This window comes from Spiroplasma endosymbiont of Sarcophaga variegata (assembly GCF_965178695.1).
Lineage (GTDB): Bacteria > Bacillota_I > Bacilli_A > Mycoplasmatales > Mycoplasmataceae > Spiroplasma > Spiroplasma poulsonii.
The window spans coordinates 1-115,343 of sequence record NZ_CBCXVU010000002.1; the positions used below are offsets into that span (position 1 = coordinate 1).

A 115,343-nucleotide genomic window follows, 5' to 3' on the forward strand; every position below is an offset into this window, starting at 1 on the left:
TACTTATTTCAATAGTTTTATAAGCATCTTGGAATTTACTTATACTTTGAATTGTTGGGTCAATTTGTTTTAAATCAATTTCAGTTTCATAATAACCTGTATATTCTTCTGTATCATCAAATATATTAACCATAAACATAGTTGCTATTTGAGTATCAGTTATTTTACATTGTGGTTGCGCAGTAATTTTTGTTAATAATGGTAGTACTACATCGGAAGGCATAATATCTTTTGTATAAGTTTTATAGTTGTATGGAACTGGGGGTAATACATACTCAGGATAATTAAATGTCGGTATTTCATAGTCATGTGGTAATAAGAAACTAGTTTTATAATTAGTTGTCATATCACGTAAATAATTATTTAACACACTTTTTGTTTTACCACGAAAACTTCATACTGATAAGCGTAAATAATCTTCTTCATTATTAGTATATGGGTTATCAGCATAAAAGATAATTTCAAAATTACCTTTATATAATGCTTGAATTGAAAACATATCAATTATATAACTACAATTTGTACCATCTGGTGTTTGTAAGAATTCGCAATCAGTATCTTTTTCACTATCACTAACTGGTGTTTGAGCATCTACTGCTCTTACTAATTCATTAATTAAATATATACGATTAGTTTTGGGGTTTAATTGTTTTAAATTATAAGTTGAATAAGTTATTCGTTCAGTTGCTTTACCATCCTTAGTTAAAACAGTACCTTTGCATTTATCAGTTAATAAAGTTGTAAAACCTAAACTAGTAGCATTAGCACCAAAAATAGCACCAACTTTATCATTACCTTGTTGTCTAAATATTTCAAAGGGTAAGTAACCTTTACCTTTTGAGTTTTCAGACCAAAAAGCATCATTATAAAAACTATAAACATTAGAACTCATAAAACCATTAAGAAATTGAAAATTAGGTCAAGTTTTTTCATCTTGGTTAATTACTCATCCTCATGGAATACCAAAGGAAATAAAGTTTAAGAATTTACCAACTCCGCCTGGGATAGTAAAAGGATTAAAAACTAACTTTTGCGTATAGTTTAAAGGTAATACGGTAATTTGGCGATTAATAAAATTATTCATATTTAAAATATCTCAAACATTACATTTACCCATTTTATTATATTCAATTTGAACTTGTCCGACAGTATTACCAAATTCATCTTTTCTTCTAAAATATGATGATGCTTGGGTACTAATTATATTATTAACATTTTCATTATTTACTTTTATTTTGTTTGGTGGAGTAATCATTCAATTTTTAGACCAATAAAATTTAGAGTCATTATCTTCTTTATGAATAGTTGTCCCAACCGTAGGATTAGTTGCTGTTGAACTAGCTTTATCAGTTATTACAATACCCCCACTATTTTTTTGATTTCAAAAGTCGTATCTACTTTCCATATCTTTTTTTCAATCTTCATAACCCGTTATAATTGTTGGTTGAATACCTTGAATGTTATATCAACTTACTTCTGGAGCAGCATAAGTATTTACTTTGTCAGGTGGGGCAGGATACATGTTATACATTAATAAATCACGGGAATTCATAACTTTTTGATTAAATTGACCTTTAATAATTGGCCGACCAATAACTGGCATATCAAAAAAGATAGGATTACCATAAAATTTAACTGCCATTGCTCTAACCCCTGGGTCTTTTAATAAAACTTCATCTAATTCAATAGTGTATGTATTTGTTTTTTCATTATAAGTTATTTTAGGAAAACAATAACCCTCGCCCGGGGCGCTGGTCTGAATAAATTGTCTTACTGATAAACCACTATTACTAATTTTGTCATTAATACTTGAAAAGGTAATTTCTTGTCATAAAAAACTACCATCATAAGGTGAATAATAATTAATAACATTTGATGGATATAATCATTGTCTATCTTGTGGTGCAGAATTAATATCACCACCACCAATATTTAAACCACGATCATTAAATACAGTATAAAAATTATAATAATCATTAATATTTAATTTATTTACATCTTCATCTAAAATTAATAAAGTATATTGTCTTTCAGTTGATTGTTGAGTAAATACTTGTTCAAATTTAGCCTCACCAAATTGAATTGAACTTCTATCATCAATCATATAAGCATCTCAATATTTACCAACCTTAACTTCTTTTGTATAAAAATTATCGGCTTTATTATCATTATTAATAAAATAACTTAATTTATATTGATTTAAGTATGCCAGCATTCTATTAATATCATAAATATTTTCACCATCAATTAATTTTCAATAAATATTATTATTTTCATCTTTTAATTTTATAGCAAAAGGTGTTTCATTATTTGCTCATATTGTTGAATTAACTGGTTGTTTATTAAAATCATCAACTGTTAAAATATTAATTTCTTCACCTTTATATTTTTGGACTATTTTTAAACTATCTTGTCATTGCGCAATAGTACTTTCCATATTATCAAATATTCGTGAATAACTACCATAATCACTGGGTTTAGCATTATTTGGTTTTCATCCCGTTTCTGTATCAGGAATATATGAACTATAAACATTAAACGGAAAGACCATTCAATGACGATTATCTTTTATGTTTTCTCTGATATCTATTAAAGTATCATGGGCTTGTCTTCGTAATTCTTCGATAACCCCTGAGTTAATTCTACTCATTTTTTAATTCTCCTTAATTTCTGTTCTACCTTGTACGGCATTTTGATTATTACCAGTTTCATCATATTCTAGTAATTTATTATTATGTTCTATTTCTTTGACTTGCATTTTATCTTGTCATGCTTCTACTTTTTCAAAATATTTGGTTGCTTCTAATTCATCAATATTATCATATTCAGTAATTGCTCTTATTGGTTCCATTGTGCCATTATCTAATCTAGCAGTAATTAGTTCATTTTGTCGCATTTGGTCAACTAAACTAGCACTAACAAAATCAAAACCATATTCTCGTTCACCAACACCATCTCATAAACCATAATATTTTAAAACAGTATCAAACATTTTAGTATAGTATTGCTTACGATATGCTTGTAAATATGCTTGTTTTTCTAAGTCTTTTGTTTTAGTTAATAATGACTGTGTTTTATTTTGGTCATTATCTGATTTATCACCAAAAGGACTAGAAAAATGACATGCTAAGTATACTTGTTCAATAATTGCTTTTTGGTCTTCAGTATATGTTTCTAATGTTGGTGTACCTTGTACTACTTGTAAAGATTGAGATAATTGACCATCTACGGCTGATTGACCTGATTGAATAAAAATATCATCAAAAGCATCTTGTAATACTTTTTTATTACCTTTGTTATAAGCAGTCATTAAATCATCATCTAATATTCCATATCAATGAGTACGATTTGCTCATCTTTCTTTTGATTTAATATTAAAACTATCTTCTAAATCAAATTGTAATTTATAACAATTTGCCATTGTAGGTAATGGGTTTAATGTAGTTGATGTTGATAAAAATAACGGATTAGGTTCATTAATCATTTCTCAAAAAGGAACTACGCCTAATTTATTTTTAAATTCTTGTACTAAAACAGGTTTAACATCATCTTTAATTTGTGTTTTACTTTGTCCAACAACTACTTCATTATTTTTAGGTCAACCTTTAATAACTATTTTATCTTTGGTACAAATTAAATTTAAAATAAAACCACTATCTGATTGATGATAATTTAATCAAATATCAGCACCTTGTTCAATTTCGTTTATTTTACTTACACGAGATGTAAAGTTAAAAGGATTAATTCATAAATCAATATTGCCATCTGATGTTTCTAATAAACCAAAAATAGTTTTGCCCATTAAACTTGCTGTTAATTCATTTTTATCTAATTTTTCTTTTATTTTATAAGTTTCATATCATCAATTTAATTTTTCTAAAATGTCTTTACGATGAGACTTAAATAAAATATCTTTACCATTAACTAATCGCATTTGATGACGAGCAATAATATTGGCTAAATTAATAGTTCAATCATAATTATAAAATTTTAAAACACTATTAATATCATTTAAGTTTGGTAAACTAGGAAAAGTATTATTCATTGTTATTTTGCTCCTTTAATTTTAAAATAAGTGCATAATTAATAATATTTACTGTTAATAAACTAGGTTCATTTGCTAAAACTTGTACACATACTTTAACTTTTTGATATTTCTTAATATATTCGTTATATAAATTTAATTTACATATTGCGATATTATCTTTTTTTAATTCTTGACAAAGTCTTTTTTTAACTTGTCCACAAACAGACATATATGGTCTTTTTGCATTAATTACTCTTTCATCGTGTATTACATAAATATCTTTTTTCATTAAGTTATTCACTCCCTTTGTTGTCATAATTTATAATCTGCTGAACTATTATGTTTAACCATATTAACTAATTCAAAGTGTAAAGCATAAAAATCACTATCAAATGTATCATCATATAAATCTAACATTCTCTCTTCTCTAGCATCTGGTTTATCTTCTCATTGAATTAATTCATATTGTGTTTTACTTACAGGACATTTTTCTCATAATCATTTTAATTGATTAGTATTAATTAACATTGTAAATGCTTCTACACGATGCTTTATTTTAAATTTCTGCTTTTGCGCTGGTTTAAAATGCATGTATTGACCAAAAGTATAATTGTATTTCTCTCGGTTTAAACTTTCTAATGTTGCATAAGCACTATCATCAACATTAATTGATATACCTTGTTGTATTAAATTAAAATATTGATTTAATTGATTATTATAAAACTCCAATATATCTTTTACTTGTTCTAATGGTCCTTTAAATTGTTGAGTAGCATTTGAGTGTGTGTATTCAGCAACTTTATAGGCTTTTTTATCAAATGAATTATATATTCAAAAACTCGCTGCTGTTGTATGTCCCTTAGGACTAGTAGAGTTTGCTAAGTCAACACCACCTAATAACTTAGTTGGTTGAATAATATCTGTTGCTTGCATAATATCAAGATATCTTGCAAAGATTGAACCACTAGTATTACCTGGTAAACCTCAACTCCAAACTCTTGCTCTTTCAATATCTAATTGTTCTAATCTTAATTGCTCATTAACTTTATCTTGTGGTAATTCATAATTTAATCTTCAACTAGAATAATGAATAATAATTTTCATATTTCATTTTTCAATATACTTAATTTGCTCATATTTACTACGCATTATTTCTTCATTAAAAGGTAATAATTCATTACAATAACCAACAATATATCTTTTTAAACTTTCAGGATTACATGTATTAATTGTTATTTTATTTTGATAACCACGAATAGCAAATTCTAAATCACTTAAATCTTTTTGTTGAAATTGGTCACATTCTTCTCTTCAATCAATTACTAATTTATATTTATTCAAATCAGCAAAAGCTTTTAATTTTTCTTTCCGGCTTGGTGAATGTAAACCTTTACAATATATTTTGCTACCATTTGATAAAGTAAAAGTAAAATTTGATAAGTTAATAGTATAAGGAATATGATTTTCATCTAACATATTTCAGATATTTTGAAATACACTATCTTTTAAATCCTTACTTCAATACATACTAGCAATGATACAAATTGGTTCTTTAATTAATAAACTAATTTTTAATAATTCACCAAACATTTTAATATTTGAAATAGTCTTACCACTATATCGTGTTCCAATTTGATTAATTTCATTAACTAACTCATATTTTTTAGCAAAGGGATATTTATTACCAATACTACTATTTTGTAATAATCAATAAGGAGTTTCTAACAAATAAGTAAAATGATTAAGCATTATTATCACTTTCTTTTTTAATATCTCTAATATCCGTTTGTAAATTAACAATTATTGGTTGTTGATTATTTAAGTTTAATTCTTGTTCTAACTGTTTTTCTTGCAGTGAATATTTATAATTAAATGCTCGTTGTCAATATAATTTAGCACCATCAGGTGATTTCATCATAAAGTTAATTATTTCACTTTCAATTCTATCAACTTGTTTTTCAAGTAAAGGAACTATCTTTTCGCTCTTGTAAGTTTCGTGCTTTCATCTGTTAGAAAGATTGAATTCATTGGTTAAATCATTCAAAGTATATGGTTTATTGGGTGATTTATTTTCTCAAAATTGCTCTATTTTACGATAAAAAGTTGCCAAACTTGCTTTATTTGGATTAAATTCTTTCATTTTTTACTCCTTTTTGCATATTAAAATTGCTATTATTTAAACAATATGATTAAATAAAAGAGTAAACAATACTATAAAAATGTAACAAAAGAACCAACTCGGCTCTTTTTTTATTATCTATATTTTACATCAAAATAAAAAAAAGCAAATTACTTTACTTTTTATTTTAGTATACAAGCATATAGAGATAAATTGGAGCTTGTTACAATATAATTATATAATTAATAATATATTTGTCAATAATTTTAATTTAAAAAAATGTGAAAATTTATCTTTTTTATAAATTTAATGTATAACTATTTTTATAAAAGAATTGGAGGAAATATAGAGTAATGAAAGATTATACACATGTAAAATATGATGAACGAAGATTTTTTAAGGATTTATTTTTATCTGATAGTTGCAAAAAGAAAAATGGCACACTTAATTTATCTGAAATATCAAGACAAACAGGAAGAGATATTAATACTGTTAAAAGAGAAATTAATAGATTTACAAATATAGAAGATTATAATGCCCGTGAGGCACATGATGATTATTATAAAAAACGACAAAAGTGTATTAAAAAAATACCTACATTTACAGAAGAACAACAAGAATTTTTAAATTTACGATTTAATATTTTGGGTGATTCACCAGCAGAAATTATTCAGCGATTTTTAATAAAATTTGGTATCAAATTTCCTGCCTGTCTTAAAACATTTTATAAATGAATTTTTTTAGGTCTTTTGGGTTTGTTAAAGAAAAATTTATTAAATGGTGGTAGAAGAAATAGAACAAAGAAAAGACCTGATAATCGTGGGAAATTAGATGAAAGATTTAAATCAATATGAGATATTGAAAATAAAGAAACAGATGTTGGTTGATTTGAAATGGATACCGTAGTTGGAAAAGAACATCAATCTAGTTGTTTAGTTTTGACAGAGAAATCAAGTAAAAAATACTTTGCTATGAAATTAGAAGAACATACTGCTAATGAAGTTTTAGAAAAACTTAAACATATAGTTAGAATTAATGGTTTAGTTGGAAAAATTAAAGGAATAATAACTGATAGAGGAAAAGAATTTAGTAAGTTTGAAGAAATGGAAAAGATTACTGGTTCTAATGTTTATTTTTGTGACCCTGCTTCGCCTAATCAAAAACCATTAATTGAAAGACTAAACCGTGAATTTAGAAAACGATATGGTAGGGGGACAGATTTTAATCTTGTTACGCAACAAGAAATAGATTTAGTAGTCGATATTATAAATGAAAAATTAAGGCCTGTTCTTAATTGAAGAACTTCAAAAGAAGTATTTTTAGAGAATTTTAGATAAGTTTATTTGAAAAATTTAATAAATTATTTTTCAGTGTGTTTAAATATGCCAAAAATAGGGTAAATTTAAAAATAATTTATTTTTTTAAAAAAATAGTTGCACTTCTTTTAAAAAGTGTTATTATTAAAATAACAAGAGATAAATTTGGAGCTTAGATTTACATAATACGAGTCGTATAATGTACGATGAAGCTCCAAAAAACAACTCTTGTTAGGGTTGTTTTTTTATTTGAAATAAAAAATCCCTAAAAGGAGGTAATGATAATTAAACAACAAAAAATATGTGATGTTAATGATTGTTATAAAGCAGTATCATTCATTACCGAAGAATTTTTATCAAATAAAGTTTTATGAACTTGTGAAAAACATAAATATTTATTAAATAAAATAAAAGATAAAACACAAAAACAGTTTTATCAAAAACTAGAAAATTCAAAAATTATCTTTGATGATAAAACTGGTTCTTTTAAACTTTGATTTTATAAAACAACTTAATGCAGGGTGGAACAGTTATTTTAAATAACTAAGTGTTTTTTTCCACATAGGCGGTCTAGCCCAGCGGTAATCAGTCCGTAAATAATAGACGCTTTAACAAGCGATAGTCGTGATAAGTGCGGGGTCAACATCAAACGACAATAAATATTGAGATGGCCACTTTATAAATAAATTTGCGATAGATATTATCCCATTAGAGGATGACAGAGGTTTTAAAAACCACAAAGTCAGCATTAGGCTCTTCAATGTGCAAGTGAATTTATTTTAAAAACTGAACGCTTTGACCTGAAATGGTGCGGATGAAGAGAGAGAATTCTCTGGCATTATCTTATAAAAACAACTGTCGATTATTAAACATTAAACAATAAAACATACCGCCACCGCTCACCCGCAGTGAAGCGGATGGCGTAGTAAATAAATAGATAAATACTTAATTATATAACTAACTCTCGCTTTGGCACTTTCACTTTGGAGTGAGTGCCAGCGAGTTAAAAATAGGAGGTAAATATGACAATCAAAAATCTAATATCAATATATATGTACAATGATTTTTGTATTAATATATTTGATAATAAAACAGGGCAAAAAGAAAATATTAATGATGATATTAATTTAATTAAAAATGAAGAAGCACATTTATTAAATCAAGAAATAACTTATTTTGATATTAAAGAACAAAAAGGAAGAAAATTAATAGAAATATTAATAGCAAAGAACGAGGTAAATTAGTATGTGAAAAGATGAAAATGGTTATGTTTATACTGAAGAAGATTTATTTAATATGGCATTAGAAGAATGTCATTCAGAAGAAAGTGCTTATGAATATATTGATAATTTAATTAATGAAATGGAATTAGAGGAAATTTAATTATGGCAGATTTAAAATTAAATAATGAAGTTAAAAATATTACGTATCCATTTTATTTAAAAGGAAATAATTTTAAAGAATTAAGTTTAAAAGCATTAACAATTAAAAAATGAATTGATGAAAATGGACAAGAATTAGCAGAATTTATATATCGACAACAAGCTTGATTAATAAATGGAGAATATAAATCACAATCACTAAAAGATTTAAAATTAGTAGTTTCAAAAATTGATTATATTTTTAGAGAACCATTAGAATTAATAAAATCTTTTAAAGATGAATTAAATTTTATTAGAAAAGATATTTTGAATTTAGAAAATAATATTAAGAATAATCATGATTCTTTAAAAAATAATGTTATTAATATTCAATTTCAAAAACAAAATGAAATTATTGAAACTCATAAAAAAGAACAATTTTTAGAAATTAAAAGTGTAGCAAAAAAAGAGCAAGAATTAAAAATTATTACTAGTAATTTTCGGAAAGAAAAATTATTAATTAAAGATATTGAGGTTATTGGTATTAATGATGATTTTTTACAAAATGCTGATAAATTAGAACTTATTAATCTTATTAAAAATTATTTAGTTGTTGATGAACAAATTGTTAAAAATGAAATTAAAGATCAGTGAGATAGTAATAAAGATATTAATTTAATTGGGGTTAAAGGTATTAATTTTAAAATAAATAAAGGAGAAAAATAATATGGCAAATATTGTTGAATTTTTAAGAACAGATAAAGCAACAGAATGAATAAAAAGTAAATTTTCTAATGAAAATGAAATTGCAAGATTTAAAAGTAATATAGTTGCAATATCAAATAGTAATGAATTATTACAAAAAGCAGATCCAAAAACAATTATGACTGCTTGTTATCAAGGAGTTTTATTAAATTTACCAATGGAAAAACAATTTGGTTATGCTTATGTAGTTCCATATAATACTAAAATAACAAGAATTATTAACGGTCGCGAAATCCAAGAATGAATTAATCAAGCTCAATTTCAAATAGGTTATAAAGGTTATATTCAATTAGCACAAAGAAGTGGTCAATATTTAGATATGTCAGTATCAGATGTTAGAGAAAATGAATTAGTAAATTATGATCGTTTAAAAGGAACTAGTTTTAATTGAATTCAAAATGAAGATGAAAGAGAAAAATTACCAATTATTGGTTATGTAGCATACTTTAAAATGGTTAATGGTTTTGGAAAAACTTTATATATGACCAAAGAACAAATGGAAAATCATTTTATGAAATATTCTAAAACTTATGCTAAAAATAAATCATTTTATATTGCTAGTTTTGATGAAATGGCATTAAAAACAGTATTAACATCTTTATTAAGAAAATGAGGTATTATGTCTGTTGAATTACAACAAGCTTATAAATCAGATCAGGCAGTTATTACAACTAATGATGAAAAGATTTATATTGATAATGATAGCAATATAAGCATAAATAAGGGTCAAATTAGTAATGAAAATATATCAAGTGAAGAAGTGACAGATAATAATTTAGTTAAAGAAGAAGATATATCAAATGTAGTGCCAACAATTAATAATAACAACGATGAGGAATGAGCCACTTGATAAAAATAGGTATTGACCCATCAGGAACAGGTACTACTGCTATTGTTATTTATGAAGATAATAAATTAATTGAAAAATTAGAATTTACAAATAAAAATTGAAAAGAACAATATGAATTTATTAATGATAAATTGTTTGATTATGAAGAAAAAATTAATATTGAAGATTGTTTATATACATCTGCTAATGCTAGTAAAGATAGAGATGATTTATTAAGATTATTAGGAGCATTATCTGTTTATAAATATTTTATTAATTGAGTATCACCAAAAAATACTAAATCAGTTGTTAAAAATATGGAAAATTTAAGTAAATATAATGATAGTTGTATATGAAAATTTGATAAAGATACTAATTTAACTTATCAATATGGTAAAGGTTGATTTTATAATAATGAAAAAATAAGTAATCATTTACGAGATGCAATTATTATTGCTAATTATGAAAGTTAATATTATGAAACATTCATATAATCAAAAAACAGGAAAGTATTATTCTTGTCAAATTCGTAATGTTAATATTTACTTAAATAAAAATGAAGAAAAAGTTTGAAATGAATTTAATAACTTTACTTATTCGCAACGAATTGAATATCTTATTAACTTTTATATAACACATTATAAAGGAAATAAAGAATATGAATAATTATATTTTATGTTATCGATCTGAACAAGGTAATCGCCCTTGTAAAAACCCTCGTGGTGAATATATAATTGGGATTGATAAACAAGATGTAGATATTAATTCAACTGAATACTGAGAATATTATAAAAATAATTATGGAAAAAATAATTTAGTTATTTGTAAAGTTAAAAATTTAGACTTAATATTAGAAAATAAAAAATAACCAATTAAGGTTATTTTTTTTAAATACTATTTGTTAGTTTTTTAATAGCATCTTTTTGTGCTTGTTTTTTGTCATTTACTTTAACTTGTTTTTTAACATTTTTAATTTGACCTGTTTTTAATGCTAATTCTGTTGCATAATCAGGTCCTCGTAAATGTTTTTCGTGAGCAATAACAGCAGTTCTTAATTCTCTAATTTCTGCTTTATATTTTTTAATTTTTTTAGCAGATAATCCAAGAATACCAAGACTACCCATTCCACCAGCACCCGCTAATACAAGTAAAGCAATTACTATTTCATTACTAATTTCCATTTCTTTATTTCCTTTCTTATCCTTACTCAAACAGTGGCCATCCATTCTTTCAGAACAAAATAATTTATAAATTAAACTATATAACCACCCAAAAATATCAACCGCCCCTATATATAGTTTATTTTAAATTTAATTCTTTGTTATTTTCTTCTTGTTTTTTAGTATATTCATCTTGCATATTTTTAAATATTTCTTCTGTTATACCATCCAAATTATTTCATTGTTTTGATATTCTTGGTTGAATAACACGCGGATTAATACGGCAGTTCAAACAATGTCTTAAATGGTCTTTTTTTCATTTTGATTTATCAATTCAAATAATAATTAAAGAAATTATTAAAGTAATTAAAGGTAAAATTGTAAATACTAATCCCATTTTAGATATTTTTAATCGTGGAATATCAATTTTCATATCTACTTTTGGTTTACTACTAGCAACAAATATACCTTGAATTCCATATGTAAATAAAGGTGTTAGTAAAATAGCAATTCCATTACCTCAATATTGTCCATAATTATATCAATTAATATTATCTTTTATTGCATTAATCATGCCATATTCTAATCAACAATTTAATGCTAAAAATATCAATGTATAAAAACTAACTACTCAACTACGAATTTTATATTTTCTTTCTCATTCTCTAATATCTTTATGATTTCAATTATAAGTTGGAATAGGGTCTTTTTTAAATCAATTTCAAGGTAAGGCACCCTTTAATCAAGTTGTTTTATTTTGTTTCATTAATTAAAAATCCTTTCTAAATTAATTTTCTTTTAATTGTTAAATCTTTAATAACAATATTATTTGTATCATTTGAAATTGAGCCATCTTGCTTAATTGTTATTCTTTTATAAGAATTATCTGCTAAAAATGAAAATATTGATTTTTGTGATATTGTTTCAAAATAATATGTTACAAATTTATTAGCAGATGCATAATCTGTTATTGAAATTGATATTTTATAGTAATATTTTATTAAATCATAATCTGGAATTTTAAATGTTAATTTTTCGTTTGCTTCTGGATAATTAATTAATTCTCAATCATTACCAGTATTAATAGATATATCACCATTCCCCAATAATGAATTACCATTAATAGTTTTAATATTTTCACCCGATATTAATTTATCTTGTTTTAAATCTGAAACTTCAATCCCATCATTATCATTTTTGATGATAGTTTTATTATCAATTTTTATATCAGTACCACTACTTTGTTTTGCTTTTCAGACATTATTTTCATAATAAATCGTATTATTATCAAAGGGAACTATTAATTTAATACACTCATTATAATCAATTTTAGAAAAATCATTAATAGTAGGATAAGTAATATTTATTGAATTATCAGTTTGTAATCGTTCTTTTAATCAAAATAATAATGTTGGATAAAAAGTTTTTTTACTAATATGCTTATATTCTTCTTCTCATGGATGAGCATAATTATCTAAACTATAATTATAAGGTCTAGATACTGTTTTACTAGATATAATATCAATAATTTCACCTGCTAATTTTAAAGCATTTTTAACATCACGAGTAATATTTTCATTTGCTTCTGGGTCATTAGTTTGTGAATAAGCAACTCCACCTTGTGAAAATGAAGCACTACCAGTTAAATCATTAACTCCTTTTGGTAAATATCAATTTATAACTGCTAATAAACAAGCAGATTGAATATAACTTAATCATTTATCATATTCAATTAAACCAGTATTATCTTTTTTTACTCAAGGAAACAAATCTTTTTTATTAATTTTATCTGAAATTGTTCCACCTGATAATCTATCCATTCATAAACTAGTTTTTAAAATAGCATTATAAATTAAATTATCATTATAAGCAGATTGTTTACGATCATTAATAGGTTGTCAAAGTTTACTTGCTTTAACATCTTCAACTGTTATAAATAACAAATTACTTAAATTATTTTCCATATAAAACACCCCTTAATTGATTACGATATTTATTTTTTAAATTATTTGGTTTATAACTATTAACCTTTCTTTTGGTTTTATTAATTGCTTTAATAGATTTATTAACCTGATAAAATTTATTTTTAACTGGTGTTTTATATAAATTCTTAATATTTTTAACATCACTTCGGCGTTCTCGATATCATTTTTTATTATTAATTTCACCAGCAAAATTAAAATTAAAATGTCCAATCTTTAAATTATTAATAAACTTTTTAATTTGTTGTAATTTTTGAACTGTTGGTAATGTTAATTTAGTAGTTCCTTTGGGATATTTTTCTTTTAATGCTTGTGGTAATCGTTTTTTAATATAATTTCTTAAATGACTAGGTAATCATTTTCTTAATCAATAACGCCAAAATAAAGTCCCTGCATTAGAAACAGCATTACTTAATAATTTTCATATTTCAACTGGAACACTAGGATAAACATAAGGTCCATAAAATTTCGGATGTTTTGCTGTTTTTGTATATATTAAAATAGTTAAATTACCTGTTAAAGTTAATTTATTAGTTATATTAAACATTCCACTATCAAGTCAACTACTATTTAAAGGTTGTCAATTAGTATTTAGATAATTTTCATTTTTAAATTGTTTTCTATTTTTAATATTATTATCTTTTTCTAATTGACTTAATATTTGTTGAATTTCTTTTTTATGACCTTTTTTAATTAAATCTAAATAAGTAAATGGATTTAATCACTGATAAATATCTTCAACTTTACTTGTAATTTTATTATATTTATCAGTAATATAATTAATTGGCTTTAATATTTTATTTTGAACTTTATTAACTCTATTAATTAAATTTACAAATTTACTTATTAAAGGTTTATTTTCTAAATTAGTTACTAATAAAGTTAAAACTCGTAATATTAGTAAATTCATTGTTTATTAAGAATTTTTAATTACTACATCAATCGGATTTGTTTGACCACTAGCGTTATTTTTACCTTGAATTTGAACTTCAACAGTTTTATCATTTGTAATATTAATTGGTCAATCTTCACCTTTACTTTCAATAAAGTAATCATAATCATTCTCAGTTAAAGAACTATCTATGGCTTTAACTGCTTTTAAAACGACAGCTTTAAATTGTGGTTTTAATTGTTCTGCTGTTGTTTGTGTTGGGTCTGTAACGTGAATAGTTGGTTTATCTAATTTATTAATCCCACTAATATCAATTTTATTTGATGATGGAATTACATAATCAACGGGCACTCTAAAAGTTTTATTTAGATTACTTTTGGCAGTATTAATTTCATCTTGGGTTGGCGCTTTTTCTAAAATAATTTTACATGTTTTTGGATATAAAATTGTTGGTGTTGCATATTGTACTTTACCAATTCATTTAGGGTTAGCAGTATCATTATCTAAAACTTGTTGAATAGTATCCATATTAATTGGATAAGCTCATACTTGTTTATTAATAATTAAACCATTTACATTAGTAAAATTATAACCTTTATCACGGTTAACTTGTCCTTTTGTATATGTTTTTTCTAAATGAAAACTTTTAGATACAGGAATACCCATTGCAGTATTTTCATATAATTCACCATTAACCATTGCTTTTAATTGAGCTTGTGAACCAATTACTTTTAAATACGCAGGTGTTAATCCTAAATAGGCTCTACGACCTAAAACCATAAACATTTTATCGGTTGGCAAACCAAAATATAAATTACTAATTTGATTTGTTAATTCAATCAATGTTTCATTTAATGTAAAGAATGCTTTATTTGCATCATCAGCATTTTCAGCTGTATAACTACGAAATGGAATTACTTCATATTGACCATCTGCTAAACAATAATCATAAATAGCCTGAATTAATTCACATTCTAAATTAACAAATTTATTTTGTACAACACTAGAAATAGCATCAGCAATAACACCATTTTTAATATTTTGTTCTATTAATGCCAAGTCAAAAGCCTCATTCATTAATTTTAAATTAAATCTTTTATCAATCGGAACTGGAATTCTTGTTAATCCCATTGTTTGCGTTGTCCCACCATTTGGTAATGAATAATCATCTTGTCATACCACACGATGTGTTAAATTATATAATGCTTGTCCTGCATTAGGTAATCAAGCAACTTGTTCTGCGGTTGCAGTAGCATACTGCATAATACTTGCATATTCATTATATAAAGGTCCACGCAATAAAGCATTAACCATATCAACATAGGCTTTTTGACCTGTTGTATTACCTTGTAATGTAAAAGGTACTTGTGGCAAATTGATTGTTGCCATAATATTTCACTCCCTTATTATCTAAGGTTTTTAAGTGTATAATCAGTTAACTTTTTAATTTCATCAGGAGTATATGCTCCTTTTTCTTTAATGGTTTCAATTTCATTATTTTTATTTTCAGTTGATTTTTCAATCATTTCTTTAATTAAATTACCAGGTGAAACTGATGGTTGTTCTTGTACAAACAAATCAGGTTTTAATTCTTTTAAAGTTTGCATTTTTTCACTTAAAGAATTACCACTAACTTTATCTAAATTAGTTTTAATATCTTCAATTTTAGTAGATGGAACATCTTTAAAAGCTTTTAATTCATCTAATTCATTAGATAATTTAATAAAGTCTTCTTTTGATATAACATCTTCGCGTTTTTGCACACTTTCTCTAATTTGCTTTGCTTCATTATTAAACTGATTTAAGATATTTTCAGCAATCTCTTCACTTAAACCTTGTTCGATTAATTGTTCTTTTGTAAGTGCCATTTTATAAACCTCTCTTTTTTTATTCTTGTCCGATTAACAAGTCAGCATAAACTCTTTTTTATGGAAAAAGATTAAACCTATAATTTAATTATATACTAATATTTTACTAATACAATACTTTTTATATATTATAACTAAACTTAATATATTTGATTACTAATTTAGTCATTAAAACGCGTAATAAGCATTATTTTTAAGAATAAAATTATTACATAATTCATAATTTTGCTTGTATACATATATATATATATATATAATGCAGTTAGATCTTGATAAAAAGTTTCAAGATTAATAAAAGGAGAAAAACAAGTATGAAAAAATTACTTAGTTTATTAAGTGTATTAACTATTAGTGGAACTGCTGTACCAACAACAATTGCCGCTAGTCCTTATCAAAAAGAAGAACATAATACAGAAACTGATAGTGGTGTTAGTGTTTTCTATCAAATTATAGAAAATGGTAAACGTAAATCAATTATTGAAAAAATATATGGAGTTAATGAAAATGAAAGTTATATTAGATTTTTAGGTTTTGATAATAGAAATAATAAATATTATATAAATGATAAAAATATTTACTTTGTAAATAATAAAAATAATAATAATAATGCTATATCGATTAAATTACTAAGCTTTAAACCAGCATCAGTTATTGATTTTAGTAGTACTGATAATTTTGTTAGGTTTAATTGAAAAGATTTAAATAACACTATTCATGTTTATAGAATAAAAATTATAGATTTAGAAAATAACAATTTAAATAAAATAAATGAATTATCTAAAATTATTTCAAATCCTATTTTAGGAACAGTTAAAATTAATAATGAAAAAGGATTACTAACCGAACAACAAATTAAAGATTTTTTAAAAGATAAAAATCCTCAATTAGATATAACTAAGATAGGAATTAAAAATATTATTGATGATTTATACAATAATAATGAAAAAAGGATTACAGTATTTTCAAGTGACTCAACAATTTATACTGGCGAAGCAACTGTTTTTTTAGATGTTGAAAAATAGTTAAGATTTAAAATAAATGAAAAAAATATTAAGTCTTTTAGGAACAATCACTTTAATAGGAACCAGTACAACCAGTTTAGTTGCTTGTAATACACCACAACATGAATATACACCCGAAGAATTAGCACAATTAAAAAAAGAAAACAAAATTAAAACAAATAACCAAGAAATTAAAGACAATTTAGAATGAACAGCACCACAAGAAAAACCATTTAATAATGTTGATAATAAATGATATTATGTAGTATGACGTGGTGATAAAAATAAGGAATGAAGAATCGCTAAATTTTTAAATGATATAGATAATGAAAAAAAAATAGATAATTATGCTAAATATAGTCTTATTTTTAAACCGCCAAGATTTCGTTATTATACTTTATTAATTAAAGAAGGAATTATTAATACAAATAATACTTTATATGCTGATGATGGTTCATATTTTAAATCAGTTTATCGTTGAAATTTAGATACACAAGAACCTCCTAATTTAGAAAATTTAGAAGTTGATAAAGATGGCAATATAAAAGTTAAGTAAGAACTAAAAAGAGATATTAAATCTCTTTTTATTTTTATCTTGGTTTTATTGTAATTTTAACTGGATTATCACTTTTATTTCTAATACCTAAAACATTAGGATTATCAACATCTAATACAATAACTTTATCATTACCAAAACTTAAATAACTATCTGCCCCTAAAATTAATTCTGCATGAATTAATTTTATAAATCTAATTTTTAATTTCATATCATTTGTATAATATGCCTGTAATTCTGTTTTTTTAATTTCATCTTTATCACTATTAAATAATTTTGTTGATTTAAGTGTAAAAGAAACTCTAATAGTTAATTCATTTTTTGATACATATTTGCTAAAATAATCATCATAACTTGGTAATCCATTAGTATATGCAGTAAAAAATGTTTGAACATCATTTACTCTGATATTATCAGTATATAAAGTTATTGTATTATCAAAATTAACTTTATCAGTTTGTGAACGACCACTTTTTAGTAATTTTATACTAGACAATGAATTTTTATTAGTACATCCAGAAACGCCGCCAAAAGTAATATTAACATTTCTATTAGGAATAAAATTTTCTATATTTGGTGGTCCACATTCAACTTGTAAATTACCTAAATTACTTATTTCAACAGTTTTATAAGCATCTTGAAATTTACTAATACTTTGAATTGTTGGGTCAATTTGTTTTAAATCAATTTCTATTTCATAATAAGCAGAATTAAATTCATTAGAGAATAAATTAACATCAGGGTATAATGTGGTGTTAACTTTTCTACATTGTGCTGGTGCTATAATTTTAGTTAATAATGGTAATACTACATCGGAAGGCAAAATATCTTTGGTATAAGGTTGATAGTTATATGGCACTGGTGGCAAGACATATTGTGGGTAATTAAATGTTGGTATTTCATAATCATGTGGTAATAGAAAACTAGTTTTATAATTAGTTGTCATATCTCGTAAATAATTATTTAAGACACTTTTTGTTTTACCTCTAAAACTTCATACTGATAATCGTAAATAATCTTCTTCATTATTTGTATATGGATTATCAGCATAAAAGATAATTTCAAAATTACCTTTATATAATGCTTGTATTGAAAACATATCAATTATATAACTACAATTTGTACCATCAGGTGTTTGTAAGAATTCACAATCATTATCTTTTTCACTATCACTAACTGATGTTTGTGCATCAACTGCTTTGGTTTCTTCATTAATTAAATATATACGATTAGTTTTGGGGTTTAATTGTTTTAAATTATAAGTTGAATAAGTTATTCGTTCAGTTGGTTTGCCATCTTTTTCTAAAACATTGCCTTGTATTTTATCAGTTAATAAAGTAGTAAAACCTAAACTAGTGGCATTTGCTCCAAAGATAGCACCAATTTTATCATTTCCTTGTTCTCTAAATATTTCAAATGGTAAATAACCTTTACCAGCAGACTTATCACCTCAAAAGGCATCGTTATAAAAACTATAAACATTAGCACTCATAAAACCATTAAGTCATGGAAAATTAGGTCATTTATCATCTTGGGTAATTGTTAAATTTCCAATTCAGTCCCAAGGAATACCAAAAGAAACAAAGTTTAAAAACTTTCCAATAGCAGGTATAGTAAAAGGATTAAAGACTAATTTTTGCGTATAGTTTAAAGGTAATACGGTAATTTGGCGATTAATAAAATTATTCATATTTAAAATGTCTCAAACATTACACGAACCCATTTTATTATATTCAATTTGAACACTTCCAATAGTATTACCAAATTCATCTTTTCTTCTAAAATATGATGACGCTTGGGTACTAATAATATTATTAACAGTTCCACTATTTACTTTTACTTGATTTGGTGGAGTAATCATTCAACTTTTAGACCAATAAGGTTTAGAATTTGAATTTTCTTCCTTAATAGTTGTTCCAACAGTCGGATTGGTTGCTGTTGAACTTGCTTTATCTGTTATTACCATACCCTCATTATTTTTTTCAATTCAAAAATCAGACATTGATTGAATATGTTCTTTTCAATCTTTATATCCAGTAATAATAGTTGGTTGTATCCCTTGAATGTTATATCAACTTACTTCGGGTGATGCATAAGTATTTATTTTATCAGGTGGGGCAGGATACATGTTATACATTAATAAATCTCTTGAATTCATAACTTTTTTATTAAATTCACCTTTAATAATTGGTCGACCAATAACAGGCATATCAAAAAAGATAGGATTACCATAAAATTTAACTGCCATTGCTCTAACACCTGGGTCTTTTAATAAAACTTCATCTAATTCAACAATACCTTTATTTAGTTTTTCATCATAAGTTATTTTAGGAAAACAATAACCTTCACCTGGTGCTGATGTTTGAATAAATTGTCGTACTGCCAAACCACTATTACTAATTTTGTCATTAATACTTGAAAAGGTAATTTCTTGTCATAAAAAACTACCATCATAAGGTGAATAATAATTAATAACATTTGATGGATATAATCATTGTCTATCTTGGGGTGCAGAATTAATATCACCACCACCAATATTTAAACCACGGTCATTAAATACAGTATAAAAATTATAATAATCATTAATATTTAATTTATCTGCATCTTCATCTAAAATTAATAAAGTATATTTTCTTTCAGTTGATTGTTGTGTAAATACTTGTTCAAATTTGGCTTCACCAAATTGAATTGAACTTCTATCATCAATCATATAAGCATCTCAATATTTACCAACTTTAACTTCTTTTGTATAAAAGTTATCTGCTTTATTATCATTATTCATAAAATAACTTAATTTATATTGCTTTAAGTATTCTAGCATTCTATTAATATCATAAATGTTTTCACCATCAATTAATTTTCAATAAACATTATTATTTTCATCTTTTAATTTTATCGCAAAAGGTGTTTCATTATTTACTCATATAGTTGAATTAATTGGTTGTTTATTAAAATCATCAATCGTTAATATATTAATTTCTTCACCTTTATATTTTTGCACTATTTTTAAACTATCTTGTCATTGTGCAATAGTACTTTCCATATTATCAAATATGCGTGAATAACTACCATAATCACTTGGTTTAGCATTATTAGGTTTTCAACCTGTTTCAGTATCAGGAATATATGAACTATAAACATTAAAAGGAAATACCATTCAATGGCGATTGTCTTTTATGTTTTCTCTAATATCTATTAAAGTATCATGGGCTTGTCTTCGTAATTCTTCGATAACCCCTGGGTTAATTCTACTCATTTTTTAATTCTCCTTAATTTCTGTTCTACCTTGTAAGGCATTTTGATTATTACCAGTTTCATCATATTCCATTAATTTATTATTATGTTCTATTTCTTTGGCTTGCATTTTATCTTGTCATGCTTCTATTTTTTCTAAATATTTTGCTGCTTCTAATTCATCAATATTTTCATATTCAGTAATTGCTCTTATTGGTTCCATTGTGCCATTATCTAATCTAGCAGTAATTAATTCATTTTGTCGCATTTGATCTACTAAACTAGCACTAACAAAATCAAAACCATAAGGTCTTTCACCAGTACCATCTCATAAACCGTAATATTTTAAAACGGTATCAAACACTTTTGTATAATATTGCTTACGATATGCTTGTAAATATGCTTGTTTTTCTAAGTCTTTTGTTTTAGTTAATAATGACTGTGTTTTATTTTGGTCATTATCTGATTTATCACCAAAAGGACTAGAAAAATGACATGCTAAGTATACTTGTTCAATAATAGCTTTTTGGTCTTCGGTATATGTTTCTAAGGTTGGTGTACCTTGTACTACTTGTAAAGATTGGGATAATTGACCATCAACTGCTGATTGACCTGATTGAATAAAAATATCATCAAAAGCATCTTGTAATACTTTTTTATTACCCTTGTTATAAGCAGTCATTAAATCATCATCTAATATTCCATATCAATGCGTACGATTTGCTCATCTTTCTTTTGATTTAATATTAAAACTATCTTCTAAATCAAATTGTAATTTATAACAATTTGCCATTGTAGGTCGTGTGTTTAATGTAGTTGATGTTGATAAGAATAATGGATTAGGTTCATTTTACATATGGAATTCAAGGTATATTTGTTGCTAGTAGTAAACCAAAAGTAGATATGAAAATTGATATTCCACGATTAAAAATATCTAAAATGGGATTAGTATTTACAATTTTACCTTTAATTACTTTAATAATTTCTTTAATTATTATTTGAATTGATAAATCAAAATGAAAAAAAGACCATTTAAGACATTGTTTGAACTGCCGTATTAATCCGCGTGTTATTCAACCAAGAATAGCAAAACAATGAAATAATTTGGATGGTATAACAGAAGAAATATTTAAAAATATGCAAGATGAATATACTAAAAAACAAGAAGAAAATAACAAAGAATTAAATTTAAAATAAACTATATATAGGGGCGGTTGATATTTTTGGGTGGTTATATAGTTTAATTTATAAATTATTTTGTTCTGAAAGAATGGATGGCCACTGTTTGAGTAAGGATAAGAAAGGAAATAAAGAAATGGAAATTAGTAATGAAATAGTAATTGCTTTACTTGTATTAGCGGGTGCTGGTGGAATGGGTAGTCTTGGTATTCTTGGATTATCTGCTAAAAAAATTAAAAAATATAAAGCAGAAATTAGAGAATTAAGAACTGCTGTTATTGCTCACGAAAAACATTTACGAGGACCTGATTATGCAACAGAATTAGCATTAAAAACAGGTCAAATTAAAAATGTTAAAAAACAAGTTAAAGTAAATGACAAAAAACAAGCACAAAAAGATGCTATTAAAAAACTAACAAATAGTATTTAAAAAAAATAACCTTAATTGGTTATTTTTTATTTTCTAATATTAAGTCTAAATTTTTAACTTTACAAATAACTAAATTATTTTTTCCATAATTATTTTTATAATATTCTCAGTATTCAGTTGAATTAATATCTACATCTTGTTTATCAATCCCAATTATATATTCACCACGAGGGTTTTTACAAGGGCGATTACCTTGTTCAGATCGATAACATAAAATATAATTATTCATATTCTTTATTTCCTTTATAATGTGTTATATAAAAGTTAATAAGGTATTCTATTTTTTGAGAATAAGTATTAAAATTTAATTCATTTCAAACTTTTTCTTCGTTTTTATTTAAGTAAATATTAACATTCCTAATTTTGCAAGAATAATATTTTCCAGTTTTTTGATTATATGAATGTTTCATAATATTAACTTTCATAATTAGCAATAATAATGGCATCTCGTAAATGATTACTTATTTTATCATTATTATATTTTCAACCTTTACCATATTGATAAGTTAAATTAGTATCTTTATCAAATTTTCATATACAACTATCATTATATTTACTTAAATTTTCCATATTTTTAACAACTGATTTAGTATTTTTTGGTGATACTCAATTAATAAAATATTTATAAACAGATAATGCTCCTAATAATCTTAATAAATCATCCCTATCTTTACTTGCATTAGCAGATGTATATAAACAATCTTCAATATTAATTTTTTCTTCATAATCAAACAATTTATCATTAATAAATTGATATTGTTCTTTTCAATTTTTATTTGTAAATTCTAATTTTTCAATTAATTTATTATCTTCATAAATAACAATAGCAGTAGTACCTGTTCCTGATGGGTCAATACCTATTTTTATCAAGTGGCTCATTCCTCATCGTTGTTATTATTAATTGTTGGCACTACATTTGATATATCTTCTTCTTTAACTAAATTATTATCTGTCACTTCTTCACTTGATATATTTTCATTACTAATTTGACCCTTATTTATGCTTATATTGCTATCATTATCAATATAAATCTTTTCATCATTAGTTGTAATAACTGCCTGATCTGATTTATAAGCTTGTTGTAATTCAACAGACATAATACCTCATTTTCTTAATAAAGATGTTAATACTGTTTTTAATGCCATTTCATCAAAACTAGCAATATAAAATGATTTATTTTTAGCATAAGTTTTAGAATATTTCATAAAATGATTTTCCATTTGTTCTTTGGTCATATATAAAGTTTTTCCAAAACCATTAACCATTTTAAAGTATGCTACATAACCAATAATTGGTAATTTTTCTCTTTCATCTTCATTTTGAATTCAATTAAAACTAGTTCCTTTTAAACGATCATAATTTACTAATTCATTTTCTCTAACATCTGATACTGACATATCTAAATATTGACCACTTCTTTGTGCTAATTGAATATAACCTTTATAACCTATTTGAAATTGAGCTTGATTAATTCATTCTTGGATTTCGCGACCGTTAATAATTCTTGTTATTTTAGTATTATATGGAACTACATAAGCATAACCAAATTGTTTTTCCATTGGTAAATTTAATAAAACTCCTTGATAACAAGCAGTCATAATTGTTTTTGGATCTGCTTTTTGTAATAATTCATTACTATTTGATATTGCAACTATATTACTTTTAAATCTTGCAATTTCATTTTCATTAGAAAATTTACTTTTTATTCATTCTGTTGCTTTATCTGTTCTTAAAAATTCAACAATATTTGCCATATTATTTTTCTCCTTTATTTATTTTAAAATTAATACCTTTAACCCCAATTAAATTAATATCTTTATTACTATCTCACTGATCTTTAATTTCATTTTTAACAATTTGTTCATCAACAACTAAATAATTTTTAATAAGATTAATAAGTTCTAATTTATCAGCATTTTGTAAAAAATCATCATTAATACCAATAACCTCAATATCTTTAATTAATAATTTTTCTTTCCGAAAATTACTAGTAATAATTTTTAATTCTTGCTCTTTTTTTGCTACACTTTTAATTTCTAAAAATTGTTCTTTTTTATGAGTTTCAATAATTTCATTTTGTTTTTGAAATTGAATATTAATAACATTATTTTTTAAAGAATCATGATTATTCTTAATATTATTTTCTAAATTCAAAATATCTTTTCTAATAAAATTTAATTCATCTTTAAAAGATTTTATTAATTCTAATGGTTCTCTAAAAATATAATCAATTTTTGAAACTACTAATTTTAAATCTTTTAGTGATTGTGATTTATATTCTCCATTTATTAATCAAGCTTGTTGTCGATATATAAATTCTGCTAATTCTTGTCCATTTTCATCAATTCATTTTTTAATTGTTAATGCTTTTAAACTTAATTCTTTAAAATTATTTCCTTTTAAATAAAATGGATACGTAATATTTTTAACTTCATTATTTAATTTTAAATCTGCCATAATTAAATTTCCTCTAATTCCATTTCATTAATTAAATTATCAATATATTCATAAGCACTTTCTTCTGAATGACATTCTTCTAATGCCATATTAAATAAATCTTCTTCAGTATAAACATAACCATTTTCATCTTTTCACATACTAATTTACCTCGTTCTTTGCTATTAATATTTCTATTAATTTTCTTCCTTTTTGTTCTTTAATATCAAAATAAGTTATTTCTTGATTTAATAAATGTGCTTCTTCATTTTTAATTAAATTAATATCATCATTAATATTTTCTTTTTGCCCTGTTTTATTATCAAATATATTAATACAAAAATCATTGTACATATATATTGATATTAGATTTTTGATTGTCATATTTACCTCCTATTTTTAACTCGCTGGCACTCACTCCAAAGTGAAAGTGCCAAAGCGAGAGTTAGTTATATAATTAAGTATTTATCTATTTATTTACTACGCCATCCGCTTCACTGCGGGTGAGCGGTGGCGGTATGTTTTATTGTTTAATGTTTAATAATCGACAGTTGTTTTTATAAGATAATGCCAGAGAATTCTCTCTCTTCATCCGCACCATTTCAGGTCAAAGCGTTCAGTTTTTAAAATAAATTCACTTGCACATTGAAGAGCCTAATGCTGACTTTGTGGTTTTTAAAACCTCTGTCATCCTCTAATGGGATAATATCTATCGCAAATTTATTTATAAAGTGGCCATCTCAATATTTATTGTCGTTTGATGTTGACCCCGCACTTATCACGACTATCGCTTGTTAAAGCGTCTATTATTTACGGACTGATTACCGCTGGGCTAGACCGCCTATGTGGAAAAAAACACTTAGTTATTTAAAATAACTGTTCCACCCTGCATTAAGTTGTTTTATAAAATCAAAGTTTAAAAGAACCAGTTTTATCATCAAAGATAATTTTTGAATTTTCTAGTTTTTGATAAAACTGTTTTTGTGTTTTATCTTTTATTTTATTTAATAAATATTTATGTTTTTCACAAGTTCATAAAACTTTATTTGATAAAAATTCTTCGGTAATGAATGATACTGCTTTATAACAATCATTAACATCACATATTTTTTGTTGTTTAATTATCATTACCTCCTTTTAGGGATTTTTTATTTCAAATAAAAAAACAACCCTAACAAGAGTTGTTTTTTGGAGCTTCATCGTACATTATACGACTCGTATTATGTAAATCTAAGCTCCAAATTTATCTCTTGTTATTTTAATAATAACACTTTTTAAAAGAAGTGCAACTATTTTTTTAAAAAAATAAATTATTTTTAAATTTACCCTATTTTTGGCATATTTAAACACACTGAAAAATAATTTATTAAATTTTTCAAATAAACTTATCTAAAATTCTCTAAAAATACTTCTTTTGAAGTTCTTCAATTAAGAACAGGCCTTAATTTTTCATTTATAATATCGACTACTAAATCTATTTCTTGTTGCGTAACAAGATTAAAATCTGTCCCCCTACCATATCGTTTTCTAAATTCACGGTTTAGTCTTTCAATTAATGGTTTTTGATTAGGCGAAGCAGGGTCACAAAAATAAACATTAGAACCAGTAATCTTTTCCATTTCTTCAAACTTACTAAATTCTTTTCCTCTATCAGTTATTATTCCTTTAATTTTTCCAACTAAACCATTAATTCTAACTATATGTTTAAGTTTTTCTAAAACTTCATTAGCAGTATGTTCTTCTAATTTCATAGCAAAGTATTTTTTACTTGATTTCTCTGTCAAAACTAAACAACTAGATTGATGTTCTTTTCCAACTACGGTATCCATTTCAAATCAACCAACATCTGTTTCTTTATTTTCAATATCTCATATTGATTTAAATCTTTCATCTAATTTCCCACGATTATCAGGTCTTTTCTTTGTTCTATTTCTTCTACCACCATTTAATAAATTTTTCTTTAACAAACCCAAAAGACCTAAAAAAATTCATTTATAAAATGTTTTAAGACAGGCAGGAAATTTGATACCAAATTTTATTAAAAATCGCTGAATAATTTCTGCTGGTGAATCACCCAAAATATTAAATCGTAAATTTAAAAATTCTTGTTGTTCTTCTGTAAATGTAGGTATTTTTTTAATACACTTTTGTCGTTTTTTATAATAATCATCATGTGCCTCACGGGCATTATAATCTTCTATATTTGTAAATCTATTAATTTCTCTTTTAACAGTATTAATATCTCTTCCTGTTTGTCTTGATATTTCAGATAAATTAAGTGTGCCATTTTTCTTTTTGCAACTATCAGATAAAAATAAATCCTTAAAAAATCTTCGTTCATCATATTTTACATGTGTATAATCTTTCATTACTCTATATTTCCTCCAATTCTTTTATAAAAATAGTTATACATTAAATTTATAAAAAAGATAAATTTTCACATTTTTTTAAATTAAAATTATTGACAAATATATTATTAATTATATAATTATATTGTAACAAGCTCCAATTTATCTCTATATGCTTGTATACTAAAATAAAAAGTAAAGTAATTTGCTTTTTTTTATTTTGATGTAAAATATAGATAATAAAAAAAGAGCCGAGTTGGTTCTTTTGTTACATTTTTATAGTATTGTTTACTCTTTTATTTAATCATATTGTTTAAATAATAGCAATTTTAATATGCAAAAAGGAGTAAAAAATGAAAGAATTTAATCCAAATAAAGCAAGTTTGGCAACTTTTTATCGTAAAATAGAGCAATTTTGAGAAAATAAATCACCCAATAAACCATATACTTTGAATGATTTAACCAATGAATTCAATCTTTCTAACAGATGAAAGCACGAAACTTACAAGAGCGAAAAGATAGTTCCTTTACTTGAAAAACAAGTTGATAGAATTGAAAGTGAAATAATTAACTTTATGATGAAATCACATGATGGTGCTAAATTATATTGACAACGAGCATTTAATTATAAATATTCACTGCAAGAAAAACAGTTAGAACAAGAATTAAACTTAAATAATCAACAACCAATAATTGTTAATTTACAAACGGATATTAGAGATATTAAAAAAGAAAGTGATAATAATGCTTAATCATTTTACTTATTTGTTAGAAACTCCTTATTGATTATTACAAAATAGTAGTATTGGTAATAAATATCCCTTTGCTAAAAAATATGAATTAGTTAATGAAATTAATCAAATTGGAACACGATATAGTGGTAAGACTATTTCAAATATTAAAATGTTTGGTGAATTATTAAAAATTAGTTTATTAATTAAAGAACCAATTTGTATCATTGCTAGTATGTATTGAAGTAAGGATTTAAAAGATAGTGTATTTCAAAATATCTGAAATATGTTAGATGAAAATCATATTCCTTATACTATTAACTTATCAAATTTTACTTTTACTTTATCAAATGGTAGCAAAATATATTGTAAAGGTTTACATTCACCAAGCCGGAAAGAAAAATTAAAAGCTTTTGCTGATTTGAATAAATATAAATTAGTAATTGATTGAAGAGAAGAATGTGACCAATTTCAACAAAAAGATTTAAGTGATTTAGAATTTGCTATTCGTGGTTATCAAAATAAAATAACAATTAATACATGTAATCCTGAAAGTTTAAAAAGATATATTGTTGGTTATTGTAATGAATTATTACCTTTTAATGAAGAAATAATGCGTAGTAAATATGAGCAAATTAAGTATATTGAAAAATGAAATATGAAAATTATTATTCATTATTCTAGTTGAAGATTAAATTATGAATTACCACAAGATAAAGTTAATGAGCAATTAAGATTAGAACAATTAGATATTGAAAGAGCAAGAGTTTGGAGTTGAGGTTTACCAGGTAATACTAGTGGTTCAATCTTTGCAAGATATCTTGATATTATGCAAGCAACAGATATTATTCAACCAACTAAGTTATTAGGTGGTGTTGACTTAGCAAACTCTACTAGTCCTAAGGGACATACAACAGCAGCGAGTTTTTGAATATATAATTCATTTGATAAAAAAGCCTATAAAGTTGCTGAATACACACACTCAAATGCTACTCAACAATTTAAAGGACCATTAGAACAAGTAAAAGATATATTGGAGTTTTATAATAATCAATTAAATCAATATTTTAATTTAATACAACAAGGTATATCAATTAATGTTGATGATAGTGCTTATGCAACATTAGAAAGTTTAAACCGAGAGAAATACAATTATACTTTTGGTCAATACATGCATTTTAAACCAGCGCAAAAGCAGAAATTTAAAATAAAGCATCGTGTAGAAGCATTTACAATGTTAATTAATACTAATCAATTAAAATGATTATGAGAAAAATGTCCTGTAAGTAAAACACAATATGAATTAATTCAATGAGAAGATAAACCAGATGCTAGAGAAGAGAGAATGTTAGATTTATATGATGATACATTTGATAGTGATTTTTATGCTTTACACTTTGAATTAGTTAATATGGTTAAACATAATAGTTCAGCAGATTATAAATTATGACAACAAAGGGAGTGAATAACTTAATGAAAAAAGATATTTATGTAATACACGATGAAAGAGTAATTAATGCAAAAAGACCATATATGTCTGTTTGTGGACAAGTTAAAAAAAGACTTTGTCAAGAATTAAAAAAAGATAATATCGCAATATGTAAATTAAATTTATATAACGAATATATTAAGAAATATCAAAAAGTTAAAGTATGTGTACAAGTTTTAGCAAATGAACCTAGTTTATTAACAGTAAATATTATTAATTATGCACTTATTTTAAAATTAAAGGAGCAAAATAACAATGAATAATACTTTTCCTAGTTTACCAAACTTAAATGATATTAATAGTGTTTTAAAATTTTATAATTATGATTGAACTATTAATTTAGCCAATATTATTGCTCGTCATCAAATGCGATTAATAAATGGTAAAGATATTTTATTTAAATCTCATCGTAAAGACATTTTAGAAAAATTAAACTGATGATATGAAACTTATAAAATAAAAGAAAAATTAGATAAAAATGAATTAACAGCAAGTTTAATGGGCAAAACTATTTTTGGTTTATTAGAAACATCAGATGGCAATATTGATTTATGAATTAATCCTTTTAACTTTACATCTCGTGTAAGTAAAATAAACGAAATTGAACAAGGTGCTGATATTTGATTAAATTATCATCAATCAGATAGTGGTTTTATTTTAAATTTAATTTGTACCAAAGATAAAATAGTTATAAAAGGTTGACCTAAAAATAATGAAGTAGTTGTTGGACAAAGTAAAACACAAATTAAAGATGATGTTAAACCTGTTTTAGTACAAGAATTTAAAAATAAATTAGGCATAGTTCCTTTTTGAGAAATGATTAATGAACCTAACCCCTTATTTTTATCTACATCAACTACATTAAACCCATGGCCTACTATGGCAAATTGTTATAAATTACAATTTGATTTAGAAGATAGTTTTAATATTAAATCAAAAGAAAGATGAGCAAATCGTACTCATTGATATGGAATATTAGATGATGATTTAATGACTGCTTATAACAAAGGTAATAAAAAAGTATTACAAGATGCTTTTGATGATATTTTTATTCAATCAGGTCAATCAGCAGTAGATGGCCAATTATCACAATCTTTACAAGTAGTACAAGGTACACCAACCTTAGAAACATATACTGAAGACCAAAAATCAATTATTGAACAAGTATATTTAGCCTGTCATTTTTCTAGTCCTTTTGGTGATAAATCAGATAATGACCAAAATAAAACACAGTCATTATTAACTAAAACAAAAGATTTAGAAAAACAAGCATATTTACAAGCATATCGTAAGCAATATTATACTAAGATATTTGATACAGTTTTAAAATATTATGGTTTATGAGATGGTGTCGGTGAACGACCTTATGGCTTTGATTTTATTAGTGCAAGTTTAGTTGACCAAATGCGCCAAAATGAATTAATTACTGCTAGATTAGATAATGGCACAATGGAACCAATAAGAGCAATTACTGAATATGATAATATTGATGAATTAGAAGCAACTAAATATTTTGAAAAAGTAGAGGCATGACAAGATAAAATGCAAGTCAAAGAAATAGAACATAATAATAAATTACTAGAATATGATGAAACTGGTAATAATCAAAATGCCTTACAAGGTAGAACAGAAATTAAGGAGAATTAACAAATGCAAAAAATTAGTCCAGCAGCCATGCAATGATTAAGAACGGGAGCCGGTGCTACTGCAATAGATATAAGAGAAAGTATAAAAGAACATAGACATTGAATAGTATTTCCTTTTAATGTTTATAGTTCATATATACCTGATACAGAAACAGGTTGAAAGCCTAATAATGCTAAACCAAGTGATTATGGGAGTTATTCACGCATATTTGATAATATGGAAAGTACGATTGCTCAATGACAAGATAGTTTAAAAATAGTTCAAAAATATAAAGGTGAAGAAATTAATATCTTAACTATTGATGACTTTAAAAATCAACCAGTTAACTCAACAATATGAGCAAATAATGAAACACCTTTCGCTATAAAATTAAAAGATGAAAATAATAATGTTTATTGAAAATTAATTGATGGTGAAAATATTCATGATGTTAATAGAATGATAGAATATTTAAATCAATATAAATTAAGTTATTTTATTAATGATAATAAAGCCGATAATTTTTATACAAAAGAAGTCAAAGTTGGTAAATATTGAGATGCTTATATGGTTGATGATGTAAGTTCTATTAAATTTGGTGATGCCAAATTTGAGCAAGTATTTACTCAACAATCAACTGAAAGACAATATACTTTATTAATTTTAGATGAAGATATTACTAAATTAAATATTAATGATTATTATAATTTTTATACTGTATTCAATGACCGTGGTTTAAATATTGGTGGTGGTGATATTAATTCTGCTCCCCAAGATAGACAATGATTATATCCCTCAAATGTTATTAATTATTATTCAGTAGAAGATGGCGATTTCTTATGACAAGAAATTACTTTTTCAAGTATTAATGACAAAATTAGTAATAGTGGTTTATCAGTGCGACAATTTATTCAAACTAGTGCTCCGGGTGAAGGTTATTGTTTTCCTAAAATAACTTATGATGAAAAGTTAAATAAAGGTATTGTTGAATTAGATGATATTTTATTAAAAGACCCAGGGGTTAGAGCAATGGCAGTTAAATTTTATGGTAACCCTATCTTTTTTGATATGCCTGTTATTGGTCGACCAATTATTAAAGGTGAATTTAATAAAAAAGTTATGAATTCACGAGATTTATTAATGTATAACATGTATCCTGCCCCACCTGATAAAATAAATACTTATGCATCACCCGAAGTAAGTTGATATAACATTCAAGGTATTCAACCAACAATGATAACTGGTTATGAAGATTGAAAAAAAGATATGGAAAGTAGATACGACTTTTGAAAACAAAAAAATAGTGAAGGTATTGTTATAACTGATAAAGCAGGTTCAACAGCAACTAATCCTACGGTTGGCACAACTATTCATAAAGAAGATAATAACTCTAAATTTTATTGGTCTAAAAATTGAATGATTACTCCACCAGATAAAATAAAAGTAAATAATGAAGATGTTAATAATATAATTAGTACCCAAGCATCATCATATTTTAGAAGAAAAGATGAATTTGGTAATACTGTTGGAAGTGTTCAAATTGAATATAATAAAATGGGTAAATGTAATGTTTGAGATATTTTAAATATGAATAATTTTATTAATCGCCAAATAACAGTACTACCTTTAAACTATACGCAAAAATTAGTTTTTAACCCTTTTACGATACCAGGTGGGGTTGGTAAGTTCTTAAACTTTATTTCATTTGGTATTCCCTGAGGATGAGTAATTAACCAAGATGAAAAAACTTGACCTAATTTTCAATGACTTAATGGCTTTATGAGTGCAAATATTTATAGTTTCTATAATGATGCTTTTTGGTCTGAAAAATCAAAAGGTAAAGGTTATTTACCATTTGAAATATTTAGAGAACAAGGAAATGATAAAGTTGGTGCTATTTTTGGAGCAAATGCTACTAGCTTAGGTTTTACAACTTTATTAACAGATAAAATACAAGGTACTATTTTAACTAAGGATGGTAAACCAACAGAAGAATTAGTTTATTCAACATATAATTTAAAACAATTAAACCCCAAAACTAATCGTATATATTTAATTAATGAATTAGTAAGAGCAGTAGATGCACAAACACCAGTTAGTGATAGTGAAAAAGATAATGATTGCGAATTATTACAAACACCTGATGGAACAAATTGTAGTTATATTATTGATATGTTTTCAATACAAGCATTATATAAAGGTAATTTTGAAATTATCTTTTATGCTGACAACCCATATACAAATAATGAAGAAGATTATTTACGCTTATCAGTATGAAGTTTTAGAGGTAAAACAAAAAGTACATTAAATAATTATTTACGCGATATGACAACTAATTATAAAACTAGCTTCTTACTCCCACACGATTATGAAATACCAACATTTAATTATCCAGAATATGTTCTTCCACCAGTACCATATAACTATAAACCTTATACAAAAGATATTATGCCTTCTGATGCAGTACTACCATTAAAAACCAAAATTACAGCACCAGTACAATGTAAGAAAGCACAAAATTATGGAATTCCTGTTAATTTATTTTCTGATGAATTTAATGAGGGTTATTATGAAACTGAAATTGATTTAAAACAAATTGACCCAACAATTCAAAGTATAGATAAATTTATTAGTGTTTATAAAACTATTGAAATAAGTAATCTAAGTAATTTACAAGTTGAATGTTCTCCACCAAATATAGAAAATTTTATTCCTAATAGAGATATTAATCTATTGGGTGGTCGTTATGGTTGCGATTTTAATAGTGGTTTATTGTCTAATATAACTTTAAAAAGAGAAGGATTATCACAAACTGATAATATTAATTTTGATAATACAATAACTTTATATACTGATAATATAAAAGCAAATGTTATTCAAAAATTCGCTACTGCCTATACTAATGGTTTATCTAGTGGAAATTATAAAAGCATTTATTATACAGAAAAAAGTGGAGCAATTAATTTTTTACTTCAAACAACAAAATTATCTAATAATTATAATGATAAAATTAAAGAAACATATTTACAAGCATATTATACTAATGATGTTAAATTAAAAATTAGATTTTCAAAAGTATTATTTGCTCAGTTATGATTGTTGGCTCAAATTAATTTAAGTTATGCAGGTAATAATAAAAATATTACAATAAATATTAATAATCAAAATGTTTTAGATATTAGAAATGATAGTAATAGTCCTGTTAAAATTACAATAAATCCAAGATAAATAGAAAAAGTGCTCAATGCACTTTGTTTTTTTATTCTCCATTAATTTTTACATTACCGTTATTACCGGCAATTAAGTTGGGTAAATTTTGTTCTTCACCATTTCAACGATAAACTGATTTAATATAATTATTTTTACTACCTCAGGGAATTTTTATATCTTTTGAAGAAATACATGTTGTTAAAACTGGAAAACTAGCACCAATATAAAAATATAAAGATAAGAAAAAATTATTTAATTTATCAATATTTTTTTCTTTTCCACCCTCTAATTTTGTATTATTATTAAATTTACATTCCTTATTTTTATTACCACGTCATACTACATAATATCATTTATTATCAACAGTATTAAATGGTTTTTCTTGTGGTGCTGTTCATTCTAAATTGTCTTTAATTTCTTGGTTATTTGTTTTAATTTTGTTTTCTTTTTTTAATTGTGCTAATTCTTCGGGTGTATATTCATGTTGTGGTGTATTACAAGCAACTAAACTGGTTGTACTGGTTCCTATTAAAGTGATTGTTCCTAAAAGACTTAATATTTTTTTCATTTATTTTAAATCTTAACTATTTTTCAACATCTAAAAAAACAGTTGCTTCGCCAGTATAAATTGTTGAGTCACTTGAAAATACTGTAATCCTTTTTTCATTATTATTGTATAAATCATCAATAATATTTTTAATTCCTATCTTAGTTATATCTAATTGAGGATTTTTATCTTTTAAAAAATCTTTAATTTGTTGTTCGGTTAGTAATCCTTTTTCATTATTAATTTTAACTGTTCCTAAAATAGGATTTGAAATAATTTTAGATAATTCATTTATTTTATTTAAATTGTTATTTTCTAAATCTATAATTTTTATTCTATAAACATGAATAGTGTTATTTAAATCTTTTCAATTAAACCTAACAAAATTATCAGTACTACTAAAATCAATAACTGATGCTGGTTTAAAGCTTAGTAATTTAATCGATATAGCATTATTATTATTATTTTTATTATTTACAAAGTAAATATTTTTATCATTTATATAATATTTATTATTTCTATTATCAAAACCTAAAAATCTAATATAACTTTCATTTTCATTAACTCCATATATTTTTTCAATAATTGATTTACGTTTACCATTTTCTATAATTTGATAGAAAACACTAACACCACTATCAGTTTCTGTATTATGTTCTTCTTTTTGATAAGGACTAGCGGCAATTGTTGTTGGTACAGCAGTTCCACTAATAGTTAATACACTTAATAAACTAAGTAATTTTTTCATACTTGTTTTTCTCCTTTTATTAATCTTGAAACTTTTTATCAAGATCTAACTGCATTATATATATATATATATATGTATACAAGCAAAATTATGAATTATGTAATAATTTTATTCTTAAAAATAATGCTTATTACGCGTTTTAATGACTAAATTAGTAATCAAATATATTAAGTTTAGTTATAATATATAAAAAGTATTGTATTAGTAAAATATTAGTATATAATTAAATTATAGGTTTAATCTTTTTCCATAAAAAAGAGTTTATGCTGACTTGTTAATCGGACAAGAATAAAAAAAGAGAGGTTTATAAAATGGCACTTACAAAAGAACAATTAATCGAACAAGGTTTAAGTGAAGAGATTGCTGAAAATATCTTAAATCAGTTTAATAATGAAGCAAAGCAAATTAGAGAAAGTGTGCAAAAACGCGAAGATGTTATATCAAAAGAAGACTTTATTAAATTATCTAATGAATTAGATGAATTAAAAGCTTTTAAAGATGTTCCATCTACTAAAATTGAAGATATTAAAACTAATTTAGATAAAGTTAGTGGTAATTCTTTAAGTGAAAAAATGCAAACTTTAAAAGAATTAAAACCTGATTTGTTTGTACAAGAACAACCATCAGTTTCACCTGGTAATTTAATTAAAGAAATGATTGAAAAATCAACTGAAAATAAAAATAATGAAATTGAAACCATTAAAGAAAAAGGAGCATATACTCCTGATGAAATTAAAAAGTTAACTGATTATACACTTAAAAACCTTAGATAATAAGGGAGTGAAATATTATGGCAACAATCAATTTGCCACAAGTACCTTTTACATTACAAGGTAATACAACAGGTCAAAAAGCCTATGTTGATATGGTTAATGCTTTATTGCGTGGACCTTTATATAATGAATATGCAAGTATTATGCAGTATGCTACTGCAACCGCAGAACAAGTTGCTTGATTACCTAATGCAGGACAAGCATTATATAATTTAACACATCGTGTGGTATGACAAGATGATTATTCATTACCAAATGGTGGGACAACGCAAACAATGGGATTAACAAGAATTCCAGTTCCGATTGATAAAAGATTTAATTTAAAATTAATGAATGAGGCTTTTGACTTGGCATTAATAGAACAAAATATTAAAAATGGTGTTATTGCTGATGCTATTTCTAGTGTTGTACAAAATAAATTTGTTAATTTAGAATGTGAATTAATTCAGGCTATTTATGATTATTGTTTAGCAGATGGTCAATATGAAGTAATTCCATTTCGTAGTTATACAGCTGAAAATGCTGATGATGCAAATAAAGCATTCTTTACATTAAATGAAACATTGATTGAATTAACAAATCAAATTAGTAATTTATATTTTGGTTTGCCAACCGATAAAATGTTTATGGTTTTAGGTCGTAGAGCCTATTTAGGATTAACACCTGCGTATTTAAAAGTAATTGGTTCACAAGCTCAATTAAAAGCAATGGTTAATGGTGAATTATATGAAAATACTGCAATGGGTATTCCTGTATCTAAAAGTTTTCATTTAGAAAAAACATATACAAAAGGACAAGTTAACCGTGATAAAGGTTATAATTTTACTAATGTAAATGGTTTAATTATTAATAAACAAGTATGAGCTTATCCAATTAATATGGATACTATTCAACAAGTTTTAGATAATGATACTGCTAACCCTAAATGAATTGGTAAAGTACAATATGCAACACCAACAATTTTATATCCAAAAACATGTAAAATTATTTTAGAAAAAGCGCCAACCCAAGATGAAATTAATACTGCCAAAAGTAATCTAAATAAAACTTTTAGAGTGCCCGTTGATTATGTAATTCCATCATCAAATAAAATTGATATTAGTGGGATTAATAAATTAGATAAACCAACTATTCACGTTACAGACCCAACACAAACAACAGCAGAACAATTAAAACCACAATTTAAAGCTGTCGTTTTAAAAGCAGTTAAAGCCATAGATAGTTCTTTAACTGAGAATGATTATGATTACTTTATTGAAAGTAAAGGTGAAGATTGACCAATTAATATTACAAATGATAAAACTGTTGAAGTTCAAATTCAAGGTAAAAATAACGCTAGTGGTCAAACAAATCCGATTGATGTAGTAATTAAAAATTCTTAATAAACAATGAATTTACTAATATTACGAGTTTTAACTTTATTAGTAACTAATTTAGAAAATAAACCTTTAATAAGTAAATTTGTAAATTTAATTAATAGAGTTAATAAAGTTCAAAATAAAATATTAAAGCCAATTAATTATATTACTGATAAATATAATAAAATTACAAGTAAAGTTGAAGATATTTATCAGTGATTAAATCCATTTACTTATTTAGATTTAATTAAAAAAGGTCATAAAAAAGAAATTCAACAAATATTAAGTCAATTAGAAAAAGATAATAATATTAAAAATAGAAAACAATTTAAAAATGAAAATTATCTAAATACTAATTGACAACCTTTAAATAGTAGTTGACTTGATAGTGGAATGTTTAATATAACTAATAAATTAACTTTAACAGGTAATTTAACTATTTTAATATATACAAAAACAGCAAAACATCCGAAATTTTATGGACCTTATGTTTATCCTAGTGTTCCAGTTGAAATATGAAAATTATTAAGTAATGCTGTATCTAATGCAGGAACTTTATTTTGGCGTTATTGATTAAGAAAATGATTACCTAGTCATTTAAAAAATTATATTAAAAAACGATTACCACAAGCATTAAAAGAAAAATACCCCAAAGGAACTACTAAATTAACATTACCAACAGTTCAAAAATTAAATCAAATTAAAAAGTTTATTAATAATTTAAAAATTGGACATTTTAATTTTAATTTTGCTGGTGAAATTAATAATAAAAAATGATATAGTGAACGCCGAAGTGATGTTAAAAATATTAAGAATTTATATAAAACACCAGTTAAAAATAAATTTTATCAGGTTAATAAATCTATTAAAGCAATTAATAAAACCAAAAGAAAGGTTAATAGTTATAAACCAAATAATTTAAAAAATAAATATCGTAATCAATTAAGGGGTGTTTTATATGGAAAATAATTTAAGTAATTTGTTATTTATAACAGTTGAAGATGTTAAAGCAAGTAAACTTTGACAACCTATTAATGATCGTAAACAATCTGCTTATAATGATAATTTAATTTATAATGCTATTTTAAAAACTAGTTTATGAATGGATAGATTATCAGGTGGAACAATTTCAGATAAAATTAATAAAAAAGATTTGTTTCCTTGAGTAAAAAAAGATAATACTGGTTTAATTGAATATGATAAATGATTAAGTTATATTCAATCTGCTTGTTTATTAGCAGTTATAAATTGATATTTACCAAAAGGAGTTAATGATTTAACTGGTAGTGCTTCATTTTCACAAGGTGGAGTTGCTTATTCACAAACTAATGACCCAGAAGCAAATGAAAATATTACTCGTGATGTTAAAAATGCTTTAAAATTAGCAGGTGAAATTATTGATATTATATCTAGTAAAACAGTATCTAGACCTTATAATTATAGTTTAGATAATTATGCTCATCCATGAGAAGAAGAATATAAGCATATTAGTAAAAAAACTTTTTATCCAACATTATTATTTTGATTAAAAGAACGATTACAAACTGATAATTCAATAAATATTACTTATCCTACTATTAATGATTTTTCTAAAATTGATTATAATGAGTGTATTAAATTAATAGTTCCCTTTGATAATAATACGATTTATTATGAAAATAATGTCTGAAAAGCAAAACAAAGTAGTGGTACTGATATAAAAATTGATAATAAAACTATCATTAAAAATGATAATGATGAGATTGAAGTTTCAGATTTAAAACAAGATAAATTAATAAGTGGTACAAATATTAAAACTATTAATGGTAATTCATTATTGGGGAATGGTGATATATCTATTAATACTGGTAATGATTGAGAATTAATTAATTATCCAGAAGCAAACGAAAAATTAACATTTAAAATTCCAGATTATGATTTAATAAAATATTACTATAAAATATCAATTTCAATAACAGATTATGCATCTGCTAATAAATTTGTAACATATTATTTTGAAACAATATCACAAAAATCAATATTTTCATTTTTAGCAGATAATTCTTATAAAAGAATAACAATTAAGCAAGATGGCTCAATTTCAAATGATACAAATAATATTGTTATTAAAGATTTAACAATTAAAAGAAAATTAATTTAGAAAGGATTTTTAATTAATGAAACAAAATAAAACAACTTGATTAAAGGGTGCCTTACCTTGAAATTGATTTAAAAAAGACCCTATTCCAACTTATAATTGAAATCATAAAGATATTAGAGAATGAGAAAGAAAATATAAAATTCGTAGTTGAGTAGTTAGTTTTTATACATTGATATTTTTAGCATTAAATTGTTGATTAGAATATGGCATGATTAATGCAATAAAAGATAATATTAATTGATATAATTATGGACAATATTGAGGTAATGGAATTGCTATTTTACTAACACCTTTATTTACATATGGAATTCAAGGTATATTTGTTGCTAGTAGTAAACCAAAAGTAGATATGAAAATTGATATTCCACGATTAAAAATATCTAAAATGGGATTAGTATTTACAATTTTACCTTTAATTACTTTAATAATTTCTTTAATTATTATTTGAATTGATAAATCAAAATGAAAAAAAGACCATTTAAGACATTGTTTGAACTGCCGTATTAATCCGCGTGTTATTCAACCAAGAATATCAAAACAATGAAATAATTTGGATGGTATAACAGAAGAAATATTTAAAAATATGCAAGATGAATATACTAAAAAACAAGAAGAAAATAACAAAGAATTAAATTTAAAATAAACTATATATAGGGGCGGTTGATATTTTTGGGTGGTTATATAGTTTAATTTATAAATTATTTTGTTCTGAAAGAATGGATGGCCACTGTTTGAGTAAGGATAAGAAAGGAAATAAAGAAATGGAAATTAGTAATGAAATAGTAATTGCTTTACTTGTATTAGCGGGTGCTGGTGGAATGGGTAGTCTTGGTATTCTTGGATTATCTGCTAAAAAAATTAAAAAATATAAAGCAGAAATTAGAGAATTAAGAACTGCTGTTATTGCTCACGAAAAACATTTACGAGGACCTGATTATGCAACAGAATTAGCATTAAAAACAGGTCAAATTAAAAATGTTAAAAAACAAGTTAAAGTAAATGACAAAAAACAAGCACAAAAAGATGCTATTAAAAAACTAACAAATAGTATTTAAAAAAAATAACCTTAATTGGTTATTTTTTATTTTCTAATATTAAGTCTAAATTTTTAACTTTACAAATAACTAAATTATTTTTTCCATAATTATTTTTATAATATTCTCAGTATTCAGTTGAATTAATATCTACATCTTGTTTATCAATCCCAATTATATATTCACCACGAGGGTTTTTACAAGGGCGATTACCTTGTTCAGATCGATAACATAAAATATAATTATTCATATTCTTTATTTCCTTTATAATGTGTTATATAAAAGTTAATAAGATATTCAATTCGTTGCGAATAAGTAAAGTTATTAAATTCATTTCAAACTTTTTCTTCATTTTTATTTAAGTAAATATTAACATTACGAATTTGACAAGAATAATACTTTCCTGTTTTTTGATTATATGAATGTTTCATAATATTAACTTTCATAATTAGCAATAATAATTGCATCTCGTAAATGATTACTTATTTTTTCATTATTATAAAATCAACCTTTACCATATTGATAAGTTAAATTAGTATCTTTATCAAATTTTCATATACAACTATCATTATATTTACTTAAATTTTCCATATTTTTAACAACTGATTTAGTATTTTTTGGTGATACTCAATTAATAAAATATTTATAAACAGATAATGCTCCTAATAATCTTAATAAATCATCTCTATCTTTACTAGCATTAGCAGATGTATATAAACAATCTTCAATATTAATTTTTTCTTCATAATCAAACAATTTATCATTAATAAATTCATATTGTTCTTTTCAATTTTTATTTGTAAATTCTAATTTTTCAATTAATTTATTATCTTCATAAATAACAATAGCAGTAGTACCTGTTCCTGATGGGTCAATACCTATTTTTATCAAGTGGCTCATTCCTCATCGTTGTTATTATTAATTGTTGGCACTACATTTGATATATCTTCTTCTTTAACTAAATTATTATCTGTCACTTCTTCACTTGATATATTTTCATTACTAATTTGACCCTTATTTATGCTTATATTGCTATCATTATCAATATAAATCTTTTCATCATTAGTTGTAATAACTGCCTGATCTGATTTATAAGCTTGTTGTAATTCAACAGACATAATACCTCATTTTCTTAATAAAGATGTTAATACTGTTTTTAATGCCATTTCATCAAAACTAGCAATATAAAATGATTTATTTTTAGCATAAGTTTTAGAATATTTCATAAAATGATTTTCCATTTGTTCTTTGGTCATATATAAAGTTTTTCCAAAACCATTAACCATTTTAAAGTATGCTACATAACCAATAATTGGTAATTTTTCTCTTTCATCTTCATTTTGAATTCAATTAAAACTAGTTCCTTTTAAACGATCATAATTTACTAATTCATTTTCTCTAACATCTGATACTGACATATCTAAATATTGACCACTTCTTTGTGCTAATTGAATATAACCTTTATAACCTATTTGAAATTGAGCTTGATTAATTCATTCTTGGATTTCGCGACCGTTAATAATTCTTGTTATTTTAGTATTATATGGAACTACATAAGCATAACCAAATTGTTTTTCCATTGGTAAATTTAATAAAACTCCTTGATAACAAGCAGTCATAATTGTTTTTGGATCTGCTTTTTGTAATAATTCATTACTATTTGATATTGCAACTATATTACTTTTAAATCTTGCAATTTCATTTTCATTAGAAAATTTACTTTTTATTCATTCTGTTGCTTTATCTGTTCTTAAAAATTCAACAATATTTGCCATATTATTTTTCTCCTTTATTTATTTTAAAATTAATACCTTTAACCCCAATTAAATTAATATCTTTATTACTATCTCACTGATCTTTAATTTCATTTTTAACAATTTGTTCATCAACAACTAAATAATTTTTAATAAGATTAATAAGTTCTAATTTATCAGCATTTTGTAAAAAATCATCATTAATACCAATAACCTCAATATCTTTAATTAATAATTTTTCTTTCCGAAAATTACTAGTAATAATTTTTAATTCTTGCTCTTTTTTTGCTACACTTTTAATTTCTAAAAATTGTTCTTTTTTATGAGTTTCAATAATTTCATTTTGTTTTTGAAATTGAATATTAATAACATTATTTTTTAAAGAATCATGATTATTCTTAATATTATTTTCTAAATTCAAAATATCTTTTCTAATAAAATTTAATTCATCTTTAAAAGATTTTATTAATTCTAATGGTTCTCTAAAAATATAATCAATTTTTGAAACTACTAATTTTAAATCTTTTAGTGATTGTGATTTATATTCTCCATTTATTAATCAAGCTTGTTGTCGATATATAAATTCTGCTAATTCTTGTCCATTTTCATCAATTCATTTTTTAATTGTTAATGCTTTTAAACTTAATTCTTTAAAATTATTTCCTTTTAAATAAAATGGATACGTAATATTTTTAACTTCATTATTTAATTTTAAATCTGCCATAATTAAATTTCCTCTAATTCCATTTCATTAATTAAATTATCAATATATTCATAAGCACTTTCTTCTGAATGACATTCTTCTAATGCCATATTAAATAAATCTTCTTCAGTATAAACATAACCATTTTCATCTTTTCACATACTAATTTACCTCGTTCTTTGCTATTAATATTTCTATTAATTTTCTTCCTTTTTGTTCTTTAATATCAAAATAAGTTATTTCTTGATTTAATAAATGTGCTTCTTCATTTTTAATTAAATTAATATCATCATTAATATTTTCTTTTTGCCCTGTTTTATTATCAAATATATTAATACAAAAATCATTGTACATATATATTGATATTAGATTTTTGATTGTCATATTTACCTCCTATTTTTAACTCGCTGGCACTCACTCCAAAGTGAAAGTGCCAAAGCGAGAGTTAGTTATATAATTAAGTATTTATCTATTTATTTACTACGCCATCCGCTTCACTGCGGGTGAGCGGTGGCGGTATGTTTTATTGTTTAATGTTTAATAATCGACAGTTGTTTTTATAAGATAATGCCAGAGAATTCTCTCTCTTCATCCGCACCATTTCAGGTCAAAGCGTTCAGTTTTTAAAATAAATTCACTTGCACATTGAAGAGCCTAATGCTGACTTTGTGGTTTTTAAAACCTCTGTCATCCTCTAATGGGATAATATCTATCGCAAATTTATTTATAAAGTGGCCATCTCAATATTTATTGTCGTTTGATGTTGACCCCGCACTTATCACGACTATCGCTTGTTAAAGCGTCTATTATTTACGGACTGATTACCGCTGGGCTAGACCGCCTATGTGGAAAAAAACACTTAGTTATTTAAAATAACTGTTCCACCCTGCATTAAGTTGTTTTATAAAATCAAAGTTTAAAAGAACCAGTTTTATCATCAAAGATAATTTTTGAATTTTCTAGTTTTTGATAAAACTGTTTTTGTGTTTTATCTTTTATTTTATTTAATAAATATTTATGTTTTTCACAAGTTCATAAAACTTTATTTGATAAAAATTCTTCGGTAATGAATGATACTGCTTTATAACAATCATTAACATCACATATTTTTTGTTGTTTAATTATCATTACCTCCTTTTAGGGATTTTTTATTTCAAATAAAAAAACAACCCTAACAAGAGTTGTTTTTTGGAGCTTCATCGTACATTATACGACTCGTATTATGTAAATCTAAGCTCCAAATTTATCTCTTGTTATTTTAATAATAACACTTTTTAAAAGAAGTGCAACTATTTTTTTAAAAAAATAAATTATTTTTAAATTTACCCTATTTTTGGCATATTTAAACACACTGAAAAATAATTTATTAAATTTTTCAAATAAACTTATCTAAAATTCTCTAAAAATACTTCTTTTGAAGTTCTTCAATTAAGAACAGGCCTTAATTTTTCATTTATAATATCGACTACTAAATCTATTTCTTGTTGCGTAACAAGATTAAAATCTGTCCCCCTACCATATCGTTTTCTAAATTCACGGTTTAGTCTTTCAATTAATGGTTTTTGATTAGGCGAAGCAGGGTCACAAAAATAAACATTAGAACCAGTAATCTTTTCCATTTCTTCAAACTTACTAAATTCTTTTCCTCTATCAGTTATTATTCCTTTAATTTTTCCAACTAAACCATTAATTCTAACTATATGTTTAAGTTTTTCTAAAACTTCATTAGCAGTATGTTCTTCTAATTTCATAGCAAAGTATTTTTTACTTGATTTCTCTGTCAAAACTAAACAACTAGATTGATGTTCTTTTCCAACTACGGTATCCATTTCAAATCAACCAACATCTGTTTCTTTATTTTCAATATCTCATATTGATTTAAATCTTTCATCTAATTTCCCACGATTATCAGGTCTTTTCTTTGTTCTATTTCTTCTACCACCATTTAATAAATTTTTCTTTAACAAACCCAAAAGACCTAAAAAAATTCATTTATAAAATGTTTTAAGACAGGCAGGAAATTTGATACCAAATTTTATTAAAAATCGCTGAATAATTTCTGCTGGTGAATCACCCAAAATATTAAATCGTAAATTTAAAAATTCTTGTTGTTCTTCTGTAAATGTAGGTATTTTTTTAATACACTTTTGTCGTTTTTTATAATAATCATCATGTGCCTCACGGGCATTATAATCTTCTATATTTGTAAATCTATTAATTTCTCTTTTAACAGTATTAATATCTCTTCCTGTTTGTCTTGATATTTCAGATAAATTAAGTGTGCCATTTTTCTTTTTGCAACTATCAGATAAAAATAAATCCTTAAAAAATCTTCGTTCATCATATTTTACATGTGTATAATCTTTCATTACTCTATATTTCCTCCAATTCTTTTATAAAAATAGTTATACATTAAATTTATAAAAAAGATAAATTTTCACATTTTTTTAAATTAAAATTATTGACAAATATATTATTAATTATATAATTATATTGTAACAAGCTCCAATTTATCTCTATATGCTTGTATACTAAAATAAAAAGTAAAGTAATTTGCTTTTTTTTATTTTGATGTAAAATATAGATAATAAAAAAAGAGCCGAGTTGGTTCTTTTGTTACATTTTTATAGTATTGTTTACTCTTTTATTTAATCATATTGTTTAAATAATAGCAATTTTAATATGCAAAAAGGAGTAAAAAATGAAAGAATTTAATCCAAATAAAGCAAGTTTGGCAACTTTTTATCGTAAAATAGAGCAATTTTGAGAAAATAAATCACCCAATAAACCATATACTTTGAATGATTTAACCAATGAATTCAATCTTTCTAACAGATGAAAGCACGAAACTTACAAGAGCGAAAAGATAGTTCCTTTACTTGAAAAACAAGTTGATAGAATTGAAAGTGAAATAATTAACTTTATGATGAAATCACATGATGGTGCTAAATTATATTGACAACGAGCATTTAATTATAAATATTCACTGCAAGAAAAACAGTTAGAACAAGAATTAAACTTAAATAATCAACAACCAATAATTGTTAATTTACAAACGGATATTAGAGATATTAAAAAAGAAAGTGATAATAATGCTTAATCATTTTACTTATTTGTTAGAAACTCCTTATTGATTATTACAAAATAGTAGTATTGGTAATAAATATCCCTTTGCTAAAAAATATGAATTAGTTAATGAAATTAATCAAATTGGAACACGATATAGTGGTAAGACTATTTCAAATATTAAAATGTTTGGTGAATTATTAAAAATTAGTTTATTAATTAAAGAACCAATTTGTATCATTGCTAGTATGTATTGAAGTAAGGATTTAAAAGATAGTGTATTTCAAAATATCTGAAATATGTTAGATGAAAATCATATTCCTTATACTATTAACTTATCAAATTTTACTTTTACTTTATCAAATGGTAGCAAAATATATTGTAAAGGTTTACATTCACCAAGCCGGAAAGAAAAATTAAAAGCTTTTGCTGATTTGAATAAATATAAATTAGTAATTGATTGAAGAGAAGAATGTGACCAATTTCAACAAAAAGATTTAAGTGATTTAGAATTTGCTATTCGTGGTTATCAAAATAAAATAACAATTAATACATGTAATCCTGAAAGTTTAAAAAGATATATTGTTGGTTATTGTAATGAATTATTACCTTTTAATGAAGAAATAATGCGTAGTAAATATGAGCAAATTAAGTATATTGAAAAATGAAATATGAAAATTATTATTCATTATTCTAGTTGAAGATTAAATTATGAATTACCACAAGATAAAGTTAATGAGCAATTAAGATTAGAACAATTAGATATTGAAAGAGCAAGAGTTTGGAGTTGAGGTTTACCAGGTAATACTAGTGGTTCAATCTTTGCAAGATATCTTGATATTATGCAAGCAACAGATATTATTCAACCAACTAAGTTATTAGGTGGTGTTGACTTAGCAAACTCTACTAGTCCTAAGGGACATACAACAGCAGCGAGTTTTTGAATATATAATTCATTTGATAAAAAAGCCTATAAAGTTGCTGAATACACACACTCAAATGCTACTCAACAATTTAAAGGACCATTAGAACAAGTAAAAGATATATTGGAGTTTTATAATAATCAATTAAATCAATATTTTAATTTAATACAACAAGGTATATCAATTAATGTTGATGATAGTGCTTATGCAACATTAGAAAGTTTAAACCGAGAGAAATACAATTATACTTTTGGTCAATACATGCATTTTAAACCAGCGCAAAAGCAGAAATTTAAAATAAAGCATCGTGTAGAAGCATTTACAATGTTAATTAATACTAATCAATTAAAATGATTATGAGAAAAATGTCCTGTAAGTAAAACACAATATGAATTAATTCAATGAGAAGATAAACCAGATGCTAGAGAAGAGAGAATGTTAGATTTATATGATGATACATTTGATAGTGATTTTTATGCTTTACACTTTGAATTAGTTAATATGGTTAAACATAATAGTTCAGCAGATTATAAATTATGACAACAAAGGGAGTGAATAACTTAATGAAAAAAGATATTTATGTAATACACGATGAAAGAGTAATTAATGCAAAAAGACCATATATGTCTGTTTGTGGACAAGTTAAAAAAAGACTTTGTCAAGAATTAAAAAAAGATAATATCGCAATATGTAAATTAAATTTATATAACGAATATATTAAGAAATATCAAAAAGTTAAAGTATGTGTACAAGTTTTAGCAAATGAACCTAGTTTATTAACAGTAAATATTATTAATTATGCACTTATTTTAAAATTAAAGGAGCAAAATAACAATGAATAATACTTTTCCTAGTTTACCAAACTTAAATGATATTAATAGTGTTTTAAAATTTTATAATTATGATTGAACTATTAATTTAGCCAATATTATTGCTCGTCATCAAATGCGATTAATAAATGGTAAAGATATTTTATTTAAATCTCATCGTAAAGACATTTTAGAAAAATTAAACTGATGATATGAAACTTATAAAATAAAAGAAAAATTAGATAAAAATGAATTAACAGCAAGTTTAATGGGTAAAACTATCTTTGGTTTATTAGAGACTAATGACGGCAATATTGATTTATGAATTAACCCTTTTAACTTTACATCACGAGTAAGTAAAATAAATGAAATTGAACAAGGTGCTGATATTTGATTAAATTATCATCAATCAGACAGTGGTTTTATTTTAAATTTAATTTGTACCAAAGATAAAATAGTTATTAAAGGTTGACCTAAAAATAATGAAGTAGTTGTTGGACAAAGTAAAACACAAATTAAAGATGATGTTAAACCTGTTTTAGTACAAGAATTTAAAAATAAATTAGGCGTAGTTCCTTTTTGAGAAATGATTAATGAACCTAATCCGTTATTTTTATCAACATCAACTACATTAAACCCATTACCTACAATGGCAAATTGTTATAAATTACAATTTGATTTAGAAGATAGTTTTAATATTAAATCAAAAGAAAGATGAGCAAATCGTACTCATTGATATGGAATATTAGATGATGATTTAATGACTGCTTATAACAAAGGTAATAAAAAAGTATTACAAGATGCTTTTGATGATATTTTTATTCAATCAGGTCAATCAGCCGTAGATGGTCAATTATCTCAATCTTTACAAGTAGTACAAGGTACACCAACATTAGAAACATATACTGAAGACCAAAAAGCAATTATTGAACAAGTATACTTAGCATGTCATTTTTCTAGTCCTTTTGGTGATAAATCAGATAATGACCAAAATAAAACACAGTCATTATTAACTAAAACAAAAGACTTAGAAAAACAAGCATATTTACAAGCATATCGTAAGCAATACTATACTAAAATGTTTGATACTGTTTTAAAATATTATGGTTTATGAGATGGTGTTGGTGAACGAGAATATGGTTTTGATTTTGTTAGTGCTAGTTTAGTTGACCAAATGCGACAAAATGAACTAATTACTGCTAGATTAGATAATGGCACAATGGAACCAATAAGAGCAATTACTGAATATGATAATATTGATGAATTAGAAGCAACCAAATATTTTGAAAAAGTAGAAGCATGACAAGATAAAATGCAAGTCAAAGAAATAGAACATAATAATAAATTACTAGAATATGATGAAACTGGTAATAATCAAAATGCCGTACAAGGTAGAACAGAAATTAAGGAGAATTAAAAAATGAGTAGAATTAACTCAGGGGTTATCGAAGAATTACGAAGACAAGCCCATGATACTTTAATAGATATCAGAGAAAACATAAAAGATAATCGTCATTGAATGGTCTTTCCGTTTAATGTTTATAGTTCATATATTCCTGATACAGAAACGGGATGAAAACCAAATAATGCTAAACCCAGTGATTATGGTAGTTATTCACGAATATTTGATAATATGGAAAGTACTATTGCGCAATGACAAGATAGTTTAAAAATAGTCCAAAAATATAAAGGTGAAGAAATTAATATTTTAACAGTTGATGATTTTAATAAACAACCAGTTAATTCAACAATATGAGCAAATAATGAAACACCTTTTGCTATAAAATTAAAAGATGAAAATAATAATATTTATTGAAAATTAATTGATGGTGAAAATATTTATGATATTAATAGAATGCTGGCATACTTAAATCAATATAAATTAAGTTATTTTATTAATAATGATAATAAAGCCGATAATTTTTATACAAAAGAAGTTAAGGTTGGTAAATATTGAGATGCTTATATGATTGATGATAGAAGTTCAATTCAATTTGGTGAGGCTAAATTTGAACAAGTATTTACTCAACAATCAACTGAAAGACAATATACTTTATTAATTTTAGATGAAGATGTAAATAAATTAAATATTAATGATTATTATAATTTTTATACTGTATTTAATGATCGTGGTTTAAATATTGGTGGTGGTGATATTAATTCTGCACCACAAGATAGACAATGATTATATCCATCAAATGTTATTAATTATTATTCACCTTATGATGGTAGTTTTTTATGACAAGAAATTACCTTTTCAAGTATTAATGACAAAATTAGTAATAGTGGTTTATCAGTAAGACAATTTATTCAGACCAGCGCCCCGGGCGAGGGTTATTGTTTTCCTAAAATAACTTATAATGAAAAAACAAATACATACACTATTGAATTAGATGAAGTTTTATTAAAAGACCCAGGGGTTAGAGCAATGGCAGTTAAATTTTATGGTAATCCTATCTTTTTTGATATGCCAGTTATTGGTCGGCCAATTATTAAAGGTCAATTTAATCAAAAAGTTATGAATTCCCGTGATTTATTAATGTATAACATGTATCCTGCCCCACCTGACAAAGTAAATACTTATGCTGCTCCAGAAGTAAGTTGATATAACATTCAAGGTATTCAACCAACAATTATAACGGGTTATGAAGATTGAAAAAAAGATATGGAAAGTAGATACGACTTTTGAAATCAAAAAAATAGTGGGGGTATTGTAATAACTGATAAAGCTAGTTCAACAGCAACTAATCCTACGGTTGGGACAACTATTCATAAAGAAGATAATGACTCTAAATTTTATTGGTCTAAAAATTGAATGATTACTCCACCAAACAAAATAAAAGTAAATAATGAAAATGTTAATAATATAATTAGTACCCAAGCATCATCATATTTTAGAAGAAAAGATGAATTTGGTAATACTGTCGGACAAGTTCAAATTGAATATAATAAAATGGGTAAATGTAATGTTTGAGATATTTTAAATATGAATAATTTTATTAATCGCCAAATTACCGTATTACCTTTAAACTATACGCAAAAGTTAGTTTTTAATCCTTTTACTATCCCAGGCGGAGTTGGTAAATTCTTAAACTTTATTTCCTTTGGTATTCCATGAGGATGAGTAATTAACCAAGATGAAAAAACTTGACCTAATTTTCAATTTCTTAATGGTTTTATGAGTTCTAATGTTTATAGTTTTTATAATGATGCTTTTTGGTCTGAAAACTCAAAAGGTAAAGGTTACTTACCCTTTGAAATATTTAGACAACAAGGTAATGATAAAGTTGGTGCTATTTTTGGTGCTAATGCTACTAGTTTAGGTTTTACAACTTTATTAACTGATAAATGCAAAGGTACTGTTTTAACTAAGGATGGTAAAGCAACTGAACGAATAACTTATTCAACTTATAATTTAAAACAATTAAACCCCAAAACTAATCGTATATATTTAATTAATGAATTAGTAAGAGCAGTAGATGCTCAAACACCAGTTAGTGATAGTGAAAAAGATACTGATTGCGAATTCTTACAAACACCAGATGGTACAAATTGTAGTTATATAATTGATATGTTTTCAATTCAAGCATTATATAAAGGTAATTTTGAAATTATCTTTTATGCTGATAACCCATATACTAATAATGAAGAAGATTATTTACGCTTATCAGTATGAAGTTTTCGTGGTAAAACAAAAAGTGTGTTAAATAATTATTTACGTGATATGACAACTAATTATAAAACTAGTTTCTTATTACCACATGACTATGAAATACCGACATTTAATTATCCTGAGTATGTATTACCCCCAGTTCCATACAACTATAAAACTTATACAAAAGATATTATGCCTTCCGATGTAGTACTACCATTATTAACAAAAATTACTGCGCAACCACAATGTAAAATAACTGATACTCAAATAGCAACTATGTTTATGGTTAATATATTTGATGATACAGAAGAATATACAGGTTATTATGAAACTGAAATTGATTTAAAACAAATTGACCCAACAATTCAAAGTATAAGTAAATTCCAAGATGCTTATAAAACTATTGAAATAAGTAATCTAAGTAATTTACAAGTTGAATGTGGATTATCAAATATAGAAAATTTTATTCCTAATAGAAATATTAATATATTTGGCGGAACTGATGATTGTAGCAATAATTTATTTTCATTAAAAAATATAACTTTAAAAAACATTGGTTTATCACAAACTGATAAAATTAATTTTGATAATACAATAAGTTTATATACTGATAATATAAAAATAAATGATACCAAAACAATATATACTACTGCTTATACTAATGGGTTACCTTTTAAAGGGTATTCCACCATATATGAAACATCAACTATTAATAGTGTAAAATTTTTATTACAAACAACATTTTTACCTAAATATGGAGTTAATAATAAAATCAGGGAAACATATTTACAGGCGTATTATACAAATAATATGAAATTAAAAATTAGATTTACAAAAGTAATATTGCCACTTTTACAGTTTTATTATATGGATGCTTATAGAAAACCAAAATATTTTGGTAATGATAAAGATATTACATTAGATATTAATAATCCAAATGTATTGGGTATTAGAAATAATAGTAATAGTGCTGTTAAAATTACATTTAAACCAAGATAAAAATAAAAAAGAGATTTTTAAAAATCTCTTTTTATATTATTCTTTAACTTTTACATTACCATCTTCATCAATATTTAAATTAGGTAATTTATGTTCTTCACCACTTCAACGATAAACTGATTTAAAATAAGTGCCATTATCTTCTAATCAATAGTAATAAAAAGCTGGTTTAAAAACAACTAAATCATATGGAAAAATTGATATACTTTCACTTACCCCCCTTTTTCCTATTTTTAAACTTATATTATTTTCAATATATTTAGTATTATGTAAGTAATCAGAATGCTTAAATTTAACAATTTTTCATTTATCATTTTTGTCACCACGCCATACGACATAATATCATTTATTATCAACCTCATTAAATGGTTTTTCTTGTGGTGCTATTCATTCTAAATTGTTTTTAATAGTTTCATTTGTTGTATTTATTTGGTTTTCTTTTTTTAATTGTTCTAATTGCTCTTTTGTATATTCTTGTGGTTTATTACAAGCAACTAAACTTGTTGTACTTGTTCCAATTAATGATATTGTACCTATTATACTTAATATTTTTTTCATATTTATTTCTCCTATTTTTTGAAAAATTTGTTAATTTAATTAAAAATAGAAATAAATAATTTATTTCTATTTATTTTTATAAATCTAATTTTTTATTTTTATGAACATTCAGCAGCTGCAGCGCCGGCAGCTCCACTAATTGCACCTACTGCTGCTCCAGAAGCAGCTCCACCAAAAATAGTTCCAAAAAATCCAACTATACCTCCAAAAATAGCACCAGCTATAGTACCAATACCTGGAATAACACTTCCTGCAAGAGCCCCTGCAACTGCTGAAGAAGCTCCAACAGTTACGGCTGAAGGAGATGATGTAATCGCACCTCCAACTGCTCCACCAACAGCACCATTTATAGCTGCTTTTGATACTTCAGAATTACAATTATTTTTTTTTCGAATAATTTCACCTATTTTATTTTTATTTACATTACTTGTACCTAATTTTAATGCTAAGGCCATTGTTTTATTAGTAACTCACTGTATTTCAGATTGAGTTGCTTGTTCTGATTTAATATTATTTCATCATTGTTGATTACGTTCTTGTGCCAGTTGATTTACTCATTGTGTTAAACCCTGTTGTCATTCATTTTTTGAATTATTAAATGATTGTTGAGCTTGTAAGAAACGTTGTTGAGCTTGACTAAAGGCTGTATGATTTTGATTTCTTTGAAAATCTTCACCCGCTCTTTGATATGCTAGTTCAGCATTACGTCATTGTTGTGCAATTTGAATTCATTGAACTTCGCCTCATCTTTTATTACGTTTTAATACTTTTTCTTCTGATTGATATGGTGCAGCAGCAATTACAGTTGGTATAGCACTACTTGTGATTGTAACTGCTCCTAAAATACTTATTAATTTTTTCATATTTATAACCTTCTTTCTTTAATTAAGATAAATACTATTATTTGGACTTTCACTATCTCAATATCCAATAGTATTTGTTTTAATAATAATTGATTGTTCTTGTTTTAAATTTTTTCAAATTTCATGAAATTGAGAAAAATGTTCTCAAATGAAATTTGCCATTATTTTTATATCTTCTTTATTTATAGAACCGCCAGCTCCGCTATGATCTGATTTTGGTAAATTAGATATTAATACCATAGTTTGACTTAAAAAATCTGCTTTGCTATCTGGTTCAAATTGATAAATAATTTTAAAAGCAGTATCTGATGATAATTTTAATTTTAATTCATCATGCTCTAAAAATTTATATCATTTTTCAAATACGTCATTACTTTTTTGTTCATGATTTTGATAAGGACTAGCGGCAATTGTTGTTGGTACAGCAGTTCCACTAATTGTTAATACACTTAATAAACTTAGTAATTTTTTCATTACTTGTATTTCTCCTTTTCTTAATCTTGAAACTTTTTATCAAGATCTACTTTCAGTATATATATATATATATATATATGCAATCAAAATTAACTAATTATTTAAAATTTTATCTTGTTAAATACCTCTTATTACGCGTTTTAAGGTCTAAATTAGCAAACAAAGATATTAAGTTTAGTATTTATATATACAAAATATATTGTATTTATAAACTATTGATATATAATTAATTTACAGGTTTAATCTTTTTCCGTAAAAAAGAGTTTATGCTGACTTGTTAATCGGACAAGAATAAAAAAAGAGAGGTTTATAAAATGGCACTTACAAAAGAACAATTAATCGAACAAGGTTTAAGTGAAGAGATTGCAGAAAATATCTTAAATCAGTTTAATAATGAAGCAAAGCAAATTAGAGAAAGTGTGCAAAAACGCGAAGATGTTATCTCAAAAGAAGACTTTATTAAATTATCTAATGAATTAGATGAATTAAAAGCATTTAAAGATGTTCCATCTACTAAAATTGAAGATATTAAAACTAATTTAGATAAAGTTAGTGGTAATTCTTTATCTGAAAAAATGCAAACTTTAAAAGAATTAAAACCTGATTTGTTTGTTGAAGAACAACTATCAGTTTCACCAACTAATTTTATTAAAGATATGATTGAAAAATCTACTGAAAATAAAAATGATGAAATTGAAATTATTAAAGAAAAAGGAGCATATACTCCTGATGAAATTAAAAAATTAACTGATTATACACTTAAAAACCTTAGATAATAAGGGAGTGAAATATTATGGCAACAATTAACTTGCCACAAGTACCTTTTACATTACAAGGTAATACAACAGACCAAAAAGCATATGTTGATATGGTTAATGCTTTATTGCGTGGACCTTTATATAACGAATATGCAAGTATTATGCAGTATGCTACTGCAACAGCAGAACAAGTTGCTTGATTACCTAATGCTGGTCAAGCATTATATAATTTAACTCATCGTGTGGTATGACAAGATGATTATTCATTGCCAAATGGTGGGACAACTCAAACAATGGGATTAACAAGAATTCCAGTTCCTATTGATAAAAGATTTAATTTAAAATTAATGAATGAGGCTTTTGATTTAGCATTAATAGAACAAAATATTAAAAATGGTGTTATTGCTGATGCTATTTCTAGTGTTGTACAAAATAAATTTGTTAATTTAGAATGTGAATTAATTCAGGCTATTTATGATTATTGTTTAGCAGATGGTCAATATGAAGTAATTCCATTTCGTAGTTATACAGCTGAAAATGCAGATGATGCCAATAAAGCATTCTTTACATTAAATGAAACTTTGATTGAATTAACAAATCAAATTAGTAATTTATACTTTGGTTTGCCAACCGATAAAATGTTTATGGTTTTAGGACGAAGAGCCTATTTAGGATTAACACCTGCTTATTTAAAAGTAATTGGTTCACAAGCCCAATTAAAAGCAATGGTTAATGGTGAATTATATGAAAATACAGCAATGGGTATTCCTGTATCAAAAAGTTTTCATTTAGAAAAAACATATACAAAAGGACAAGTTAATCGAGATAAAGGTTATAATTTTACTAATGTAAATGGTTTAATTATTAATAAACAAGTATGAGCATATCCAATTAATATGGATAGTATTCAACAAGTTTTAGATAATGATACTGCTAACCCTAAATGAATTGGTAAAGTACAATATGCAACACCAACTATTTTATATCCAAAAACATGTAAAATTATTTTAGAAAAACAACCAACACAAGATGAAATTAATACTGCTAAAAGTAATCTAAATAAAACATTTAGAGTGCCAGTTGATTATGTAATTCCATCATCAAGTAAAATTGATATTAGTAAAATTAATAAATTAGATAAACCAACTATTCATGTTGACGATCCAACTCAAACAACAGCAGAACAATTAAAACCACAATTTAAAGATGTTGTTTTAAAATCAGTAAAAGCGGTAAATAATTTTTTAACAGAAAATGATTTTGATTACTTTATTGAAAGTAAAGGTGAAGATTGACCAATTAATATTACAAATGATAAAACTGTTGAAGTTCAAATTCAAGGTAAAAATAACGCTAGTGGTCAAACAAATCCGATTGATGTAGTAATTAAAAATTCTTAATAAACAATGAATTTACTAATATTACGAGTTTTAACTTTATTAGTAACTAATTTAGAAAATAAACCTTTAATAAGTAAATTTGTAAATTTAATTAATAGAGTTAATAAAGTTCAAAATAAAATATTAAAGCCAATTAATTATATTACTGATAAATATAATAAAATTACAAGTAAAGTTGAAGATATTTATCAGTGATTAAATCCATTTACTTATTTAGATTTAATTAAAAAAGGTCATAAAAAAGAAATTCAACAAATATTAAGTCAATTAGAAAAAGATAATAATATTAAAAATAGAAAACAATTTAAAAATGAAAAATATCTAAATACTAATTGACAGCCTTTAAATAGTAGTTGACTTGATAGTGGTATGTTTAATATTACAAATAAGTTAACTTTAACAGGTAATTTAACTATTTTAATATATACAAAAACAGCAAAACATCCAAAATTTTATGGTCCATATGTTTATCCTAGTGTTCCAGTTGAAATATGAAAATTATTAAGTAATGCTGTTTCTAATGCAGGGACTTTATTTTGGCGTTATTGATTAAGAAAATGATTACCTAGTCATTTAAGAAATTATATTAAAAAACGATTACCACAAGCATTAAAAGAAAAATATCCCAAAGGAACTACTAAATTAACATTACCAACAGTTCAAAAATTACAACAAATTAAAAAGTTTATTAATAATTTAAAGATTGGACATTTTAATTTTAATTTTGCTGGTGAAATTAATAATAAAAAATGATATCGAGAACGCCGAAGTGATGTTAAAAATATTAAGAATTTATATAAAACACCAGTTAAAAATAAATTTTATCAGGTTAATAAATCTATTAAAGCAATTAATAAAACCAAAAGAAAGGTTAATAGTTATAAACCAAATAATTTAAAAAATAAATATCGTAATCAATTAAGGGGTGTTTTATATGGAAAATAATTTAAGTAATTTGTTATTTATAACAGTTGAAGATGTTAAAGCAAGTAAACTTTGACAACCTATTAATGATCGTAAACAATCTGCTTATAATGATAATTTAATTTATAATGCTATTTTAAAAACTAGTTTATGAATGGATAGATTATCAGGTGGAACAATTTCAGATAAAATTAATAAAAAAGATTTGTTTCCTTGAGTAAAAAAAGATAATACTGGTTTAATTGAATATGATAAATGATTAAGTTATATTCAATCTGCTTGTTTATTAGCAGTTATAAATTGATATTTACCAAAAGGAGTTAATGATTTAACTGGTAGTGCTTCATTTTCACAAGGTGGAGTTGCTTATTCACAAACTAATGACCCAGAAGCAAATGAAAATATTACTCGTGATGTTAAAAATGCTTTAAAATTAGCAGGTGAAATTATTGATATTATATCTAGTAAAACAGTATCTAGACCTTATAATTATAGTTTAGATAATTATGCTCATCCATGAGAAGAAGAATATAAGCATATTAGTAAAAAAACTTTTTATCCAACATTATTATTTTGATTAAAAGAACGATTACAAACTGATAATTCAATAAATATTACTTATCCTACTATTAATGATTTTTCTAAAATTGATTATAATGAGTGTATTAAATTAATAGTTCCCTTTGATAATAATACGATTTATTATGAAAATAATGTCTGAAAAGCAAAACAAAGTAGTGGTACTGATATAAAAATTGATAATAAAACTATCATCAAAAATGATAATGATGGGATTGAAGTTTCAGATTTAAAACAAGATAAATTAATATCGGGTGAAAATATTAAAACTATTAATGGTAATTCATTATTGGGGAATGGTGATATATCTATTAATACTGGTAATGATTGAGAATTAATTAATTATCCAGAAGCAAACGAAAAATTAACATTTAAAATTCCAGATTATGATTTAATAAAATATTACTATAAAATATCAATTTCAATAACAGATTATGCATCTGCTAATAAATTTGTAACATATTATTTTGAAACAATATCACAAAAATCAATATTTTCATTTTTAGCAGATAATTCTTATAAAAGAATAACAATTAAGCAAGATGGCTCAATTTCAAATGATACAAATAATATTGTTATTAAAGATTTAACAATTAAAAGAAAATTAATTTAGAAAGGATTTTTAATTAATGAAACAAAATAAAACAACTTGATTAAAGGGTGCCTTACCTTGAAATTGATTTAAAAAAGACCCTATTCCAACTTATAATTGAAATCATAAAGATATTAGAGAATGAGAAAGAAAATATAAAATTCGTAGTTGAGTAGTTAGTTTTTATACATTGATATTTTTAGCATTAAATTGTTGATTAGAATATGGCATGATTAATGCAATAAAAGATAATATTAATTGATATAATTATGGACAATATTGAGGTAATGGAATTGCTATTTTACTAACACCTTTATTTACATATGGAATTCAAGGTATATTTGTTGCTAGTAGTAAACCAAAAGTAGATATGAAAATTGATATTCCACGATTAAAAATATCTAAAATGGGATTAGTATTTACAATTTTACCTTTAATTACTTTAATAATTTCTTTAATTATTATTTGAATTGATAAATCAAAATGAAAAAAAGACCATTTAAGACATTGTTTGAACTGCCGTATTAATCCGCGTGTTATTCAACCAAGAATATCAAAACAATGAAATAATTTGGATGGTATAACAGAAGAAATATTTAAAAATATGCAAGATGAATATACTAAAAAACAAGAAGAAAATAACAAAGAATTAAATTTAAAATAAACTATATATAGGGGCGGTTGATATTTTTGGGTGGTTATATAGTTTAATTTATAAATTATTTTGTTCTGAAAGAATGGATGGCCACTGTTTGAGTAAGGATAAGAAAGGAAATAAAGAAATGGAAATTAGTAATGAAATAGTAATTGCTTTACTTGTATTAGCGGGTGCTGGTGGAATGGGTAGTCTTGGTATTCTTGGATTATCTGCTAAAAAAATTAAAAAATATAAAGCAGAAATTAGAGAATTAAGAACTGCTGTTATTGCTCACGAAAAACATTTACGAGGACCTGATTATGCAACAGAATTAGCATTAAAAACAGGTCAAATTAAAAATGTTAAAAAACAAGTTAAAGTAAATGACAAAAAACAAGCACAAAAAGATGCTATTAAAAAACTAACAAATAGTATTTAAAAAAAATAACCTTAATTGGTTATTTTTTATTTTCTAATATTAAGTCTAAATTTTTAACTTTACAAATAACTAAATTATTTTTTCCATAATTATTTTTATAATATTCTCAGTATTCAGTTGAATTAATATCTACATCTTGTTTATCAATCCCAATTATATATTCACCACGAGGGTTTTTACAAGGGCGATTACCTTGTTCAGATCGATAACATAAAATATAATTATTCATATTCTTTATTTCCTTTATAATGTGTTATATAAAAGTTAATAAGATATTCAATTCGTTGCGAATAAGTAAAGTTATTAAATTCATTTCAAACTTTTTCTTCATTTTTATTTAAGTAAATATTAACATTACGAATTTGACAAGAATAATACTTTCCTGTTTTTTGATTATATGAATGTTTCATAATATTAACTTTCATAATTAGCAATAATAATTGCATCTCGTAAATGATTACTTATTTTTTCATTATTATAAAATCAACCTTTACCATATTGATAAGTTAAATTAGTATCTTTATCAAATTTTCATATACAACTATCATTATATTTACTTAAATTTTCCATATTTTTAACAACTGATTTAGTATTTTTTGGTGATACTCAATTAATAAAATATTTATAAACAGATAATGCTCCTAATAATCTTAATAAATCATCTCTATCTTTACTAGCATTAGCAGATGTATATAAACAATCTTCAATATTAATTTTTTCTTCATAATCAAACAATTTATCATTAATAAATTGATATTGTTCTTTTCAATTTTTATTTGTAAATTCTAATTTTTCAATTAATTTATTATCTTCATAAATAACAATAGCAGTAGTACCTGTTCCTGATGGGTCAATACCTATTTTTATCAAGTGGCTCATTCCTCATCGTTGTTATTATTAATTGTTGGCACTACATTTGATATATCTTCTTCTTTAACTAAATTATTATCTGTCACTTCTTCACTTGATATATTTTCATTACTAATTTGACCCTTATTTATGCTTATATTGCTATCATTATCAATATAAATCTTTTCATCATTAGTTGTAATAACTGCCTGATCTGATTTATAAGCTTGTTGTAATTCAACAGACATAATACCTCATTTTCTTAATAAAGATGTTAATACTGTTTTTAATGCCATTTCATCAAAACTAGCAATATAAAATGATTTATTTTTAGCATAAGTTTTAGAATATTTCATAAAATGATTTTCCATTTGTTCTTTGGTCATATATAAAGTTTTTCCAAAACCATTAACCATTTTAAAGTATGCTACATAACCAATAATTGGTAATTTTTCTCTTTCATCTTCATTTTGAATTCAATTAAAACTAGTTCCTTTTAAACGATCATAATTTACTAATTCATTTTCTCTAACATCTGATACTGACATATCTAAATATTGACCACTTCTTTGTGCTAATTGAATATAACCTTTATAACCTATTTGAAATTGAGCTTGATTAATTCATTCTTGGATTTCGCGACCGTTAATAATTCTTGTTATTTTAGTATTATATGGAACTACATAAGCATAACCAAATTGTTTTTCCATTGGTAAATTTAATAAAACTCCTTGATAACAAGCAGTCATAATTGTTTTTGGATCTGCTTTTTGTAATAATTCATTACTATTTGATATTGCAACTATATTACTTTTAAATCTTGCAATTTCATTTTCATTAGAAAATTTACTTTTTATTCATTCTGTTGCTTTATCTGTTCTTAAAAATTCAACAATATTTGCCATATTATTTTTCTCCTTTATTTATTTTAAAATTAATACCTTTAACCCCAATTAAATTAATATCTTTATTACTATCTCACTGATCTTTAATTTCATTTTTAACAATTTGTTCATCAACAACTAAATAATTTTTAATAAGATTAATAAGTTCTAATTTATCAGCATTTTGTAAAAAATCATCATTAATACCAATAACCTCAATATCTTTAATTAATAATTTTTCTTTCCGAAAATTACTAGTAATAATTTTTAATTCTTGCTCTTTTTTTGCTACACTTTTAATTTCTAAAAATTGTTCTTTTTTATGAGTTTCAATAATTTCATTTTGTTTTTGAAATTGAATATTAATAACATTATTTTTTAAAGAATCATGATTATTCTTAATATTATTTTCTAAATTCAAAATATCTTTTCTAATAAAATTTAATTCATCTTTAAAAGATTTTATTAATTCTAATGGTTCTCTAAAAATATAATCAATTTTTGAAACTACTAATTTTAAATCTTTTAGTGATTGTGATTTATATTCTCCATTTATTAATCAAGCTTGTTGTCGATATATAAATTCTGCTAATTCTTGTCCATTTTCATCAATTCATTTTTTAATTGTTAATGCTTTTAAACTTAATTCTTTAAAATTATTTCCTTTTAAATAAAATGGATACGTAATATTTTTAACTTCATTATTTAATTTTAAATCTGCCATAATTAAATTTCCTCTAATTCCATTTCATTAATTAAATTATCAATATATTCATAAGCACTTTCTTCTGAATGACATTCTTCTAATGCCATATTAAATAAATCTTCTTCAGTATAAACATAACCATTTTCATCTTTTCACATACTAATTTACCTCGTTCTTTGCTATTAATATTTCTATTAATTTTCTTCCTTTTTGTTCTTTAATATCAAAATAAGTTATTTCTTGATTTAATAAATGTGCTTCTTCATTTTTAATTAAATTAATATCATCATTAATATTTTCTTTTTGCCCTGTTTTATTATCAAATATATTAATACAAAAATCATTGTACATATATATTGATATTAGATTTTTGATTGTCATATTTACCTCCTATTTTTAACTCGCTGGCACTCACTCCAAAGTGAAAGTGCCAAAGCGAGAGTTAGTTATATAATTAAGTATTTATCTATTTATTTACTACGCCATCCGCTTCACTGCGGGTGAGCGGTGGCGGTATGTTTTATTGTTTAATGTTTAATAATCGACAGTTGTTTTTATAAGATAATGCCAGAGAATTCTCTCTCTTCATCCGCACCATTTCAGGTCAAAGCGTTCAGTTTTTAAAATAAATTCACTTGCACATTGAAGAGCCTAATGCTGACTTTGTGGTTTTTAAAACCTCTGTCATCCTCTAATGGGATAATATCTATCGCAAATTTATTTATAAAGTGGCCATCTCAATATTTATTGTCGTTTGATGTTGACCCCGCACTTATCACGACTATCGCTTGTTAAAGCGTCTATTATTTACGGACTGATTACCGCTGGGCTAGACCGCCTATGTGGAAAAAAACACTTAGTTATTTAAAATAACTGTTCCACCCTGCATTAAGTTGTTTTATAAAATCAAAGTTTAAAAGAACCAGTTTTATCATCAAAGATAATTTTTGAATTTTCTAGTTTTTGATAAAACTGTTTTTGTGTTTTATCTTTTATTTTATTTAATAAATATTTATGTTTTTCACAAGTTCATAAAACTTTATTTGATAAAAATTCTTCGGTAATGAATGATACTGCTTTATAACAATCATTAACATCACATATTTTTTGTTGTTTAATTATCATTACCTCCTTTTAGGGATTTTTTATTTCAAATAAAAAAACAACCCTAACAAGAGTTGTTTTTTGGAGCTTCATCGTACATTATACGTCACGTATTATGTAAATCTAAGCTCCAAATTTATCTCTTGTTATTTTAATAATAACACTTTTTAAAAGAAGTGCAACTATTTTTTTAAAAAAATAAATTATTTTTAAATTTACCCTATTTTTGGCATATTTAAACACACTGAAAAATAATTTATTAAATTACTTCAAATAAACTTATCTAAAATTCTCTAAAAATACTTCTTTTGAAGTTCTTCAATTAAGAACGGGCCTTAATTTTTCATTTATAATATCGACTACTAAATCTATTTCTTGTTGCGTAACAAGATTAAAATCTGTCCCCCTACCATATCGTTTTCTAAATTCACGGTTTAGTCTTTCAATTAATGGTTTTTGATTAGGCGAAGCAGGGTCACAAAAATAAACATTAGAACCAGTAATCTTTTCCATTTCTTCAAACTTACTAAATTCTTTTCCTCTATCGGTTATTATTCCTTTAATTTTTCCAACTAAACCATTAATTCTAACTATATGTTTAAGTTTTTCTAAAACTTCATTAGCAGTATGTTCTTCTAATTTCATAGCAAAGTATTTTTTACTTGATTTCTCTGTCAAAACTAAACAACTAGATTGATGTTCTTTTCCAACTACGGTATCCATTTCAAATCAACCAACATCTGTTTCTTTATTTTCAATATCTCATATTGATTTAAATCTTTCATCTAATTTCCCACGATTATCAGGTCTTTTCTTTGTTCTATTTCTTCTACCACCATTTAATAAATTTTTCTTTAACAAACCCAAAAGACCTAAAAAAATTCATTTATAAAATGTTTTAAGACAGGCAGGAAATTTGATACCAAATTTTATTAAAAATCGCTGAATAATTTCTGCTGGTGAATCACCCAAAATATTAAATCGTAAATTTAAAAATTCTTGTTGTTCTTCTGTAAATGTAGGTATTTTTTTAATACACTTTTGTCGTTTTTTATAATAATCATCATGTGCCTCACGGGCATTATAATCTTCTATATTTGTAAATCTATTAATTTCTCTTTTAACAGTATTAATATCTCTTCCTGTTTGTCTTGATATTTCAGATAAATTAAGTGTGCCATTTTTCTTTTTGCAACTATCAGATAAAAATAAATCCTTAAAAAATCTTCGTTCATCATATTTTACATGTGTATAATCTTTCATTACTCTATATTTCCTCCAATTCTTTTATAAAAATAGTTATACATTAAATTTATAAAAAAGATAAATTTTCACATTTTTTTAAATTAAAATTATTGACAAATATATTATTAATTATATAATTATATTGTAACAAGCTCCAATTTATCTCTATATGCTTGTATACTAAAATAAAAAGTAAAGTAATTTACTTTTTTTTATTTTGATGTAAAATATAAATAATAAAAAGAACCGCGATGGTTCTTTCATAGTTTTTATTTACTCTTTTATTTAATCATATTCATTAAATAATAGCAATTTTAATATGCAAAAAGGAGTAAAAAATGAAAGAATTTAATCCAAATAAAGCAAGTTTGGCAACTTTTTATCGTAAAATAGAGCAATTTTGAGAAAATAAATCACCCAATAAACCATATACTTTGAATGATTTAACCAATGAATTCAATCTTTCTAACAGATGAAAGCACGAAACTTACAAGAGCGAAAAGATAGTTCCTTTACTTGAAAAACAAGTTGATAGAATTGAAAGTGAAATAATTAACTTTATGATGAAATCACATGATGGTGCTAAATTATATTGACAACGAGCATTTAATTATAAATATTCACTGCAAGAAAAACAGTTAGAACAAGAATTAAACTTAAATAATCAACAACCAATAATTGTTAATTTACAAACGGATATTAGAGATATTAAAAAAGAAAGTGATAATAATGCTTAATCATTTTACTTATTTGTTAGAAACTCCTTATTGATTATTACAAAATAGTAGTATTGGTAATAAATATCCCTTTGCTAAAAAATATGAGTTAGTTAATGAAATTAATCAAATTGGAACACGATATAGTGGTAAGACTATTTCAAATATTAAAATGTTTGGTGAATTATTAAAAATTAGTTTATTAATTAAAGAACCAATTTGTATCATTGCTAGTATGTATTGAAGTAAGGATTTAAAAGATAGTGTATTTCAAAATATCTGAAATATGTTAGATGAAAATCATATTCCTTATACTATTAACTTATCAAATTTTACTTTTACTTTATCAAATGGTAGCAAAATATATTGTAAAGGTTTACATTCACCAAGCCGGAAAGAAAAATTAAAAGCTTTTGCTGATTTGAATAAATATAAATTAGTAATTGATTGAAGAGAAGAATGTGACCAATTTCAACAAAAAGATTTAAGTGATTTAGAATTTGCTATTCGTGGGTATCAAAATAAAATAACAATTAATACATGTAACCCTGAAAGTTTAAAAAGATATATTGTTGGTTATTGTAATGAATTAATGCCTTTTAATGAAGAAATAATGCGTAGTAAATATGAACAAATTAACTATATTGAAAAATGAAATATGAAGATTATTATTCATTATTCTAGTTGAAGACTTAATTATGAATTACCACAAGATAAGGTTAATGAACAATTAAGATTAGAACAATTAGATATTGAAAGAGCAAGAGTATGAAGTTGAGGATTGCCTGGTAATACTAGTGGGTCAATCTTTGCAAGATATCTTGATATTATGCAAGCAACAGATATTATTCAACCAACTAAGTTATTAGGTGGTGTTGACTTAGCAAACTCTACTAGTCCAAAAGGACATACAACAGCAGCGAGTTTTTGAATATATAATTCATTTGATAAAAAAGCCTATAAAGTTGCTGAATATACACACTCAAATGCTACTCAACAATTTAAGGGACCATTAGAACAAGTAAAAGATATATTAGATTTTTACAACAATCAATTAAATCAATATTTTAATTTAATCCAGCAAGGTATATCAATTAATGTTGATGATAGTGCTTATGCAACATTAGAAAGTTTAAATAGAGAAAAATATAATTATTCTTTTGGTCAATATATGCATTTTAAACCAGCACAAAAGCAGAAGTTTAAAATAAAACATCGTATTGAAGCATTTACCATGTTAATAAATACTAATCAATTAAAATGATTATGAGAAAAATGTCCTGTAAGTAAAACCCAATATGAATTAATTCAATGAGAAGATAAACCTGATGTAAGAGAAGAACGAATGTTAGATTTATATGATGATACATTTGATAGTGATTTTTATGCTTTACACTTTGAATTAGTTAATATGGTTAAACATAATAGTTCAGCAGATTATAAATTATGACAACAAAGGGAGTGAATAACTTAATGAAAAAAGATATTTATGTAATACACGATGAAAGAGTAATTAATGCAAAAAGACCATATATGTCTGTTTGTGGACAAGTTAAAAAAAGACTTTGTCAAGAATTAAAAAAAGATAATATCGCAATATGTAAATTAAATTTATATAACGAATATATTAAGAAATATCAAAAAGTTAAAGTATGTGTACAAGTTTTAGCAAATGAACCTAGTTTATTAACAGTAAATATTATTAATTATGCACTTATTTTAAAATTAAAGGAGCAAAATAACAATGAATAATACTTTTCCTAGTTTACCAAACTTAAATGATATTAATAGTGTTTTAAAATTTTATAATTATGATTGAACTATTAATTTAGCCAATATTATTGCTCGTCATCAAATGCGATTAGTTAATGGTAAAGATATTTTATTTAAGTCTCATCGTAAAGACATTTTAGAAAAATTAAATTGATGATATGAAACTTATAAAATAAAAGAAAAATTAGATAAAAATGAATTAACAGCAAGTTTAATGGGCAAAACTATTTTTGGTTTATTAGAAACATCAGATGGCAATATTGATTTATGAATTAATCCTTTTAACTTTACATCTCGTGTAAGTAAAATAAACGAAATTGAACAAGGTGCTGATATTTGATTAAATTATCATCAATCAGATAGTGGTTTTATTTTAAATTTAATTTGTACCAAAGATAAAATAGTTATTAAAGGTTGACCTAAAAATAATGAAGTAGTTGTTGGACAAAGTAAAACACAAATTAAAGATGATGTTAAACCTGTTTTAGTACAAGAATTTAAAAATAAATTAGGCGTAGTTCCTTTTTGAGAAATGATTAATGAACCTAATCCGTTATTTTTATCAACATCAACTACATTAAACCCATTACCTACAATGGCAAATTGTTATAAATTACAATTTGATTTAGAAGATAGTTTTAATATTAAATCAAAAGAAAGATGAGCAAATCGTACTCATTGATATGGAATATTAGATGATGATTTAATGACTGCTTATAACAAAGGTAATAAAAAAGTATTACAAGATGCTTTTGATGATATTTTTATTCAATCAGGTCAATCAGCCGTAGATGGTCAATTATCTCAATCTTTACAAGTAGTACAAGGTACACCAACATTAGAAACATATACTGAAGACCAAAAAGCAATTATTGAACAAGTATACTTAGCATGTCATTTTTCTAGTCCTTTTGGTGATAAATCAGATAATGACCAAAATAAAACACAGTCATTATTAACTAAAACAAAAGACTTAGAAAAACAAGCATATTTACAAGCATATCGTAAGCAATACTATACTAAAATGTTTGATACTGTTTTAAAATATTATGGTTTATGAGATGGTGTTGGTGAACGAGAATATGGTTTTGATTTTGTTAGTGCTAGTTTAGTTGACCAAATGCGACAAAATGAACTAATTACTGCTAGATTAGATAATGGCACAATGGAACCAATAAGAGCAATTACTGAATATGATAATATTGATGAATTAGAAGCAACCAAATATTTTGAAAAAGTAGAAGCATGACAAGATAAAATGCAAGTCAAAGAAATAGAACATAATAATAAATTACTAGAATATGATGAAACTGGTAATAATCAAAATGCCGTACAAGGTAGAACAGAAATTAAGGAGAATTAAAAAATGAGTAGAATTAACTCAGGGGTTATCGAAGAATTACGAAGACAAGCCCATGATACTTTAATAGATATCAGAGAAAACATAAAAGATAATCGTCATTGAATGGTCTTTCCGTTTAATGTTTATAGTTCATATATTCCTGATACAGAAACGGGATGAAAACCAAATAATGCTAAACCCAGTGATTATGGTAGTTATTCACGAATATTTGATAATATGGAAAGTACTATTGCGCAATGACAAGATAGTTTAAAAATAGTCCAAAAATATAAAGGTGAAGAAATTAATATTTTAACAGTTGATGATTTTAATAAACAACCAGTTAATTCAACAATATGAGCAAATAATGAAACACCTTTTGCTATAAAATTAAAAGATGAAAATAATAATATTTATTGAAAATTAATTGATGGTGAAAATATTTATGATATTAATAGAATGCTGGCATACTTAAATCAATATAAATTAAGTTATTTTATTAATAATGATAATAAAGCCGATAATTTTTATACAAAAGAAGTTAAGGTTGGTAAATATTGAGATGCTTATATGATTGATGATAGAAGTTCAATTCAATTTGGTGAGGCTAAATTTGAACAAGTATTTACTCAACAATCAACTGAAAGACAATATACTTTATTAATTTTAGATGAAGATGTAAATAAATTAAATATTAATGATTATTATAATTTTTATACTGTATTTAATGATCGTGGTTTAAATATTGGTGGTGGTGATATTAATTCTGCACCACAAGATAGACAATGATTATATCCATCAAATGTTATTAATTATTATTCACCTTATGATGGTAGTTTTTTATGACAAGAAATTACCTTTTCAAGTATTAATGACAAAATTAGTAATAGTGGTTTATCAGTAAGACAATTTATTCAGACCAGCGCCCCGGGCGAGGGTTATTGTTTTCCTAAAATAACTTATAATGAAAAAACAAATACATACACTATTGAATTAGATGAAGTTTTATTAAAAGACCCAGGGGTTAGAGCAATGGCAGTTAAATTTTATGGTAATCCTATCTTTTTTGATATGCCAGTTATTGGTCGGCCAATTATTAAAGGTCAATTTAATCAAAAAGTTATGAATTCCCGTGATTTATTAATGTATAACATGTATCCTGCCCCACCTGACAAAGTAAATACTTATGCTGCTCCAGAAGTAAGTTGATATAACATTCAAGGTATTCAACCAACAATTATAACGGGTTATGAAGATTGAAAAAAAGATATGGAAAGTAGATACGACTTTTGAAATCAAAAAAATAGTGGGGGTATTGTAATAACTGATAAAGCTAGTTCAACAGCAACTAATCCTACGGTTGGGACAACTATTCATAAAGAAGATAATGACTCTAAATTTTATTGGTCTAAAAATTGAATGATTACTCCACCAAACAAAATAAAAGTAAATAATGAAAATGTTAATAATATAATTAGTACCCAAGCATCATCATATTTTAGAAGAAAAGATGAATTTGGTAATACTGTCGGACAAGTTCAAATTGAATATAATAAAATGGGTAAATGTAATGTTTGAGATATTTTAAATATGAATAATTTTATTAATCGCCAAATTACCGTATTACCTTTAAACTATACGCAAAAGTTAGTTTTTAATCCTTTTACTATCCCAGGCGGAGTTGGTAAATTCTTAAACTTTATTTCCTTTGGTATTCCATGAGGATGAGTAATTAACCAAGATGAAAAAACTTGACCTAATTTTCAATTTCTTAATGGTTTTATGAGTTCTAATGTTTATAGTTTTTATAATGATGCTTTTTGGTCTGAAAACTCAAAAGGTAAAGGTTACTTACCCTTTGAAATATTTAGACAACAAGGTAATGATAAAGTTGGTGCTATTTTTGGTGCTAATGCTACTAGTTTAGGTTTTACAACTTTATTAACTGATAAATGCAAAGGTACTGTTTTAACTAAGGATGGTAAAGCAACTGAACGAATAACTTATTCAACTTATAATTTAAAACAATTAAACCCCAAAACTAATCGTATATATTTAATTAATGAATTAGTAAGAGCAGTAGATGCTCAAACACCAGTTAGTGATAGTGAAAAAGATACTGATTGCGAATTCTTACAAACACCAGATGGTACAAATTGTAGTTATATAATTGATATGTTTTCAATTCAAGCATTATATAAAGGTAATTTTGAAATTATCTTTTATGCTGATAACCCATATACTAATAATGAAGAAGATTATTTACGCTTATCAGTATGAAGTTTTCGTGGTAAAACAAAAAGTGTGTTAAATAATTATTTACGTGATATGACAACTAATTATAAAACTAGTTTCTTATTACCACATGACTATGAAATACCGACATTTAATTATCCTGAGTATGTATTACCCCCAGTTCCATACAACTATAAAACTTATACAAAAGATATTATGCCTTCCGATGTAGTACTACCATTATTAACAAAAATTACTGCGCAACCACAATGTAAAATAACTGATACTCAAATAGCAACTATGTTTATGGTTAATATATTTGATGATACAGAAGAATATACAGGTTATTATGAAACTGAAATTGATTTAAAACAAATTGACCCAACAATTCAAAGTATAAGTAAATTCCAAGATGCTTATAAAACTATTGAAATAAGTAATCTAAGTAATTTACAAGTTGAATGTGGATTATCAAATATAGAAAATTTTATTCCTAATAGAAATATTAATATATTTGGCGGAACTGATGATTGTAGCAATAATTTATTTTCATTAAAAAATATAACTTTAAAAAACATTGGTTTATCACAAACTGATAAAATTAATTTTGATAATACAATAAGTTTATATACTGATAATATAAAAATAAATGATACCAAAACAATATATACTACTGCTTATACTAATGGGTTACCTTTTAAAGGGTATTCCACCATATATGAAACATCAACTATTAATAGTGTAAAATTTTTATTACAAACAACATTTTTACCTAAATATGGAGTTAATAATAAAATCAGGGAAACATATTTACAGGCGTATTATACAAATAATATGAAATTAAAAATTAGATTTACAAAAGTAATATTGCCACTTTTACAGTTTTATTATATGGATGCTTATAGAAAACCAAAATATTTTGGTAATGATAAAGATATTACATTAGATATTAATAATCCAAATGTATTGGGTATTAGAAATAATAGTAATAGTGCTGTTAAAATTACATTTAAACCAAGATAAAAATAAAAAAGAGATTTTTAAAAATCTCTTTTTATATTATTCTTTAACTTTTACATTACCATCTTCATCAATATTTAAATTAGGTAATTTATGTTCTTCACCACTTCAACGATAAACTGATTTAAAATAAGTGCCATTATCTTCTAATCAATAGTAATAAAAAGCTGGTTTAAAAACAACTAAATCATATGGAAAAATTGATATACTTTCACTTACCCCCCTTTTTCCTATTTTTAAACTTATATTATTTTCAATATATTTAGTATTATGTAAGTAATCAGAATGCTTAAATTTAACAATTTTTCATTTATCATTTTTGTCACCACGCCATACGACATAATATCATTTATTATCAACCTCATTAAATGGTTTTTCTTGTGGTGCTATTCATTCTAAATTGTTTTTAATAGTTTCATTTGTTGTATTTATTTGGTTTTCTTTTTTTAATTGTTCTAATTGCTCTTTTGTATATTCTTGTGGTTTATTACAAGCAACTAAACTTGTTGTACTTGTTCCAATTAATGATATTGTACCTATTATACTTAATATTTTTTTCATATTTATTTCTCCTATTTTTTGAAAAATTTGTTAATTTAATTAAAAATAGAAATAAATAATTTATTTCTATTTATTTTTATAAATCTAATTTTTTATTTTTATGAACATTCAGCAGCTGCAGCGCCGGCAGCTCCACTAATTGCACCTACTGCTGCTCCAGAAGCAGCTCCACCAAAAATAGTTCCAAAAAATCCAACTATACCTCCAAAAATAGCACCAGCTATAGTACCAATACCTGGAATAACACTTCCTGCAAGAGCCCCTGCAACTGCTGAAGAAGCTCCAACAGTTACGGCTGAAGGAGATGATGTAATCGCACCTCCAACTGCTCCACCAACAGCACCATTTATAGCTGCTTTTGATACTTCAGAATTACAATTATTTTTTTTTCGAATAATTTCACCTATTTTATTTTTATTTACATTACTTGTACCTAATTTTAATGCTAAGGCCATTGTTTTATTAGTAACTCACTGTATTTCAGATTGAGTTGCTTGTTCTGATTTAATATTATTTCATCATTGTTGATTACGTTCTTGTGCCAGTTGATTTACTCATTGTGTTAAACCCTGTTGTCATTCATTTTTTGAATTATTAAATGATTGTTGAGCTTGTAAGAAACGTTGTTGAGCTTGACTAAAGGCTGTATGATTTTGATTTCTTTGAAAATCTTCACCCGCTCTTTGATATGCTAGTTCAGCATTACGTCATTGTTGTGCAATTTGAATTCATTGAACTTCGCCTCATCTTTTATTACGTTTTAATACTTTTTCTTCTGATTGATATGGTGCAGCAGCAATTACAGTTGGTATAGCACTACTTGTGATTGTAACTGCTCCTAAAATACTTATTAATTTTTTCATATTTATAACCTTCTTTCTTTAATTAAGATAAATACTATTATTTGGACTTTCACTATCTCAATATCCAATAGTATTTGTTTTAATAATAATTGATTGTTCTTGTTTTAAATTTTTTCAAATTTCATGAAATTGAGAAAAATGTTCTCAAATGAAATTTGCCATTATTTTTATATCTTCTTTATTTATAGAACCGCCAGCTCCGCTATGATCTGATTTTGGTAAATTAGATATTAATACCATAGTTTGACTTAAAAAATCTGCTTTGCTATCTGGTTCAAATTGATAAATAATTTTAAAAGCAGTATCTGATGATAATTTTAATTTTAATTCATCATGCTCTAAAAATTTATATCATTTTTCAAATACGTCATTACTTTTTTGTTCATGATTTTGATAAGGACTAGCGGCAATTGTTGTTGGTACAGCAGTTCCACTAATTGTTAATACACTTAATAAACTTAGTAATTTTTTCATTACTTGTATTTCTCCTTTTCTTAATCTTGAAACTTTTTATCAAGATCTACTTTCAGTATATATATATATATATATATATGCAATCAAAATTAACTAATTATTTAAAATTTTATCTTGTTAAATACCTCTTATTACGCGTTTTAAGGTCTAAATTAGCAAACAAAGATATTAAGTTTAGTATTTATATATACAAAATATATTGTATTTATAAACTATTGATATATAATTAATTTACAGGTTTAATCTTTTTCCGTAAAAAAGAGTTTATGCTGACTTGTTAATCGGACAAGAATAAAAAAAGAGAGGTTTATAAAATGGCACTTACAAAAGAACAATTAATCGAACAAGGTTTAAGTGAAGAGATTGCAGAAAATATCTTAAATCAGTTTAATAATGAAGCAAAGCAAATTAGAGAAAGTGTGCAAAAACGCGAAGATGTTATCTCAAAAGAAGACTTTATTAAATTATCTAATGAATTAGATGAATTAAAAGCATTTAAAGATGTTCCATCTACTAAAATTGAAGATATTAAAACTAATTTAGATAAAGTTAGTGGTAATTCTTTATCTGAAAAAATGCAAACTTTAAAAGAATTAAAACCTGATTTGTTTGTTGAAGAACAACTATCAGTTTCACCAACTAATTTTATTAAAGATATGATTGAAAAATCTACTGAAAATAAAAATGATGAAATTGAAATTATTAAAGAAAAAGGAGCATATACTCCTGATGAAATTAAAAAATTAACTGATTATACACTTAAAAACCTTAGATAATAAGGGAGTGAAATATTATGGCAACAATTAACTTGCCACAAGTACCTTTTACATTACAAGGTAATACAACAGACCAAAAAGCATATGTTGATATGGTTAATGCTTTATTGCGTGGACCTTTATATAACGAATATGCAAGTATTATGCAGTATGCTACTGCAACAGCAGAACAAGTTGCTTGATTACCTAATGCTGGTCAAGCATTATATAATTTAACTCATCGTGTGGTATGACAAGATGATTATTCATTGCCAAATGGTGGGACAACTCAAACAATGGGATTAACAAGAATTCCAGTTCCTATTGATAAAAGATTTAATTTAAAATTAATGAATGAGGCTTTTGATTTAGCATTAATAGAACAAAATATTAAAAATGGTGTTATTGCTGATGCTATTTCTAGTGTTGTACAAAATAAATTTGTTAATTTAGAATGTGAATTAATTCAGGCTATTTATGATTATTGTTTAGCAGATGGTCAATATGAAGTAATTCCATTTCGTAGTTATACAGCTGAAAATGCAGATGATGCCAATAAAGCATTCTTTACATTAAATGAAACTTTGATTGAATTAACAAATCAAATTAGTAATTTATACTTTGGTTTGCCAACCGATAAAATGTTTATGGTTTTAGGACGAAGAGCCTATTTAGGATTAACACCTGCTTATTTAAAAGTAATTGGTTCACAAGCCCAATTAAAAGCAATGGTTAATGGTGAATTATATGAAAATACAGCAATGGGTATTCCTGTATCAAAAAGTTTTCATTTAGAAAAAACATATACAAAAGGACAAGTTAATCGAGATAAAGGTTATAATTTTACTAATGTAAATGGTTTAATTATTAATAAACAAGTATGAGCATATCCAATTAATATGGATAGTATTCAACAAGTTTTAGATAATGATACTGCTAACCCTAAATGAATTGGTAAAGTACAATATGCAACACCAACTATTTTATATCCAAAAACATGTAAAATTATTTTAGAAAAACAACCAACACAAGATGAAATTAATACTGCTAAAAGTAATCTAAATAAAACATTTAGAGTGCCAGTTGATTATGTAATTCCATCATCAAGTAAAATTGATATTAGTAAAATTAATAAATTAGATAAACCAACTATTCATGTTGACGATCCAACTCAAACAACAGCAGAACAATTAAAACCACAATTTAAAGATGTTGTTTTAAAATCAGTAAAAGCGGTAAATAATTTTTTAACAGAAAATGATTTTGATTACTTTATTGAAAGTAAAGGTGAAGATTGACCAATTAATATTACAAATGATAAAACTGTTGAAGTTCAAATTCAAGGTAAAAATAACGCTAGTGGTCAAACAAATCCGATTGATGTAGTAATTAAAAATTCTTAATAAACAATGAATTTACTAATATTACGAGTTTTAACTTTATTAGTAACTAATTTAGAAAATAAACCTTTAATAAGTAAATTTGTAAATTTAATTAATAGAGTTAATAAAGTTCAAAATAAAATATTAAAGCCAATTAATTATATTACTGATAAATATAATAAAATTACAAGTAAAGTTGAAGATATTTATCAGTGATTAAATCCATTTACTTATTTAGATTTAATTAAAAAAGGTCATAAAAAAGAAATTCAACAAATATTAAGTCAATTAGAAAAAGATAATAATATTAAAAATAGAAAACAATTTAAAAATGAAAATTATCTAAATACTAATTGACAACCTTTAAATAGTAGTTGACTTGATAGTGGAATGTTTAATATAACTAATAAATTAACTTTAACAGGTAATTTAACTATTTTAATATATACAAAAACAGCAAAACATCCAAAATTTTATGGTCCATATGTTTATCCTAGTGTTCCAGTTGAAATATGAAAATTATTAAGTAATGCTGTTTCTAATGCAGGGACTTTATTTTGGCGTTATTGATTAAGAAAATGATTACCTAGTCATTTAAGAAATTATATTAAAAAACGATTACCACAAGCATTAAAAGAAAAATATCCCAAAGGAACTACTAAATTAACATTACCAACAGTTCAAAAATTACAACAAATTAAAAAGTTTATTAATAATTTAAAGATTGGACATTTTAATTTTAATTTTGCTGGTGAAATTAATAATAAAAAATGATATCGAGAACGCCGAAGTGATGTTAAAAATATTAAGAATTTATATAAAACACCAGTTAAAAATAAATTTTATCAGGTTAATAAATCTATTAAAGCAATTAATAAAACCAAAAGAAAGGTTAATAGTTATAAACCAAATAATTTAAAAAATAAATATCGTAATCAATTAAGGGGTGTTTTATATGGAAAATAATTTAAGTAATTTGTTATTTATAACAGTTGAAGATGTTAAAGCAAGTAAACTTTGACAACCTATTAATGATCGTAAACAATCTGCTTATAATGATAATTTAATTTATAATGCTATTTTAAAAACTAGTTTATGAATGGATAGATTATCAGGTGGAACAATTTCAGATAAAATTAATAAAAAAGATTTGTTTCCTTGAGTAAAAAAAGATAATACTGGTTTAATTGAATATGATAAATGATTAAGTTATATTCAATCTGCTTGTTTATTAGCAGTTATAAATTGATATTTACCAAAAGGAGTTAATGATTTAACTGGTAGTGCTTCATTTTCACAAGGTGGAGTTGCTTATTCACAAACTAATGACCCAGAAGCAAATGAAAATATTACTCGTGATGTTAAAAATGCTTTAAAATTAGCAGGTGAAATTATTGATATTATATCTAGTAAAACAGTATCTAGACCTTATAATTATAGTTTAGATAATTATGCTCATCCATGAGAAGAAGAATATAAGCATATTAGTAAAAAAACTTTTTATCCAACATTATTATTTTGATTAAAAGAACGATTACAAACTGATAATTCAATAAATATTACTTATCCTACTATTAATGATTTTTCTAAAATTGATTATAATGAGTGTATTAAATTAATAGTTCCCTTTGATAATAATACGATTTATTATGAAAATAATGTCTGAAAAGCAAAACAAAGTAGTGGTACTGATATAAAAATTGATAATAAAACTATCATCAAAAATGATAATGATGGGATTGAAGTTTCAGATTTAAAACAAGATAAATTAATATCGGGTGAAAATATTAAAACTATTAATGGTAATTCATTATTGGGGAATGGTGATATATCTATTAATACTGGTAATGATTGAGAATTAATTAATTATCCAGAAGCAAACGAAAAATTAACATTTAAAATTCCAGATTATGATTTAATAAAATATTACTATAAAATATCAATTTCAATAACAGATTATGCATCTGCTAATAAATTTGTAACATATTATTTTGAAACAATATCACAAAAATCAATATTTTCATTTTTAGCAGATAATTCTTATAAAAGAATAACAATTAAGCAAGATGGCTCAATTTCAAATGATACAAATAATATTGTTATTAAAGATTTAACAATTAAAAGAAAATTAATTTAGAAAGGATTTTTAATTAATGAAACAAAATAAAACAACTTGATTAAAGGGTGCCTTACCTTGAAATTGATTTAAAAAAGACCCTATTCCAACTTATAATTGAAATCATAAAGATATTAGAGAATGAGAAAGAAAATATAAAATTCGTAGTTGAGTAGTTAGTTTTTATACATTGATATTTTTAGCATTAAATTGTTGATTAGAATATGGCATGATTAATGCAATAAAAGATAATATTAATTGATATAATTATGGACAATATTGAGGTAATGGAATTGCTATTTTACTAACACCTTTATTTACATATGGAATTCAAGGTATATTTGTTGCTAGTAGTAAACCAAAAGTAGATATGAAAATTGATATTCCACGATTAAAAATATCTAAAATGGGATTAGTATTTACAATTTTACCTTTAATTACTTTAATAATTTCTTTAATTATTATTTGAATTGATAAATCAAAATGAAAAAAAGACCATTTAAGACATTGTTTGAACTGCCGTATTAATCCGCGTGTTATTCAACCAAGAATATCAAAACAATGAAATAATTTGGATGGTATAACAGAAGAAATATTTAAAAATATGCAAGATGAATATACTAAAAAACAAGAAGAAAATAACAAAGAATTAAATTTAAAATAAACTATATATAGGGGCGGTTGATATTTTTGGGTGGTTATATAGTTTAATTTATAAATTATTTTGTTCTGAAAGAATGGATGGCCACTGTTTGAGTAAGGATAAGAAAGGAAATAAAGAAATGGAAATTAGTAATGAAATAGTAATTGCTTTACTTGTATTAGCGGGTGCTGGTGGAATGGGTAGTCTTGGTATTCTTGGATTATCTGCTAAAAAAATTAAAAAATATAAAGCAGAAATTAGAGAATTAAGAACTGCTGTTATTGCTCACGAAAAACATTTACGAGGACCTGATTATGCAACAGAATTAGCATTAAAAACAGGTCAAATTAAAAATGTTAAAAAACAAGTTAAAGTAAATGACAAAAAACAAGCACAAAAAGATGCTATTAAAAAACTAACAAATAGTATTTAAAAAAAATAACCTTAATTGGTTATTTTTTATTTTCTAATATTAAGTCTAAATTTTTAACTTTACAAATAACTAAATTATTTTTTCCATAATTATTTTTATAATATTCTCAGTATTCAGTTGAATTAATATCTACATCTTGTTTATCAATCCCAATTATATATTCACCACGAGGGTTTTTACAAGGGCGATTACCTTGTTCAGATCGATAACATAAAATATAATTATTCATATTCTTTATTTCCTTTATAATGTGTTATATAAAAGTTAATAAGATATTCAATTCGTTGCGAATAAGTAAAGTTATTAAATTCATTTCAAACTTTTTCTTCATTTTTATTTAAGTAAATATTAACATTACGAATTTGACAAGAATAATACTTTCCTGTTTTTTGATTATATGAATGTTTCATAATATTAACTTTCATAATTAGCAATAATAATTGCATCTCGTAAATGATTACTTATTTTTTCATTATTATAAAATCAACCTTTACCATATTGATAAGTTAAATTAGTATCTTTATCAAATTTTCATATACAACTATCATTATATTTACTTAAATTTTCCATATTTTTAACAACTGATTTAGTATTTTTTGGTGATACTCAATTAATAAAATATTTATAAACAGATAATGCTCCTAATAATCTTAATAAATCATCTCTATCTTTACTAGCATTAGCAGATGTATATAAACAATCTTCAATATTAATTTTTTCTTCATAATCAAACAATTTATCATTAATAAATTGATATTGTTCTTTTCAATTTTTATTTGTAAATTCTAATTTTTCAATTAATTTATTATCTTCATAAATAACAATAGCAGTAGTACCTGTTCCTGATGGGTCAATACCTATTTTTATCAAGTGGCTCATTCCTCATCGTTGTTATTATTAATTGTTGGCACTACATTTGATATATCTTCTTCTTTAACTAAATTATTATCTGTCACTTCTTCACTTGATATATTTTCATTACTAATTTGACCCTTATTTATGCTTATATTGCTATCATTATCAATATAAATCTTTTCATCATTAGTTGTAATAACTGCCTGATCTGATTTATAAGCTTGTTGTAATTCAACAGACATAATACCTCATTTTCTTAATAAAGATGTTAATACTGTTTTTAATGCCATTTCATCAAAACTAGCAATATAAAATGATTTATTTTTAGCATAAGTTTTAGAATATTTCATAAAATGATTTTCCATTTGTTCTTTGGTCATATATAAAGTTTTTCCAAAACCATTAACCATTTTAAAGTATGCTACATAACCAATAATTGGTAATTTTTCTCTTTCATCTTCATTTTGAATTCAATTAAAACTAGTTCCTTTTAAACGATCATAATTTACTAATTCATTTTCTCTAACATCTGATACTGACATATCTAAATATTGACCACTTCTTTGTGCTAATTGAATATAACCTTTATAACCTATTTGAAATTGAGCTTGATTAATTCATTCTTGGATTTCGCGACCGTTAATAATTCTTGTTATTTTAGTATTATATGGAACTACATAAGCATAACCAAATTGTTTTTCCATTGGTAAATTTAATAAAACTCCTTGATAACAAGCAGTCATAATTGTTTTTGGATCTGCTTTTTGTAATAATTCATTACTATTTGATATTGCAACTATATTACTTTTAAATCTTGCAATTTCATTTTCATTAGAAAATTTACTTTTTATTCATTCTGTTGCTTTATCTGTTCTTAAAAATTCAACAATATTTGCCATATTATTTTTCTCCTTTATTTATTTTAAAATTAATACCTTTAACCCCAATTAAATTAATATCTTTATTACTATCTCACTGATCTTTAATTTCATTTTTAACAATTTGTTCATCAACAACTAAATAATTTTTAATAAGATTAATAAGTTCTAATTTATCAGCATTTTGTAAAAAATCATCATTAATACCAATAACCTCAATATCTTTAATTAATAATTTTTCTTTCCGAAAATTACTAGTAATAATTTTTAATTCTTGCTCTTTTTTTGCTACACTTTTAATTTCTAAAAATTGTTCTTTTTTATGAGTTTCAATAATTTCATTTTGTTTTTGAAATTGAATATTAATAACATTATTTTTTAAAGAATCATGATTATTCTTAATATTATTTTCTAAATTCAAAATATCTTTTCTAATAAAATTTAATTCATCTTTAAAAGATTTTATTAATTCTAATGGTTCTCTAAAAATATAATCAATTTTTGAAACTACTAATTTTAAATCTTTTAGTGATTGTGATTTATATTCTCCATTTATTAATCAAGCTTGTTGTCGATATATAAATTCTGCTAATTCTTGTCCATTTTCATCAATTCATTTTTTAATTGTTAATGCTTTTAAACTTAATTCTTTAAAATTATTTCCTTTTAAATAAAATGGATACGTAATATTTTTAACTTCATTATTTAATTTTAAATCTGCCATAATTAAATTTCCTCTAATTCCATTTCATTAATTAAATTATCAATATATTCATAAGCACTTTCTTCTGAATGACATTCTTCTAATGCCATATTAAATAAATCTTCTTCAGTATAAACATAACCATTTTCATCTTTTCACATACTAATTTACCTCGTTCTTTGCTATTAATATTTCTATTAATTTTCTTCCTTTTTGTTCTTTAATATCAAAATAAGTTATTTCTTGATTTAATAAATGTGCTTCTTCATTTTTAATTAAATTAATATCATCATTAATATTTTCTTTTTGCCCTGTTTTATTATCAAATATATTAATACAAAAATCATTGTACATATATATTGATATTAGATTTTTGATTGTCATATTTACCTCCTATTTTTAACTCGCTGGCACTCACTCCAAAGTGAAAGTGCCAAAGCGAGAGTTAGTTATATAATTAAGTATTTATCTATTTATTTACTACGCCATCCGCTTCACTGCGGGTGAGCGGTGGCGGTATGTTTTATTGTTTAATGTTTAATAATCGACAGTTGTTTTTATAAGATAATGCCAGAGAATTCTCTCTCTTCATCCGCACCATTTCAGGTCAAAGCGTTCAGTTTTTAAAATAAATTCACTTGCACATTGAAGAGCCTAATGCTGACTTTGTGGTTTTTAAAACCTCTGTCATCCTCTAATGGGATAATATCTATCGCAAATTTATTTATAAAGTGGCCATCTCAATATTTATTGTCGTTTGATGTTGACCCCGCACTTATCACGACTATCGCTTGTTAAAGCGTCTATTATTTACGGACTGATTACCGCTGGGCTAGACCGCCTATGTGGAAAAAAACACTTAGTTATTTAAAATAACTGTTCCACCCTGCATTAAGTTGTTTTATAAAATCAAAGTTTAAAAGAACCAGTTTTATCATCAAAGATAATTTTTGAATTTTCTAGTTTTTGATAAAACTGTTTTTGTGTTTTATCTTTTATTTTATTTAATAAATATTTATGTTTTTCACAAGTTCATAAAACTTTATTTGATAAAAATTCTTCGGTAATGAATGATACTGCTTTATAACAATCATTAACATCACATATTTTTTGTTGTTTAATTATCATTACCTCCTTTTAGGGATTTTTTATTTCAAATAAAAAAACAACCCTAACAAGAGTTGTTTTTTGGAGCTTCATCGTACATTATACGTCACGTATTATGTAAATCTAAGCTCCAAATTTATCTCTTGTTATTTTAATAATAACACTTTTTAAAAGAAGTGCAACTATTTTTTTAAAAAAATAAATTATTTTTAAATTTACCCTATTTTTGGCATATTTAAACACACTGAAAAATAATTTATTAAATTACTTCAAATAAACTTATCTAAAATTCTCTAAAAATACTTCTTTTGAAGTTCTTCAATTAAGAACGGGCCTTAATTTTTCATTTATAATATCGACTACTAAATCTATTTCTTGTTGCGTAACAAGATTAAAATCTGTCCCCCTACCATATCGTTTTCTAAATTCACGGTTTAGTCTTTCAATTAATGGTTTTTGATTAGGCGAAGCAGGGTCACAAAAATAAACATTAGAACCAGTAATCTTTTCCATTTCTTCAAACTTACTAAATTCTTTTCCTCTATCGGTTATTATTCCTTTAATTTTTCCAACTAAACCATTAATTCTAACTATATGTTTAAGTTTTTCTAAAACTTCATTAGCAGTATGTTCTTCTAATTTCATAGCAAAGTATTTTTTACTTGATTTCTCTGTCAAAACTAAACAACTAGATTGATGTTCTTTTCCAACTACGGTATCCATTTCAAATCAACCAACATCTGTTTCTTTATTTTCAATATCTCATATTGATTTAAATCTTTCATCTAATTTCCCACGATTATCAGGTCTTTTCTTTGTTCTATTTCTTCTACCACCATTTAATAAATTTTTCTTTAACAAACCCAAAAGACCTAAAAAAATTCATTTATAAAATGTTTTAAGACAGGCAGGAAATTTGATACCAAATTTTATTAAAAATCGCTGAATAATTTCTGCTGGTGAATCACCCAAAATATTAAATCGTAAATTTAAAAATTCTTGTTGTTCTTCTGTAAATGTAGGTATTTTTTTAATACACTTTTGTCGTTTTTTATAATAATCATCATGTGCCTCACGGGCATTATAATCTTCTATATTTGTAAATCTATTAATTTCTCTTTTAACAGTATTAATATCTCTTCCTGTTTGTCTTGATATTTCAGATAAATTAAGTGTGCCATTTTTCTTTTTGCAACTATCAGATAAAAATAAATCCTTAAAAAATCTTCGTTCATCATATTTTACATGTGTATAATCTTTCATTACTCTATATTTCCTCCAATTCTTTTATAAAAATAGTTATACATTAAATTTATAAAAAAGATAAATTTTCACATTTTTTTAAATTAAAATTATTGACAAATATATTATTAATTATATAATTATATTGTAACAAGCTCCAATTTATCTCTATATGCTTGTATACTAAAATAAAAAGTAAAGTAATTTACTTTTTTTTATTTTGATGTAAAATATAAATAATAAAAAGAACCGCGATGGTTCTTTCATAGTTTTTATTTACTCTTTTATTTAATCATATTCATTAAATAATAGCAATTTTAATATGCAAAAAGGAGTAAAAAATGAAAGAATTTAATCCAAATAAAGCAAGTTTGGCAACTTTTTATCGTAAAATAGAGCAATTTTGAGAAAATAAATCACCCAATAAACCATATACTTTGAATGATTTAACCAATGAATTCAATCTTTCTAACAGATGAAAGCACGAAACTTACAAGAGCGAAAAGATAGTTCCTTTACTTGAAAAACAAGTTGATAGAATTGAAAGTGAAATAATTAACTTTATGATGAAATCACCTGATGGTGCTAAATTATATTGACAACGAGCATTTAATTATAAATATTCACTGCAAGAAAAACAGTTAGAACAAGAATTAAACTTAAATAATCAACAACCAATAATTGTTAATTTACAAACGGATATTAGAGATATTAAAAAAGAAAGTGATAATAATGCTTAATCATTTTACTTATTTGTTAGAAACTCCTTATTGATTATTACAAAATAGTAGTATTGGTAATAAATATCCCTTTGCTAAAAAATATGAGTTAGTTAATGAAATTAATCAAATTGGAACACGATATAGTGGTAAGACTATTTCAAATATTAAAATGTTTGGTGAATTATTAAAAATTAGTTTATTAATTAAAGAACCAATTTGTATCATTGCTAGTATGTATTGAAGTAAGGATTTAAAAGATAGTGTATTTCAAAATATCTGAAATATGTTAGATGAAAATCATATTCCTTATACTATTAACTTATCAAATTTTACTTTTACTTTATCAAATGGTAGCAAAATATATTGTAAAGGTTTACATTCACCAAGCCGGAAAGAAAAATTAAAAGCTTTTGCTGATTTGAATAAATATAAATTAGTAATTGATTGAAGAGAAGAATGTGACCAATTTCAACAAAAAGATTTAAGTGATTTAGAATTTGCTATTCGTGGGTATCAAAATAAAATAACAATTAATACATGTAACCCTGAAAGTTTAAAAAGATATATTGTTGGTTATTGTAATGAATTAATGCCTTTTAATGAAGAAATAATGCGTAGTAAATATGAACAAATTAACTATATTGAAAAATGAAATATGAAGATTATTATTCATTATTCTAGTTGAAGACTTAATTATGAATTACCACAAGATAAGGTTAATGAACAATTAAGATTAGAACAATTAGATATTGAAAGAGCAAGAGTATGAAGTTGAGGATTGCCTGGTAATACTAGTGGGTCAATCTTTGCAAGATATCTTGATATTATGCAAGCAACAGATATTATTCAACCAACTAAGTTATTAGGTGGTGTTGACTTAGCAAACTCTACTAGTCCAAAAGGACATACAACAGCAGCGAGTTTTTGAATATATAATTCATTTGATAAAAAAGCCTATAAAGTTGCTGAATATACACACTCAAATGCTACTCAACAATTTAAGGGACCATTAGAACAAGTAAAAGATATATTAGATTTTTACAACAATCAATTAAATCAATATTTTAATTTAATCCAGCAAGGTATATCAATTAATGTTGATGATAGTGCTTATGCAACATTAGAAAGTTTAAATAGAGAAAAATATAATTATTCTTTTGGTCAATATATGCATTTTAAACCAGCACAAAAGCAGAAGTTTAAAATAAAACATCGTATTGAAGCATTTACCATGTTAATAAATACTAATCAATTAAAATGATTATGAGAAAAATGTCCTGTAAGTAAAACCCAATATGAATTAATTCAATGAGAAGATAAACCTGATGTAAGAGAAGAACGAATGTTAGATTTATATGATGATACATTTGATAGTGATTTTTATGCTTTACACTTTGAATTAGTTAATATGGTTAAACATAATAGTTCAGCAGATTATAAATTATGACAACAAAGGGAGTGAATAACTTAATGAAAAAAGATATTTATGTAATACACGATGAAAGAGTAATTAATGCAAAAAGACCATATATGTCTGTTTGTGGACAAGTTAAAAAAAGACTTTGTCAAGAATTAAAAAAAGATAATATCGCAATATGTAAATTAAATTTATATAACGAATATATTAAGAAATATCAAAAAGTTAAAGTATGTGTACAAGTTTTAGCAAATGAACCTAGTTTATTAACAGTAAATATTATTAATTATGCACTTATTTTAAAATTAAAGGAGCAAAATAACAATGAATAATACTTTTCCTAGTTTACCAAACTTAAATGATATTAATAGTGTTTTAAAATTTTATAATTATGATTGAACTATTAATTTAGCCAATATTATTGCTCGTCATCAAATGCGATTAGTTAATGGTAAAGATATTTTATTTAAGTCTCATCGTAAAGACATTTTAGAAAAATTAAATTGATGATATGAAACTTATAAAATAAAAGAAAAATTAGATAAAAATGAATTAACAGCAAGTTTAATGGGCAAAACTATTTTTGGTTTATTAGAAACATCAGATGGCAATATTGATTTATGAATTAATCCTTTTAACTTTACATCTCGTGTAAGTAAAATAAACGAAATTGAACAAGGTGCTGATATTTGATTAAATTATCATCAATCAGATAGTGGTTTTATTTTAAATTTAATTTGTACCAAAGATAAAATAGTTATTAAAGGTTGACCTAAAAATAATGAAGTAGTTGTTGGACAAAGTAAAACACAAATTAAAGATGATGTTAAACCTGTTTTAGTACAAGAATTTAAAAATAAATTAGGCGTAGTTCCTTTTTGAGAAATGATTAATGAACCTAATCCGTTATTTTTATCAACATCAACTACATTAAACCCATTACCTACAATGGCAAATTGTTATAAATTACAATTTGATTTAGAAGATAGTTTTAATATTAAATCAAAAGAAAGATGAGCAAATCGTACTCATTGATATGGAATATTAGATGATGATTTAATGACTGCTTATAACAAAGGTAATAAAAAAGTATTACAAGATGCTTTTGATGATATTTTTATTCAATCAGGTCAATCAGCCGTAGATGGTCAATTATCTCAATCTTTACAAGTAGTACAAGGTACACCAACATTAGAAACATATACTGAAGACCAAAAAGCAATTATTGAACAAGTATACTTAGCATGTCATTTTTCTAGTCCTTTTGGTGATAAATCAGATAATGACCAAAATAAAACACAGTCATTATTAACTAAAACAAAAGACTTAGAAAAACAAGCATATTTACAAGCATATCGTAAGCAATACTATACTAAAATGTTTGATACTGTTTTAAAATATTATGGTTTATGAGATGGTGTTGGTGAACGAGAATATGGTTTTGATTTTGTTAGTGCTAGTTTAGTTGACCAAATGCGACAAAATGAACTAATTACTGCTAGATTAGATAATGGCACAATGGAACCAATAAGAGCAATTACTGAATATGATAATATTGATGAATTAGAAGCAACCAAATATTTTGAAAAAGTAGAAGCATGACAAGATAAAATGCAAGTCAAAGAAATAGAACATAATAATAAATTACTAGAATATGATGAAACTGGTAATAATCAAAATGCCGTACAAGGTAGAACAGAAATTAAGGAGAATTAAAAAATGAGTAGAATTAACTCAGGGGTTATCGAAGAATTACGAAGACAAGCCCATGATACTTTAATAGATATCAGAGAAAACATAAAAGATAATCGTCATTGAATGGTCTTTCCGTTTAATGTTTATAGTTCATATATTCCTGATACAGAAACGGGATGAAAACCAAATAATGCTAAACCCAGTGATTATGGTAGTTATTCACGAATATTTGATAATATGGAAAGTACTATTGCGCAATGACAAGATAGTTTAAAAATAGTCCAAAAATATAAAGGTGAAGAAATTAATATTTTAACAGTTGATGATTTTAATAAACAACCAGTTAATTCAACAATATGAGCAAATAATGAAACACCTTTTGCTATAAAATTAAAAGATGAAAATAATAATATTTATTGAAAATTAATTGATGGTGAAAATATTTATGATATTAATAGAATGCTGGCATACTTAAATCAATATAAATTAAGTTATTTTATTAATAATGATAATAAAGCCGATAATTTTTATACAAAAGAAGTTAAGGTTGGTAAATATTGAGATGCTTATATGATTGATGATAGAAGTTCAATTCAATTTGGTGAGGCTAAATTTGAACAAGTATTTACTCAACAATCAACTGAAAGACAATATACTTTATTAATTTTAGATGAAGATGTAAATAAATTAAATATTAATGATTATTATAATTTTTATACTGTATTTAATGATCGTGGTTTAAATATTGGTGGTGGTGATATTAATTCTGCACCACAAGATAGACAATGATTATATCCATCAAATGTTATTAATTATTATTCACCTTATGATGGTAGTTTTTTATGACAAGAAATTACCTTTTCAAGTATTAATGACAAAATTAGTAATAGTGGTTTATCAGTAAGACAATTTATTCAGACCAGCGCCCCGGGCGAGGGTTATTGTTTTCCTAAAATAACTTATAATGAAAAAACAAATACATACACTATTGAATTAGATGAAGTTTTATTAAAAGACCCAGGGGTTAGAGCAATGGCAGTTAAATTTTATGGTAATCCTATCTTTTTTGATATGCCAGTTATTGGTCGGCCAATTATTAAAGGTCAATTTAATCAAAAAGTTATGAATTCCCGTGATTTATTAATGTATAACATGTATCCTGCCCCACCTGACAAAGTAAATACTTATGCTGCTCCAGAAGTAAGTTGATATAACATTCAAGGTATTCAACCAACAATTATAACGGGTTATGAAGATTGAAAAAAAGATATGGAAAGTAGATACGACTTTTGAAATCAAAAAAATAGTGGGGGTATTGTAATAACTGATAAAGCTAGTTCAACAGCAACTAATCCTACGGTTGGGACAACTATTCATAAAGAAGATAATGACTCTAAATTTTATTGGTCTAAAAATTGAATGATTACTCCACCAAACAAAATAAAAGTAAATAATGAAAATGTTAATAATATAATTAGTACCCAAGCATCATCATATTTTAGAAGAAAAGATGAATTTGGTAATACTGTCGGACAAGTTCAAATTGAATATAATAAAATGGGTAAATGTAATGTTTGAGATATTTTAAATATGAATAATTTTATTAATCGCCAAATTACCGTATTACCTTTAAACTATACGCAAAAGTTAGTTTTTAATCCTTTTACTATCCCAGGCGGAGTTGGTAAATTCTTAAACTTTATTTCCTTTGGTATTCCATGAGGATGAGTAATTAACCAAGATGAAAAAACTTGACCTAATTTTCAATTTCTTAATGGTTTTATGAGTTCTAATGTTTATAGTTTTTATAATGATGCTTTTTGGTCTGAAAACTCAAAAGGTAAAGGTTACTTACCCTTTGAAATATTTAGACAACAAGGTAATGATAAAGTTGGTGCTATTTTTGGTGCTAATGCTACTAGTTTAGGTTTTACAACTTTATTAACTGATAAATGCAAAGGTACTGTTTTAACTAAGGATGGTAAAGCAACTGAACGAATAACTTATTCAACTTATAATTTAAAACAATTAAACCCCAAAACTAATCGTATATATTTAATTAATGAATTAGTAAGAGCAGTAGATGCTCAAACACCAGTTAGTGATAGTGAAAAAGATACTGATTGCGAATTCTTACAAACACCAGATGGTACAAATTGTAGTTATATAATTGATATGTTTTCAATTCAAGCATTATATAAAGGTAATTTTGAAATTATCTTTTATGCTGATAACCCATATACTAATAATGAAGAAGATTATTTACGCTTATCAGTATGAAGTTTTCGTGGTAAAACAAAAAGTGTGTTAAATAATTATTTACGTGATATGACAACTAATTATAAAACTAGTTTCTTATTACCACATGACTATGAAATACCGACATTTAATTATCCTGAGTATGTATTACCCCCAGTTCCATACAACTATAAAACTTATACAAAAGATATTATGCCTTCCGATGTAGTACTACCATTATTAACAAAAATTACTGCGCAACCACAATGTAAAATAACTGATACTCAAATAGCAACTATGTTTATGGTTAATATATTTGATGATACAGAAGAATATACAGGTTATTATGAAACTGAAATTGATTTAAAACAAATTGACCCAACAATTCAAAGTATAAGTAAATTCCAAGATGCTTATAAAACTATTGAAATAAGTAATCTAAGTAATTTACAAGTTGAATGTGGATTATCAAATATAGAAAATTTTATTCCTAATAGAAATATTAATATATTTGGCGGAACTGATGATTGTAGCAATAATTTATTTTCATTAAAAAATATAACTTTAAAAAACATTGGTTTATCACAAACTGATAAAATTAATTTTGATAATACAATAAGTTTATATACTGATAATATAAAAATAAATGATACCAAAACAATATATACTACTGCTTATACTAATGGGTTACCTTTTAAAGGGTATTCCACCATATATGAAACATCAACTATTAATAGTGTAAAATTTTTATTACAAACAACATTTTTACCTAAATATGGAGTTAATAATAAAATCAGGGAAACATATTTACAGGCGTATTATACAAATAATATGAAATTAAAAATTAGATTTACAAAAGTAATATTGCCACTTTTACAGTTTTATTATATGGATGCTTATAGAAAACCAAAATATTTTGGTAATGATAAAGATATTACATTAGATATTAATAATCCAAATGTATTGGGTATTAGAAATAATAGTAATAGTGCTGTTAAAATTACATTTAAACCAAGATAAAAATAAAAAAGAGATTTTTAAAAATCTCTTTTTATATTATTCTTTAACTTTTACATTACCATCTTCATCAATATTTAAATTAGGTAATTTATGTTCTTCACCACTTCAACGATAAACTGATTTAAAATAAGTGCCATTATCTTCTAATCAATAGTAATAAAAAGCTGGTTTAAAAACAACTAAATCATATGGAAAAATTGATATACTTTCACTTACCCCCCTTTTTCCTATTTTTAAACTTATATTATTTTCAATATATTTAGTATTATGTAAGTAATCAGAATGCTTAAATTTAACAATTTTTCATTTATCATTTTTGTCACCACGCCATACGACATAATATCATTTATTATCAACCTCATTAAATGGTTTTTCTTGTGGTGCTATTCATTCTAAATTGTTTTTAATAGTTTCATTTGTTGTATTTATTTGGTTTTCTTTTTTTAATTGTTCTAATTGCTCTTTTGTATATTCTTGTGGTTTATTACAAGCAACTAAACTTGTTGTACTTGTTCCAATTAATGATATTGTACCTATTATACTTAATATTTTTTTCATATTTATTTCTCCTATTTTTTGAAAAATTTGTTAATTTAATTAAAAATAGAAATAAATAATTTATTTCTATTTATTTTTATAAATCTAATTTTTTATTTTTATGAACATTCAGCAGCTGCAGCGCCGGCAGCTCCACTAATTGCACCTACTGCTGCTCCAGAAGCAGCTCCACCAAAAATAGTTCCAAAAAATCCAACTATACCTCCAAAAATAGCACCAGCTATAGTACCAATACCTGGAATAACACTTCCTGCAAGAGCCCCTGCAACTGCTGAAGAAGCTCCAACAGTTACGGCTGAAGGAGATGATGTAATCGCACCTCCAACTGCTCCACCAACAGCACCATTTATAGCTGCTTTTGATACTTCAGAATTACAATTATTTTTTTTTCGAATAATTTCACCTATTTTATTTTTATTTACATTACTTGTACCTAATTTTAATGCTAAGGCCATTGTTTTATTAGTAACTCACTGTATTTCAGATTGAGTTGCTTGTTCTGATTTAATATTATTTCATCATTGTTGATTACGTTCTTGTGCCAGTTGATTTACTCATTGTGTTAAACCCTGTTGTCATTCATTTTTTGAATTATTAAATGATTGTTGAGCTTGTAAGAAACGTTGTTGAGCTTGACTAAAGGCTGTATGATTTTGATTTCTTTGAAAATCTTCACCCGCTCTTTGATATGCTAGTTCAGCATTACGTCATTGTTGTGCAATTTGAATTCATTGAACTTCGCCTCATCTTTTATTACGTTTTAATACTTTTTCTTCTGATTGATATGGTGCAGCAGCAATTACAGTTGGTATAGCACTACTTGTGATTGTAACTGCTCCTAAAATACTTATTAATTTTTTCATATTTATAACCTTCTTTCTTTAATTAAGATAAATACTATTATTTGGACTTTCACTATCTCAATATCCAATAGTATTTGTTTTAATAATAATTGATTGTTCTTGTTTTAAATTTTTTCAAATTTCATGAAATTGAGAAAAATGTTCTCAAATGAAATTTGCCATTATTTTTATATCTTCTTTATTTATAGAACCGCCAGCTCCGCTATGATCTGATTTTGGTAAATTAGATATTAATACCATAGTTTGACTTAAAAAATCTGCTTTGCTATCTGGTTCAAATTGATAAATAATTTTAAAAGCAGTATCTGATGATAATTTTAATTTTAATTCATCATGCTCTAAAAATTTATATCATTTTTCAAATACGTCATTACTTTTTTGTTCATGATTTTGATAAGGACTAGCGGCAATTGTTGTTGGTACAGCAGTTCCACTAATTGTTAATACACTTAATAAACTTAGTAATTTTTTCATTACTTGTATTTCTCCTTTTCTTAATCTTGAAACTTTTTATCAAGATCTACTTTCAGTATATATATATATATATATATATGCAATCAAAATTAACTAATTATTTAAAATTTTATCTTGTTAAATACCTCTTATTACGCGTTTTAAGGTCTAAATTAGCAAACAAAGATATTAAGTTTAGTATTTATATATACAAAATATATTGTATTTATAAACTATTGATATATAATTAATTTACAGGTTTAATCTTTTTCCGTAAAAAAGAGTTTATGCTGACTTGTTAATCGGACAAGAATAAAAAAAGAGAGGTTTATAAAATGGCACTTACAAAAGAACAATTAATCGAACAAGGTTTAAGTGAAGAGATTGCAGAAAATATCTTAAATCAGTTTAATAATGAAGCAAAGCAAATTAGAGAAAGTGTGCAAAAACGCGAAGATGTTATCTCAAAAGAAGACTTTATTAAATTATCTAATGAATTAGATGAATTAAAAGCATTTAAAGATGTTCCATCTACTAAAATTGAAGATATTAAAACTAATTTAGATAAAGTTAGTGGTAATTCTTTATCTGAAAAAATGCAAACTTTAAAAGAATTAAAACCTGATTTGTTTGTTGAAGAACAACTATCAGTTTCACCAACTAATTTTATTAAAGATATGATTGAAAAATCTACTGAAAATAAAAATGATGAAATTGAAATTATTAAAGAAAAAGGAGCATATACTCCTGATGAAATTAAAAAATTAACTGATTATACACTTAAAAACCTTAGATAATAAGGGAGTGAAATATTATGGCAACAATTAACTTGCCACAAGTACCTTTTACATTACAAGGTAATACAACAGACCAAAAAGCATATGTTGATATGGTTAATGCTTTATTGCGTGGACCTTTATATAACGAATATGCAAGTATTATGCAGTATGCTACTGCAACAGCAGAACAAGTTGCTTGATTACCTAATGCTGGTCAAGCATTATATAATTTAACTCATCGTGTGGTATGACAAGATGATTATTCATTGCCAAATGGTGGGACAACTCAAACAATGGGATTAACAAGAATTCCAGTTCCTATTGATAAAAGATTTAATTTAAAATTAATGAATGAGGCTTTTGATTTAGCATTAATAGAACAAAATATTAAAAATGGTGTTATTGCTGATGCTATTTCTAGTGTTGTACAAAATAAATTTGTTAATTTAGAATGTGAATTAATTCAGGCTATTTATGATTATTGTTTAGCAGATGGTCAATATGAAGTAATTCCATTTCGTAGTTATACAGCTGAAAATGCAGATGATGCCAATAAAGCATTCTTTACATTAAATGAAACTTTGATTGAATTAACAAATCAAATTAGTAATTTATACTTTGGTTTGCCAACCGATAAAATGTTTATGGTTTTAGGACGAAGAGCCTATTTAGGATTAACACCTGCTTATTTAAAAGTAATTGGTTCACAAGCCCAATTAAAAGCAATGGTTAATGGTGAATTATATGAAAATACAGCAATGGGTATTCCTGTATCAAAAAGTTTTCATTTAGAAAAAACATATACAAAAGGACAAGTTAATCGAGATAAAGGTTATAATTTTACTAATGTAAATGGTTTAATTATTAATAAACAAGTATGAGCATATCCAATTAATATGGATAGTATTCAACAAGTTTTAGATAATGATACTGCTAACCCTAAATGAATTGGTAAAGTACAATATGCAACACCAACTATTTTATATCCAAAAACATGTAAAATTATTTTAGAAAAACAACCAACACAAGATGAAATTAATACTGCTAAAAGTAATCTAAATAAAACATTTAGAGTGCCAGTTGATTATGTAATTCCATCATCAAGTAAAATTGATATTAGTAAAATTAATAAATTAGATAAACCAACTATTCATGTTGACGATCCAACTCAAACAACAGCAGAACAATTAAAACCACAATTTAAAGATGTTGTTTTAAAATCAGTAAAAGCGGTAAATAATTTTTTAACAGAAAATGATTTTGATTACTTTATTGAAAGTAAAGGTGAAGATTGACCAATTAATATTACAAATGATAAAACTGTTGAAGTTCAAATTCAAGGTAAAAATAACGCTAGTGGTCAAACAAATCCGATTGATGTAGTAATTAAAAATTCTTAATAAACAATGAATTTACTAATATTACGAGTTTTAACTTTATTAGTAACTAATTTAGAAAATAAACCTTTAATAAGTAAATTTGTAAATTTAATTAATAGAGTTAATAAAGTTCAAAATAAAATATTAAAGCCAATTAATTATATTACTGATAAATATAATAAAATTACAAGTAAAGTTGAAGATATTTATCAATGATTAAATCCTTTTACTTATTTAGATTTAATTAAAAAAGGTCATAAAAAAGAAATACAACAAATATTAAGTCAATTAGAAAAAGATAATAATATTCAAAATAGAGAACAATTTAAAAATGAAAAATATCTAAATACTAATTGACAGCCTTTAAATAGTAGTTGACTTGATAGTGGTATGTTTAATATTACAAATAAGTTAACTTTAACAGGTAATTTAACTATTTTAATATATACAAAAACAGCAAAACATCCAAAATTTTATGGTCCATATGTTTATCCTAGTGTTCCAGTTGAAATATGAAAATTATTAAGTAATGCTGTTTCTAATGCAGGGACTTTATTTTGGCGTTATTGATTAAGAAAATGATTACCTAGTCATTTAAGAAATTATATTAAAAAACGATTACCACAAGCATTAAAAGAAAAATATCCCAAAGGAACTACTAAATTAACATTACCAACAGTTCAAAAATTACAACAAATTAAAAAGTTTATTAATAATTTAAAGATTGGACATTTTAATTTTAATTTTGCTGGTGAAATTAATAATAAAAAATGATATCGAGAACGCCGAAGTGATGTTAAAAATATTAAGAATTTATATAAAACACCAGTTAAAAATAAATTTTATCAGGTTAATAAATCTATTAAAGCAATTAATAAAACCAAAAGAAAGGTTAATAGTTATAAACCAAATAATTTAAAAAATAAATATCGTAATCAATTAAGGGGTGTTTTATATGGAAAATAATTTAAGTAATTTGTTATTTATAACAGTTGAAGATGTTAAAGCAAGTAAACTTTGACAACCTATTAATGATCGTAAACAATCTGCTTATAATGATAATTTAATTTATAATGCTATTTTAAAAACTAGTTTATGAATGGATAGATTATCAGGTGGAACAATTTCAGATAAAATTAATAAAAAAGATTTGTTTCCTTGAGTAAAAAAAGATAATACTGGTTTAATTGAATATGATAAATGATTAAGTTATATTCAATCTGCTTGTTTATTAGCAGTTATAAATTGATATTTACCAAAAGGAGTTAATGATTTAACTGGTAGTGCTTCATTTTCACAAGGTGGAGTTGCTTATTCACAAACTAATGACCCAGAAGCAAATGAAAATATTACTCGTGATGTTAAAAATGCTTTAAAATTAGCAGGTGAAATTATTGATATTATATCTAGTAAAACAGTATCTAGACCTTATAATTATAGTTTAGATAATTATGCTCATCCATGAGAAGAAGAATATAAGCATATTAGTAAAAAAACTTTTTATCCAACATTATTATTTTGATTAAAAGAACGATTACAAACTGATAATTCAATAAATATTACTTATCCTACTATTAATGATTTTTCTAAAATTGATTATAATGAGTGTATTAAATTAATAGTTCCCTTTGATAATAATACGATTTATTATGAAAATAATGTCTGAAAAGCAAAACAAAGTAGTGGTACTGATATAAAAATTGATAATAAAACTATCATTAAAAATGATAATGATGAGATTGAAGTTTCAGATTTAAAACAAGATAAATTAATAAGTGGTACAAATATTAAAACTATTAATGGTAATTCATTATTGGGGAATGGTGATATATCTATTAATACTGGTAATGATTGAGAATTAATTAATTATCCAGAAGCAAACGAAAAATTAACATTTAAAATTCCAGATTATGATTTAATAAAATATTACTATAAAATATCAATTTCAATAACAGATTATGCATCTGCTAATAAATTTGTAACATATTATTTTGAAACAATATCACAAAAATCAATATTTTCATTTTTAGCAGATAATTCTTATAAAAGAATAACAATTAAGCAAGATGGCTCAATTTCAAATGATACAAATAATATTGTTATTAAAGATTTAACAATTAAAAGAAAATTAATTTAGAAAGGATTTTTAATTAATGAAACAAAATAAAACAACTTGATTAAAGGGTGCCTTACCTTGAAATTGATTTAAAAAAGACCCTATTCCAACTTATAATTGAAATCATAAAGATATTAGAGAATGAGAAAGAAAATATAAAATTCGTAGTTGAGTAGTTAGTTTTTATACATTGATATTTTTAGCATTAAATTGTTGATTAGAATATGGCATGATTAATGCAATAAAAGATAATATTAATTGATATAATTATGGACAATATTGAGGTAATGGAATTGCTATTTTACTAACACCTTTATTTACATATGGAATTCAAGGTATATTTGTTGCTAGTAGTAAACCAAAAGTAGATATGAAAATTGATATTCCACGATTAAAAATATCTAAAATGGGATTAGTATTTACAATTTTACCTTTAATTACTTTAATAATTTCTTTAATTATTATTTGAATTGATAAATCAAAATGAAAAAAAGACCATTTAAGACATTGTTTGAACTGCCGTATTAATCCGCGTGTTATTCAACCAAGAATATCAAAACAATGAAATAATTTGGATGGTATAACAGAAGAAATATTTAAAAATATGCAAGATGAATATACTAAAAAACAAGAAGAAAATAACAAAGAATTAAATTTAAAATAAACTATATATAGGGGCGGTTGATATTTTTGGGTGGTTATATAGTTTAATTTATAAATTATTTTGTTCTGAAAGAATGGATGGCCACTGTTTGAGTAAGGATAAGAAAGGAAATAAAGAAATGGAAATTAGTAATGAAATAGTAATTGCTTTACTTGTATTAGCGGGTGCTGGTGGAATGGGTAGTCTTGGTATTCTTGGATTATCTGCTAAAAAAATTAAAAAATATAAAGCAGAAATTAGAGAATTAAGAACTGCTGTTATTGCTCACGAAAAACATTTACGAGGACCTGATTATGCAACAGAATTAGCATTAAAAACAGGTCAAATTAAAAATGTTAAAAAACAAGTTAAAGTAAATGACAAAAAACAAGCACAAAAAGATGCTATTAAAAAACTAACAAATAGTATTTAAAAAAAATAACCTTAATTGGTTATTTTTTATTTTCTAATATTAAGTCTAAATTTTTAACTTTACAAATAACTAAATTATTTTTTCCATAATTATTTTTATAATATTCTCAGTATTCAGTTGAATTAATATCTACATCTTGTTTATCAATCCCAATTATATATTCACCACGAGGGTTTTTACAAGGGCGATTACCTTGTTCAGATCGATAACATAAAATATAATTATTCATATTCTTTATTTCCTTTATAATGTGTTATATAAAAGTTAATAAGATATTCAATTCGTTGCGAATAAGTAAAGTTATTAAATTCATTTCAAACTTTTTCTTCATTTTTATTTAAGTAAATATTAACATTACGAATTTGACAAGAATAATACTTTCCTGTTTTTTGATTATATGAATGTTTCATAATATTAACTTTCATAATTAGCAATAATAATTGCATCTCGTAAATGATTACTTATTTTTTCATTATTATAAAATCAACCTTTACCATATTGATAAGTTAAATTAGTATCTTTATCAAATTTTCATATACAACTATCATTATATTTACTTAAATTTTCCATATTTTTAACAACTGATTTAGTATTTTTTGGTGATACTCAATTAATAAAATATTTATAAACAGATAATGCTCCTAATAATCTTAATAAATCATCTCTATCTTTACTAGCATTAGCAGATGTATATAAACAATCTTCAATATTAATTTTTTCTTCATAATCAAACAATTTATCATTAATAAATTCATATTGTTCTTTTCAATTTTTATTTGTAAATTCTAATTTTTCAATTAATTTATTATCTTCATAAATAACAATAGCAGTAGTACCTGTTCCTGATGGGTCAATACCTATTTTTATCAAGTGGCTCATTCCTCATCGTTGTTATTATTAATTGTTGGCACTACATTTGATATATCTTCTTCTTTAACTAAATTATTATCTGTCACTTCTTCACTTGATATATTTTCATTACTAATTTGACCCTTATTTATGCTTATATTGCTATCATTATCAATATAAATCTTTTCATCATTAGTTGTAATAACTGCCTGATCTGATTTATAAGCTTGTTGTAATTCAACAGACATAATACCTCATTTTCTTAATAAAGATGTTAATACTGTTTTTAATGCCATTTCATCAAAACTAGCAATATAAAATGATTTATTTTTAGCATAAGTTTTAGAATATTTCATAAAATGATTTTCCATTTGTTCTTTGGTCATATATAAAGTTTTTCCAAAACCATTAACCATTTTAAAGTATGCTACATAACCAATAATTGGTAATTTTTCTCTTTCATCTTCATTTTGAATTCAATTAAAACTAGTTCCTTTTAAACGATCATAATTTACTAATTCATTTTCTCTAACATCTGATACTGACATATCTAAATATTGACCACTTCTTTGTGCTAATTGAATATAACCTTTATAACCTATTTGAAATTGAGCTTGATTAATTCATTCTTGGATTTCGCGACCGTTAATAATTCTTGTTATTTTAGTATTATATGGAACTACATAAGCATAACCAAATTGTTTTTCCATTGGTAAATTTAATAAAACTCCTTGATAACAAGCAGTCATAATTGTTTTTGGATCTGCTTTTTGTAATAATTCATTACTATTTGATATTGCAACTATATTACTTTTAAATCTTGCAATTTCATTTTCATTAGAAAATTTACTTTTTATTCATTCTGTTGCTTTATCTGTTCTTAAAAATTCAACAATATTTGCCATATTATTTTTCTCCTTTATTTATTTTAAAATTAATACCTTTAACCCCAATTAAATTAATATCTTTATTACTATCTCACTGATCTTTAATTTCATTTTTAACAATTTGTTCATCAACAACTAAATAATTTTTAATAAGATTAATAAGTTCTAATTTATCAGCATTTTGTAAAAAATCATCATTAATACCAATAACCTCAATATCTTTAATTAATAATTTTTCTTTCCGAAAATTACTAGTAATAATTTTTAATTCTTGCTCTTTTTTTGCTACACTTTTAATTTCTAAAAATTGTTCTTTTTTATGAGTTTCAATAATTTCATTTTGTTTTTGAAATTGAATATTAATAACATTATTTTTTAAAGAATCATGATTATTCTTAATATTATTTTCTAAATTCAAAATATCTTTTCTAATAAAATTTAATTCATCTTTAAAAGATTTTATTAATTCTAATGGTTCTCTAAAAATATAATCAATTTTTGAAACTACTAATTTTAAATCTTTTAGTGATTGTGATTTATATTCTCCATTTATTAATCAAGCTTGTTGTCGATATATAAATTCTGCTAATTCTTGTCCATTTTCATCAATTCATTTTTTAATTGTTAATGCTTTTAAACTTAATTCTTTAAAATTATTTCCTTTTAAATAAAATGGATACGTAATATTTTTAACTTCATTATTTAATTTTAAATCTGCCATAATTAAATTTCCTCTAATTCCATTTCATTAATTAAATTATCAATATATTCATAAGCACTTTCTTCTGAATGACATTCTTCTAATGCCATATTAAATAAATCTTCTTCAGTATAAACATAACCATTTTCATCTTTTCACATACTAATTTACCTCGTTCTTTGCTATTAATATTTCTATTAATTTTCTTCCTTTTTGTTCTTTAATATCAAAATAAGTTATTTCTTGATTTAATAAATGTGCTTCTTCATTTTTAATTAAATTAATATCATCATTAATATTTTCTTTTTGCCCTGTTTTATTATCAAATATATTAATACAAAAATCATTGTACATATATATTGATATTAGATTTTTGATTGTCATATTTACCTCCTATTTTTAACTCGCTGGCACTCACTCCAAAGTGAAAGTGCCAAAGCGAGAGTTAGTTATATAATTAAGTATTTATCTATTTATTTACTACGCCATCCGCTTCACTGCGGGTGAGCGGTGGCGGTATGTTTTATTGTTTAATGTTTAATAATCGACAGTTGTTTTTATAAGATAATGCCAGAGAATTCTCTCTCTTCATCCGCACCATTTCAGGTCAAAGCGTTCAGTTTTTAAAATAAATTCACTTGCACATTGAAGAGCCTAATGCTGACTTTGTGGTTTTTAAAACCTCTGTCATCCTCTAATGGGATAATATCTATCGCAAATTTATTTATAAAGTGGCCATCTCAATATTTATTGTCGTTTGATGTTGACCCCGCACTTATCACGACTATCGCTTGTTAAAGCGTCTATTATTTACGGACTGATTACCGCTGGGCTAGACCGCCTATGTGGAAAAAAACACTTAGTTATTTAAAATAACTGTTCCACCCTGCATTAAGTTGTTTTATAAAATCAAAGTTTAAAAGAACCAGTTTTATCATCAAAGATAATTTTTGAATTTTCTAGTTTTTGATAAAACTGTTTTTGTGTTTTATCTTTTATTTTATTTAATAAATATTTATGTTTTTCACAAGTTCATAAAACTTTATTTGATAAAAATTCTTCGGTAATGAATGATACTGCTTTATAACAATCATTAACATCACATATTTTTTGTTGTTTAATTATCATTACCTCCTTTTAGGGATTTTTTATTTCAAATAAAAAAACAACCCTAACAAGAGTTGTTTTTTGGAGCTTCATCGTACATTATACGTCACGTATTATGTAAATCTAAGCTCCAAATTTATCTCTTGTTATTTTAATAATAACACTTTTTAAAAGAAGTGCAACTATTTTTTTAAAAAAATAAATTATTTTTAAATTTACCCTATTTTTGGCATATTTAAACACACTGAAAAATAATTTATTAAATTACTTCAAATAAACTTATCTAAAATTCTCTAAAAATACTTCTTTTGAAGTTCTTCAATTAAGAACGGGCCTTAATTTTTCATTTATAATATCGACTACTAAATCTATTTCTTGTTGCGTAACAAGATTAAAATCTGTCCCCCTACCATATCGTTTTCTAAATTCACGGTTTAGTCTTTCAATTAATGGTTTTTGATTAGGCGAAGCAGGGTCACAAAAATAAACATTAGAACCAGTAATCTTTTCCATTTCTTCAAACTTACTAAATTCTTTTCCTCTATCGGTTATTATTCCTTTAATTTTTCCAACTAAACCATTAATTCTAACTATATGTTTAAGTTTTTCTAAAACTTCATTAGCAGTATGTTCTTCTAATTTCATAGCAAAGTATTTTTTACTTGATTTCTCTGTCAAAACTAAACAACTAGATTGATGTTCTTTTCCAACTACGGTATCCATTTCAAATCAACCAACATCTGTTTCTTTATTTTCAATATCTCATATTGATTTAAATCTTTCATCTAATTTCCCACGATTATCAGGTCTTTTCTTTGTTCTATTTCTTCTACCACCATTTAATAAATTTTTCTTTAACAAACCCAAAAGACCTAAAAAAATTCATTTATAAAATGTTTTAAGACAGGCAGGAAATTTGATACCAAATTTTATTAAAAATCGCTGAATAATTTCTGCTGGTGAATCACCCAAAATATTAAATCGTAAATTTAAAAATTCTTGTTGTTCTTCTGTAAATGTAGGTATTTTTTTAATACACTTTTGTCGTTTTTTATAATAATCATCATGTGCCTCACGGGCATTATAATCTTCTATATTTGTAAATCTATTAATTTCTCTTTTAACAGTATTAATATCTCTTCCTGTTTGTCTTGATATTTCAGATAAATTAAGTGTGCCATTTTTCTTTTTGCAACTATCAGATAAAAATAAATCCTTAAAAAATCTTCGTTCATCATATTTTACATGTGTATAATCTTTCATTACTCTATATTTCCTCCAATTCTTTTATAAAAATAGTTATACATTAAATTTATAAAAAAGATAAATTTTCACATTTTTTTAAATTAAAATTATTGACAAATATATTATTAATTATATAATTATATTGTAACAAGCTCCAATTTATCTCTATATGCTTGTATACTAAAATAAAAAGTAAAGTAATTTACTTTTTTTTATTTTGATGTAAAATATAAATAATAAAAAGAACCGCGATGGTTCTTTCATAGTTTTTATTTACTCTTTTATTTAATCATATTCATTAAATAATAGCAATTTTAATATGCAAAAAGGAGTAAAAAATGAAAGAATTTAATCCAAATAAAGCAAGTTTGGCAACTTTTTATCGTAAAATAGAGCAATTTTGAGAAAATAAATCACCCAATAAACCATATACTTTGAATGATTTAACCAATGAATTCAATCTTTCTAACAGATGAAAGCACGAAACTTACAAGAGCGAAAAGATAGTTCCTTTACTTGAAAAACAAGTTGATAGAATTGAAAGTGAAATAATTAACTTTATGATGAAATCACCTGATGGTGCTAAATTATATTGACAACGAGCATTTAATTATAAATATTCACTGCAAGAAAAACAGTTAGAACAAGAATTAAACTTAAATAATCAACAACCAATAATTGTTAATTTACAAACGGATATTAGAGATATTAAAAAAGAAAGTGATAATAATGCTTAATCATTTTACTTATTTGTTAGAAACTCCTTATTGATTATTACAAAATAGTAGTATTGGTAATAAATATCCCTTTGCTAAAAAATATGAGTTAGTTAATGAAATTAATCAAATTGGAACACGATATAGTGGTAAGACTATTTCAAATATTAAAATGTTTGGTGAATTATTAAAAATTAGTTTATTAATTAAAGAACCAATTTGTATCATTGCTAGTATGTATTGAAGTAAGGATTTAAAAGATAGTGTATTTCAAAATATCTGAAATATGTTAGATGAAAATCATATTCCTTATACTATTAACTTATCAAATTTTACTTTTACTTTATCAAATGGTAGCAAAATATATTGTAAAGGTTTACATTCACCAAGCCGGAAAGAAAAATTAAAAGCTTTTGCTGATTTGAATAAATATAAATTAGTAATTGATTGAAGAGAAGAATGTGACCAATTTCAACAAAAAGATTTAAGTGATTTAGAATTTGCTATTCGTGGGTATCAAAATAAAATAACAATTAATACATGTAACCCTGAAAGTTTAAAAAGATATATTGTTGGTTATTGTAATGAATTAATGCCTTTTAATGAAGAAATAATGCGTAGTAAATATGAACAAATTAACTATATTGAAAAATGAAATATGAAGATTATTATTCATTATTCTAGTTGAAGACTTAATTATGAATTACCACAAGATAAGGTTAATGAACAATTAAGATTAGAACAATTAGATATTGAAAGAGCAAGAGTATGAAGTTGAGGATTGCCTGGTAATACTAGTGGGTCAATCTTTGCAAGATATCTTGATATTATGCAAGCAACAGATATTATTCAACCAACTAAGTTATTAGGTGGTGTTGACTTAGCAAACTCTACTAGTCCAAAAGGACATACAACAGCAGCGAGTTTTTGAATATATAATTCATTTGATAAAAAAGCCTATAAAGTTGCTGAATATACACACTCAAATGCTACTCAACAATTTAAGGGACCATTAGAACAAGTAAAAGATATATTAGATTTTTACAACAATCAATTAAATCAATATTTTAATTTAATCCAGCAAGGTATATCAATTAATGTTGATGATAGTGCTTATGCAACATTAGAAAGTTTAAATAGAGAAAAATATAATTATTCTTTTGGTCAATATATGCATTTTAAACCAGCACAAAAGCAGAAGTTTAAAATAAAACATCGTATTGAAGCATTTACCATGTTAATAAATACTAATCAATTAAAATGATTATGAGAAAAATGTCCTGTAAGTAAAACCCAATATGAATTAATTCAATGAGAAGATAAACCTGATGTAAGAGAAGAACGAATGTTAGACTTATATGATGATACATTTGATAGTGATTTTTATGCTTTACACTTTGAATTAATACCAATGGTTAAACATAATAGTTCAGCAGATTATAAATTATGACAACAAAGGGAGTGAATAACTTAATGAAAAAAGATATTTATGTAATACATGATGAACGTGTAATAAATGCAAAAAGACCATATATGTCTGTTTGTGGACAAGTTAAAAAAAGACTTTGTCAAGAATTAAAAAAAGATAATATCGCAATATGTAAATTAAATTTATATAACGAATATATTAAGAAATATCAAAAAGTTAAAGTATGTGTACAAGTTTTAGCAAATGAACCTAGTTTATTAACAGTAAATATTATTAATTATGCACTTATTTTAAAATTAAAGGAGCAAAATAACAATGAATAATACTTTCCATAGTTTAACAAACTTAAATGATATTAATAGTGTTTTAAAATTTTATAATTATGATTGAACTATTAATTTAGCCAATATTATTGCTCGTCATCAAATGCGATTAGTTAATGGTAAAGATATTTTATTTAAGTCTCATCGTAAAGACATTTTAGAAAAATTAAATTGATGATATGAAACTTATAAAATAAAAGAAAAATTAGATAAAAATGAATTAACAGCAAGTTTAATGGGCAAAACTATTTTTGGTTTATTAGAAACATCAGATGGCAATATTGATTTATGAATTAATCCTTTTAACTTTACATCTCGTGTAAGTAAAATAAACGAAATTGAACAAGGTGCTGATATTTGATTAAATTATCATCAATCAGATAGTGGTTTTATTTTAAATTTAATTTGTACCAAAGATAAAATAGTTATTAAAGGTTGACCTAAAAATAATGAAGTAGTTGTTGGACAAAGTAAAACACAAATTAAAGATGATGTTAAACCTGTTTTAGTACAAGAATTTAAAAATAAATTAGGCGTAGTTCCTTTTTGAGAAATGATTAATGAACCTAATCCGTTATTTTTATCAACATCAACTACATTAAACCCATTACCTACAATGGCAAATTGTTATAAATTACAATTTGATTTAGAAGATAGTTTTAATATTAAATCAAAAGAAAGATGAGCAAATCGTACTCATTGATATGGAATATTAGATGATGATTTAATGACTGCTTATAACAAAGGTAATAAAAAAGTATTACAAGATGCTTTTGATGATATTTTTATTCAATCAGGTCAATCAGCCGTAGATGGTCAATTATCTCAATCTTTACAAGTAGTACAAGGAACACCAACCTTAGAAACATATACGGAAGACCAAAAAGCAATTATTGAACAAGTATATTTAGCATGTCATTTTTCTAGTCCTTTTGGTGATAAATCAGATAATGACCAAAATAAAACACAATCTTTATTAACTAAAACCAAAGATTTAGAAAAACAAGCATATTTACAAGCATATCGTAAGCAATATTATACAAAAGTGTTTGATACCGTTTTAAAATATTACGGTTTATGAGATGGTACTGGTGAAAGACCTTATGGTTTTGATTTTGTTAGTGCTAGTTTAGTAGATCAAATGCGACAAAATGAATTAATTACTGCTAGATTAGATAATGGCACAATGGAACCAATAAGAGCAATTACTGAATATGAAAATATTGATGAATTAGAGGCAGCAAAATATTTAGAAAAAATAGAAGCATGACAAGATAAAATGCAAGCCAAAGAAATAGAACATAATAATAAATTAATGGAATATGATGAAACTGGTAATAATCAAAATGCCTTACAAGGTAGAACAGAAATTAAGGAGAATTAAAAAATGAGTAGAATTAACCCAGGGGTTATCGAAGAATTACGAAGACAAGCCCATGATACTTTAATAGATATTAGAGAAAACATAAAAGACAATCGCCATTGAATGGTATTTCCTTTTAATGTTTATAGTTCATATATTCCTGATACTGAAACAGGTTGAAAACCTAATAATGCTAAACCAAGTGATTATGGTAGTTATTCACGCATATTTGATAATATGGAAAGTACTATTGCACAATGACAAGATAGTTTAAAAATAGTGCAAAAATATAAAGGTGAAGAAATTAATATTTTAACAGTTGATGATTTTAATAAACAACCAGTTAATTCAACAATATGAGCAAATAATGAAACACCTTTTGCTATAAAATTAAAAGATGAAAATAATAATATTTATTGAAAATTAATTGATGGTGAAAATATTTATGATATTAATAGAATGCTGGCATACTTAAATCAATATAAATTAAGTTATTTTATTAATAATGATAATAAAGCCGATAATTTTTATACAAAAGAAGTTAAGGTTGGTAAATATTGAGATGCTTATATGATTGATGATAGAAGTTCAATTCAATTTGGTGAGGCTAAATTTGAACAAGTATTTACTCAACAATCAACTGAAAGACAATATACTTTATTAATTTTAGATGAAGATGTAAATAAATTAAATATTAATGATTATTATAATTTTTATACTGTATTTAATGATCGTGGTTTAAATATTGGTGGTGGTGATATTAATTCTGCACCACAAGATAGACAATGATTATATCCATCAAATGTTATTAATTATTATTCACCTTATGATGGTAGTTTTTTATGACAAGAAATTACCTTTTCAAGTATTAATGACAAAATTAGTAATAGTGGTTTATCAGTAAGACAATTTATTCAGACCAGCGCCCCGGGCGAGGGTTATTGTTTTCCTAAAATAACTTATAATGAAAAAACAAATACATACACTATTGAATTAGATGAAGTTTTATTAAAAGACCCAGGGGTTAGAGCAATGGCAGTTAAATTTTATGGTAATCCTATCTTTTTTGATATGCCAGTTATTGGTCGGCCAATTATTAAAGGTCAATTTAATCAAAAAGTTATGAATTCCCGTGATTTATTAATGTATAACATGTATCCTGCCCCACCTGACAAAGTAAATACTTATGCTGCTCCAGAAGTAAGTTGATATAACATTCAAGGTATTCAACCAACAATTATAACGGGTTATGAAGATTGAAAAAAAGATATGGAAAGTAGATACGACTTTTGAAATCAAAAAAATAGTGGGGGTATTGTAATAACTGATAAAGCTAGTTCAACAGCAACTAATCCTACGGTTGGGACAACTATTCATAAAGAAGATAATGACTCTAAATTTTATTGGTCTAAAAATTGAATGATTACTCCACCAAACAAAATAAAAGTAAATAATGAAAATGTTAATAATATAATTAGTACCCAAGCATCATCATATTTTAGAAGAAAAGATGAATTTGGTAATACTGTCGGACAAGTTCAAATTGAATATAATAAAATGGGTAAATGTAATGTTTGAGATATTTTAAATATGAATAATTTTATTAATCGCCAAATTACCGTATTACCTTTAAACTATACGCAAAAGTTAGTTTTTAATCCTTTTACTATCCCAGGCGGAGTTGGTAAATTCTTAAACTTTATTTCCTTTGGTATTCCATGAGGATGAGTAATTAACCAAGATGAAAAAACTTGACCTAATTTTCAATTTCTTAATGGTTTTATGAGTTCTAATGTTTATAGTTTTTATAATGATGCTTTTTGGTCTGAAAACTCAAAAGGTAAAGGTTACTTACCCTTTGAAATATTTAGACAACAAGGTAATGATAAAGTTGGTGCTATTTTTGGTGCTAATGCTACTAGTTTAGGTTTTACAACTTTATTAACTGATAAATGCAAAGGTACTGTTTTAACTAAGGATGGTAAAGCAACTGAACGAATAACTTATTCAACTTATAATTTAAAACAATTAAACCCCAAAACTAATCGTATATATTTAATTAATGAATTAGTAAGAGCAGTAGATGCTCAAACACCAGTTAGTGATAGTGAAAAAGATACTGATTGCGAATTCTTACAAACACCAGATGGTACAAATTGTAGTTATATAATTGATATGTTTTCAATTCAAGCATTATATAAAGGTAATTTTGAAATTATCTTTTATGCTGATAACCCATATACTAATAATGAAGAAGATTATTTACGCTTATCAGTATGAAGTTTTCGTGGTAAAACAAAAAGTGTGTTAAATAATTATTTACGTGATATGACAACTAATTATAAAACTAGTTTCTTATTACCACATGACTATGAAATACCGACATTTAATTATCCTGAGTATGTATTACCCCCAGTTCCATACAACTATAAAACTTATACAAAAGATATTATGCCTTCCGATGTAGTACTACCATTATTAACAAAAATTACTGCGCAACCACAATGTAAAATAACTGATACTCAAATAGCAACTATGTTTATGGTTAATATATTTGATGATACAGAAGAATATACAGGTTATTATGAAACTGAAATTGATTTAAAACAAATTGACCCAACAATTCAAAGTATAAGTAAATTCCAAGATGCTTATAAAACTATTGAAATAAGTAATCTAAGTAATTTACAAGTTGAATGTGGATTATCAAATATAGAAAATTTTATTCCTAATAGAAATATTAATATATTTGGCGGAACTGATGATTGTAGCAATAATTTATTTTCATTAAAAAATATAACTTTAAAAAACATTGGTTTATCACAAACTGATAAAATTAATTTTGATAATACAATAAGTTTATATACTGATAATATAAAAATAAATGATACCAAAACAATATATACTACTGCTTATACTAATGGGTTACCTTTTAAAGGGTATTCCACCATATATGAAACATCAACTATTAATAGTGTAAAATTTTTATTACAAACAACATTTTTACCTAAATATGGAGTTAATAATAAAATCAGGGAAACATATTTACAGGCGTATTATACAAATAATATGAAATTAAAAATTAGATTTACAAAAGTAATATTGCCACTTTTACAGTTTTATTATATGGATGCTTATAGAAAACCAAAATATTTTGGTAATGATAAAGATATTACATTAGATATTAATAATCCAAATGTATTGGGTATTAGAAATAATAGTAATAGTGCTGTTAAAATTACATTTAAACCAAGATAAAAATAAAAAAGAGATTTTTAAAAATCTCTTTTTATATTATTCTTTAACTTTTACATTACCATCTTCATCAATATTTAAATTAGGTAATTTATGTTCTTCACCACTTCAACGATAAACTGATTTAAAATAAGTGCCATTATCTTCTAATCAATAGTAATAAAAAGCTGGTTTAAAAACAACTAAATCATATGGAAAAATTGATATACTTTCACTTACCCCCCTTTTTCCTATTTTTAAACTTATATTATTTTCAATATATTTAGTATTATGTAAGTAATCAGAATGCTTAAATTTAACAATTTTTCATTTATCATTTTTGTCACCACGCCATACGACATAATATCATTTATTATCAACCTCATTAAATGGTTTTTCTTGTGGTGCTATTCATTCTAAATTGTTTTTAATAGTTTCATTTGTTGTATTTATTTGGTTTTCTTTTTTTAATTGTTCTAATTGCTCTTTTGTATATTCTTGTGGTTTATTACAAGCAACTAAACTTGTTGTACTTGTTCCAATTAATGATATTGTACCTATTATACTTAATATTTTTTTCATATTTATTTCTCCTATTTTTTGAAAAATTTGTTAATTTAATTAAAAATAGAAATAAATAATTTATTTCTATTTATTTTTATAAATCTAATTTTTTATTTTTATGAACATTCAGCAGCTGCAGCGCCGGCAGCTCCACTAATTGCACCTACTGCTGCTCCAGAAGCAGCTCCACCAAAAATAGTTCCAAAAAATCCAACTATACCTCCAAAAATAGCACCAGCTATAGTACCAATACCTGGAATAACACTTCCTGCAAGAGCCCCTGCAACTGCTGAAGAAGCTCCAACAGTTACGGCTGAAGGAGATGATGTAATCGCACCTCCAACTGCTCCACCAACAGCACCATTTATAGCTGCTTTTGATACTTCAGAATTACAATTATTTTTTTTTCGAATAATTTCACCTATTTTATTTTTATTTACATTACTTGTACCTAATTTTAATGCTAAGGCCATTGTTTTATTAGTAACTCACTGTATTTCAGATTGAGTTGCTTGTTCTGATTTAATATTATTTCATCATTGTTGATTACGTTCTTGTGCCAGTTGATTTACTCATTGTGTTAAACCCTGTTGTCATTCATTTTTTGAATTATTAAATGATTGTTGAGCTTGTAAGAAACGTTGTTGAGCTTGACTAAAGGCTGTATGATTTTGATTTCTTTGAAAATCTTCACCCGCTCTTTGATATGCTAGTTCAGCATTACGTCATTGTTGTGCAATTTGAATTCATTGAACTTCGCCTCATCTTTTATTACGTTTTAATACTTTTTCTTCTGATTGATATGGTGCAGCAGCAATTACAGTTGGTATAGCACTACTTGTGATTGTAACTGCTCCTAAAATACTTATTAATTTTTTCATATTTATAACCTTCTTTCTTTAATTAAGATAAATACTATTATTTGGACTTTCACTATCTCAATATCCAATAGTATTTGTTTTAATAATAATTGATTGTTCTTGTTTTAAATTTTTTCAAATTTCATGAAATTGAGAAAAATGTTCTCAAATGAAATTTGCCATTATTTTTATATCTTCTTTATTTATAGAACCGCCAGCTCCGCTATGATCTGATTTTGGTAAATTAGATATTAATACCATAGTTTGACTTAAAAAATCTGCTTTGCTATCTGGTTCAAATTGATAAATAATTTTAAAAGCAGTATCTGATGATAATTTTAATTTTAATTCATCATGCTCTAAAAATTTATATCATTTTTCAAATACGTCATTACTTTTTTGTTCATGATTTTGATAAGGACTAGCGGCAATTGTTGTTGGTACAGCAGTTCCACTAATTGTTAATACACTTAATAAACTTAGTAATTTTTTCATTACTTGTATTTCTCCTTTTCTTAATCTTGAAACTTTTTATCAAGATCTACTTTCAGTATATATATATATATATATATATGCAATCAAAATTAACTAATTATTTAAAATTTTATCTTGTTAAATACCTCTTATTACGCGTTTTAAGGTCTAAATTAGCAAACAAAGATATTAAGTTTAGTATTTATATATACAAAATATATTGTATTTATAAACTATTGATATATAATTAATTTACAGGTTTAATCTTTTTCCGTAAAAAAGAGTTTATGCTGACTTGTTAATCGGACAAGAATAAAAAAAGAGAGGTTTATAAAATGGCACTTACAAAAGAACAATTAATCGAACAAGGTTTAAGTGAAGAGATTGCAGAAAATATCTTAAATCAGTTTAATAATGAAGCAAAGCAAATTAGAGAAAGTGTGCAAAAACGCGAAGATGTTATCTCAAAAGAAGACTTTATTAAATTATCTAATGAATTAGATGAATTAAAAGCATTTAAAGATGTTCCATCTACTAAAATTGAAGATATTAAAACTAATTTAGATAAAGTTAGTGGTAATTCTTTATCTGAAAAAATGCAAACTTTAAAAGAATTAAAACCTGATTTGTTTGTTGAAGAACAACTATCAGTTTCACCAACTAATTTTATTAAAGATATGATTGAAAAATCTACTGAAAATAAAAATGATGAAATTGAAATTATTAAAGAAAAAGGAGCATATACTCCTGATGAAATTAAAAAATTAACTGATTATACACTTAAAAACCTTAGATAATAAGGGAGTGAAATATTATGGCAACAATTAACTTGCCACAAGTACCTTTTACATTACAAGGTAATACAACAGACCAAAAAGCATATGTTGATATGGTTAATGCTTTATTGCGTGGACCTTTATATAACGAATATGCAAGTATTATGCAGTATGCTACTGCAACAGCAGAACAAGTTGCTTGATTACCTAATGCTGGTCAAGCATTATATAATTTAACTCATCGTGTGGTATGACAAGATGATTATTCATTGCCAAATGGTGGGACAACTCAAACAATGGGATTAACAAGAATTCCAGTTCCTATTGATAAAAGATTTAATTTAAAATTAATGAATGAGGCTTTTGATTTAGCATTAATAGAACAAAATATTAAAAATGGTGTTATTGCTGATGCTATTTCTAGTGTTGTACAAAATAAATTTGTTAATTTAGAATGTGAATTAATTCAGGCTATTTATGATTATTGTTTAGCAGATGGTCAATATGAAGTAATTCCATTTCGTAGTTATACAGCTGAAAATGCAGATGATGCCAATAAAGCATTCTTTACATTAAATGAAACTTTGATTGAATTAACAAATCAAATTAGTAATTTATACTTTGGTTTGCCAACCGATAAAATGTTTATGGTTTTAGGACGAAGAGCCTATTTAGGATTAACACCTGCTTATTTAAAAGTAATTGGTTCACAAGCCCAATTAAAAGCAATGGTTAATGGTGAATTATATGAAAATACAGCAATGGGTATTCCTGTATCAAAAAGTTTTCATTTAGAAAAAACATATACAAAAGGACAAGTTAATCGAGATAAAGGTTATAATTTTACTAATGTAAATGGTTTAATTATTAATAAACAAGTATGAGCATATCCAATTAATATGGATAGTATTCAACAAGTTTTAGATAATGATACTGCTAACCCTAAATGAATTGGTAAAGTACAATATGCAACACCAACTATTTTATATCCAAAAACATGTAAAATTATTTTAGAAAAACAACCAACACAAGATGAAATTAATACTGCTAAAAGTAATCTAAATAAAACATTTAGAGTGCCAGTTGATTATGTAATTCCATCATCAAGTAAAATTGATATTAGTAAAATTAATAAATTAGATAAACCAACTATTCATGTTGACGATCCAACTCAAACAACAGCAGAACAATTAAAACCACAATTTAAAGATGTTGTTTTAAAATCAGTAAAAGCGGTAAATAATTTTTTAACAGAAAATGATTTTGATTACTTTATTGAAAGTAAAGGTGAAGATTGACCAATTAATATTACAAATGATAAAACTGTTGAAGTTCAAATTCAAGGTAAAAATAACGCTAGTGGTCAAACAAATCCGATTGATGTAGTAATTAAAAATTCTTAATAAACAATGAATTTACTAATATTACGAGTTTTAACTTTATTAGTAACTAATTTAGAAAATAAACCTTTAATAAGTAAATTTGTAAATTTAATTAATAGAGTTAATAAAGTTCAAAATAAAATATTAAAGCCAATTAATTATATTACTGATAAATATAATAAAATTACAAGTAAAGTTGAAGATATTTATCAGTGATTAAATCCATTTACTTATTTAGATTTAATTAAAAAAGGTCATAAAAAAGAAATTCAACAAATATTAAGTCAATTAGAAAAAGATAATAATATTAAAAATAGAAAACAATTTAAAAATGAAAATTATCTAAATACTAATTGACAACCTTTAAATAGTAGTTGACTTGATAGTGGAATGTTTAATATAACTAATAAATTAACTTTAACAGGTAATTTAACTATTTTAATATATACAAAAACAGCAAAACATCCAAAATTTTATGGTCCATATGTTTATCCTAGTGTTCCAGTTGAAATATGAAAATTATTAAGTAATGCTGTTTCTAATGCAGGGACTTTATTTTGGCGTTATTGATTAAGAAAATGATTACCTAGTCATTTAAGAAATTATATTAAAAAACGATTACCACAAGCATTAAAAGAAAAATATCCCAAAGGAACTACTAAATTAACATTACCAACAGTTCAAAAATTACAACAAATTAAAAAGTTTATTAATAATTTAAAGATTGGACATTTTAATTTTAATTTTGCTGGTGAAATTAATAATAAAAAATGATATCGAGAACGCCGAAGTGATGTTAAAAATATTAAGAATTTATATAAAACACCAGTTAAAAATAAATTTTATCAGGTTAATAAATCTATTAAAGCAATTAATAAAACCAAAAGAAAGGTTAATAGTTATAAACCAAATAATTTAAAAAATAAATATCGTAATCAAT

136 protein-coding genes (1 of these 136 running past the window's edge) are annotated in these 115,343 nt (G+C 24.7%); 65 read left to right on the forward strand and 71 right to left on the reverse strand.

The genetic code is table 4. The features are described 5' to 3' along the window. The 5 genes from ACOBME_RS01385 to ACOBME_RS01405 all read right to left on the reverse strand — a co-directional run. On the reverse strand, positions 1-2,650 hold a 2,650-nt coding region (locus tag ACOBME_RS01385; protein ID WP_419334031.1), incomplete at its 3' end, for a hypothetical protein. A gap of 3 nt (positions 2,651-2,653) precedes the next feature. After that, positions 2,654-4,045, reverse strand: a complete 1,392-nt coding sequence (locus ACOBME_RS01390) for a hypothetical protein (RefSeq protein ID WP_419333891.1) — start codon at positions 4,043-4,045, stop codon at positions 2,654-2,656. Next, positions 4,038-4,316 (reverse strand): hypothetical protein, encoded by a 279-nt coding sequence (locus ACOBME_RS01395; protein ID WP_338963373.1) that lies wholly within the window; start codon positions 4,314-4,316, stop codon positions 4,038-4,040. The genes ACOBME_RS01390 and ACOBME_RS01395 overlap by 8 nt, the downstream gene beginning before the upstream one ends. Then, positions 4,316-5,776: a PBSX family phage terminase large subunit gene (locus tag ACOBME_RS01400; protein ID WP_419334034.1), complete on the reverse strand. Its 1,461-nt coding sequence runs from the start codon at positions 5,774-5,776 to the stop codon at positions 4,316-4,318. The genes ACOBME_RS01395 and ACOBME_RS01400 overlap by 1 nt, the downstream gene beginning before the upstream one ends. Next, a complete protein-coding gene (locus ACOBME_RS01405) occupies positions 5,769-6,167 on the reverse strand; it encodes a hypothetical protein (protein WP_338963249.1) in 399 nt (132 codons plus the stop codon). The genes ACOBME_RS01400 and ACOBME_RS01405 overlap by 8 nt, the downstream gene beginning before the upstream one ends. 332 nt (positions 6,168-6,499) lie before the next feature. Between ACOBME_RS01405 and ACOBME_RS01410 the strand changes: the two genes are divergently transcribed. From ACOBME_RS01410 to ACOBME_RS01450, 9 genes are all read left to right on the forward strand, one after another. Continuing rightward, a complete protein-coding gene (locus tag ACOBME_RS01410; RefSeq protein ID WP_338963245.1) occupies positions 6,500-7,483 on the forward strand; it encodes an IS30 family transposase in 984 nt (327 codons plus the stop codon). Between the two features lie 257 nt (positions 7,484-7,740). Then, entirely contained in the window at positions 7,741-7,977 is a 237-nt protein-coding gene (locus ACOBME_RS01415) for a hypothetical protein (RefSeq protein WP_338963243.1), read from the forward strand. Between the two features lie 507 nt (positions 7,978-8,484). Next, positions 8,485-8,706, forward strand: a complete 222-nt coding sequence (locus ACOBME_RS01420) for a hypothetical protein (protein WP_338963241.1) — start codon at positions 8,485-8,487, stop codon at positions 8,704-8,706. Position 8,707: 1 nt separating this feature from the next. Further along, positions 8,708-8,845 carry a hypothetical protein gene (locus ACOBME_RS01425; RefSeq protein ID WP_338963239.1) on the forward strand — a complete coding sequence of 46 codons (138 nt, stop codon included), beginning with the start codon at positions 8,708-8,710 and terminating at the stop codon, positions 8,843-8,845. A gap of 2 nt (positions 8,846-8,847) precedes the next feature. Then, positions 8,848-9,549 carry a kinetochore Spc7 family protein gene (locus ACOBME_RS01430; RefSeq protein ID WP_338963619.1) on the forward strand — a complete coding sequence of 234 codons (702 nt, stop codon included), beginning with the start codon at positions 8,848-8,850 and terminating at the stop codon, positions 9,547-9,549. Between the two features lies 1 nt (position 9,550). Then, on the forward strand, positions 9,551-10,441 hold the full coding sequence (locus tag ACOBME_RS01435) for a recombinase RecT (RefSeq protein WP_338963407.1): 891 nt from the start codon (positions 9,551-9,553) through the stop codon (positions 10,439-10,441). Further along, the gene (locus tag ACOBME_RS01440) at positions 10,426-10,890 is read left to right on the forward strand and encodes a hypothetical protein (RefSeq protein ID WP_338963404.1); all 465 of its coding nucleotides are present in this window, start codon (positions 10,426-10,428) and stop codon (positions 10,888-10,890) included. Before ACOBME_RS01435 ends, ACOBME_RS01440 begins: the two co-directional genes overlap by 16 nt. After that, positions 10,880-11,083, forward strand: a complete 204-nt coding sequence (locus ACOBME_RS01445; RefSeq protein WP_419333849.1) for a hypothetical protein — start codon at positions 10,880-10,882, stop codon at positions 11,081-11,083. Before ACOBME_RS01440 ends, ACOBME_RS01445 begins: the two co-directional genes overlap by 11 nt. Continuing rightward, a complete protein-coding gene (locus ACOBME_RS01450) occupies positions 11,076-11,285 on the forward strand; it encodes a hypothetical protein (RefSeq protein WP_338963231.1) in 210 nt (69 codons plus the stop codon). Before ACOBME_RS01445 ends, ACOBME_RS01450 begins: the two co-directional genes overlap by 8 nt. Before the next feature lie 19 nt (positions 11,286-11,304). On the opposite strand, the gene ACOBME_RS01455 is transcribed toward ACOBME_RS01450, so the two are convergent. The 6 genes from ACOBME_RS01455 to ACOBME_RS01480 form a co-directional block, all read right to left on the reverse strand. Then, positions 11,305-11,643 (reverse strand): hypothetical protein, encoded by a 339-nt coding sequence (locus ACOBME_RS01455; protein WP_338963556.1) that lies wholly within the window; start codon positions 11,641-11,643, stop codon positions 11,305-11,307. Between the two features lie 73 nt (positions 11,644-11,716). Continuing rightward, positions 11,717-12,343, reverse strand: a complete 627-nt coding sequence (locus ACOBME_RS01460; protein WP_338963398.1) for a hypothetical protein — start codon at positions 12,341-12,343, stop codon at positions 11,717-11,719. A gap of 16 nt (positions 12,344-12,359) precedes the next feature. Next, complete coding sequence (locus tag ACOBME_RS01465) at positions 12,360-13,541, reverse strand: hypothetical protein (protein WP_419334035.1); 1,182 nt, start codon at positions 13,539-13,541, stop codon at positions 12,360-12,362. Further along, the gene (locus ACOBME_RS01470) at positions 13,531-14,469 is read right to left on the reverse strand and encodes a hypothetical protein (protein WP_419333882.1); all 939 of its coding nucleotides are present in this window, start codon (positions 14,467-14,469) and stop codon (positions 13,531-13,533) included. Before ACOBME_RS01470 ends, ACOBME_RS01465 begins: the two co-directional genes overlap by 11 nt. A 6-nt stretch (positions 14,470-14,475) precedes the next feature. Continuing rightward, entirely contained in the window at positions 14,476-15,840 is a 1,365-nt protein-coding gene (locus ACOBME_RS01475) for a hypothetical protein (protein WP_419333864.1), read from the reverse strand. Between the two features lie 17 nt (positions 15,841-15,857). Beyond that, positions 15,858-16,319 carry a hypothetical protein gene (locus tag ACOBME_RS01480; protein WP_419333862.1) on the reverse strand — a complete coding sequence of 154 codons (462 nt, stop codon included), beginning with the start codon at positions 16,317-16,319 and terminating at the stop codon, positions 15,858-15,860. Between the two features lie 311 nt (positions 16,320-16,630). On the opposite strand from ACOBME_RS01480, the gene ACOBME_RS01485 reads away from it, so the two are divergent. Both ACOBME_RS01485 and ACOBME_RS01490 read left to right on the forward strand, forming a co-directional pair. Next, on the forward strand, positions 16,631-17,341 hold the full coding sequence (locus ACOBME_RS01485; RefSeq protein WP_419333861.1) for a hypothetical protein: 711 nt from the start codon (positions 16,631-16,633) through the stop codon (positions 17,339-17,341). Positions 17,342-17,357: 16 nt separating this feature from the next. Further along, positions 17,358-17,876, forward strand: a complete 519-nt coding sequence (locus ACOBME_RS01490; protein WP_419333859.1) for a lipoprotein — start codon at positions 17,358-17,360, stop codon at positions 17,874-17,876. A 34-nt stretch (positions 17,877-17,910) separates the two neighbouring features. Here ACOBME_RS01490 and ACOBME_RS01495 read toward each other — a convergent pair whose 3' ends face one another. Both ACOBME_RS01495 and ACOBME_RS01500 read right to left on the reverse strand, forming a co-directional pair. Beyond that, positions 17,911-21,132, reverse strand: a complete 3,222-nt coding sequence (locus ACOBME_RS01495; protein ID WP_419333857.1) for a hypothetical protein — start codon at positions 21,130-21,132, stop codon at positions 17,911-17,913. Between the two features lie 3 nt (positions 21,133-21,135). Beyond that, entirely contained in the window at positions 21,136-21,903 is a 768-nt protein-coding gene (locus tag ACOBME_RS01500; RefSeq protein WP_419333855.1) for a hypothetical protein, read from the reverse strand. 110 nt (positions 21,904-22,013) lie between these two features. Between ACOBME_RS01500 and ACOBME_RS01505 the strand changes: the two genes are divergently transcribed. After that, positions 22,014-22,307, forward strand: coding sequence for a hypothetical protein (locus tag ACOBME_RS01505; protein ID WP_419334037.1), 294 nt, complete (start codon positions 22,014-22,016; stop codon positions 22,305-22,307). Between the two features lie 73 nt (positions 22,308-22,380). Continuing rightward, on the forward strand, positions 22,381-22,719 hold the full coding sequence (locus tag ACOBME_RS01510) for a hypothetical protein (RefSeq protein ID WP_338963556.1): 339 nt from the start codon (positions 22,381-22,383) through the stop codon (positions 22,717-22,719). A 19-nt stretch (positions 22,720-22,738) separates the two neighbouring features. Here ACOBME_RS01510 and ACOBME_RS01515 read toward each other — a convergent pair whose 3' ends face one another. The 8 genes from ACOBME_RS01515 to ACOBME_RS01550 form a co-directional block, all read right to left on the reverse strand. After that, on the reverse strand, positions 22,739-22,948 hold the full coding sequence (locus ACOBME_RS01515) for a hypothetical protein (RefSeq protein WP_338963231.1): 210 nt from the start codon (positions 22,946-22,948) through the stop codon (positions 22,739-22,741). Positions 22,949-23,133: 185 nt separating this feature from the next. After that, the gene (locus ACOBME_RS01520; protein WP_419334039.1) at positions 23,134-23,598 is read right to left on the reverse strand and encodes a hypothetical protein; all 465 of its coding nucleotides are present in this window, start codon (positions 23,596-23,598) and stop codon (positions 23,134-23,136) included. Beyond that, positions 23,583-24,473, reverse strand: coding sequence for a recombinase RecT (locus tag ACOBME_RS01525; protein ID WP_338963407.1), 891 nt, complete (start codon positions 24,471-24,473; stop codon positions 23,583-23,585). Before ACOBME_RS01525 ends, ACOBME_RS01520 begins: the two co-directional genes overlap by 16 nt. 1 nt (position 24,474) lies before the next feature. Further along, entirely contained in the window at positions 24,475-25,176 is a 702-nt protein-coding gene (locus tag ACOBME_RS01530; RefSeq protein WP_338963619.1) for a kinetochore Spc7 family protein, read from the reverse strand. A gap of 2 nt (positions 25,177-25,178) precedes the next feature. After that, positions 25,179-25,316, reverse strand: coding sequence for a hypothetical protein (locus ACOBME_RS01535; RefSeq protein ID WP_338963239.1), 138 nt, complete (start codon positions 25,314-25,316; stop codon positions 25,179-25,181). A 1-nt stretch (position 25,317) separates the two neighbouring features. Continuing rightward, positions 25,318-25,539, reverse strand: coding sequence for a hypothetical protein (locus tag ACOBME_RS01540; protein ID WP_338963241.1), 222 nt, complete (start codon positions 25,537-25,539; stop codon positions 25,318-25,320). 507 nt (positions 25,540-26,046) lie between these two features. Beyond that, a complete protein-coding gene (locus tag ACOBME_RS01545) occupies positions 26,047-26,283 on the reverse strand; it encodes a hypothetical protein (RefSeq protein ID WP_338963243.1) in 237 nt (78 codons plus the stop codon). A gap of 257 nt (positions 26,284-26,540) precedes the next feature. Next, the gene (locus ACOBME_RS01550; RefSeq protein WP_338963245.1) at positions 26,541-27,524 is read right to left on the reverse strand and encodes an IS30 family transposase; all 984 of its coding nucleotides are present in this window, start codon (positions 27,522-27,524) and stop codon (positions 26,541-26,543) included. 332 nt (positions 27,525-27,856) lie between these two features. On the opposite strand from ACOBME_RS01550, the gene ACOBME_RS01555 reads away from it, so the two are divergent. Genes ACOBME_RS01555 through ACOBME_RS01575 form a run of 5 tightly spaced genes read left to right on the forward strand, consistent with a single transcriptional unit; the run spans position 27,857 to position 34,577 of the window. After that, complete coding sequence (locus tag ACOBME_RS01555) at positions 27,857-28,255, forward strand: hypothetical protein (protein ID WP_338965659.1); 399 nt, start codon at positions 27,857-27,859, stop codon at positions 28,253-28,255. Beyond that, complete coding sequence (locus ACOBME_RS01560) at positions 28,248-29,708, forward strand: PBSX family phage terminase large subunit (RefSeq protein ID WP_419334034.1); 1,461 nt, start codon at positions 28,248-28,250, stop codon at positions 29,706-29,708. Before ACOBME_RS01555 ends, ACOBME_RS01560 begins: the two co-directional genes overlap by 8 nt. Further along, the gene (locus tag ACOBME_RS01565) at positions 29,708-29,986 is read left to right on the forward strand and encodes a hypothetical protein (protein ID WP_338963373.1); all 279 of its coding nucleotides are present in this window, start codon (positions 29,708-29,710) and stop codon (positions 29,984-29,986) included. Before ACOBME_RS01560 ends, ACOBME_RS01565 begins: the two co-directional genes overlap by 1 nt. Continuing rightward, positions 29,979-31,370, forward strand: coding sequence for a hypothetical protein (locus tag ACOBME_RS01570; RefSeq protein WP_419334041.1), 1,392 nt, complete (start codon positions 29,979-29,981; stop codon positions 31,368-31,370). The genes ACOBME_RS01565 and ACOBME_RS01570 overlap by 8 nt, the downstream gene beginning before the upstream one ends. 3 nt (positions 31,371-31,373) lie before the next feature. Beyond that, positions 31,374-34,577, forward strand: a complete 3,204-nt coding sequence (locus ACOBME_RS01575) for a hypothetical protein (protein ID WP_419334043.1) — start codon at positions 31,374-31,376, stop codon at positions 34,575-34,577. A gap of 31 nt (positions 34,578-34,608) precedes the next feature. On the opposite strand, the gene ACOBME_RS01580 is transcribed toward ACOBME_RS01575, so the two are convergent. Together ACOBME_RS01580 and ACOBME_RS01585 are read right to left on the reverse strand one after the other, a co-directional pair. Next, complete coding sequence (locus tag ACOBME_RS01580; RefSeq protein WP_419334045.1) at positions 34,609-35,127, reverse strand: lipoprotein; 519 nt, start codon at positions 35,125-35,127, stop codon at positions 34,609-34,611. Positions 35,128-35,143: 16 nt separating this feature from the next. Beyond that, complete coding sequence (locus ACOBME_RS01585; protein WP_419333861.1) at positions 35,144-35,854, reverse strand: hypothetical protein; 711 nt, start codon at positions 35,852-35,854, stop codon at positions 35,144-35,146. 311 nt (positions 35,855-36,165) lie between these two features. On the opposite strand from ACOBME_RS01585, the gene ACOBME_RS01590 reads away from it, so the two are divergent. The 6 genes from ACOBME_RS01590 to ACOBME_RS01615 all read left to right on the forward strand — a co-directional run bounded on the left by ACOBME_RS01590 (position 36,166) and on the right by ACOBME_RS01615 (position 41,180). Further along, positions 36,166-36,627: a hypothetical protein gene (locus ACOBME_RS01590; protein ID WP_419333862.1), complete on the forward strand. Its 462-nt coding sequence runs from the start codon at positions 36,166-36,168 to the stop codon at positions 36,625-36,627. A gap of 17 nt (positions 36,628-36,644) precedes the next feature. Further along, positions 36,645-38,009 carry a hypothetical protein gene (locus ACOBME_RS01595; protein WP_419333864.1) on the forward strand — a complete coding sequence of 455 codons (1,365 nt, stop codon included), beginning with the start codon at positions 36,645-36,647 and terminating at the stop codon, positions 38,007-38,009. Positions 38,010-38,015: 6 nt separating this feature from the next. Continuing rightward, positions 38,016-38,954, forward strand: a complete 939-nt coding sequence (locus ACOBME_RS01600; protein WP_419333846.1) for a hypothetical protein — start codon at positions 38,016-38,018, stop codon at positions 38,952-38,954. Continuing rightward, complete coding sequence (locus ACOBME_RS01605) at positions 38,944-40,125, forward strand: hypothetical protein (RefSeq protein WP_338963396.1); 1,182 nt, start codon at positions 38,944-38,946, stop codon at positions 40,123-40,125. The genes ACOBME_RS01600 and ACOBME_RS01605 overlap by 11 nt, the downstream gene beginning before the upstream one ends. 16 nt (positions 40,126-40,141) lie before the next feature. Continuing rightward, on the forward strand, positions 40,142-40,768 hold the full coding sequence (locus ACOBME_RS01610) for a hypothetical protein (protein ID WP_338963398.1): 627 nt from the start codon (positions 40,142-40,144) through the stop codon (positions 40,766-40,768). A gap of 73 nt (positions 40,769-40,841) precedes the next feature. Next, positions 40,842-41,180 (forward strand): hypothetical protein, encoded by a 339-nt coding sequence (locus ACOBME_RS01615; protein ID WP_338963556.1) that lies wholly within the window; start codon positions 40,842-40,844, stop codon positions 41,178-41,180. A 19-nt stretch (positions 41,181-41,199) separates the two neighbouring features. Here ACOBME_RS01615 and ACOBME_RS01620 read toward each other — a convergent pair whose 3' ends face one another. From ACOBME_RS01620 to ACOBME_RS01660, 9 genes are all read right to left on the reverse strand, one after another. Next, complete coding sequence (locus ACOBME_RS01620) at positions 41,200-41,409, reverse strand: hypothetical protein (protein WP_338963231.1); 210 nt, start codon at positions 41,407-41,409, stop codon at positions 41,200-41,202. Beyond that, positions 41,402-41,605, reverse strand: a complete 204-nt coding sequence (locus tag ACOBME_RS01625; protein ID WP_419333849.1) for a hypothetical protein — start codon at positions 41,603-41,605, stop codon at positions 41,402-41,404. Before ACOBME_RS01625 ends, ACOBME_RS01620 begins: the two co-directional genes overlap by 8 nt. Beyond that, a complete protein-coding gene (locus tag ACOBME_RS01630) occupies positions 41,595-42,059 on the reverse strand; it encodes a hypothetical protein (protein WP_338963404.1) in 465 nt (154 codons plus the stop codon). Before ACOBME_RS01630 ends, ACOBME_RS01625 begins: the two co-directional genes overlap by 11 nt. Next, the gene (locus ACOBME_RS01635) at positions 42,044-42,934 is read right to left on the reverse strand and encodes a recombinase RecT (protein ID WP_338963407.1); all 891 of its coding nucleotides are present in this window, start codon (positions 42,932-42,934) and stop codon (positions 42,044-42,046) included. The genes ACOBME_RS01630 and ACOBME_RS01635 overlap by 16 nt, the downstream gene beginning before the upstream one ends. A gap of 1 nt (position 42,935) precedes the next feature. Beyond that, positions 42,936-43,637 (reverse strand): kinetochore Spc7 family protein, encoded by a 702-nt coding sequence (locus ACOBME_RS01640; RefSeq protein WP_338963619.1) that lies wholly within the window; start codon positions 43,635-43,637, stop codon positions 42,936-42,938. Positions 43,638-43,639: 2 nt separating this feature from the next. Further along, positions 43,640-43,777: a hypothetical protein gene (locus ACOBME_RS01645; RefSeq protein WP_338963239.1), complete on the reverse strand. Its 138-nt coding sequence runs from the start codon at positions 43,775-43,777 to the stop codon at positions 43,640-43,642. 1 nt (position 43,778) lies between these two features. Then, complete coding sequence (locus tag ACOBME_RS01650) at positions 43,779-44,000, reverse strand: hypothetical protein (protein ID WP_338963241.1); 222 nt, start codon at positions 43,998-44,000, stop codon at positions 43,779-43,781. 507 nt (positions 44,001-44,507) lie between these two features. Further along, a complete protein-coding gene (locus ACOBME_RS01655; RefSeq protein ID WP_338963243.1) occupies positions 44,508-44,744 on the reverse strand; it encodes a hypothetical protein in 237 nt (78 codons plus the stop codon). A 257-nt stretch (positions 44,745-45,001) separates the two neighbouring features. Beyond that, positions 45,002-45,985, reverse strand: coding sequence for an IS30 family transposase (locus tag ACOBME_RS01660; protein ID WP_338963245.1), 984 nt, complete (start codon positions 45,983-45,985; stop codon positions 45,002-45,004). Positions 45,986-46,317: 332 nt separating this feature from the next. Between ACOBME_RS01660 and ACOBME_RS01665 the strand changes: the two genes are divergently transcribed. From ACOBME_RS01665 to ACOBME_RS01685, 5 genes are read left to right on the forward strand one after another with little or no spacing between them, the layout of a single operon-like run. Further along, positions 46,318-46,716, forward strand: coding sequence for a hypothetical protein (locus ACOBME_RS01665; protein ID WP_338965659.1), 399 nt, complete (start codon positions 46,318-46,320; stop codon positions 46,714-46,716). Continuing rightward, positions 46,709-48,169, forward strand: a complete 1,461-nt coding sequence (locus tag ACOBME_RS01670) for a PBSX family phage terminase large subunit (RefSeq protein ID WP_419334034.1) — start codon at positions 46,709-46,711, stop codon at positions 48,167-48,169. Before ACOBME_RS01665 ends, ACOBME_RS01670 begins: the two co-directional genes overlap by 8 nt. Continuing rightward, a complete protein-coding gene (locus ACOBME_RS01675) occupies positions 48,169-48,447 on the forward strand; it encodes a hypothetical protein (RefSeq protein WP_338963373.1) in 279 nt (92 codons plus the stop codon). Before ACOBME_RS01670 ends, ACOBME_RS01675 begins: the two co-directional genes overlap by 1 nt. After that, complete coding sequence (locus tag ACOBME_RS01680; protein ID WP_419334048.1) at positions 48,440-49,831, forward strand: hypothetical protein; 1,392 nt, start codon at positions 48,440-48,442, stop codon at positions 49,829-49,831. The genes ACOBME_RS01675 and ACOBME_RS01680 overlap by 8 nt, the downstream gene beginning before the upstream one ends. Before the next feature lie 3 nt (positions 49,832-49,834). Continuing rightward, positions 49,835-53,068, forward strand: coding sequence for a hypothetical protein (locus ACOBME_RS01685; protein WP_419333889.1), 3,234 nt, complete (start codon positions 49,835-49,837; stop codon positions 53,066-53,068). A gap of 36 nt (positions 53,069-53,104) precedes the next feature. On the opposite strand, the gene ACOBME_RS01690 is transcribed toward ACOBME_RS01685, so the two are convergent. The 3 genes from ACOBME_RS01690 to ACOBME_RS01700 form a co-directional block, all read right to left on the reverse strand. Then, a complete protein-coding gene (locus ACOBME_RS01690; protein WP_338963213.1) occupies positions 53,105-53,626 on the reverse strand; it encodes a lipoprotein in 522 nt (173 codons plus the stop codon). Between the two features lie 98 nt (positions 53,627-53,724). Further along, on the reverse strand, positions 53,725-54,489 hold the full coding sequence (locus tag ACOBME_RS01695) for a lipoprotein (protein WP_338963215.1): 765 nt from the start codon (positions 54,487-54,489) through the stop codon (positions 53,725-53,727). An 18-nt stretch (positions 54,490-54,507) separates the two neighbouring features. Beyond that, on the reverse strand, positions 54,508-54,963 hold the full coding sequence (locus ACOBME_RS01700) for a hypothetical protein (protein WP_419333887.1): 456 nt from the start codon (positions 54,961-54,963) through the stop codon (positions 54,508-54,510). A 314-nt stretch (positions 54,964-55,277) separates the two neighbouring features. On the opposite strand from ACOBME_RS01700, the gene ACOBME_RS01705 reads away from it, so the two are divergent. From ACOBME_RS01705 to ACOBME_RS01730, 6 genes are all read left to right on the forward strand, one after another. After that, positions 55,278-55,739, forward strand: a complete 462-nt coding sequence (locus ACOBME_RS01705) for a hypothetical protein (protein ID WP_419333885.1) — start codon at positions 55,278-55,280, stop codon at positions 55,737-55,739. A 17-nt stretch (positions 55,740-55,756) separates the two neighbouring features. Continuing rightward, positions 55,757-57,121: a hypothetical protein gene (locus ACOBME_RS01710; RefSeq protein ID WP_419333883.1), complete on the forward strand. Its 1,365-nt coding sequence runs from the start codon at positions 55,757-55,759 to the stop codon at positions 57,119-57,121. 6 nt (positions 57,122-57,127) lie between these two features. Next, positions 57,128-58,066: a hypothetical protein gene (locus ACOBME_RS01715; RefSeq protein ID WP_419334049.1), complete on the forward strand. Its 939-nt coding sequence runs from the start codon at positions 57,128-57,130 to the stop codon at positions 58,064-58,066. After that, entirely contained in the window at positions 58,056-59,237 is a 1,182-nt protein-coding gene (locus tag ACOBME_RS01720; protein WP_419334035.1) for a hypothetical protein, read from the forward strand. The genes ACOBME_RS01715 and ACOBME_RS01720 overlap by 11 nt, the downstream gene beginning before the upstream one ends. Before the next feature lie 16 nt (positions 59,238-59,253). Next, the gene (locus tag ACOBME_RS01725; protein WP_338963398.1) at positions 59,254-59,880 is read left to right on the forward strand and encodes a hypothetical protein; all 627 of its coding nucleotides are present in this window, start codon (positions 59,254-59,256) and stop codon (positions 59,878-59,880) included. A 73-nt stretch (positions 59,881-59,953) separates the two neighbouring features. After that, positions 59,954-60,292 (forward strand): hypothetical protein, encoded by a 339-nt coding sequence (locus ACOBME_RS01730; protein WP_338963556.1) that lies wholly within the window; start codon positions 59,954-59,956, stop codon positions 60,290-60,292. Positions 60,293-60,311: 19 nt separating this feature from the next. On the opposite strand, the gene ACOBME_RS01735 is transcribed toward ACOBME_RS01730, so the two are convergent. From ACOBME_RS01735 to ACOBME_RS01775, 9 genes are all read right to left on the reverse strand, one after another. Continuing rightward, a complete protein-coding gene (locus ACOBME_RS01735) occupies positions 60,312-60,521 on the reverse strand; it encodes a hypothetical protein (RefSeq protein WP_338963231.1) in 210 nt (69 codons plus the stop codon). Beyond that, positions 60,514-60,717 carry a hypothetical protein gene (locus tag ACOBME_RS01740; RefSeq protein WP_419333849.1) on the reverse strand — a complete coding sequence of 68 codons (204 nt, stop codon included), beginning with the start codon at positions 60,715-60,717 and terminating at the stop codon, positions 60,514-60,516. Before ACOBME_RS01740 ends, ACOBME_RS01735 begins: the two co-directional genes overlap by 8 nt. Next, positions 60,707-61,171: a hypothetical protein gene (locus ACOBME_RS01745; protein ID WP_419334051.1), complete on the reverse strand. Its 465-nt coding sequence runs from the start codon at positions 61,169-61,171 to the stop codon at positions 60,707-60,709. Before ACOBME_RS01745 ends, ACOBME_RS01740 begins: the two co-directional genes overlap by 11 nt. Continuing rightward, positions 61,156-62,046 carry a recombinase RecT gene (locus ACOBME_RS01750; RefSeq protein WP_338963407.1) on the reverse strand — a complete coding sequence of 297 codons (891 nt, stop codon included), beginning with the start codon at positions 62,044-62,046 and terminating at the stop codon, positions 61,156-61,158. Before ACOBME_RS01750 ends, ACOBME_RS01745 begins: the two co-directional genes overlap by 16 nt. A gap of 1 nt (position 62,047) precedes the next feature. Continuing rightward, on the reverse strand, positions 62,048-62,749 hold the full coding sequence (locus ACOBME_RS01755) for a kinetochore Spc7 family protein (protein ID WP_338963619.1): 702 nt from the start codon (positions 62,747-62,749) through the stop codon (positions 62,048-62,050). Between the two features lie 2 nt (positions 62,750-62,751). Next, complete coding sequence (locus ACOBME_RS01760) at positions 62,752-62,889, reverse strand: hypothetical protein (RefSeq protein ID WP_338963239.1); 138 nt, start codon at positions 62,887-62,889, stop codon at positions 62,752-62,754. A 1-nt stretch (position 62,890) separates the two neighbouring features. Continuing rightward, positions 62,891-63,112 (reverse strand): hypothetical protein, encoded by a 222-nt coding sequence (locus tag ACOBME_RS01765; RefSeq protein WP_338963241.1) that lies wholly within the window; start codon positions 63,110-63,112, stop codon positions 62,891-62,893. A 507-nt stretch (positions 63,113-63,619) separates the two neighbouring features. Then, complete coding sequence (locus tag ACOBME_RS01770) at positions 63,620-63,856, reverse strand: hypothetical protein (RefSeq protein ID WP_338963243.1); 237 nt, start codon at positions 63,854-63,856, stop codon at positions 63,620-63,622. Positions 63,857-64,114: 258 nt separating this feature from the next. Next, a complete protein-coding gene (locus ACOBME_RS01775; RefSeq protein WP_338963245.1) occupies positions 64,115-65,098 on the reverse strand; it encodes an IS30 family transposase in 984 nt (327 codons plus the stop codon). A 320-nt stretch (positions 65,099-65,418) separates the two neighbouring features. Here ACOBME_RS01775 and ACOBME_RS01780 point away from each other — a divergent pair, with 320 nt between their 5' ends. From ACOBME_RS01780 to ACOBME_RS01800, 5 genes are read left to right on the forward strand one after another with little or no spacing between them, the layout of a single operon-like run. Continuing rightward, a complete protein-coding gene (locus tag ACOBME_RS01780; protein WP_338965659.1) occupies positions 65,419-65,817 on the forward strand; it encodes a hypothetical protein in 399 nt (132 codons plus the stop codon). Continuing rightward, positions 65,810-67,270, forward strand: a complete 1,461-nt coding sequence (locus tag ACOBME_RS01785) for a PBSX family phage terminase large subunit (protein ID WP_419334053.1) — start codon at positions 65,810-65,812, stop codon at positions 67,268-67,270. The genes ACOBME_RS01780 and ACOBME_RS01785 overlap by 8 nt, the downstream gene beginning before the upstream one ends. Beyond that, a complete protein-coding gene (locus tag ACOBME_RS01790; protein ID WP_338963373.1) occupies positions 67,270-67,548 on the forward strand; it encodes a hypothetical protein in 279 nt (92 codons plus the stop codon). Before ACOBME_RS01785 ends, ACOBME_RS01790 begins: the two co-directional genes overlap by 1 nt. Further along, the gene (locus ACOBME_RS01795) at positions 67,541-68,932 is read left to right on the forward strand and encodes a hypothetical protein (RefSeq protein WP_419333891.1); all 1,392 of its coding nucleotides are present in this window, start codon (positions 67,541-67,543) and stop codon (positions 68,930-68,932) included. The genes ACOBME_RS01790 and ACOBME_RS01795 overlap by 8 nt, the downstream gene beginning before the upstream one ends. 3 nt (positions 68,933-68,935) lie before the next feature. After that, positions 68,936-72,169: a hypothetical protein gene (locus tag ACOBME_RS01800; RefSeq protein WP_419333889.1), complete on the forward strand. Its 3,234-nt coding sequence runs from the start codon at positions 68,936-68,938 to the stop codon at positions 72,167-72,169. A gap of 36 nt (positions 72,170-72,205) precedes the next feature. Here the strand turns inward: ACOBME_RS01800 and ACOBME_RS01805 are convergent, their stop codons facing one another. The 3 genes from ACOBME_RS01805 to ACOBME_RS01815 form a co-directional block, all read right to left on the reverse strand. Further along, positions 72,206-72,727: a lipoprotein gene (locus ACOBME_RS01805; RefSeq protein WP_338963213.1), complete on the reverse strand. Its 522-nt coding sequence runs from the start codon at positions 72,725-72,727 to the stop codon at positions 72,206-72,208. Between the two features lie 98 nt (positions 72,728-72,825). Then, on the reverse strand, positions 72,826-73,590 hold the full coding sequence (locus ACOBME_RS01810; RefSeq protein ID WP_338963215.1) for a lipoprotein: 765 nt from the start codon (positions 73,588-73,590) through the stop codon (positions 72,826-72,828). Between the two features lie 18 nt (positions 73,591-73,608). After that, entirely contained in the window at positions 73,609-74,064 is a 456-nt protein-coding gene (locus ACOBME_RS01815) for a hypothetical protein (RefSeq protein WP_419333887.1), read from the reverse strand. 314 nt (positions 74,065-74,378) lie between these two features. Here ACOBME_RS01815 and ACOBME_RS01820 point away from each other — a divergent pair, with 314 nt between their 5' ends. The 6 genes from ACOBME_RS01820 (at position 74,379) to ACOBME_RS01845 (ending at position 79,393) form a co-directional block, all read left to right on the forward strand. After that, a complete protein-coding gene (locus ACOBME_RS01820) occupies positions 74,379-74,840 on the forward strand; it encodes a hypothetical protein (RefSeq protein ID WP_419333885.1) in 462 nt (153 codons plus the stop codon). Between the two features lie 17 nt (positions 74,841-74,857). Beyond that, the gene (locus tag ACOBME_RS01825; RefSeq protein WP_419333883.1) at positions 74,858-76,222 is read left to right on the forward strand and encodes a hypothetical protein; all 1,365 of its coding nucleotides are present in this window, start codon (positions 74,858-74,860) and stop codon (positions 76,220-76,222) included. Positions 76,223-76,228: 6 nt separating this feature from the next. After that, positions 76,229-77,167, forward strand: a complete 939-nt coding sequence (locus ACOBME_RS01830; protein ID WP_419333882.1) for a hypothetical protein — start codon at positions 76,229-76,231, stop codon at positions 77,165-77,167. Beyond that, positions 77,157-78,338: a hypothetical protein gene (locus tag ACOBME_RS01835; RefSeq protein ID WP_419334035.1), complete on the forward strand. Its 1,182-nt coding sequence runs from the start codon at positions 77,157-77,159 to the stop codon at positions 78,336-78,338. The genes ACOBME_RS01830 and ACOBME_RS01835 overlap by 11 nt, the downstream gene beginning before the upstream one ends. 16 nt (positions 78,339-78,354) lie before the next feature. Next, positions 78,355-78,981 (forward strand): hypothetical protein, encoded by a 627-nt coding sequence (locus ACOBME_RS01840; RefSeq protein ID WP_338963398.1) that lies wholly within the window; start codon positions 78,355-78,357, stop codon positions 78,979-78,981. Between the two features lie 73 nt (positions 78,982-79,054). Continuing rightward, positions 79,055-79,393 carry a hypothetical protein gene (locus ACOBME_RS01845; protein ID WP_338963556.1) on the forward strand — a complete coding sequence of 113 codons (339 nt, stop codon included), beginning with the start codon at positions 79,055-79,057 and terminating at the stop codon, positions 79,391-79,393. A 19-nt stretch (positions 79,394-79,412) separates the two neighbouring features. Here ACOBME_RS01845 and ACOBME_RS01850 read toward each other — a convergent pair whose 3' ends face one another. The 9 genes from ACOBME_RS01850 to ACOBME_RS01890 all read right to left on the reverse strand — a co-directional run bounded on the left by ACOBME_RS01850 (position 79,413) and on the right by ACOBME_RS01890 (position 84,199). Continuing rightward, positions 79,413-79,622, reverse strand: a complete 210-nt coding sequence (locus ACOBME_RS01850; RefSeq protein ID WP_338963231.1) for a hypothetical protein — start codon at positions 79,620-79,622, stop codon at positions 79,413-79,415. Further along, positions 79,615-79,818 carry a hypothetical protein gene (locus tag ACOBME_RS01855; RefSeq protein WP_419333849.1) on the reverse strand — a complete coding sequence of 68 codons (204 nt, stop codon included), beginning with the start codon at positions 79,816-79,818 and terminating at the stop codon, positions 79,615-79,617. Before ACOBME_RS01855 ends, ACOBME_RS01850 begins: the two co-directional genes overlap by 8 nt. Next, positions 79,808-80,272 (reverse strand): hypothetical protein, encoded by a 465-nt coding sequence (locus ACOBME_RS01860; RefSeq protein WP_419334051.1) that lies wholly within the window; start codon positions 80,270-80,272, stop codon positions 79,808-79,810. Before ACOBME_RS01860 ends, ACOBME_RS01855 begins: the two co-directional genes overlap by 11 nt. Next, the gene (locus ACOBME_RS01865) at positions 80,257-81,147 is read right to left on the reverse strand and encodes a recombinase RecT (RefSeq protein WP_338963407.1); all 891 of its coding nucleotides are present in this window, start codon (positions 81,145-81,147) and stop codon (positions 80,257-80,259) included. Before ACOBME_RS01865 ends, ACOBME_RS01860 begins: the two co-directional genes overlap by 16 nt. Position 81,148: 1 nt before the next feature. Beyond that, positions 81,149-81,850, reverse strand: a complete 702-nt coding sequence (locus ACOBME_RS01870) for a kinetochore Spc7 family protein (protein ID WP_338963619.1) — start codon at positions 81,848-81,850, stop codon at positions 81,149-81,151. Positions 81,851-81,852: 2 nt separating this feature from the next. Continuing rightward, a complete protein-coding gene (locus ACOBME_RS01875) occupies positions 81,853-81,990 on the reverse strand; it encodes a hypothetical protein (RefSeq protein ID WP_338963239.1) in 138 nt (45 codons plus the stop codon). Position 81,991: 1 nt separating this feature from the next. Continuing rightward, complete coding sequence (locus tag ACOBME_RS01880; RefSeq protein ID WP_338963241.1) at positions 81,992-82,213, reverse strand: hypothetical protein; 222 nt, start codon at positions 82,211-82,213, stop codon at positions 81,992-81,994. Between the two features lie 507 nt (positions 82,214-82,720). Continuing rightward, positions 82,721-82,957, reverse strand: a complete 237-nt coding sequence (locus ACOBME_RS01885) for a hypothetical protein (protein ID WP_338963243.1) — start codon at positions 82,955-82,957, stop codon at positions 82,721-82,723. Between the two features lie 258 nt (positions 82,958-83,215). Further along, entirely contained in the window at positions 83,216-84,199 is a 984-nt protein-coding gene (locus ACOBME_RS01890) for an IS30 family transposase (protein ID WP_338963245.1), read from the reverse strand. A gap of 320 nt (positions 84,200-84,519) precedes the next feature. Between ACOBME_RS01890 and ACOBME_RS01895 the strand changes: the two genes are divergently transcribed. The 5 genes from ACOBME_RS01895 to ACOBME_RS01915 are packed head-to-tail and all read left to right on the forward strand — an operon-like array spanning position 84,520 to position 91,270. Next, positions 84,520-84,918 carry a hypothetical protein gene (locus ACOBME_RS01895; RefSeq protein ID WP_338963249.1) on the forward strand — a complete coding sequence of 133 codons (399 nt, stop codon included), beginning with the start codon at positions 84,520-84,522 and terminating at the stop codon, positions 84,916-84,918. After that, entirely contained in the window at positions 84,911-86,371 is a 1,461-nt protein-coding gene (locus ACOBME_RS01900; RefSeq protein ID WP_419334053.1) for a PBSX family phage terminase large subunit, read from the forward strand. Before ACOBME_RS01895 ends, ACOBME_RS01900 begins: the two co-directional genes overlap by 8 nt. Beyond that, positions 86,371-86,649, forward strand: coding sequence for a hypothetical protein (locus tag ACOBME_RS01905; protein ID WP_338963373.1), 279 nt, complete (start codon positions 86,371-86,373; stop codon positions 86,647-86,649). Before ACOBME_RS01900 ends, ACOBME_RS01905 begins: the two co-directional genes overlap by 1 nt. Beyond that, positions 86,642-88,033 (forward strand): hypothetical protein, encoded by a 1,392-nt coding sequence (locus ACOBME_RS01910; protein ID WP_419333891.1) that lies wholly within the window; start codon positions 86,642-86,644, stop codon positions 88,031-88,033. The genes ACOBME_RS01905 and ACOBME_RS01910 overlap by 8 nt, the downstream gene beginning before the upstream one ends. A gap of 3 nt (positions 88,034-88,036) precedes the next feature. Continuing rightward, positions 88,037-91,270, forward strand: coding sequence for a hypothetical protein (locus ACOBME_RS01915; protein ID WP_419333889.1), 3,234 nt, complete (start codon positions 88,037-88,039; stop codon positions 91,268-91,270). Between the two features lie 36 nt (positions 91,271-91,306). Here ACOBME_RS01915 and ACOBME_RS01920 read toward each other — a convergent pair whose 3' ends face one another. From ACOBME_RS01920 to ACOBME_RS01930, 3 genes are all read right to left on the reverse strand, one after another. After that, positions 91,307-91,828 carry a lipoprotein gene (locus tag ACOBME_RS01920; protein WP_338963213.1) on the reverse strand — a complete coding sequence of 174 codons (522 nt, stop codon included), beginning with the start codon at positions 91,826-91,828 and terminating at the stop codon, positions 91,307-91,309. 98 nt (positions 91,829-91,926) lie between these two features. Further along, positions 91,927-92,691 carry a lipoprotein gene (locus ACOBME_RS01925; protein WP_338963215.1) on the reverse strand — a complete coding sequence of 255 codons (765 nt, stop codon included), beginning with the start codon at positions 92,689-92,691 and terminating at the stop codon, positions 91,927-91,929. 18 nt (positions 92,692-92,709) lie between these two features. Then, positions 92,710-93,165: a hypothetical protein gene (locus tag ACOBME_RS01930; protein WP_419333887.1), complete on the reverse strand. Its 456-nt coding sequence runs from the start codon at positions 93,163-93,165 to the stop codon at positions 92,710-92,712. Positions 93,166-93,479: 314 nt separating this feature from the next. Here ACOBME_RS01930 and ACOBME_RS01935 point away from each other — a divergent pair, with 314 nt between their 5' ends. The 6 genes from ACOBME_RS01935 (at position 93,480) to ACOBME_RS01960 (ending at position 98,494) form a co-directional block, all read left to right on the forward strand. Next, entirely contained in the window at positions 93,480-93,941 is a 462-nt protein-coding gene (locus ACOBME_RS01935) for a hypothetical protein (RefSeq protein WP_419333885.1), read from the forward strand. Positions 93,942-93,958: 17 nt separating this feature from the next. Further along, a complete protein-coding gene (locus ACOBME_RS01940; protein ID WP_419333883.1) occupies positions 93,959-95,323 on the forward strand; it encodes a hypothetical protein in 1,365 nt (454 codons plus the stop codon). A 6-nt stretch (positions 95,324-95,329) separates the two neighbouring features. Beyond that, complete coding sequence (locus tag ACOBME_RS01945) at positions 95,330-96,268, forward strand: hypothetical protein (protein ID WP_419334056.1); 939 nt, start codon at positions 95,330-95,332, stop codon at positions 96,266-96,268. Next, positions 96,258-97,439, forward strand: coding sequence for a hypothetical protein (locus ACOBME_RS01950; RefSeq protein WP_338963396.1), 1,182 nt, complete (start codon positions 96,258-96,260; stop codon positions 97,437-97,439). The genes ACOBME_RS01945 and ACOBME_RS01950 overlap by 11 nt, the downstream gene beginning before the upstream one ends. Before the next feature lie 16 nt (positions 97,440-97,455). Then, complete coding sequence (locus ACOBME_RS01955; RefSeq protein ID WP_338963398.1) at positions 97,456-98,082, forward strand: hypothetical protein; 627 nt, start codon at positions 97,456-97,458, stop codon at positions 98,080-98,082. A 73-nt stretch (positions 98,083-98,155) separates the two neighbouring features. Next, a complete protein-coding gene (locus ACOBME_RS01960; RefSeq protein ID WP_338963556.1) occupies positions 98,156-98,494 on the forward strand; it encodes a hypothetical protein in 339 nt (112 codons plus the stop codon). Positions 98,495-98,513: 19 nt separating this feature from the next. Here the strand turns inward: ACOBME_RS01960 and ACOBME_RS01965 are convergent, their stop codons facing one another. The 9 genes from ACOBME_RS01965 to ACOBME_RS02005 all read right to left on the reverse strand — a co-directional run bounded on the left by ACOBME_RS01965 (position 98,514) and on the right by ACOBME_RS02005 (position 103,300). Next, positions 98,514-98,723 (reverse strand): hypothetical protein, encoded by a 210-nt coding sequence (locus ACOBME_RS01965; RefSeq protein ID WP_338963231.1) that lies wholly within the window; start codon positions 98,721-98,723, stop codon positions 98,514-98,516. Beyond that, entirely contained in the window at positions 98,716-98,919 is a 204-nt protein-coding gene (locus ACOBME_RS01970) for a hypothetical protein (protein WP_419333849.1), read from the reverse strand. The genes ACOBME_RS01965 and ACOBME_RS01970 overlap by 8 nt, the downstream gene beginning before the upstream one ends. Continuing rightward, positions 98,909-99,373, reverse strand: a complete 465-nt coding sequence (locus ACOBME_RS01975) for a hypothetical protein (RefSeq protein ID WP_338963404.1) — start codon at positions 99,371-99,373, stop codon at positions 98,909-98,911. The genes ACOBME_RS01970 and ACOBME_RS01975 overlap by 11 nt, the downstream gene beginning before the upstream one ends. Further along, entirely contained in the window at positions 99,358-100,248 is an 891-nt protein-coding gene (locus tag ACOBME_RS01980; RefSeq protein WP_338963407.1) for a recombinase RecT, read from the reverse strand. Before ACOBME_RS01980 ends, ACOBME_RS01975 begins: the two co-directional genes overlap by 16 nt. A gap of 1 nt (position 100,249) precedes the next feature. Beyond that, positions 100,250-100,951, reverse strand: a complete 702-nt coding sequence (locus ACOBME_RS01985) for a kinetochore Spc7 family protein (protein ID WP_338963619.1) — start codon at positions 100,949-100,951, stop codon at positions 100,250-100,252. Positions 100,952-100,953: 2 nt separating this feature from the next. Then, positions 100,954-101,091, reverse strand: coding sequence for a hypothetical protein (locus tag ACOBME_RS01990; RefSeq protein WP_338963239.1), 138 nt, complete (start codon positions 101,089-101,091; stop codon positions 100,954-100,956). Position 101,092: 1 nt separating this feature from the next. Next, complete coding sequence (locus tag ACOBME_RS01995) at positions 101,093-101,314, reverse strand: hypothetical protein (protein WP_338963241.1); 222 nt, start codon at positions 101,312-101,314, stop codon at positions 101,093-101,095. A 507-nt stretch (positions 101,315-101,821) separates the two neighbouring features. Then, entirely contained in the window at positions 101,822-102,058 is a 237-nt protein-coding gene (locus ACOBME_RS02000; RefSeq protein WP_338963243.1) for a hypothetical protein, read from the reverse strand. A 258-nt stretch (positions 102,059-102,316) separates the two neighbouring features. Further along, positions 102,317-103,300: an IS30 family transposase gene (locus ACOBME_RS02005; RefSeq protein ID WP_338963245.1), complete on the reverse strand. Its 984-nt coding sequence runs from the start codon at positions 103,298-103,300 to the stop codon at positions 102,317-102,319. 320 nt (positions 103,301-103,620) lie between these two features. Here ACOBME_RS02005 and ACOBME_RS02010 point away from each other — a divergent pair, with 320 nt between their 5' ends. From ACOBME_RS02010 to ACOBME_RS02030, 5 genes are read left to right on the forward strand one after another with little or no spacing between them, the layout of a single operon-like run. Further along, positions 103,621-104,019, forward strand: coding sequence for a hypothetical protein (locus ACOBME_RS02010; protein WP_338963249.1), 399 nt, complete (start codon positions 103,621-103,623; stop codon positions 104,017-104,019). Then, positions 104,012-105,472, forward strand: coding sequence for a PBSX family phage terminase large subunit (locus ACOBME_RS02015; protein ID WP_419333852.1), 1,461 nt, complete (start codon positions 104,012-104,014; stop codon positions 105,470-105,472). Before ACOBME_RS02010 ends, ACOBME_RS02015 begins: the two co-directional genes overlap by 8 nt. Then, positions 105,472-105,750 carry a hypothetical protein gene (locus ACOBME_RS02020; RefSeq protein ID WP_338963373.1) on the forward strand — a complete coding sequence of 93 codons (279 nt, stop codon included), beginning with the start codon at positions 105,472-105,474 and terminating at the stop codon, positions 105,748-105,750. The genes ACOBME_RS02015 and ACOBME_RS02020 overlap by 1 nt, the downstream gene beginning before the upstream one ends. Then, complete coding sequence (locus ACOBME_RS02025) at positions 105,743-107,134, forward strand: hypothetical protein (protein ID WP_338963376.1); 1,392 nt, start codon at positions 105,743-105,745, stop codon at positions 107,132-107,134. The genes ACOBME_RS02020 and ACOBME_RS02025 overlap by 8 nt, the downstream gene beginning before the upstream one ends. A gap of 3 nt (positions 107,135-107,137) precedes the next feature. After that, positions 107,138-110,371, forward strand: coding sequence for a hypothetical protein (locus ACOBME_RS02030; RefSeq protein WP_419334059.1), 3,234 nt, complete (start codon positions 107,138-107,140; stop codon positions 110,369-110,371). Between the two features lie 36 nt (positions 110,372-110,407). Here ACOBME_RS02030 and ACOBME_RS02035 read toward each other — a convergent pair whose 3' ends face one another. The 3 genes from ACOBME_RS02035 to ACOBME_RS02045 all read right to left on the reverse strand — a co-directional run bounded on the left by ACOBME_RS02035 (position 110,408) and on the right by ACOBME_RS02045 (position 112,266). Then, on the reverse strand, positions 110,408-110,929 hold the full coding sequence (locus tag ACOBME_RS02035; RefSeq protein WP_338963213.1) for a lipoprotein: 522 nt from the start codon (positions 110,927-110,929) through the stop codon (positions 110,408-110,410). A 98-nt stretch (positions 110,930-111,027) separates the two neighbouring features. Continuing rightward, positions 111,028-111,792, reverse strand: coding sequence for a lipoprotein (locus ACOBME_RS02040; RefSeq protein ID WP_338963215.1), 765 nt, complete (start codon positions 111,790-111,792; stop codon positions 111,028-111,030). Between the two features lie 18 nt (positions 111,793-111,810). Next, positions 111,811-112,266 carry a hypothetical protein gene (locus tag ACOBME_RS02045; RefSeq protein WP_419333887.1) on the reverse strand — a complete coding sequence of 152 codons (456 nt, stop codon included), beginning with the start codon at positions 112,264-112,266 and terminating at the stop codon, positions 111,811-111,813. Positions 112,267-112,580: 314 nt separating this feature from the next. On the opposite strand from ACOBME_RS02045, the gene ACOBME_RS02050 reads away from it, so the two are divergent. The 3 genes in view from ACOBME_RS02050 to ACOBME_RS02060 are tightly spaced (at most 17 nt apart) and all read left to right on the forward strand, a layout consistent with a single transcriptional unit that may run on beyond the window. Beyond that, positions 112,581-113,042 carry a hypothetical protein gene (locus ACOBME_RS02050; RefSeq protein WP_419333885.1) on the forward strand — a complete coding sequence of 154 codons (462 nt, stop codon included), beginning with the start codon at positions 112,581-112,583 and terminating at the stop codon, positions 113,040-113,042. Positions 113,043-113,059: 17 nt separating this feature from the next. Beyond that, positions 113,060-114,424, forward strand: a complete 1,365-nt coding sequence (locus ACOBME_RS02055) for a hypothetical protein (RefSeq protein WP_419333883.1) — start codon at positions 113,060-113,062, stop codon at positions 114,422-114,424. A gap of 6 nt (positions 114,425-114,430) precedes the next feature. After that, positions 114,431-115,343, forward strand: partial view of a hypothetical protein gene (locus ACOBME_RS02060; RefSeq protein WP_419333882.1) — the 5' portion only. Its footprint extends 26 nt past the window's final position; 913 of the gene's 939 nt are visible here — the first part of the coding sequence; it begins with the start codon at positions 114,431-114,433; the stop codon falls past the right edge of the window.